Raw genomic sequence first — 113,818 nt, 5'->3', positions numbered from 1 at the left:
GCCGAGGAACCCCATGCCCATCATGACGATCATGTTCAGCGGCTGCATCGACTCCGGCGTGCCGAACTGGCCGAGCAGGAGGCCGAGCAGCACCAGCGGGATCGCGCCGAGCCAGATACCTGCCACGAGCCGCAGCCAGCCGGCGGCGTCGAGGTGGACGCTTTGGAAGAGGACGCCGACCAGCGGGACGACGAGCAGCGATGGGAGCGCGACGAGCATCGCCGAGAGCGCCTTGCCGCCGAGGTAACCGGCTCCGGTCAACGGGGTCAGCCGCAGCTGGCGCTGCCAGCCGGTGGACCGCTCGATGGCGAGTTTCGCGCCACTCGCCATGGCGGCGGAGAAGGCCCCGAAGGCCATCATGTTGACCATGATCACGCCGGCGATGTCCACCTCGCCCCCGGCGAGAACGTTGGCCTGCAACAGGAACATCAGCACCGGGAAGGCGACGGCGAAAAGTACGAACCGCGTCGAACGAAAAGTACGGACGATCTCGGTCTTGAGGTAGGTGGGGTTCATCGGACGGCTTCCTCGCCGGTGGTCAGGGACAGGAACGCGCCTTCGAGACCGACGGCGCTGATCTCGATGTCGTGCGCTCCGGGCACGTGGGTCAGGAGCGCCCGCAACGTCGTGTCGGAATCGGTACTGGAGATCGCCGCGCGACCGGCGCGGAGTTCGAAACCGGTGACCGCGGGCAGCCCCGCGATCACCGGCTCAGCCGCCGCGGGCACCACCGCGCGGATCGTGTGCCCGCCGGCCAGCGCACGGACCTGCGCGACCGAACCGTCCGCGACGATCCGCCCCGACCGCATCAGCACGACACGGTCGGCGAACTCTTCGGCCTCTTCGAGATAATGGGTCGCGAACAGGACCGTGCGACCCGAGTTCGTGTACTCGTACATGGACTTCCAGAACTCGCGGCGCGTGCCGACGTCCATCGCGGCGGTCGGCTCGTCGAGGATCAGCAGATCGGGGTCGCTCACGAGCGCGACGGCGAACCGCACGCGCTGCTTCTGCCCACCGGAAAGCTTGGTGGAGCGCCGGTTCGCGAGGTCATCGATCCCGGCGCGGCGCAACGCCTCGCGCACGGGCATCGGCTCGCGGTGCAGCGCCGCGACCGTGCCGACGGTCTCGGCGACCGTGAGATCCTCGACGAGGGCGCCGCCCTGCAGCATCGCGCCGATCATCCCGTCGCCGACCGCGTCCCCCGGCTCACGCCCGAAGACGGTCACGGAACCGCTGTCGGGCACGCTCAGGCCCAGGATCATGTCGACCGTGGTGGATTTGCCCGCGCCGTTGGGGCCGAGGAGGGCGACCACCTCGCCCGGCGCGATCGTCAGTTCCACGCCGTCGACGGCGTGGACGTCGCCATAGTGCTTACGCAGACCGGAAATCCGGACCGCCGCCCCCGCGGTGATGTCTTGTTCTCGCATGCCTCAAGCCTGTCGCGACCGGGCGGCCTGGGCGTGGGCCGCGCGTCACGACCTGAGGGTGACAGTTGTCAGGGGTATAGCGCGTGAAGGCCCCCTTCCCTCGGCTGAGCAGAGGGAAGGGGGCCTTCACGCGCCAGGAACGGGCGTCAGGCGCCGATCAGCCGACCCGCCAGGTACGACTCCAGCTTGTCGATCGCGACCCGCTCCTGCGCCATGGTGTCGCGCTCCCGCACGGTCACCGCGTGGTCGTTGAGCGAGTCGAAGTCGACGGTGACGCAGTACGGCGTCCCGATCTCGTCCTGGCGCCGGTAGCGGCGGCCGATCGCGCCGGCGTCGTCGAAGTCGGCGTTCCAGTGCTTGCGCAGCGCCGCCGCGACGTCGCGCGCCTTCGGCGTGAGATCGGCGTTGCGCGACAACGGGAGAACGGCGACCTTGAACGGCGCGAGCCGGTAGTCCAGCTTGAGCACCGCGCGGGTGTCGGTGCTGCCCTTGGCGTTCGGCACCTCTTCCTCGTGGTACGCGTCGACGAGGAACGCCATCATCGACCGGCCGACACCGGCCGCGGGCTCGATGACGAACGGGCGGAACCGCTGCTTCGTGGCCTGGTCGAAGAACGACAGGTCGACGCCGGAGTGGTTCGAGTGCGTCGTGAGATCGAAGTCGGTGCGGTTCGCGATGCCTTCGAGCTCGCCCCATTCCTGGCCCGCGTTGAACGCGAAGCGGTACTCGATGTCGACGGTGCGCTTCGAGTAGTGGGAGAGCTTTTCCTTCGGGTGCTCGTAAAGGCGGAGGTTGTCCGCCTTGATGCCGAGATCCTTGTACCACTCGGTGCGCGCGTCGATCCAGTACTGGTGCCAGGTCTCGTCCTCGCCCGGCTCGACGAAGAACTCCATCTCCATCTGCTCGAACTCGCGCGTGCGGAAGATGAAGTTGCCCGGCGTGATCTCGTTCCGGAACGATTTGCCGATCTGGCCGATGCCGAACGGCGGCTTCTTGCGCGCCGCGGTCTGCACGTTGAGGAAGTTGATGAAGATGCCCTGCGCGGTCTCCGGGCGGAGGTAGTGCACGCCTTCCTCGGACTCGACCGGGCCGAGGTAGGTCTTGAGCATCATGTTGAAGTCACGCGGCGCGGTGTACTGCCCGCGGGTGCCGCAGTTCGGGCACGGCACCTCGGACAGGTCGTCCTCGGACACCTCCTTGCCCGAGCGGGCGGAGAAGTCCTCGGCCAGCTGGTCGGCGCGGAAACGCTTGTGGCAGGACAGACATTCGATCAGCGGGTCGGTGAAGACGTCGAGGTGACCCGACGCGACCCACACCTGGCGCGGCAGGATGACCGAGGAGTCGAGGCCGACGACGTCGTCGCGGCTCTGCACGACGGTCTTCCACCACTGGCGCTTGATGTTGTCCTTCAGTTCGACACCGAGGGGCCCGTAGTCCCACGCCGACTTGGTACCGCCGTAGATCTCTCCACACGGGAAAACGAAGCCTCGACGCTTGCACAGGCTGACGACGGTCTCAATGGTGTTGGCGGGCACTCCACGCTCCGAAGCATGCGGGGACGGGTATGGACTAGAAGGACAAGACTAACCGCCCGTCCCCGCACGACCTCCGGCGAGGTCGGACCGCTCAGGGCCTGCTGACCAAGGAGGCGGTGACGATGCGGTTGTCCTCGTAACCGTCGGTCCCGCCGACGTACTCGCCACCACAGGTGACCAGCACCAGCCGATGCGGCCCGTCCGGTCCGAACAGCTTCTCCGCCTGCTCGGCCAGCTTCGTCTTGTGCACGGTGACGATCTCGCCGATCTGGTAGACCCACTTGCCGCCGTCGGTGTCGACGAGGTCGACCTGCTGGCCGGTCTTGAGCCGCCACAGTTCGTCGAACGGGCCCTTCTTCCCCTTCCAGTTCACATGCCCGGAAAGCACGGAAGCACCCTGGCCGGCGCCCAGTTTCGCGCCCCACCAGGTGGCTTCGTCGAGACCCTCGGGGATGGGGAGGGTCCCGTCCGCGGTCAGTTCCTTGCGGATCAGTTTCGCCGTGCCGCCGCCGGGGAGCCTGACCGTGCCGGGCGCCTGTCCCGTGTCCGCCGGAGCCTGGGGTGTCTGCACCGACGACGTGGTCACCTGGTCCTGGGCGGCCGCGACGACGGAATCACTCTTTCCGGTGAAAACCAGCACCGCGACCACGGCCGCCACCACGAAGGTCGCGCCACCGGCGAGGATCAAGCCCAGGCCGGAACGCTTTTTCGGCCGCTCCTCGCTCGCCGTACCGTCGTCGAACTGTCCCACCATCGGGTATTACTCCTTGCTCGCGTCAAGCCGCCGGAGCGGCCGGTGTGGCTAGACACGCGACGCGAGCCGAGAGAGGTTGCACCGACTTCCCGCGTTTCGTCCTCTGAATGCGGTAGTTGCGCACGCATGGACCGCATTCAGAGGACGAAATGCGGGAGTCAGGCGGGCGGCCCGGAAACGAGAGTCGCGACGATGACCCGGTTGTCCCGGTAGCCGTCCGTTCCCCCGAGGTAGTCGCCGCCGCAGGTGACCAGCACCAGCCGGTGCGGCCCGCTCTGCGCGAACAGCTTCGCCGCCCGCGCGGGCAGGTCGTTCTTGTGCACGGTGACGACCTCGCGCACGCGATAGACCCAGATGCCGCCCGCCGCGTCGCTGACGGCCACCTCCTGGCCCTCGTGCATCCGCCACAGCTCGTCGAAGGGCCCTTTGACGCCGCCCCAGTTGACGTGCCCGGAGATCAGCGACGTACCCGTTTCGGCGCCGAGCCGCGCACCCCACCACGCCGCGCCGCCGAGGCCGCGCGGGATCGGGAGGACACCGTGGGAGGTGACCTCGGAGCGGACGAGTTTCGCCGATCCGCCTTCGGGCAGGCGGATCGTGCCGGGCCGCTGCCCCCGTTTCGAACTGTCGGCGGGCAGCGCCAAGGGAGCGCCGTCCTCGCCCGGCATGACCGCGGGTTCCGCGAACGAGACCACCGGTTCCGGCGGGATCCAGGTCAGCACGACGACGCCCGCTGAGATGGCGAGCGCGGTGACGACGGCGGACAGTACCGCCAGCCAGGACCGCACGGGGCCGCTACTTCTCCCGCACCGGCACGGGCTTGCGACGGCGGAGCAGCAGCATGGCCGCGGCGCCGATCACGATGCCGCCGCCCAGCAGCGCGAGCCCGACCACGGTCCGCGTCGAGTCCGCGGTCTGCGGCGGGATACCGCCCGCGGGCACCGTGCCCGGCACCGCGGGCTGCGCGGGCGCGGCGCCGGGTCCCGTACCGCCGGCGGGCTTCGCCACGAAGTTCCTCGGGATACCGCAGCTCACGCCGCCGAGCACGATCGTCGTGCGGGCCTCGCGCAGATCCTTGTCCTCCTCGTCGCGCACGTGCGTGACGACGTCGACCTTCCAGCCCGCCACCGCGGTCACGTCACCGGCGCGCCAGCCGTCCTGCCGGATGAGCTGGTCGAAGGCGGTCACCCGCGACACGGTCAGGTCGGAGGTGGTCTTGTCCTTGCTGGCCGTCTTGTCGATCCCGCCGGTCGACGGCGGGCCGAGCTTGAGTCCCTTGACGTCGATACCCGAAGCGCCGGACGGCTTCAGGTCACCGTTCTGGTCCCGCACCCAGATCTTGCCCACGCTCGTCGACGACGTCGCCTTGCCAGGCGAGGAGCAGTCGACGGAGCTCTTCGCGCCTTCGAGCACCAGCACGGTGTTGTCGATGGGCTTCGCGCCGCCGCGCCCGTTGTCGATGAGGGCGTAGTTGCTCTCCGCGACCGCCGTCGGGACCGTGGTCTGCTGCAGCGCGGCGATCACGTTGTGGTCGCGGCTGGCGATCCCGGCCGGGAAGGGGCTCTGATCGCCGTAACGGCCAAGGTTGATCGCCCATTGGTCACCGAGGGTGGTCCGCTCACCGGCGTCACGCGGGACGACGGTGCGGTCCGGGGAGAGTTTCGACTGGCCGGGGGTCAACGGCGAACGCTGGGTCTCGGTGATCAGTGATCCCGGGTTCCCGATGCGCACCGACGCCACGTTCGCGAACGACACGGGACCGGTCTTCTCATCGACGGCCTGCGTCGTCTGCGCCGAGGCGAGCCCCGGAACCGACGCCAAAGCGATGGCCGCCGCCGCGGCGGCCAGCTTCGTCACGAAACGAGTCATGTCTCCCCACTGCCTCTCGGGCTCTCAGAGCGCGGTCGTCAGCGAGAAGCGACGAAACGCTCCGCGACAACCTTGCACCGTCGGCGACGACATGCGAAGCGGAATGGCCATTTCTCCGCGAAGTCACCCGAATGGAGCAGTAACGCCGCCGCCGAGTGGTCGCCCGGTCGGCGAACAGACCACCCGGGACGGGAACACTAAGATGGACTGGACTGTTACTGGCAATGACTTCGGAAATCATGAACATGGAGGCGGCGATGGCTACGGTGACCCCGGACTCGGCCGCCCCGGGCCTCTCGGAAGACCCCGGACCGCATTCGTCGGCCCGTCCCCCCGCCGAACCCGCCGTGTCGGCCTCGCCCGCCGTCCTCGCGGACGCCGGCGACCTGCTCCGGGCACTCGCCGCACCCGTGCGCATCGCCATCGTGCTGCAGCTGCGTAACGCGGACCGGTGCGTCCACGAACTGGTGGACACGCTCGATGTCGCGCAGCCGCTGATCAGCCAGCACCTGCGGGTACTGAAGACCGCGGGTGTCGTACAGGGTGAGCGACGCGGCCGTGAGGTGGTGTACCGGCTGGTCGACGATCACCTTGCGCATATCGTGGTGGACGCCGTAGCCCACGTTCAAGAGGGGAAGTGAGCATGAGTCCGACGACGGCCAACAGTTCCGCGCCGGTGCCGGGACGCCGGTCGACGAAACAGCGGGCCGCCGTGGTCGAGCTGCTCAAGGAGATCGACGACTTCCGTTCCGCCCAGGAATTGCACGACGAGCTGCGCAAACGCGGCGACGGGATCGGGCTCACCACGGTGTACCGGACGCTGCAGTCGCTCTCGGAGGCGGGCGAGATCGACGTCCTGCGCACCGATACCGGCGAGGCCATCTACCGGCGCTGCTCGTCTCACCACCACCATCACCTGGTGTGCCGGATCTGCGGCAGCACCGTCGAGGTCGAGGGACCGGCCGTGGAGCGGTGGGCCGAGAAGATCGCCTCGGAGCACGGCTTCTCCGACATCAGCCACACCGTGGAGATCGTCGGGACCTGCTCGAACCACTGACGCCCTCTAGTAGTGCGATGAAGGACGCTTTCATAGCAAATTTTGCTATGAAAGCGTCCTTCATCGCACGCCGCAGGGGGCGCGGTCAGTACTCGTAGGGGTCCTTCGGCGCCGGCACCTGCCGCACCGAGGTGAGCGTCAAGTCCGGCATGTAGCTGTTCTCCCGCACGGCGGTCCCCGGCACGACCGTCCCGGTGACCTCCAGCCAGGTGTCGTCGCCGAATCCCGACGCGCCCTCGCCCACCATCCGCACGGTGATCGGGAAGGCGTCGGCGGCGCAGCAGCCGATCACCATCCTGGCCAGCATCGTGTTGCCCTCGTTGTGCACCACGAACCCGGACAGCCGCACCGTCCGCCCGTTCAGGCTGCCGCTCTTGTCCCAGCCCGCCCGGCTGACGAACTCGTTGACCTCCAACGGGACCACGTCCCCGGCGGGCAGCGGCGGGAAGGCGGCCGCGTTGCTGGCCGAAGCGCTTTGCGGCGCCCTGGCCTCGGTGCGCGTCACCGAATCGGCGCCCAGCGCGGGCGGCGCGACCAGGAACACGGCCAGCACCGGCACCATCAGCAGCCAGGCCGACCGGGTGTTGTGGTCGTGCGCGTGGACGTCCCCGGACACGACGGCGGCGGCCCGCGCGGCCAGCAGGTCACGGACGATCGCGACCGCGCCCAGCGCGACCATCACCGCACCGCCGGCGATGATCCACGGCTGTTGCGCGGGTTTGACGTAGCGCAGGTAGTCGCCGTTGATCGTGATCTTGAGCAGCGCCCCGCCGAGCAGGATCAGGAGGATGTTCTGGGTCTCGCGTTTCACGCGCCACCTCCGAGGATGAGTACGCCGGAGACGACGGCGCAGGACAGCGCGACGACGAACGTCACGGGCGCGAACCGCAGCGCGAACGACTTGCCGAAGGTACCGGTCTGGAGCGCGAACAGCTTCACGTCGATCGCGGGCCCGACCACCAGGAACACCAGCTTCGGCAGCAGCGGCATCGCGGTCAGCGACGCGGCGACGAAGGCGTCGGCCTCACTGCACAGCGCCAGCACGACGGCGAGCACGGCCATCACCAGCACCCCGAGCACGATCTGCTCCCCCAGTACCCCGAACCATTTGGCGGGCACCAGGACGTTCATCGCGGCGGCGATCATCGCGCCGAGCACGAGGAACCCGCCCGCCTCGACCAGGTCCGCCCGCGCGGTCTCGGCGAAGGTCTTCCAGCGCGAACCGTGCTGGACCTCGGGAAGACGCCGCAAAGCGCGCTCCGCCATCCAGTCGAGCTTCCCCCACTTCGCCCACAGCCAGCCCATCACCATCGCCGTGGCGAGCGAACCGGCGAACCGGGCGAACACCATCTCCGGGTTCCCGGGGAACGCCACCGCGGTGGCCACCAGCACCACCGGGTTCACCGCGGGCGCGGCCAGCAGGAACGTCAGCGCGGCCGCGGGCGCGACACCCTGTCCGATCAGCCGCCGCGCGACGGGCACCGACGCGCACTCACAACCCGGCAGCGCGACCCCGGCCAGCCCCGCGACACCGACCGCCGCGCCGGCCCGGCGAGGAAGCACCTTCTCCAGCACCCGCGCGGGCACGAACGCCGCGATCGCGCCGCTGATCAGCACCCCGAGCACCAGGAACGGCAACGCCTGCACGCAGACCGCGACGAACACCGTCGAGCCGGTCCGCAGCGCGGGCACGTCGAACACCTGCTGGAGCCAGCTCTGCCCGAGGATCGCGATCAGCAGGATCGCGCAGAGCACCTCGATCGAGGTGATCTTGAACCGCCGGGCGGGCTTTCGCTCCGGGGCGCTCCTGGAAATGGTTTCCATGCGCGCGATGATGCCAGGTGACCCTGCGTTCCGGCGGTCACTCCCCGGGAGCGGTCCCCAGCAGGTCCGAACGCAGCTGCGACGCCGTCGAGACGACCAGCATGAGCAGCGTTCCGAGCGGCGAGGGATCCATGCCCTCCGCCGGGAACGCGTACCTCAGCGTGATGTCGATGCCCTTCTCCGAGCGCACGACGCCGAGCGTCCCGAACAGGCCCTGTCCGGCGCGTTCCGCCGCAGAGGCCGCGATCGCCGGGTCGTCCGGCAGGTCCCAGGCGACGACGCAGGTCAGGCTCAGCACGGTCAGCCCTTCGGCCAGCCGGGTCGCCTGGATGACGCACGGGACGTCCGCGTGCGAGAAGGTCAGCGCGCCGTCGTCGTCGACGTGGACTTCGAGATAGCGCTCGAGGGCTTCCCGTGCCGACGTCAGCAACGCCGCCGTGTCCGCTGCTTCGGTGGTCATGCGGTCCCTTCGGAAGCCTTGTCGGCTTTGTCGACGGCCCCGCCGAAGCGGCGGTCCCGTTTCGCGAACTCGAGGCAGGCCCGCCACAGGTGGGTGCGGTCGAAGTCCGGGAAGAGCGTGTCCTGGTAGACCATCTCGGCGTAGGCCGACTGCCAGAGCAGGAAGTTCGACGTGCGCTGCTCCCCCGACGGCCGCAGGAACAGGTCCACGTCCGGCATGTCGGGCTGGTACAGGTACTTCCCGATGGTCTTCTCGGTGACCTTGTCCGGGTTCAGCTTCCCGTCGGCGACGTCCTGGGCGATCCGCCGCATGGCGTCACCCAGCTCGGCGCGGCCGCCGTAGTTGACGCACATGGTCATGTTGAGCGCCGTGTTGTGCTTGGTCTTCTCCTCGGCGACCTGCAGTTCCTTGATGACGCTCGCCCACAGCTTGGGGCGGCGGCCCGCCCAGCGGATGCGGACGCCGATCGAACCGAGGTAGTCGACCTGGCGGCGGATGGTGTCGCGGTTGAAGCCCATCAGGAAGCGGACCTCCTCCGGGCTCCGCTTCCAGTTCTCGGTGGAGAACGCGTACACCGACAGCCATTTGACGCCCAGCTCCACGGCACCGCTGGCGACGTCGATCATCACCGCTTCCCCGCGTTTGTGGCCTTCGATCCGCGGCAGTCCCCGCTGGTTGGCCCAGCGGCCGTTGCCGTCCATCACCAGCGCCACATGCTTCGGGAGGAGTTCCCGGGGGATCTCCGGCGGCCGGGCACCGGACGGATGCGGCTCCGGCGCGCGAAGTTCGAATTGTGACGCCTTGTTCTCGCGTCCCCTGCGCAGCACCTTCGAGCCTCCTGATCGAGCGAACCTGTGCCTGCGACCCTACTGCGCCTGCGTGCTGGTCTCCCGCGCACGCCTCTCCACCAGCGGCAGCGACCGCAACTGGCGCTCCAGATGCCACTGCAGATGGGCCGCGACCAGGCCGGACGCGTCCCGCCGCGGCACCGGCTGCGAAGCCTCGGCCACCGGCCACTCGCCGTGCAGGAGCGCCGCGAGCAGGGTCAGCACCTCCGGGGAGGGGTGGACACAGCCGGGGACCCGGCAATCCGGGCACATCGAGCCGCCCGCCGACACGCTGAACGCCTTGTGCGGTCCTGGCAGGCCGCACCGGGCGCATTCGGTGATCGCGGGCGCCCAGCCGGCGTACGCCATCGCCCGCAGGAAGAAGGCATCGAGGATGAGGGAACTGTCCCGCTCCCCGCCCGCGAGCGCGCGAAGGGCTCCGACGACGAGCATGTAGAGCTTGAGCACCGGCTCGCCCTCTTCGGCGGACAACCGGTCCGCCGTCTCGGCGATGGCGCTCGCGGCGGTGTAGCGCTGGTAATCGGCCACCAGGGGCAGCGCGAAGGCGTCGACCGTCTCGACCTGGGTGATCACGTCGAGGGAGCGGCCGGTGTAGAACTGCACGTCGACGTGCCCGAACGGCTCCAGACGGGCCCCGAAGCGCGATGACGTCCGACGCACGCCCTTCGCGACCGCACGGACCTTGCCGTGCCGCCGCGTGAGCAGGGTGACGATCCGGTCGGCCTCACCCAGCTTGTGCGTCCGCAACACCACTCCGGTGTCGCGATAGAGGTTCACCACCCCGACATCGTCCCACCCGGGACCGACATCGGGGTGGTGCGCCCCGGAATCAGCAGTAGCGGCCGTAGCAGCTCGGCACGGACGCGGCCGCGACGATCGAGATGATGATCATCACGATGGCGAAGAGGCAGCCGAGGCCGCCGATGATCGACGCGATCATGCACATGGTCCGTGTCGACCGTGACGCGTCCGCGGCGGCGGCGTAGTTGCCCTGCATCTTGTACGTGTTGACCTCGTTGGACTTCATGATCGCGAAGATCGCGATGATCCAGCAGAGGAAGATGCAGCCGATCGCCCAGCCCTTGTAGTCCTTGATGGCGTTGATGTCGCCACCGCCGCCCGGCATACCGCCCGGAGCGCCGTAAGGGGAAGGCTGGCCGTACGGGGCGGGCTGCCCGTAGGGAGCGGGCATGCCACCGGAGGGCGGCCCATAGCCAGGCTGCTGTCCGTAGGGCTGCTGGCCGTAGGGGTTGGTCATGAAAGTGGTCCTCGTTGTTCTTTCGGCTACGGGTCGGGCTAGATGCTCGCGGCGACCAGGACGATCCAGAGAATGGAGAACAGGCAGCCGACCCCGCCGATGATCGAGGCGATCATGCACATGGTCTTCGTCGACTTCGACGCGTCCATGGCGGCGGCGTAGTTGCCCTGCATCTTGTACGTGTTGACCTCGTTGGACTTCATGATCGCGAAGATCGCGATGATCCAGCAGAGGAAGATGCAGCCGATCGCCCAGCCCTTGTAGTCCGGGATCGAGTTGATGTCGCCGCCACCGGGCATGCCGCCCGGAGCGCCATAGGGCGCGGGCTGACCGTACGGCGCGGGCTGGCCATACGGCGCCGGCTGGCCGTACGGCATCGGGTTCGCGCCGGAAGGCTGTCCGTACGGCGCGGGCGTGGCGCCGGACGGGGGTCCGTATCCGGGCTGAGGCTGCTGACCATAGGGCTGCTGGCCGGGGCCGGGCTGCTGGCCGTACGGGTTCGTCATCGGGTTCCCCACTTGTGTCGTGCTTCCCGACGGGTGGATCCCGCCGGTCGTTCCTTACTGCTGCGGTGTTCCGGGCCCGTTCGGCCCATCCGCTCCGGGCAACTGCTGCCTCAGCTGCTCCGGGGTGATCTTCTGCGTCGGCTCGGCTTCGTCGAACCCGGACGGCGCCTGCTGAGGCTGCTGCCCCTGGCGAAGGACCTGCGTCGGCTCGGACTCGCCCAGGGCCGGTCCAGGCTGGGACTCCGAGGACGGCGCCGCGGTTCCCTGCGGCTGCTGACCGAACGGCTGGGACGGCTGCTGTCCGAACGGCTGGGGCTGCTGGGGCGCGCCGAACGGCTGCTGCTGCTGCGGCGGCGGCGGCTGCTGGCCGAACGGCGAGGGCGGCGCGGGGAACGACGACGAAGCCGGCTGCGGCGGCTCGGGGAACCCTGGCGCCTGGCCGAAGGGCGCCGACGCGGGCGCGGCGGCTTCGCCCGGCACGACGACGGTGCTGAGGATCTTGTCGGCGAACGTCTGCTTCTTCTCGTCCCACAGCGGCCAGAGGTAACCGAGACCGCAGACCCAGCCGTCCAGGTTGTGGCACAGGTCCCGGACGAAGGCCATCAGCGGGCCGATCGGCTGCCCGTCACTCTCGCGGACGAGTTTGATCTTCAGGATCTTCTTGCCGAGCGACTGGCCGGTGGTGCCCATCTTGATCCACCGGTTGTAGACGGTCCAGGCGATCCCGGCGAGGTAGCCGACGACGGAGATGATGCCGCCGATGAGCGAATTCGCGTTCGTGGCGATGATGGCGCCGATGAGCGGGAGCACGAAGATCGGCGCGAAGTCGATCAGCGACCCGGCCGCGCGCAGGCCCCAGTGGGCGTAGTCGGTCTGCGGGCCGAACTGGGCGGCCTGACCGAACGGCGAGGGCTGGCCCTGCTGCCCGAACGGCGAAGATTGCCCCGGCTGCTGGCCGAACGGGGACTGCGGCTGCGCGCCGAACGGCTGCGACTGCTGCTGCCCGAACGGCGAAGGCTGCTCGGCGGGCGCTTGCTGCCCGAAGGGCGAAGGCTGACCAGATTGCTGTTGTCCGAACGGCGAAGGCTGGCCACCTTGCTGCGACTGCTGGGCCTGTTGCCCGAACGGCGAAGGCTGTTCTCCCGACGGCTGCTGTCCGAACGGCTGCTGCGGCTGCGGTGACTGCTGCCCCTCCCCCGGCGGGGGCCCGGATCCGGGCGGCGGCTGCTGTCCCGGCGGCTGCTGGCCGTAGGGAGTGGTCATCGAAATCCCCTCGCTGGTTCCTCGCCCCTGGCGCACGGGGCCTAGTGCGGCGACCCGGGGTGAATGTACGGCATGGGTACACACCGAGCAGACCGGTGCGCGGGAGCGTACTCGGTACCACCGACGATCCGGGCCTCGGCCCGGCACTCACACGTAGAGCGAGGTGAACGGGGCGAAGGGCAGGTTACGGATGACGAACCAGACGACGAACACGACACCGAACGCGAGCGGCGTCCAGCGCCAGTGCAGCCAGCTGTTCACCGCGCGGCCCCGAAGTCTTCCGACCGCCCAGGCGACGGTGCTCCAGACGAGCAGCAGAACGACCACAAAGGACACCGCGTTGTAGTGCAGCGCGGCGGGAATGTCCCCGTGCAGCGCGCTGTAGACCATGCGCATGCCACCGCAGCCGGGACAGACGATGCCCAGCAAGGTCTTGGTGGGACAGACCGGAAGCGGTCCGCCAGGGGTGGTGGGATCGCCCAGCCACAGGGCGACGCAGCCGAGGCCCGCACCGGCGGCGATGGCCAGGGGTGGTCCCAGCGCGCGGGCCTTCGCCTTGAACCCGCGCGCCGGGAATCCCGTGTAGACGGACGACGTCACGGCGTGTAGCTCGCCGCCGAAGCACCGATGATGATCATCACCACGATGAAGATGATGTACAGCAGGACGAGAACGCCGGTGGCGATCGCTCCCCACATGGACCACTTCTTCGCGTCGTCGGCGGCCTTCTGGGCTTCGGCGTGGAAGCCCTGCGACCACAACGTCTGCACCTGGCTCGACTTCACGATCGCCACGATACCCAGCGGCAAGCAACACAACACCGTGCAGAGAATGGCCCACACCAGGTTGTTGTCCGGCGGCGGACCGTAGTTCGGCACGCCGCCGTAGTACGGCTGCTGCGGCGGTGGCCCGCCCGGAGGCGGGTAGTTCGGGTACTGGTCGGTCATGAGGTCTCCCCCTCGATCGCCTCGATCAGCGGTAGGTGTTCATGTCGACGGAGGTCGCGAAGACACCGAGCACGACGACGAGGATGACGTACAGGATGGCGAGCACGACACCGACGATCGCCGCGATGATCGACCACTTCTTGGCCGCGTCGGCAGCTTCCTGCGCCGCGGCGGGCTGGCCCTGCGCCCAGAGGGTGTTCACCTGGTTCGCCTTGACGATGGCGACGATACCGAAGGGCAGGCAGCACAGGATCGTGGTGAGGATGGCCCACACCAGGTTGTTGTTGGGCGGCGGGCCGGGGTTGTTGAAGCCTCCACCGCCCTGAGGGTCGCCGGAGTAGTTGGGCAGGCCCTGGTTGTCGGTCATTTACCGCTTTCCCTTCACGAATGAGATGTGGAACTGCGACCCGGGCGCGCCGCCCGATCAGCGATCACCGGAGTCAAGGGTTGAGACTCTAAGGTCACCCGTCCGGTTCCACATCATCAACCGGTCTCCGCGACCGAATCGAGACATTCCGTTCAGTCAGAAGCCCAGCCGTCGCAACTGACGGGGGTCGCGCTGCCACTCTTTGGCGACCTTGATGTGCAGGTCGAGGTAGACCTTCGAGCCAAGGAGCCCCTCGATCTGCTGCCGGGCGCGGGCGCCGACGTCCTTCAGCCGCTCACCCTTGTGCCCGAGGATGATGCCCTTCTGGCTCGGTCGTTCCACATAAAGGAACGCGTGCACGTCGATCATGTCGTCCCTGCCCTCGTGGGGCAGCATTTCCTCGACGGTGACGGCGATCGAATGCGGGAGCTCGTCCCGGACACCCTCCAGCGCCGCCTCGCGGATCAGCTCGGCGACCAGGATCTGCTCGGGTTCGTCGGTGAGTTCGCCGCCCGGGTACAGCTGCGGGCCTTCGGGAAGGTGCCGCACCAGCAGATCCGAGAGCGCGCCGACCTGGAAACCGTCCACAGCGGACACCGGGATCAGCTCGGCGAACTCCATGACCTCCTGCAGGGCGAGCAACTGCTCGGCGACCTGCTCGGGTTTCACGAGGTCCGTTTTGGTGACGACGCCGATCACCGGGGTGCGCTTGGCGATCTTCTTGAGCTCGGCGGCGATGAACCGGTCACCGGGACCGACTTTTTCGTTGGCGGGCACGCAAAGCCCGACAACGTCCACTTCGGACCATGTCGAGTGGACGATGTCGTTGAGCCGCTCGCCGAGCAGGGTTCTCGGCCGGTGCAGCCCCGGCGTGTCGATGATCACCAGCTGGGCGTCGTCGCGGTGGACGATGCCGCGGATGGCGTGGCGGGTGGTCTGCGGTTTGCTGGAGGTGATCGCCACCTTGCTGCCGACGAGCGCGTTGGTCAGCGTCGACTTGCCCGCGTTGGGCCGTCCGACGAAGCAGGCGAATCCGGAACGATGCGGCTCGGCCATCAGCTCAGCACCTTGCCGCTGGGATCCGCGAGATAGACCGGGGCGTCTTCGGCGATGTCCCGCACCGCCTGGAGCGAGGCGCCGTTCAGGAGTGCGTCACCGCTGACGACGACGGCGGCCTCGATTCCTTCGGCTCCGCTCGAAACGGCGGCGGCGACGGCGGCCTGCAGCGCGGTGAGCTTGAACGACGGCTGGTCGACCGTGCTCGCCGCGTAGGTGCGTCCGTCGGTGTCGCGGAGCGCGGCGCCCTCGGCGGCCTGGGTGCGGGCTCGCGCGGACCTGGCCAGGGTCACCAGCTTCTGGTCTTCGGCGTCCAGCTCAGGCATGTTCGACACTCCTGTCACTTTCATCGGGCTGCGGGACCCGGGTCCGGCGCCTGCCCTGGGCGGCGTCGGTCACCGCGTCCGCGTCGGCGGGGTGGACGACCACCGTGGTGATCCGCATCCGACCGCGCCGGTCCTTACCGCCTTCGGCGAACAGCCGAAGTCCGGCGACCTCGGCTTCGGCCCCCGGCAGCGGGACCCTACCCAGTCGCTCGGCGAGCAGCCCGCCCACGGTCTCCACGTCGTGGTCTTCGAGGTCGATCCCGAACAGTTCGCCCAGGTCGTCGATCGAGAGCCGGGACGAGACGCGGACCGCGCCGTTTTCGAGTTCTTCGACCTCGGGACGTTCGTCTGCGTCGGATTCGTCGGTGATCTCGCCGACGATCTCCTCGAGGATGTCCTCGATGGTGAGCAGGCCGGCGGTGCCGCCGTACTCGTCGACGGCGATCGCCATGTGGTTGTGGGAGACCTGCATCTCCTTGAGCAGGTCGTCGAGCCGCTTCGAGTCCGGCACGAAGCTCGCCGGGTTCATCAGCTCCTCGACCTGGCGCTGCGACCCGCCCTCGGCCATGTACGCGGGCATGAGGTCCTTGATGTTGACCACGCCCACCACGTCGTCGACGGAGTCGCCGATCACCGGCAGCCGGGTGAACCCGGTCCGCAGGGCCAGCGCGAGCGCCTGGCGCACGGTCTTGTCGTGCTCGATCCAGACGATCTCCGTCCGCGGCACCATGACCTCGCGCGCGACGGTGTCACCGAGCTCGAACACCGAATGGATCATCTCGCGTTCGGATTCCTCGACGACGCCGCGTTCCTGGGCGAGGTCGACCAGTTCACGCAGTTCGACTTCGGAGGTGAACGGGCCTTCGCGGAAGCCGCGGCCGGGGGTGATGGCGTTACCGAGGACGATCAGCAGCCTGCTGAGCGGGCCGAGGATCGAGCCGAGGACGCGTACCGGTCCCGCGACGACCAGGCCGATCCGGTACGGGTGCTGGCGGCCGAGGGTGCGCGGGCCGACCCCGATGAGCACGTAGCTCACCACGACCATCACGCCGGCGGCGACGACCACGGCGAGCCACAGCGGCCGGACCCAGCCGAGGACGTCGACGGTGACCAGCACGGTGGCGGTCAGCTCGCAGGTCATCCGCAGCAGCAGGATCAGGTTGATGTGACGGCGGCGTTCGGCGATGACCAGCGAAAGCTGACGCGCGCCGGGACGCCCGAGCCGGACGAGACCGTCGGCACGGGCCTTGGAGACCGTGCTGACCGCCGCGTCGGCGGCAGCGAACACCCCGGCGAGCAGGATCAGCGCGATGGCGATGACCAGCAGGGCCGCGGGACTACCCATTTCGGCGCCGCCTAAGCCGGTGGTTCGTCGGCGGGCACGGCGTCGAGGCCGGCGGTTCCGAGGAGCCTGTCGTCCGCGGACCGCTGCGCGTCGCGCTTGTTGAGCGCGGCCACGGCCGCCTGGAACTCGCCGAGGATCCGCTTCTGCAGGCCGAACATCTCACGTTCCTCGGCCGGTTCGGCGTGGTCGTAGCCGAGCAGGTGCAGCACGCCGTGCGTGGTGAGCAGGTGCAGCTCGTCCATCAGCGAGTGACCCGCCGTCTTGGCCTGGTCCTTCGCGAACGCCGGGCACAGCACGATGTCGCCGAGCAGCGCGGGCGAGGCGTCCGGCGCGTCGGGGCGGCGCGACGAGTCGAGCTCGTCCATCGGGAAGGCCATCACGTCGGTGGGACCGGGCAGGTCCATCCACCGCTCGTGCAGGTCCTCCATCACTTCGAGGGTGACGAGCAGGATGGACAGCTCGGCGAGCGGGCTGACCTCCATCTTGTCGAGCGCGAAGCGGGCGGCCGACACGATGGAGGCCTCGTCGACGTTCACGCCCGATTCATTGGCGATCTCGATGCTCATTTCTCATCCCCGATAGTGCGCGCCTTGGTCGATTCGGGCAACGCGCGCTCAATCCTCATCTCCGTTGCCCTTTCCAGCCGTTGCTCTTGTCCTGGCTGTCCTGCAGCGCCTGCCACTTCTCGTACGCGTCGACGATGTCGCCGACGAGCTTGTGCCGCACCACGTCCTGGCTGGTGAGCTGGGCGAAGTGCAGGTCCTCGACACCTTCGAGGATGTCGCGGACCACCCGCAGGCCGCTCTTCTGGCCGGTGGGGAGGTCGACCTGCGTGACGTCGCCGGTGACGACGATCTTGGCGCCGAACCCGAGCCGGGTGAGGAACATCTTCATCTGTTCCGGCGTGGTGTTCTGCGCCTCGTCGAGGATGATGAAGGCGTCGTTGAGGGTGCGGCCGCGCATGTACGCCAGCGGCGCGATCTCGATGGTGCCCGCCTGCATCAGCCGCGGGATCGACTCGGGCTCGACCATGTCGTGCAGCGCGTCGTAGAGCGGGCGCAGGTACGGGTCGATCTTCTCGTTGAGCGTGCCCGGCAGGTAGCCGAGGCGCTCACCGGCTTCGACCGCCGGACGGGTCAGCACGATGCGCGTGACCTGCTTCGCCTGCAGTGCCTGGACGGCCTTCGCCATGGCGAGATACGTCTTGCCGGTACCGGCGGGGCCGATGCCGAAGACGATCGTGTGCTTGTCGATGGCGTCGACGTAGCGCTTCTGGTTGAGCGTCTTGGGCCGGATCGTCTTGCCGCGCCGGGAGATGATGTTCATGCTCAGCACTTCGGCCGGTGACTCGTGGTCACCGGTGGAGAGCATGCCGACGGTGCGGCGGACGGTGGCCGGGTCGACCTGCTGGCCGCGGCCGGCGATGGTCACGAGTTCGGCGAAGACACGCTCCGCGAAGGCGACGTCGGCGGGTGCGCCGGTCAGGGTGACCTCGTTGCCCCGGACGTGGACGTCGGCGGCGAGGAGTTCCTCGGCGACGCGGAGGTTCTCGTCCCTCGAGCCGAGCAGGCTGAGCGCGGCGGCGTCGGGGATGGGGAATCGGGACTGGGCCGCCTCGGTGATCGCGGCCTCGTCGGTCTTCGTCGGGATGACGTCCGCGGGAACGTCGGGTCGGGCGGCTTCACCCGGTACGGTTCCGGCCACGTGGCCTCGGGCCTACTTCCTGCGCTTACGCTGCGATTTTCAACGACAGTGACGAGTTCGATGTTACTGGTTGCGGGTGCCGGCACGCAGTCCGGTTTCCGCGGGGCGCGCGCTTCAGCGCCCGAAATGCCCCAGCTGCTCGCCGCCGAGCACGTGCGCGTGCACGTGGAAGACGGTCTGCCCGGCGTCACCGTCGGTGTTGAACACCACCCGGTAACCGGACTCGGCGATCCCCTCGATCTCCGCCACCTTGCGGGCCGTAAGCGCGACATCCGCCAGCAACTGCGGATCCGCCGCCGCCAGCTCCGCCACGTTCCGGTAGCGCTTCTTCGGCACCACGAGCACATGCACCCGGGCCTGCGGCGCTATGTCCCGGAACGCATACGTCGTCGCGTCCTCGTACACCTTGTCGGACGGGATCTCCCCCGCGATGATCCGCTCGAACAACGTCTCCGCGTCACTCATTCCCCCACCCTATCCCCACGCCGAGTACGTGCGCGGATGGCCGACACACGTGCGGAAACGGACGCCACGCGTGATCAGACGGACGACTCACAACCGAGGCGCCTCTACCTCACCAGGCGAGGGCCGCCAGGCCCTATGCCGGTACCGAAGACCTACGCACGCTCGGTCCCCTACGCACGCTTCGCTTTGCCGCTCCGCCCGCCAACCCCCGCCGACCGCACCGTGGGGGTCCGGGGGGGCTCGGCCCCCCGGGTCGACACGCGGAACCGCGCCGCGGCAGCGAATTTCGGGGCGGAGCCTGCGAAGCCCCCGAAATGAAGATGCCGCGGCGCGGTGGAGCCTGGGGGTCGCTCCACCGCCGCCGCGGCTCCGCCGGACCGAGGGGGGAGGTGCCCGGCGGGGATTCACGCGCGCGACTGGGCTTCATCCCCAGTGGCGCGCCGAAACCGTGTGTTGCGCGTCAGTTGACGAGAGTAACGGCTGTTTGCGTGATCGCGCCATAACTCGCCGCAAATTAGTGGGGTGTTTTTTCACTTCCAGCGCTCCGTGAGAACCCCCAGCGCCCCGAGTGCCACGGCGGCGGCGGTGGAGGTGCGCAAAACGGTGGGGCCCAACCGAATGGCGGTCGCGCCGGCGTCGGTGAGGGTACTCAGTTCTTCGTCGGTGATGCCGCCTTCGGGGCCGACGACGAGGAGGATGTCGCCTTGTGCCGGGAGTTCGATCTCGGTGAGGCGGGTGGTGATGCCGGATTCGAGGACCAGCGCGCGGGAAACGGTCTGGGCGAGTTCGGCGAGTTCGCGGGTGGTGACGGGTTCGGCGACTTCGGGGACGTGGGCGCGGCGGGCTTGTTTGGCGGCGGCCCGGGCGGTGGTGCGCCAGCGGCTGAGGGCTTTGTCGCCGCGGGTTCCTTCTTCCCAGCGGGCGACGCTGCGCGCGGCGCGCCAGGGGACGATGGCATCGGCGCCGGCTTCGGTGGCGAGTTCGACGGCGAGTTCGCCGCGGTCGCCCTTCGCGAGCGCCTGGGCGACGATGACGCGCAGGGCGGGCGGTTCCTCGATCCAGTGTTCTTCGATGGCGAGGGTGAGCGCCGCGTCGCGGCCCGCCTGGACGGCTTCGACGACGCAGCGTGCCATGCCGCCTTCGCCGTCTGAGAGCACGAGACGTTCGCCGACGCGCAGGCGGCGGACGGTGGCGGCGTGCCGGGCTTCCTCACCGTCGAGCGTGGTGCGCCCGGAGCCGGGCAGCGCGGCGGTGAGGAAGACCGGGAGTGTCGTCTCCGGCACGGGTTACCGGTGGTTCTTGGTGCGCAGCTTGGAGAACAGCCCGCCGGGCTTGGAGCCGTTCGAAGCGAGCGAAGGGACGTCTTCGCCGCGTTGCTGGGCGAGTTCGACGAGGAGGTCGCGCTGGGCGTCGTCGAGTTTGGTCGGCACCACGACGTCGATGTGGACGTGCAGGTCACCGCGGCCGTCGACGCGGCCGGAGGACCGCAGCCGCGGCATGCCCTTGGCGGTGAGCACGAGTTCGGTGGCGGGCTGGGTGCCCGGCTCGATGTCGAGTTCGTAGTCGCCGTCGATGAGCGTCTCGATGGGCACCGTGGCGCCGAGGGCGGCGGTGGTCATCGGGATGCGGAAGTTGCAGTGCAGGTCGTTGCCCTGCCGGACGAACACCTCGTGGGGGGCCTCGTCGATCTCGACGTACAGGTCGCCGGCGGGGCCGCCACCGGGGCCGACCTCGCCCTGGCCGGAGAGGCGGATGCGCATGCCGTCGCCGACGCCCGGCGGGATCTTGGCGGTGACGTTGCGGCGGGCGCGGACCCTGCCGTCGCCGCCGCACTGGCGGCAAGGGTCGGGGATGACCTCGCCGAAGCCCCGGCAAACCGGGCACGGACGGGCCGTGACGACCTGGCCGAGGAAGGACCGCTGCACGGACTGGACCTCGCCCGCGCCGCCGCAGGTGTCGCACGTCTTGGTGCCGGTGCCTTCGGCCGCGCCGGCGCCGCGGCACAGGTCGCAGACGATGGCGGTGTCGACGGTGATCTCGCGGTCGACGCCGGTGGCGCATTCCTCGAGGGTGAGGCCGAGGCGGATGAGCGCGTCGGAACCGGGCTGCACGCGGCTGCGCGGGCCACGGCCGCGGCCGCCGCCACCTCCGGCGGCGCCGAAGAAGGCGTCCATGATGTCGCCGAGGCCGCCGAACCCCGAGAACGGGTCTCCGCCGCCGCGGGCGCCGCCGTCCATCGGGTCGCCGCCGAGGTCGACGACCTTGCGCTTCTGCGGATCGGACAGCACCTCGTACGCGGTGGTCACCTCGCCGAAGCGGTGCTGAGCGTCTTCCGACGGGTTGACGTCGGGGTGCAGTTCACGGGCCAGTTTGCGGTACGCGCGCTTGATCTCCTGATCCGTCGCGTTCTTCGCAACCCCGAGAATGCCGTAATAGTCCCTCGCCACCGTCTTCGCCTTCTCCTTCTGACTTAGACCTCAACGCCGCGTTCAGCGGCCGGAGAGGATCTGCCCCACGTAGTTCGCCACCGCGCGCACCGCGGCGATGGTGTTCGGGTAGTCCATCCTGGTCGGCCCGACGACGCCCAGCCCGCCGAGCAGCATGTCGTCCATCCCGTAGCCGATGGACACCACCGAGGTGCTGCGCATCTGCTCGTCCTCATTTTCCTCACCGATGCGCACGCTGATCGCACCGGGGTTGCGGGCGGCCGCCAGCAGCTTGAGCACGATGACCTGCTCCTCGAGCGCCTCCAGCACCTGCCGCAGCGATCCGGGGAAGTCCGAAACGTTGCGGGTGAGGTTGGCCGTGCCGCCGAGCACCAGCCGCTCTTCGGGGTGTTCGACCAGCGATTCCACCAGCACGGTACAGACGCGGGTGAGGCTGTCGCGCAGTTCACCCGGCGACTTCTCCGGCAGTTCGGCGACCGCCGCCGCGGCCTCGGAGAGACGGCGGCCCGCCAGCGCCCCGTTGAGCACCGTGCGCAGCCTGGCGACGTTCTCGTCGGTGATGACGTCCCCGAGGTCGACGGTGCGCTGGTCGACGCGGCCGGAATCGGTGATCAGCACCAGCATCAGCCGCGCGGGGGTGAGCGGCACCACTTCGAGGTGGCGGACGGCGGAGTTGGTCATCATCGGGTACTGGATGACCGCGACCTGCCTGGTCAGCTGCGCGAGCAGCCGGACGGAGCGGCGCAGGACGTCGTCGACGTCGGTGCCGCTGTCGAGGAAGGCCGTGATGGCCCGGCGTTCGGCCGCGCTGAGCGGTTTGACCTCGGCGATCCGGTCGACGAACAGGCGGTATCCCTTGTCGGTGGGAATCCGGCCGGCACTGGTGTGGGGCTGTGTGATGTAGCCCTCTTCCTCCAGCGCCGCCATGTCGTTGCGCACCGTGGCGCTGGACACCCCGAGGTTGTGTCTGTCGACGATCGCCTTGGACCCGACGGGCTCCTGGTTGGAGACGTAATCGGCGACGATCGCGCGCAGCACTTCGAATCGGCGTTCTTCCGCGTTGGCCACCCGCACCTCCCTCGGCTCGTCCTCACAACGAGTTTACGGAAGGCGAAGTGCCCGGGGAGCCACCGGACTTCTTTGGGGCCGTCAACCGCGTCCGCGAAGGGAGCGCCGCCGCGGCTCCACGGGCCTTCGGATCACCTTCACGGACCCCCACCAGGCGAAACCCGTGACGCGGAGCACCGGCGCGCCCGTCGTCGGCCGCCGCCGCCCCGTCCCGCGGCCGGTGCCGAAACCGCCCATCAGGCCGATGCCCCGGACGTCGAGCGCGAAGTCCTCGGGAACGACGATCTTGACGCCGCCCATGACCGCCACCGCCCTGATCGTGCAAGGTCCGCCGTCGATCCGGGCCCGCCGCAGATCGAGGCGCACGCTGCCCCAGAACGCGCGGCTGACATGGTTCGGCGGCAGTGGCCCGGCGAACCGCCGCGTGGTGGCGGACATGACGGCGAACGAGCGCCGTCCGCCTTGTTCCTCGTCGCCGGTGTGGGACAGGGCGAGCGTGCCGCCGGGGGACAGATCCGCGACGACGGGTTCGAATTCCGCGAAGGTCTTGGCCGCGTAGACGGCGTCCAGCCTCGTTTCCAGTTCACCGGCGGTGATCCGTCCCGCACCCATGGCTTCGCACAGCAGTCGCGCGACGTTTTCGCGATCGGAATCGGCCACCCGCATCGCCGACCGCTTCGATTCTGACATGACGGCGATGCTAACCGGAATCGGCGATCGCTCCGGCCATTCCCCGGCGACCGGACGGAAAGCCATGACCACCATGAGCGAATTCGGTTTCTCCACACTGACCGTAATGACAAATCCATTTTCCGCCTGACAATCGCGGAGGCGGACAGCCGTACCGCCGCGACAATTCGACGAACGGCGATTGACCGCGCGGGCACGGAAGCGCTTCCATCTAGGCATTCTTCCACCGGCCGCACTTTCCGACTCAGCGTGGAGCGCAGTGATGACTTCTCCCTTTCGCCATACCCTCATCGCCATCATGACCGCGACCTTAGTCGCCGCGGGCACTGCGGTCGCGAGCGCGGACACGAATTCGGTGTACACCTCCTCTTCACCACTTCCCGCCGGCGAGAACGGTGACGTGGTCAAGTCGCAGCCCTCGACCTACAACGGCGCGAAGGCGACCCGGATCCAATATCTGTCGCGGGACAACAAGAACAAGCAAGTCGCGGTGAGCGGCACCGTTCTGGTGCCGGACAAGCCGTGGAACGGTCCCGGCGAACAGCCGATCGTGGCCTACGCGCCCTTCACCTTCGGCATGGGGCCGGACTGCGCTCCCTCGAAAACCCTCGCGGGCGAGGGGGCCTCGGACCTGATCTCCGGATTCCAAGGCGGTTTCGTCAACGCGTTGCTGGGCGCCGGGTTCGCCGTGGCACAGACCGACTACATCGGACCGTGGGTGGAAGGCGGCGGCGACCACCCGTACGTCGTCCGGTTGTCCGAGGCGCACACCGTGCTCGACGTCATCCGCGCCGCGCAGCGACTGCCGGGAACGGGCCTGCCCGCCAAGGGCCCGGTGGGCATCGCCGGCTACTCCGAGGGCGGCAGTGCCGCCGCGGCCGCCGCCGAACTGGCCGCCACCTACGCGCCCGAACTGGACATCAAAGGCGTCTACTCCGGCGCGCCGCCCGCGGACAAGGCCGTGCTGTCGAAGTCGCTCGACGGCGGGATGTACGCCGGGTTCCTCGGTTACGCCCTGATCGGTCTCAACCAGGCCTACCCCGAGGCCAGGTTGATGGACCTGGCCAACCAGGCCGGTGCCGAGCTGTTCCTGCGGGCCCGGCAGACCTGCACCATGAACGCGGTCCTCCAGTTCATGTACAAGCAGTCCAGCTCGCTGACCAAGGACGGCAAGCCGGTGTCCGCCTACCTGACCCAGCCGCCGTTCGACGCGATCGTGGCGGAGAACCGGATCGGCACGATCAAGCCCGCCATGCCGGTCATGGTCGAACACAGCCCGCTGGACGACGTCATCCCGGCCGCCGTCGGCAAGCAGATGGCGAAGGACTGGTGCGGCAAGGGCGCCAACGTCCAGTGGAAGGACTTGACGACCTTCACGCCGTTCTTGTCCCACGCGCTGGGTATGACGACCGCGTCCGGCGACGCCACCGAGTGGCTGAAGGGCGCGTTCACCGGGCAAGCCGGCAACGGCAACTGCGGCCGATTCTGACGCGCGGCGCGACCCACCCGAGCGGCCTCGCGAGTGGCCCCGGTCCGTCCTCGTGAGTGGCTGGGACGGTTAGAACCGTCCCAGCCACTCACGAGACCCGAGCGTCAGCTGTTGCGGGGGAAGCCGAGGTTCACGCCGCCCTGCGAGGGGTCCGGCCACCGCGACGTGACGACCTTCGTCCGCGTGAAGAAGTGGAACCCCTCCGGCCCGTACGCGTGGCTGTCCCCGAACAGCGAGTCCTTCCACCCGCCGAACGAGTAGTAGCCGACCGGCACCGGGATCGGCACGTTCACGCCGACCATCCCGACCTCGACCTCGTTCTGGAACCGCCGCGCCGCGCGCCCGTCGTTGGTGAAGATCGCGGTGCCGTTGCCGTAGGGGTTGCCGTTGATCAGCTCCAGCGCGGCGTCGTACCCCTCGGCCCGCGCGACCGCCAGCACCGGCCCGAAGATCTCGTCGGTGTAGATCGACATCTCCGGCGTGACGTGGTCGAACAGCGTCGGGCCGAGCCAGAACCCGCCGTCCTCGCCGTCGACCTCGACGCCGCGGCCGTCGACGACGAGCCGGGCGCCCGCGTCGACCCCCGCCCCGACATAGGACTCGACGCGTTCGTGGTGGGCGGCGGTGACGAGCGGCCCCATCTCCGAGGTGGGCCGCATGCCGTCGCCGACGCGGAGCCGCTTGATCCGCTCGGCGATCTTCGCGACCAGTTCGTCGCCGACCGGGTCGACCGCGACCACGACCGACACCGCCATGCACCGCTCCCCCGCCGAGCCGAAGCCCGCCGAGACGGCCGCGTCGGCGGCGAGGTCGAGGTCCGCGTCCGGGAGCACGACCATGTGGTTCTTCGCGCCGCCGAGCGCCTGCACGCGTTTCCCGTGCCTGGTCCCGGTTTCGTAGACGTACTTCGCGATCGGCGTCGACCCGACGAACGAGATCGCCTTGACGTCGCGGTGTTCCAGCAACCCGTCGACGGCCACCTTGTCGCCGTGCAGGACGTTGAGGACGCCGTCGGGCAGGCCCGCCTCGGCGAACAGTTCCGCGATGAAAACGGCCGCGGACGGGTCCTTCTCGCTCGGCTTGAGCACGACGGTGTTGCCGCAGGCGAGCGCGTTCGGCACGAACCACAGCGGGACCATCGCCGGGAAGTTGAACGGCGAGATCACGCCGACCACGCCCAGCGGCTGCGAGATCGAGTAGACGTCGACACCGGTGGAGGCGTTCTCGCTGAATCCGCCCTTGAGCAGCTGCGCGGCACCGCAGGCGTACTCGACGTTCTCGATCGCGCGCGCGACTTCGCCCGCCGCGTCGGATTCGACCTTGCCGTGCTCGCTCGTGACGATCTTCGCCAGCTCGTGGCGCCGCGCCGAAAGCAGCTCACGGAAGGCGAACAGCACTCGCGTCCGCCCGGCCAGCGACGTCCCGCGCCAGCCCGGCAGCGCCCGGGAGGCGGCGGCGACGGCGGCGTCGACGTCGTCCCGCGCGGCGAAGGCGACCTTCGCCCGCACCTGGCCGGTGGCCGGATCGAACACGTCCCCGGATCGTTCGCCCACGCCTTCGCACGGTTTGCCGTCTATCCAGTGGGTGATGCGGTCGGTCACGGGTTCCGCCCTCCTGATCGCCGGGTGCCTGCTCCCGGTCGAGTCTGGGCGCGCGCGCCACACCGACGCCATCGGCAACGTGTACGGACTCCCGGTCCCGGCCGTACAGTCTGTCTCCAGCGTTGCCGAACCGAGTGGGAGGCCGATGTACCCGACCGTCGCCGAGGTGCTCGCGCTGCCGGTGCTGCGTCAGGGCAGGCCCCATGTGGTGGCGGGGGCGGCGGGGCTGGACGCGCCGGTCCGCTGGGCGCACGTCGCCGAGGTCGCGGACATCGCCCCGCTGCTGCGCGGCGGGGAACTCGTGCTCACCACCGGGGTCGCGCTGCCCGACGACGGCGCCGCGCTCGCCCGGTACGTCGCCGATCTGGCCGGTGTCGGAGTGGCGGGGATCGTCGTCGAACTCGTCCGGCATTGGAGCGAGAAGCTGCCGCCCGCGCTGGTCGACGCCGCGGATCGGCACGGTGTCCCGCTGATCACCCTTTCGCGCGAGACGCGCTTCGTGTCGGTCACCGAGGCGGTGAACGGGCTGATCGTCGACGCCCAGGTCGACGAACTCCGCGCGGCGGAGCGGGTCCACGAGACCTTCACCGCGCTGACGGTCGCCGGTGCCGAGCCGGGAGACATCCTGCGCGAGGTCGCGAGGCTCACCGAACATCCGGTCGTGCTGGAGACGCTGTCGCACGAGGTCCTCGCCTACGACACGGCGGGGGCCGACCCCGGTGAACTGCTGCCCGGCTGGCCGTCCCGGTCGCGGCCGGTGCAGGTCGGCGAGCGGACCGGTTACCACCCGGGCGCGGGCTGGCTGATCACCGTGGTCGGCGCGCGCGGGCACGACTGGGGGCGGCTGGTCGTCGTCTGCGGGGATCCGCCCCCGCACCGGCACGTCGTGGTCGCCGAACGCGCCGCGTCCGCGCTCGCGGTCCACCGGCTGGTCGCCAAGGACACCGACTCCCTCGAACGCCAGGCGCACCGCGCGATCCTGACCGAACTGCTGGCCAACCCGGTGCCGCCCGCCGAACTGACCGCGCGGGCCTCGGCGCTGGGTGTCCCGCTGACGGGACGGCTGCTCGTCGGGGTCTCCGTGCGGCCGCGGATCACCGTGACCACCAAGGCCGCGCAGTCCACTCCGGTGCTGCTGCGGGAACTCGCCGAGGCGACCGTGCTCGCCGCCCGGCACGCCAAGGTGTCCGCGCTGGTGGCCACCGACGACACCCAGGTGCGCGCGCTGATCGCGCTGTCGCCGGAGGCCGGGGTCGACGCGGTACTGAGACGGCTGGCGAACGACGTCCACGAGGCCCGCGCCGGAGCGCCCGCCGTGGTCGCGGTCGGGACCACGGGCGGCGGGCCCGCCGACGCGCGCCGGACGCTCGTCGAAGCCGCGCAGGTGGCCGCCGCGGCGCTCGCGGAAAACGTCGAACGGATGGTCCACCGGCTCGACGACGTCCGGTTGCGCGGACTGCTGCATCTGCTGGCGAGCGACGAACGGATCACCGCGTTCGCCGCGCGGGAGCTCGGCCCGCTGCTGAGCCGGGACGCCGCACAGGGCAGCAGACTCGTCCAGGCGTTGAGGCATTACTGCGAGCACGGCGGCAACAAGTCGGCGGCGGCCGCCGCCGCGCACACCTCGCGCACCGCCTATTACCAGCAGCTGGCCAGGATCGAGCAGGTCCTCGGGGTACGGCTCGAAGATCCGGAGTCGATGCTCTCGCTTTATGTCGCTTTGCTCGCCCACGACATTCGAAAAGCGGACGACCACACGTCCGAGTGAGCAAATCTCACCCGAGCGTGGAACACAGTGACCGGGTCACGTCAGCCGATAGGGTTGATATGGCTTTCTTCGAACCGATCGGCGCCTGCGTGCTCGCGCTGGCCTGTATGGCCCCCGCGCAACCCGCCGAATCCACGTTTCAGCTGACCAGCCACGACACCCGGGGCCGGATCGGCACCGTCTCGCTCACCTGCGAACCCACCGGGGGGTCTCACCCGGGACGCGGTGGCGCCTGCGCCAAACTGTCCGAAGTGGACGGAGAGTTCGACCGGCTCCGCCCGGAACCGCGGGCCTGCACCCTCGAGTACGCCCCGGTGGACGTCTCCGCGGTCGGCAAGTGGCGCGGCGAACCGGTCACCTACCGCACTTCCTACGCCAACCGTTGCGTCGCCGACGCCGAGTCGGCAGGCGTCTTCACCTTCTGACCGCTCCCGACTCCGTCGAGGTGACCGCCGGGCCTCCCCCTCGGTGGCCCGGCGGGGCCGGTCACCGCGGCCTTGATCGCCCTCACCCCCACGAGGGCGATCAAGGCCGTGGTGTCACGACTCAAGAACGGGGCAGGTACCGGCACCCGATCCCGTCCTTCGCGGCAACGGGGGTCTGACGCGCGAGGGACCGGCTCAGGTTCCATTCGCGCCAATCATCTTCCGAAATTCCCTTGAGGACCGGCCTGAGCACGCAGGACCGCAGCGGCTCCGGAAGCCGGTCGGCCGACGGCACGACGTCGGCGGAAAACCTTGAGAGGTAACCGGTGTCGAGCGTCTTGCCGTGCGCGAGCCGGTCGATGTTGCGGTCGGCGATGAACCGTTCCGGATCGAGGACGGCCAGTCCGAGCAGCGCCGCGACGGCGGCTCCGATGGCCGCGCGCGGCAGCCAGGCCGACCGCAGCGGGAGCAGGGAAACGAGCACCAGCAAGAAGATCAGCCCGATCCAGAGTTCGCAGACCTCGACCAGCAGCCGCAGCACGGTGAACCCGTACGCCTGCTGGTATGTCCACATGCGACTCAACGCCGAGGCGACCAGCACCAGGCTGAGCACGCTCAGCGCGCCGAGGAGGCCGCGCTGCCAGGCCCGATCGGCCGCCGACGACTTCGGCGCCCATCGCAGCGCGGCGGCGACCAGCAGCAGGGTCAGCACGGTGATGGCGGAGAGCTGCCAGAACCCGCTCCTGGCGTATTCGGCCGCCGTCAGGCCGCTCGTGGCCAGAAGGTATTCGGTGCCGCCGAACAACACGACCAGGCGGACCACGACGAAGCTCGTGAACAGCGCCGCCAGCACCCCCAGCGGCAACGTCCATTCGAGCCGGTGCGCCAGGCGTTTGCGCGGCGTGTCGACAGCAGCACTGTCGGACGGCAGCGGGGGCGCCGCCAGCAGGTAACACGCGCCGGTCACGGCCGACGCGGCCACGACGAAGAAGAATCCCCAGCGCACGAACGTTCCGGGGTTCAGTTCGGGGAGCACCGCGTCGACGACGTTCGCGAACGCGGCGTCCGCGCCCCGCAGCAGCGGCACGAACACCAGCAGCAAAAAGGCGCTGGCCAGCACCGGCACCAGGAACCTCGGCCTCGCGCGGCCTTCCTGCTTCTTGCCGAGCTTCACGAGCCCGCGCCCGATCCACGGGATCGAAAGCAGCGCTTCGATCGGGACCGCGAAGACGTCGTAGATGATCGTGTTCACCGTGCGTTTCCCGACCACGGCGAGGGATCCGGCGACGAGGGCGGCCAGCACGCACAACACGTTCAGCCACACCGACGCGCGGACCATGCCGACCGCGAGCAGGCCCAGCGCGGCCGCCGCCCATACCGCGTTGACCAGACGGAAATGCGGTTCGGCGTCGCCGCGGGCGCGCTTGTCGGCGAAGTAGACGGCCACCGCGAACGCGAGCCCGGCCACGAACCAGCCGGCTCCGGGCTCGTCCGGCATGGCGAAGGCGGCGATCAACCCGGCCGCGACCGCCGCGGGCAGGACGGAGCCGGGAAGCGGGACGATCGTCGATTTGGGCGGCACGCGGGGCCGCATCAGCACCGGGACCTGCGGCGCGGGCGGCAACGTGGCGGTCGCCGCCGGGGGCGGCGCGTGCGCCTGCCGGTCTTCTTGGTCTTCACTCATCTCACTCCTCCAGTTTGCTAAAGCACATATCGCAGTGTGCGCAGAGCCGCCGAAAACACGCGGCAGGGACTAGGGAACGGGGATCACGACGCGGATGACACAGCCCGGCCGGTGCTCGGGGGTGACGACCGCGATGCTGCCGTCGTGGAGGTCGACCACCCACCGCGCGATCGCGAGGCCGAGGCCGGTGCCCCCGCCACCCGCCCGCTCGCCGCGGGTGAACCGCTCGAACACGCTGTCCCGCTCCCCCGGCGGGATCCCGGGGCCTTCGTCTTCGACCTCGATGACGACGTCGGTCTCGCGGGCCTCCGCCCGCACCCGGACCTCTCCCCCGGCCGGGCCGTGCCGGACGGCGTTGTCGAGCAGGTTGACCACGACCTGGTAGAGCCGGCCGCGGTCGGCGACGGCCGTCGCGCCGGGCGGCTGGACGTCGACGGCGAACCGCACGCCACGGCCGGTCGCGGCGGCGGTCACCCCGGCTTCGGCGGCGACCTCCTCCAGCAGCAGTTCGAGATCGAACTCCTCCAGCTGCAACGGGAACGCGCCCGCGTCGATCCGCGAAAGATCGAGGAGTTCCGAGACCAGCCTGCCGAGCCGCTCAGTCTGCTGCAGCGCGGTCTTCAACGTCGCCGGATCGGGTTCGGCGACGCCGTCGACGAGGTTCTCCAGCACCCCGTTCAGCGCGGTGATCGGCGTGCGGAGTTCGTGGGAGACGTTCGCGATCAGCTCCCGGCGCCGCTGATCCGAGGCGTCCAGGTCTGCGGCCATCTGGTTGAAGGCGTGTGACAGCTCCCCGACCTCGTCGCGGGCGGTCGCCCGGACCCGCCGGGTGTAGTCGCCCTTGGCCATCGCGCGGGCGGCGGCGGTCATCTCGCGCAGCGGCCTGGTCATCCCGTGCGCCAGGATCTGCGAGGTCACCACGGCGAGCACCATCGCGGCGATCGTGGTCCGCGGCGGCAGCCAGCCGATCTGCCAGTTGAAGAAGGCGAAAGCGATACCGCCCGAGGACACCAGCAGGATCGCGAGCTTGAGCTTGATGGAACGGACCGGGTCCAGCGGTCTCGGGAGCGCGTCGACGACGCGGCCGAGCAGGGGGCGAAGCTTCACGATCCCACCTCCAGGGCGTAGCCGACGCCGTGCACGGTGCGGATGAGGTCGGCGCCCAGCTTGCGGCGCAGCGCCTTGATGTGACTGTCGACCGCGCGGGTGCCCGAACCGGTGCCCGCGACGTCCCAGTCCCAGACCTCGCTGAGCAGGCGTTCCCTCGGCTGCACCGCCCTCGGGCGCTTCGCGAAGTGGACGAGGAGGTCGAACTCGATCGGCGTCAGCTGGGCCTGGTTGCCCGCGCGCGTGACCCGCCGCTGCTCGACGTCGATTTCGAGGTCGCCGAGGACGATCTTCGTACCGGCGTCGCTCACGTCGGTCCTGGCCGCTCGTTCGACGCGGCGCAGCAGCGCGTGCACCCGCGCCGAGAGCACCCGCATGGAGAACGGCTTGGTGAGGTAGTCGTCCGCGCCGACGCCGAGACCGATCAGCATGTCCGTCTCGTCCGAACGGGCGGTCAGCATCAGCACCGGGACCGGACGGCGGGCCTGGATCCGGCGGCAGACCTCGAGCCCGTCGAATCCCGGGAGCATCACGTCGAGCACCACCAGGTCCGGCTCGCGCTCGGCGTCGGTCTCGACGCCGGAAGGGCCGTCGTGCGCCAGGTCCACGGTGAATCCCTCGGCCCGCAGCCGCGCGGCGATGCTCTCGGCGATGGTCACGTCGTCCTCGACGACCAGCACCCGGCGTCCTCCCAGTTCCATGGGGATGACAGTAAGCACCGGCCGTGGAGACCATCCGGGTGAGCTGTGGAGATCCTGTGGAGATGTTTCGGCCGGTTTGCCGCATTGCAACGTCCGTGTGTGTGACGCAGGTCATGCACCGCGAGCCTTCGAGCGCAATCGACAGTCTGCGCTCCGACGCCCTCAACAGTGAACAGTCTGCCAGTCCCACCCGCGCGGCGCGGGCGAGCACGATTCCGCAATGGAGCCGACGGCACGCGGTACGCAGCACGTGCATCCTGATGGCCGGGTGGAACTCGGCGAGGTCGAGTCCTTGAAGGACAGCCGCTTCTACAACGAAGAACTCGCCCCGGTCCCGGTCGAAAAGCGGACCTGGACCACGTACACCTACTTCGCGCTGTGGATGGGCATGGCGCACAACATCCCGTCCTACGCGCTGGCGGCCTCGCTGATCGCGCTCGGGATGGACTGGGTGCAGGCGCTGCTCACGATCACCATCGGCAACCTGATCGTGCTGATCCCGATGCTGCTCAACAGCCACGCCGGGACGAAGTACGGCATCCCCTTCCCGGTGTTCGCCCGCGCCTTCTTCGGGATGCGCGGCGCGAATCTGGCGGCGTTGCTGCGGGCGTTCATCGCGTGCGGCTGGTTCGGCATCCAGACCTGGGTCGGCGGCGAGGCGATCTACATCATCGTCGGGCGGCTGGCGGGTTCCGGCTGGAAGGATTCCACCGTCGTCCTCGGCCAGCACTGGACACTGTGGCTTTCGTTCGGCCTGTTCTGGCTGTTCCAGATGCTCATCATCTGGCGCGGGATGGAGGCGGTCCGCCGGTTCGAGAACTGGACGGCTCCGCTGGTGTCGGTCGGCTTCCTGATCCTGCTGGGCTACGTGCTGGTCAAGGCGGGCGGGCTCGGCCCGATCCTGTCCGAACCCGGGAAACTCGGCTGGGGGCCGGACTTCTGGAAGGTGTTCGCCCCGGCGCTGATGGCGATGATCGCGTTCTGGTCGACGCTTTCGCTGAACATGCCGGACTTCACCCGGTTCGGCGGCAGCCAGGGCAAACAGGTCCGCGGCCAGATCCTCGGCCTGCCGACCACGATGACGTTCATCGCGATCGTGGCCATCCTGACCACCTCGGGCGGCAGCGTCCTCTACGGCGAGCAGATCTGGGATCCGGCGAAACTGGCCGACCGGTTCGATTCCCCGGTCGTCGTGGTGGTCGCGCTGATCGCGCTGGTGTTGGCGACCGTGTCGGCGAACCTCGCGGCCAACGTGGTCAGCCCGTCCTACGACTTCTCCAACGCGTTCCCGAAGAAGATCACCTTCGCCGCCGGCGGGCTGATCACGGGCATCATCGGCATCCTCATCCAGCCGTGGCGGCTCTACTCCGACCCGAACATCTACATCTTCGCGTGGCTCGGCTTCTACGGCGGCCTGCTCGGCGCCGTCGCCGGGGTGATGGTCGCCGGCTACTGGGTCGTCTACCGCACCAAGCTGCGTCTGCGGGATCTGTACACCGAGCGCGGCGTCTACTGGTTCAACGGCGGCTGGAACTGGCGGGCGCTCGTCGCGACGCTGGTCGGTGCCGTCCTCGCGGTCGGCGGCGCGTACGGCGGGCCGTTCCCCGCCGACGGGCTGATCCCGCTCCTGAAACCGCTCTACGACTACAACTGGGTCGTCGGCCTGGCGGGCGCTTTCGTCGTCTACCTGCTGCTGGCCCTGCCCGAACGCAACCGCACCACCGAGATCGAGGAGGATGCAAGTGAGCGACCTGGTCCGAGCCGGATTGATCCAGCAGCGGTGGACGGGTGACAAGGAGTCGATGATCGCGAACGCGGTCGAAGCCATCGGCAAGGCCGCTTCGCAGGGAGCGCAGGTCGTCTGCCTGCAGGAGTTGTTCTACGGCCCGTACTTCTGCCAGGTGCAGGACACCGACTACTACTCCTACACCGAAGGCATCCCCGACGGGCCGACGACGAAGCTCATGCAGGAGGTCGCCGAACGCCACGGCGTCGTGCTGGTCGTCCCGATGTACGAGGTCGAGCAGCCCGGCGTGTACTACAACACCGCCGCGGTGATCGACGCCGACGGCACCTACCTCGGCAAGCACCGCAAGAACCACATCCCGCAGGTGAAGGGGTTCTGGGAGAAGTTCTACTTCCGGCCCGGGAACCTGGGCTACCCGGTGTTCGACACCGCCGTCGGCCGGATCGGCGTCTACATCTGTTACGAGCGGCACTTCCCGGAGGGCTGGCGCGCGCTCGGCCTGGCGGGCGCGAAGATCGTGTTCAACCCGTCGGCGACCAGCCGGGGCCTTTCGGAGTACCTGTGGCGGCTGGAGCAGCCCGCGGCCGCCGTCGCGAACGAGTACTACGTCGGCACGATCAACCGCGTCGGCGTGGAACCCTTGGGCGACAACGACTTCTACGGCCAGTCATATTTCGCGGACCCGCGCGGCCAGCTCGTCGGCGAAGCCGCTTCCGACACCGAGGAGGAGATCGTCGTCCGCGACCTCGACATGGCGAAGCTCGCCGAAGTGCGGGACCTGTGGGCCTTCTACCGAGACCGGCGTCCCGACAGCTACGGACCGCTCGCGGAGGCGTGATGACCACCCTCATCAGCGGCGGGCAGGTGCTGTCCACGGCGGGCGCTTCGGCGGCGGACGTCCTCGTCGACGGCGAGACGATCTCGGCCGTCGGCGCCCCCGGCACACTGGGGCCCGCCGATTCGGTGATCGACGCCACCGGGAAGTACGTGCTGCCCGGCGGGATCGACGCGCACACCCATATGGAGATGCCGTTCGGCGGAACACATTCCGTCGACACCTTCGGCACCGGGACGACGGCGGCGGCGTGGGGCGGGACGACCACGATCATCGACTTCGCCGTCCAGGCCAAGGGCACGTCTCTGCTGTCCACTATGGACAAATGGCACGAGAAGGCCGACGGCAACTGCGCCATCGACTACGGCTTCCACATGATCGTCTCGGACGTCAACGATTCGTCGTTGAAGGAGATGCGGGCCTGCGTCGACGGCGGTGTCGGCAGCTTCAAGATGTTCATGGCCTATCCGGGAGTGTTCTACTCCACGGACGGCGAGATCCTGCTGGCCATGCAGAAGGCGCGCGAGATCGGCGCGACGATCATGATGCACGCGGAGAACGGCATCGCGATCGACCAGCTGGCCGCGCAGGCGTTCGCCGCCGGGAAGATCGACCCGGTGCAGCATGGGCTCACCCGGCCGCCGGAGCTGGAGGGCGAGGCGACCTCGCGCGCGATCCAGCTGGCCAAGGTGACCGGGGCGCCGCTGTACATCGTGCACCTCTCGGCGTCACAGGCGCTCGCGGCGGTCGCGGAAGCGCGTAACGACGGGCAGAACGTCTTCGCGGAGACGTGTCCACAGTATCTCTATCTGTCCATTGAGGACTTGGCGAAGCCGGATTTCGAGGGTTCGAAGTACGTCGCCTCTCCCCCGTTGCGGGAGAAGTCGCATCAGGCTGATCTGTGGCGAGGTTTGCGCACCAACGACCTCTCGGTGGTGTCGACGGATCACTGTCCCTTCTGTTTCAAGGACCAGAAGGAACTCGGCCGCGGCGACTTCCGCGCGATCCCCAACGGGATCCCCGGCGTCGAGCACCGGATGGACCTGCTGCACCAAGGTGTCGTGGCGGGCGAGCTCACCCTCGGCCGCTGGGTCGAGACCTGCTCGACCACCCCGGCGCGGATGTTCGGGCTCTACCCGCGCAAGGGCGTCATCGCGGCGGGTTCGGACGCGGACATCGTCGTCTACGACCCGGCGGCGAAGCAGACCCTTTCGGTCGAGACGCACCACATGAACGTGGACTACTCGGCCTACGAAGGGATGGAGATCACCGGCAAGGTCGAGACGGTGCTCTCACGCGGGCGCGTGGTCGTGTCGCCGTCCGGCTTCTCGGGCAGTACGACGCACGGGAAATTCCTCTCGCGCGACCTGAACCAGTACCTGAACTGAGGCGGTGGCCGGATGGACTTCGGGATTGTGCTTCAGACCGACCCGCCCGCGCGCGACCTCGTCCGGCTGATGAAGGCCGCCGAGGACCAGGGTTTCCGCTACGGCTGGACCTTCGACTCGTGCGTGTTGTGGCAGGAACCGTTCGTCATCTACTCGCAGATCCTCGCGGCGACGTCGTCGATGATCGTGGGCCCGATGGTGACCAGCCCGGCCACCCGGGACTGGTCGGTGATGGCGTCGACCTTCGCCACGCTCAACGACATGTACGGCAACCGGACCGTCTGCGGCATCGGCCGCGGCGACTCGGCGCACCGGGTGGTGGGCATGCCACCGTCCACTTTGGCCACCGTGCGCGACTGCATGCACGTGGTCAAGGAACTCGCCGAAGGACGCGAAGTCCTGTTGCGGGACAAGCCGGTGCAGATCCCCTGGATCCGCAACGGCAGACTCGAAATGTGGATGGCGGGATACGGGCCGAAGGCGCTGAAGACGGTCGGCGAGCACGCCGACGGCTTCATCCTCCAGTGCGCCGATCCCGCGATCGCCCGGTGGACCATCGGCTCCGTCCGTGAGGCGGCGCGCGCGGCGGGTCGGGATCCGGCGGGGATCACGATCTGCCTCGCGGCCCCGGCGTACGTCGGCGACGACCTGGCGCATCAGCGGGAACAGTTGCGCTGGTTCGGCGGGATGGTCGGCAACCACGTCGCGGATCTCGTGGCACGGTACGGCGATTCCGGGCCGGTGCCGCACGAGCTGACCGACTACATCCGCGAGCGACAGGGCTACGACTACTCGCACCACGGTCGGGCGGGCAATCCGTCGACCGATTTCGTGCCGGACGAGATCGTGGACCGGTTCTGCCTGCTCGGGCCGTCTTCGGCGCATGTGGAACGCCTGGAGGAGCTGGCTTCACTCGGTGTCGACCAGTTCTCGCTGTACCTGATGCACGACCAGCGCGAAGAAACCCTGAAGCGCTACGGCTCGGAGGTCATCAACCGCTGACGATCCGCATTTCGTCCTCTGAATGCGTTCTTACCGCATTCAGAGGACGCAATGCGTGGGGTCAGGCGCCGAACCAGGCGGCGAAGGCCTCTCGCAGGCCTTCGGTGTCGGTGTCGCCCGCCCAGGCGACGTAGCCGTCGGGGCGGATCAGGAGGACGTCGGCGGGCCGGTCCTCCGCCTTCGCGGTGTGGACGTCCACACGCCCCTGTGCGAGGTCACGCAGTTCGGGCCTGCCCGCGAGGTCGAGCAGGACCGGCCGCGCCGGGCGCAGCAGTTCGGCGACGCTGGTCGGGCCCTCGTCGGTCTCCAGCGCGAGATCCGGGACGAACGTGCCGGCGAGCGCGTGCCCGGAGCCCGGCATCGAGTAGCGCGTGTCGGTCCCGGCGACGTGAGAGGCCAGCCGTCGCGCCGCCTGCTCGTCGTCCAGCAGTTCCTGGAAAACCGTGCGGAGCGCTTCAGCCGCTTCGTCGTGCCCGCGCCGCAACGCGACCTGTGCCCGGGACTGCAGGAGCGCACGCGCACCGGCGGCGTGCCGTTCCGCGTGATAGGTGTCCAGCAGCCCTTCCGGCGCCCGGCCCTGGATCTCCGCGGCCAGCTTCCACGCCAGGTTGACCGAGTCGGACATGCCGACGTTGATCGCCGTGCCGGTGGACGGCAGCAGGTGGGCCGCGTCGCCCGCCAGCAGGATCCGGCCTTCGCGGTAGCGCTCCGCCTGGCGGGCGGAGAACTGGTAGCGCGAGAGCCGGACCGGCTCGCCCAACGGGACGTCGCCGCCGAGCACGCGGCGAATGCTGTCCCCGAGTTCGGCCAGGGTCATCGGCACGTCGTCGTCGACCTCGCCGGGATCGTCCTCCGTGGTCTGGATGAACACGATCCCCGGCGTCAGCGAACCGAGCGCGAACACGCCGGTGTCGGTGCGCGTGAAGCCCGCCTTGATCCGGCCCAGTTCCGGCGTCTCGATGTCGCCGTTGTCGTGGACGGTGAGCCCGTCGGGGATCTTGACCTGCCCGATCCGGTTGACCTCGGGATAGGTGGTGCCGGGGAAACCGATCCCCGCCATCGAACGGACGGGACTGCGTCCGCCGTCGCAGCCCACCAGGTACGGGGCGCTGACCTCGTACGATCCGTCGGGTCCGCGCACCTCGGCGGTCACCGAGTCCTCGTCCTGGCGCAGCCCGACGACTTCGTGCCCGCGACGCACTTCCGCGCCGAGTTCGATGGCGTGCTCCTCCAGCAGCCGCTCCAGCGACTGCTGCCGTACCGAAAGCGCCTTCAGCGGCGGCTCCTCGAACCGGGTGAGGTCCACGTGCACCCCACCGAACGGGAACCGATGCGGCGGGACGGGGTCGGTGACGAGCCCCCGCACCCGCTCCAGCAGGCCGCGATGGTGCAGCAGGTCCAGGATCTGCCCGCTGAGGCCGTGGGCCTTCGGAGTCTTCCCCTGTTCCGGCCGCCGTTCCAGGACCAGCGGGCGCGCACCGGCCAGCCGCAGTTCGGCGGCCAGCATCAGACCGGTCGGGCCGGCACCCACGATGATCACGTCGACGTCCGTCAAATCTTCACTCCTGTTCGGCCTGTTCTCGCTACGGCCGAGGATTCTGCGGCACCACCGGGGTCTTGCCGCAAGCCCCCAGGTGCGCTATATGTTGAACATGGAGGGGCTTACCCCACCATTTTTCCTGGTACAAGCACCAGGGATCGCGCGCCCGCGAGGCGAGACGCTGGGCCGGTGACCAGAATCCGCATCGCCGCCGTACTCACTCTCACCGCACTCACCGCCGTCACGATCGCGCCCGCGGTCTCGGCCGCGCCGAAGGGGCTCGCCTGGGGCCCCTGCCCGTCCGGATCGCCACCGGGGTACGACTGTGCCGAGATCGAAGTCCCGTTGTCCTATCAGGACCCGGGGGGACCTCGGATCACCATCGCGCTCGGCCGCCTCCCCGCGACGGACCAGAAGCACAAACGCGGCACCCTCTTCACCAACCCCGGCGGCCCTGGGAACCACGGCCGCTTCAGCAGGTTCCAGACCCCGTCCCTGCATCGGCAGTTCGACATCGTCGGCTTCGACCCGCGCGGCGTCGGCGCCAGCACACCGGTCCGATGCTTCACCTCCGACGCGGAAACCGTTCCGCTCAAACGAATCCTGGGCAACTTCCCGATCACCGCCGAGCAGGAGACCCGGCATTTCGCCGACGCCCGCGAGGTCACCGCCTCCTGCGGCCGCAACGCCGGGCCGCTGCTCGGCCACCTGTCGACCGCGAACGTCGCCAGGGACCTCGACAGGATGCGCCAAGCCGTCGGCGAGCCCCGCCTGCGCTACTACGGGCTTTCCTACGGCACCTACGTCGGCGAGGTGTACGCCAACCTGTTCCCGCATCGGGTCGGCGCCTTGGCACTGGACGCCGTCAACGATCCGATCGCCTGGTCCACCGGACACCGCCCGGAGGACGCGAACGTCCCGTTCAGCACCAGGCTCGGCGGGTTCCGGGACGCCGACCGCGCGCTCCAGGCGTTCCTCGACGCGTGCGCGGCCGACACCCGGTGCGCGTTCCGCGAGCCGGGAAAGGACTTGCGGGCCAAGTACGACGGGCTCCTCGACCGGCTGGAAGCCACGCCGGGGCCGGTCACCTATCAGGAGGTCGTCCGGCGTACCCACCACGGGTTGACCGACGAGGCCCACTCGCCCGCGCTGGCGGAATTCCTCCAGTCCGTGACGGAACCCGTCGTGGCGAAGGCCATCGCGACACCTTTCGATTCCGCGATGGGTGGCGGCGGGACGATCTGCGCGGACACCACGAACCCGCGTGACCCGGCCGCCTGGCCTCGCGCGGCCCGCGCGGCCGACCGGGAAAGCCGCGGTTTCGGTTCGTACGACGCGTATCTCTCCCTGCCGTGCGCCTTCTGGCCCGCCTCCGACCCGGCGCGGTACACGGGACCGTGGAACCGGCCGACCGCGCCGATCCTGTTGCTGGCCAACGGCAAGGGCGACCCGGAAACGCCGTACGCCGGGGCGAAGCGGGCCGAACGCGTCCTCGGCAACGCCCGGCTCCTGACGCTGGACGCCTGGGGACACGGCGCGTTGAACCGCAGCGCCTGTGTCGACGCGGCTGTCGACGCCTACCTGTCCCACGGACGCCTTCCGGCGCGCGGCACCGTGTGCGCCCCGGATCACGCGCCGTTCGACGCCAGGTAAGCCCGTGCGGTGTCCGCGTCGGTGAGCCAACCGGCGTAGTCGGCGGGATCGGCGAAGATGTTCGCGAACCGGCGCGCCACCTCGGGCGCCGTCCGCGCGGCTTCCAGGGTGGCCAGCACGTGATCCGGCGGCGGGCCGAGCAGATCGTTGCTCAGCCGGGTCGCGTGCTGGGCCTTTTCCCAGTATTCGGCGAAAGTTCCACGCAGGAACGCTTCGTCGAACGGACGGTCACCGTGGTCGAGGATGCGCCGTTCGCAGACCGCGGCCGCGTGCGCCGCCATGTTCGCGCCCTGTCCGGCGATCGGGTCGTTCGTCACCGCGGCGTCGCCCATCGCCAGGACCTTCGCCCCCGACGGCAGTGTCCCGACCGGGTCGCGCACGATCGGCAGGACCCGGCCGCGCAGAACGTCCAGCGGCCCGCTCGGGCGAGCGTCGGCGAGCGACTCCTCGACCCACGGGAATTGCCTGCGCAGCACCCTCATCGCGAGGGCGAAATGCTCGTCGACGCCGGTGACGCCGTCCCAGACGTCCATGGGGCCGCCAGGCACACCGAAGAACCCGAGCCCGAAGACCGGTCCGCGCACGGACTGGATCGGCAGCCCGAACAGCTCACCGGCCTGGGAGAGCCCGAACGTCAGGCCCGGATACACCGGAAGTGGTTCGTCCCGGCCGGACACGAGGTACAGGATCCCGATGGTGCGCTGCGGCTCACGATGCGGGGAACGCGCGTCATCACGCGAGAAGAGGGCGTCGAACTGCGGCCCCCGCCCGGCCGCGACCAGCACGAGTTCGAATTCGCGGGCGTACTGCTCCAGCCCGTCCGGGGTCACCTTGCCGATCCGCACCTCGCCGCCGCGTTCGGCGAAGGCGGTCAGCCAGGCGGACACCTTGACCCGCTGGTCGACCGACTGCGCGGGATGGTCGAACCGGGCCTGCCACGAGACGGCGGGCTCCGGGGAGTCCCCGGCGAGCCCGAACGACGCGCCGAGGATCTCCGGGGCCTGTCCGTCCCAGAAGTTGATGCCCAGCGCGCGTTCCCGGGTCAGCGCGGGATGGAACACGCACTGGTTCGAGATGAGCCTGCCGTCGCGGATCGTTTCGGCGTCGCGGTCGGTGACCACGGTGACGGCGTATCCGTGCCGCTGCAGGCCCAAGGCCAGGACCAGTCCGGCTTGACCGGCCCCGACCACCACGATCCGGCGCATGGCTCCCCCTCAGTCGACCAAGGCTTGGTACACCAGGTTCCTCAATTCGACGCGGATCGGATAGGTCGACGACGGCAGCAACTGGGTGAAGAACAGGACCGTGATGTCTTCGTCCGGATCGACCCAGAACGCGGTGCTCGCCGCGCCGCCCCAGGCGAATTCCCCGGCGCTGGCCAGGGTCTTGGCCTTCACCGGGTCGTCGAGCACGGAAAAGCCCAGGCCGAAGCCGAAACCGTCGTACGGCGCCTCGGAGAACCCGGTTCGCCCGCAAGTCTCCAGGTCCACGCCGCCAGGCAGGTGGTTGGTCGCCATGAGCCGCACCGTGCGCGGGCCGAGCAGCCGGACGCCGTCGAGTTCGCCGCCGCGCACCAGCATCTGCGCGAAACGGTGGAAATCACCCGCCGTGGAGACCAGCCCTCCGCCACCCGAGAAGCACGAAGGCGCGACGCGGCCGACGTTGCCCAGCTCGTCGTGACGGAACGGCTCCTTGGTGGCGGGATGCGGCACGTAGAGCGCGGCCAGCCGGTCGAGATCGCCGGCGGCGGCCTGGAACCCCGTCTCGTGCATGCCGAGCGGAATAAAGATCCGTTCGGCGAAGAAGACGTCGAGTGACTGCCCGGAGACGACCTCGATCAGCCTGCCGAGGATGTCCGTCGCGACCGAATAGTTCCATTCCGAACCCGGCTGGAACAGCAGCGGCAACCGCGCGATCGCTTCGGAAACGCCCGCCAGATCGAGCCCGGGCGCGGTGCCGAGGTCGAACCCAGCCTCGCGGTAGAGCGCGTCGACCGGATGCGTGCGGTGGAAACCGTAGGTCAGCCCCGCGGTGTGGGTGAGCAGATGCCAGAGGCGGATCGGTTCGGCGGCGGGCACGGTCGCCTGCTTCACCGACGAGCCCCCGGCGAAGACCCGCGGTTCCGAGAACTCCGGCAGCCAGCGCGAGATCGGGTCCTTGAGGTCGATGAGCCCCGCTTCGACGAGCATCATCGCGGCGACGGAGGTGACCGGCTTCGTCATCGAGTAGACGCGCCAGATCGTGTCGGTCTCGATCGGAAGCCCGGCCTCGATGTCGCGCTGCCCGTTCGACGCGAGATGCGCGACCTTCCCGTTCCTGGTCACCACGGCCAGATACCCGGGGAGCCGCTTTCGCTCCAGATACCCGTCGAAGTGCTTGTCGATCCGGCGCAGCCGCTCCGCGTCGAAACCCACCTCGGCCGGGTCGACGTCCACCTTCAGCTCGATCATGCGACCGAGGCTACGCGTTCCGCTCGGCCTGTTTCTCCAGTCGCCACGCCTCGTCGGTCTTCCCGATCCGCCAGTATCCGGAGATCGACAGCAGGTCGCGACGCATGCCCCGGTCGTCCAGCAGATGACGCCGCAGGTCCCGGACGAACCCGGCCTCGCCGTGGACGAACGCCTGCACGACACCTTCACGCCAGTCGAGCGCGCGGACGGCGGCCGCGAGATCGTCACCCCGGCTCCGGTGCAGCCAGGTGATCCGCGCGTCGCCCTTGGTGGTCAGCGACTGCTCTTCGGCGGCGTCCTCCACGAGGATGAACGCGTGCACGGGAACACCGGCCGGCATCGCCTCGAGCGAAGCGGCGATCGCCGGCAGGGCACTCTCGTCCCCGGCGAGCAGATGCCAGTCGGCCTCCTCGCCCGGCGCGTACGCCCCGCCAGGTCCGGAAATGAGCAGCTCGTCGCCGGGTTTCGCGGCGGCGGCCCACGGCCCTGCGACCCCCTCGTCACCATGGTGGACGAAGTCGAGCACCAGCTCGCCGAGGTTCGCGTCGAAAGCGCGGACGGTGTACGAACGCATCCGCGGCCACTGCTCGCGCGGCAGCTCTTCGCGGACGCGGGCCAGGTCGAACGGTTCGGGATAGGTGACGCCAGGCACCCGGAAGTGCACCTTGACGTAGGCGTCGGTGAATTCGTTGGGCTGGAAGGAGGCGATCTCTTCGCCCCCGGCGACGATCCGGACCATATGCGGGGTGATCCGCTCGGTGCGCAGCACCCGCAGCCGGGTCGCCGACACCGCTCTCCGCGCCTCGGCCATGCACACTTCCTTTCCAGGGTTAGGTGAACCTAACCGAGCGTACGCCTTTCGCCGTCGGGCCGGGCGAGGTCTCCCATCATCCGATCAAAGCCTCGCCGACGTCGTACACCCGGTGGGTCACCCGGGCACCGGCCCGATCCTCCTCGACGGTGTACTCACCGCGATACCACCAGCCACCCTGCCGGGCGAGGAAATACGCTCGGCATCCGTCTCGAAGCCGGGGTTGCAGGGCCGCGCCCGCAGCGTCCCCGCGAGCCGAGTGAAGACCTCGGCGACCTCACGAAACCCTCGCGGCCGGATCGCTCACCCGGGTGTTCTGGAACGACGCGACGCGCCAGCCATCGGGCTCCTCCACGAGCACGTACGTCAGCGTCGACTCGCGGCCAGGTTCCGGCCTGTCGTCCGACAGCGACGACCCGCCGCCGGACACGACGATCGCGACGTCCGGCCGGATGAACCGCACCTTGGGCTCGCGGCCGCCCGCCACCAGCTTCGATCCCTTGAGCGACCCCTCGAACAGGGACCGGTGCGCGCTTTCGATCATCGCGCGGCCAGGCATGTTCGTCCCGAAAAAGGTCACGTAATCGGCGTCTTCGGTGAAGAGCGACGCGTACGCGGCCGCGTCGCCGTCGTTCCACGCGTCGGCGAGCTTGCCCAGTATGGCCAGGACTTCGGCCCGTCGTTCAGTCATGACTTCCTCCAGTTGGACGAACGGCGTTCGTTTAACGAACACCGTTCTACAAGCGAACAGTGTTCGCGTCAAGTAGAGTTCCCGCGAACCCCGGATCAGGAGGCGAACGAAGTGAGCAGGCCCCGGCGTCGCGCCGAGAAACCCGTGCTGTCCCAGGAGCTCGTGGTGAAGACGGCACTGGATCTCCTCGCCGCCGAGGGGCTGGAGGCGGTGAGCATGCGGCGCGTGGCCCAGGCGCTGGAGACCGGTCCGGCGTCGCTCTACGCCCACGTGGCGAACAAGGAAGAGCTTCACGAGCTGATGGTCGACCACGTCCTCGCCTTCGGCCCGTTCCCGGAACCCGATCCGCGGCGATGGGTCGAACAGGCGAAAGACCTGCTGCGCGACAACGTGCGCGCGCTGACGTCGGTCCCGGGGATCGCCAAGATCGCGTGGGCCATCCCCGTCCCGGTCGGTGCGAACGCCCTGCAGCAGGCCGAAGCGATGCTCGCGGTGCTGCGCGCGGGCGGCCTCGACCTCAAGCGGGCCTTGTTCGCCGCCGACGCGTTATGGCTCTACGCCAAGGCTTTCGCCTACGAAGGCGCCGGCTGGCAACACGGCGACATCGACCTGGCCGACCAGGAGGAACGCGGCAAGCGGATGGTCGAATACATGACGTCGTTCCCGCCCGGCGCCTTTCCGAACCTACTGGCTTCGGGTGAATACTTCACCGCGGAGACCGCGCAGGAACGGTTCGAGTTCGCCATCGACCTCTTCTTGCGCGGCTTGGCCTCCGCCGCCTCATGATCTGATGTGGCGAAGTGTTGCGAAAGCCACTTTCGCAACACCTCTTGGGACGGCGTGCCCAGGTGAGCGCCGGTCGGGCCGGCCGTGCGCGGGCGGCGGTTTCGCGTGTCTGGATGGACGACACACGTGATCGACCGGACGACTCGCGGCGGAGCCTCGGCCCCGGGCGTGTCGTCCATCCAGTCACGCGTGTCGTCCGCCGGATCACGCGCGGCGGTCGGGCGAGCTCAGAGCAGCGCGACCGCGGCCGCGTACTGCGGCACCAGATGCGCCCCCAGCGAAGCCTTCATCTCCGACATCTTCTTCCCGAACACCACCTGCGGCCGCCCGGTTTCCACCGCCCATCGCACCGTTTCGCCGTAGAAGTGGAAGTACAGATTTGGCCGCCCGCCGAGTTCCGGCGGCAGCGCCGCCCAGTGGCGGGCGATCGGCAACGCCGGGTGGTCGAGAAGGGTCGCGACGGCGATCGCCCGGCCCGTTGCCGTCTCACGGTATTCGATGACGTGCACGTCCGGCTGTCGCAGGAGGGCACCCACGTAGCCCACGAACGCCGGGAGCGGCACGATCGGCACGTCGTGGTGTTTGGATTCGTTGTGCCTCAGCAGTTCCGCGATCTCGACCGGATCGGCCTCGGCACCCGGCCGCACGCGCACCTCGATCGACGGGTCGGCATCGAAGGTCCGGAAGATCTTGCGCAGGTTCTGTTTGCGTTTCCTGGCCAGCGAGTTCATCCAGTCGTCCCGGCTCGAGAACGGCGCGACGTCGAGGACCGCGACGTCCTCGGTCCGCCGCACCATCTTCAGCCCGCCGCGGACACTGTCCACTCCGGACTCACCGACCTGGCGCACCAGCAGCGCGCGCAGGCCGAAACCGAGTTCCGCGCGCATGGCCGGGACGAACGAGTCCAGCAGCATGCCGACGCCGCCGTCCCCGTCCGCGCCGTCGAACCACCAGCCCGGCATCGCCCCCGAGCCGGGGGACCGCACGTCGAGCCCGCCGAACCGGCCGCGTCCCATCGGCCGGGCGAACCGGTGCCGCCGGGTGAGCCCGGTGACCCAAGCGGAGCTGACCACGCCACGCGGTTCCCCGTCTTCGAGCAGGACCGTGACCGGCTGCTCGGTGCGCGCCGCCCACGCCTGGGTGGTGAGCACCTCCCAGCTCCAGTCCGCGCGCAGACCGGCCTTGGCCCGCAACGGTTTCCAGTAGGCGGGCTCCGGATCACGGCGCGGGTCCAGCACTTCGATCACCAGCGCGTCACCGGCCTCGGCACGATGACCCCGAGCAGCGGGACCGGCTGGAAACCGAGCGTCGCCTTGAGATCGGTCAGGCCCCGCCCCATCGACAGGGACTTCCGGTTGCCTTCGATCATGTAGCGCACGTTCCGCACGACAGCCTCGAAGTAGAGGTGCTTCGGCCGCCCCTCCTCGGGGGCCAGCGCCGCCCAATGCTGGTGCAGCGGCGCGACGGGATGGTCGAGCACGTTGGTGAACGCGAGCAGCCTGCCCTCGCCGTCGTGATAGGTCGAGGTGATCACGTCCGGCCGTCGCACGAGTTCGCCGAGGTATTCGGCGGTGACCGGACCGCGCCGGTCGAACTTCACCGGTCCCATCCGCGCACGGTGCTCCCGCAGCATGGTGGCCAGCTCCAGCGCGTCGAGGTCGGTGCGGGCGGCCTCGGTGCGGACGATCACGTCCGGGTCGGCGGCGATCTTCTTCGACTGGCCGCGCAGGCTCAGCCGCCTGCTCCGGCGCAGGGACGCCAGCCATCCGTCGACGTCGACGAACCGGTTCTCCAACACCGACGTCGGCATCGTGTCGCGCACGGGCCTGCCCCGGCCGGTCAGCATGTCGAGCGATTCAGGCTCGACGGTCCGGTAAAGCACGCCGAGGCACCCGGGCCCGGTGAAGCGGCAGACCGCGCGCTCGAACCGGCGCGTGATCTCCCGCCGGTCGGCCGCGTCGACGCCGTCCGCGAACAGCCACGGCGGGTATCCGGAAAGCCACGCGTGCTGTACCTCGACCCAGCGCGGCCCGAGCCGCGCCACACCGCGCACGGCGCCGGGACGGTCCGGGGAGACCGGGGCGCACAGCATCGCCAGTACCGCGGCGACGATCTCACCCCCGTCCCTGATCACGGTGAGCACGTTCGGGCTGCGGGAAAAACGCGACTCCACCCGCAGCAATCCGTAGTCCCACGGGACCGGGGCCTGCTGCGCGGCGAGGAATCCCGCCCAGTCCTCGGGTTCCGGATCGGTCCGCGGGTCGAGCACCCGCACTTCCCAGGTCATCGGCCCAGCACCGGTCTCGGCACGGCGACCGACACCAGGGACCTGGTGCCGAAGCCGAGCGGGGTCTTGTTCTCCAGCATCGCCCGGCCGGCGGTCAGTTCGGGGCGCCGGTGCGTGATCATGTGCTCCACTCCCCTGGCGTAGAAGTCGACATAGAGCCCTTTCCGCCCGCCGCCCGCGCTCGGCAGCGCGGCCCACTGGTGCAGCGCGCCACCGTCGTCGGCGTCGAACACCGTGCCGAAGCCCAGCAGCCGCCCGGATCCGTCGCGGTAGGTACGGGTGATGACGTCCGGACGGTGGACGAGCGCCTCCAGATAGGACGGTGCGATCGGGCTGCGGGTGTCCATGTGCAGTCCGCCGAACCGCGACCGCTGTCCCCCGGCCCAGGCCCGGTCGTCCTGCCTGGACCGATGGGCGTTGAGCATCACGGCGAGTTCGTGGCAGTCCAGGTCCCGGCGGGCGGGCGCAGCCTCGGTGCGCAGGTCCCCGTCTTCACGCAGTTCGTGCAGTGTCTTGCGGATCCCGTCGTCGAGCGACCGTTCCCATTCGTCCACAGTGGAGTACTCGTTGGTCAGCACGGCGGCCGGGTCGATCTCACGCGACATCCGGCCGCGGCCGTCCAGTGCCGGGAGGAGTTCCGGATTCATCGCGCGGTAGATCACGCCCAGCAGTCCCGGACCGAGGTGGGCGCACAGTGCCCGTTCGAACCGGCGGACCACTTCCCGCCGCTCGGTCTCGTCCAGTCGCTCGTCGAGCACCCCGGCGGGATACCCGCTGAGCTGCCAGAGGTAGGCCTCCGCCCAGCGAGGGCGGAACCGCCCACCCAGGACGGACAGCGGCGCGAACTCACCCGCTCGCCAGCTCCGGCACACCATCACGGTGAACGCGCCGACGATCGTCCCGTTCCGGCGGAGCACCGCGAGTACCGCGGGGTTCTTCGCCATCCAGGCTTCCCTGCGCAGGACCTCGTACTCCCACACCGGCCACAACCGCGCCCGCCGCAGGAACCCGCTCCAGCCTTCGGGTTCGGTCGCGCTTCGCGGATCGAGCACCTCGACCTCGAACACGGCGCTCCGTGCCGCCACCTTCATCGTCCCCATCACGTGAGCACGACCGGTGTCCCGTGTCGCGGGCACGGCGCGATCTCACCACGGACGCCGCCCGCCGGGAGCACGTCCACGAACCGCGGGGAATCCTGCCGCAGCAGGGTGAACGCGAGACCGCCCGTCGTCGGGCGCGCGTAGACGCGAGGCCAGTCCAGGTGCCATCGGCCGCATTCCTCGATCGCGCCCAGGTAGCCCAGCGCCGGATCGTGGAGCACTCCGTACGGGCCGGAGTCCATTGTGTCCAGTTCTCGTCGCGGTACGGATTCGACCCGGTACGCACGGTCTTCGGGCAGCGCCGCCGCGAAGACGGCGAGCTGCTTGTCGTCACCGATCGCGAGCACGCGACGACCGCGGCGGAGCTCGGCCGACAGTTCCGCCAGCACACTCGGCGCCGGCACATCGGGATCCACCACACAGCAACGAACTCCGCGCGGCAGGTCCACCGGCGCCCGCACCTCGTCCCCGCCGAGCACGACGACCAGCGCGTCCCCGGTCACCGAACGTGCCTTGCGCAGCACGGGACCCAGCCCACGGCTCGGCTCGATCCGTTGTGTGCCACCGGCGAGCGGTACCAGGTCGACGATCTTGCGCACCGCCTCGGCCAGCGGCGCCGCGCCGGAATCCGTCCCGGTGCGCCCCGGCACCAGCACGGGATCCGTTCTGCCGTCGAGTGCCCAGCGCTCCCGGTAGAACGGCACCGTCGCGAAGGCCGACCGCACGGACCGCCGGTAGGCAGCCCGCCAGGCAGCATTCACCCCCACAGTCCACATGGCGCGCAAGCCTGCGTCATCGACGCCGGTTTGGGAATACCCCGCGCCGGGTTCATCCGGTTTTCGGCCGACTTCCCACCTTTTCGACTGAGCTGAAAGGACGAACTTGCGGATTCCGCTGGCGAGAACAAAGCGAGTCTGCCTATAACACGGGAACTTTCGAGCCGGCACGACCTGCCGGACGCCTGGGGCCAAGGGGACTCATGAACCGTGAAAACACAACGCGTGACGCTACGAACACGATAGCGCACTCACCGCAGGGATACGACAGATGAGCTGGCCGGCCCCCGGCCCCGCGGAAAGCGGACTCACCGTAGTCGTCCCGTGCTTCAACGAAGTCGACAACGTCGAGCCCTCCTATCAGGAGATCGTCGCCGAGTTGGGAGATCTCCCACTCGAACTGCTCTATGTGGACGATGGGAGTACCGACGGGACGCTGGACGTCATCCGGGCACTCGCGCACACCGACCCCCGGGTGCGGTACGTGTCCTTCACCAGGAACTTCGGCTTCGAGGCGGCCTTTTCCGCCGGTTATCGGTACGCGGGGAAACCGTGGCTCCTGCACATCGACGCCGACCAGCAGTTCCCAGCCTCCGAAGCGGGGAAATTGATCACCGCCGCCGAGGCGGGCAACGACGCCGTTTTCGGTGTTCGCACCAATAGGCAAGATCCCTTACCAAGACGCTGGGGTACCGCCGCCTTCCATTTCCTCGGCCGCCGCGTGCTGGGCATCGAGATCCCGCCCGGCGCGACGGCGTTCCGCCTGGTGCGCACGGAGCTCGCGCGCAAGATCGTCGATCTCCGGCTGGGCACCCCGTACTTCCTCGCCACCGTGCCGAGACTGACCAGCCGCTACACCACCGTCCAGGTGGCGCACCGGGCCCGCGAACGCGGCGAGTCCAAAGTGGGCTTCGGCTTCCTTTCCTCGCACGCCATCGAGTTGTTCGTCGGCTTCACCCGGCGGCTGACGACGGTTGCTTCGACCACGGCGGTGCTGACCGCCGGGATCTCGGTGCTCGCCGGGATCGCGGCCGCCACCGGGCTGCTCGGGCTGACCGCCGCGTCGACGCTGACGTTCGTCCTGTTCTCCGTGCTGCTCACGGTGCTCGCGCTGACCGTCCGCTACCTGGTCGTGGTCGGCGCGGGACAGCCGCGGCCACGGCAGTTCTACATCAGGGAAGCCAACTTCCCGGTCGACGAGGACGACCGGCTCTACGCCTCGGCCATGGCCGAGATCCATCCTGGGGAAAGGCAAGCGGGAGTGAAGAAAACCGAAGACACGGCGGCCGCACGGAGCCTGGTGATCCTGGGCGGCGCCGACGGTTCGGTCAGCACGTACCACCGGGCGCGGGAACTCGGTTTCCGCACCATCTGCGTGGACGTCCGCGCGAGCGCGCCCGCCGTGGCGCTGGCCGACGAGTTCGTCCAGGTCAGCGTCCGCGCGCCGGAGCAGATCGCGGCGGCACTCGACGGACGGGACGACATCGCCGGAGTGCTCTGTCCGGCCAGTGACGTCGGGCTGCCCGCGCTCGCCTGGCTCACCCGGCACTGGGGCCTGCCGGACCCGCTGCCCGAGGCCGCCGTCGCCGCTTCGGTCGACAAGTCCGTCTTCCGCGAACTCTGTGACAGGCTGCGCCTGCCGACCTACCGGAGTGTCGGCGGGAAACCGGGCCCGGATCTCGCGCTCGCCGCGCAGCAGCTGCGGTTTCCCACGCTGGTGAAACCGGTCGACTCCTCCGGCAGCCGCGGTGTCATCTCGTGCGCGAGCCCCGGCGGCCTGACCACCGCGTTCTCCGACTCGCTCGCGTTCTCGCCGTCCGGGAAGCTGGTCGTCGAGGAACACCTCGACGGCTCGCACTACACGATCGAAGCGCTCGTGGTCGACGGCCGGATCGTGTTCCACGCCGTCACCCGCCGCACGCTGACCCCGCCGCCGTTCTTCGTGACGGCGTCCCACCTGTTGCCCGCCGGGCTGCCGCCGGTGGTCGACCGCGCGCTGCCGGTGATGCTGGCCGCGTTGTGCGCCGAACTCGGTTACCGCACCGGGCCGCTGACGCTCGACGCGGTACTGGGCCGTGACGGGAAGTTCTACCTGATCGAGATGGGCGCCCGGATGGGCGGGAACGGCCTGGCCGAGGCGATCGAGCACAGCACCGGCGTCGACCTGATCGCCGCGGGGATCGCCGCCGCGACCGGCGGTGAGGTCGTGCTCTCGCCGCGCGACCCGCGACCGACGCTCATCCACATCCTCGCCTCCGACCGCGGTGGCCGGATCGTGCGCATCGAAGGCATCGACGAGGTCCGCGCCATGCCCGCGGTGCACAACCTGGAACTGTTCGCGGAGCAGGACTCCTACGTCAAACCGTACGAGCAGGCGGGCTACAAGATGGGGTACGCCGTGCTTTCCGCGCCGACCGTGCCCGAGGTGCTCGCGGCGGAGGACGAGTTGCGTGGCACGCTGAAGTTCCTGCTCGACGAGCGGGGAATGGCGGTACCGCTCCCTTGACCGGAACCTCGCTCACCGGTGCCGGCACCGCGTCGATCGCGGCGCCGAAGCCGTCGATGGTGCTCCGGCTGCTCGCCGGGCGTGGCGTCTTCCGGCTGGCGATCCAGGCGATGGGCCTGGTGCTGGTCACCGCGTGGGGTGCGCACGACTACGGCCGGTTCGCCACCGCGCTCGGGCTGATGACCTGGCTCAACTTCGTGCCGTCCGCGGCGGAGAAGTCTGCGTTGAAATGCCTGCCCCGGCTGCGGATTACGCGGGACGCGGTCGCGGCGCTGGCCGTCCGCGTCGCCGTCGTCCCGGTTCTGGTGGTCCTGGCGGCGATGGCGGTCGCGCTGATCGTCGCACCGGACTCGGACGCCGCGCTGTACCTGACGGCCGCGGGCTGGTCGATCTCCGGCGGCCTCCTGATGACGGTCTCCGGCCTGCACCGCTTCACCGGTAGGTCCACTTTGGACGCTCTGGCGTTCACCGCGGGCGCGCTGGTGGTCGGCGCCGTGACGGTGGGCACCTGGTTCGTCCGCTGGCCGCCGTTGACCCACCTCGGCCTGCTGCTCGCCGGGATCCTGCTCATCCTCGGTTTCTCCGCGGCGCTGCTGCCGAGGAAGTGGCTGCGCGTCCAACGGATCGAGGGACACCGGCTCCTGCCCGCGTTCGGCCGGACCACCGTGCTGCTCGGGATGACCGAGGTGCTGGACGTCCTCGCGACGTCGACGGTGTTCGGGGTGCTGGCACTGGCGGGCCGGACCGTCGACAGTGGACCGTTCTACGTCGCCTTGCTGGCCGGCAGCGCGTTCTGCTCGCTGCTGTTCTATCAGCTTCGGGTGCACCAGCCGTCGATTTCGGCGCGGCTGCGCGGAAGCGGGGCGGCGGCGGGCAGGGCCCGCGCGGTCGCACTGCTGAAGCTGGTCGAACGGGGCTCGCTCGCGTTCCTCGTCCTGGTGGGCTTCGCCTTCGTGATCCCGGTTGCCCGCGCGGTGCTGACCGCTGAAGAAACCGTCGGCGCGTACGTGGTCCTCGGTGTCTTCGTCCTGGTCGAGACGGTGTTGTTCGCTGTCCAGCTCTACGCGGGCTTCCTGATCGAGAACACCAACAGCAAGGTCCTCACGCTCACCGCGTCGGCGTCGATCGCCGGTCTGCTCACCACGCCGCCGGCCGCCGCCGCGCTCGTGCCGGCGATGGGGCCGGTCGGCGGGTTCGCCGCACTCGTCTTCGCGATCGGCGCGCGGGCGATCGTCCTCCGGCGGCTGCTGCGCCGCCGCCACCCCGAACTCTGAACGTCGCACTGGAGAAGGAAATGTACGTACTGGGAATCAGCAGGGTCCACGACTCGGCGGCCGCGCTCGTGCGCGACGGCGAGATCATCGCATTCGCCGAAGAAGAACGCTTCACCCGGAAGAAGCACGACGGGGACTTCCCCGCGGAGGCGATCAAGTTCTGCCTGGAGCGCGGCGGGATCACCCTCGCCGACGTCGACCACGTCGCCTACTACTGGCAGCGCTGGCGCGAAGGCATCCACGCGGCGAAGGTGTTCGCGAAGTACTTCCCGGCGACGCTGGAGGTGTTCCGCAACCAGAACGGTGACGAGGGCGGCTCCTCGGCGGGAATGGTGGAGACGTTCAAGACCGGTGGCGGCAAGGGCGTCGACGACTACCACGTCGGCGGCGCGGTGCTCGCGCACATCAAGCGGTCCTTCACCCTCGAACGCGACGTGAAGGAGGCCGTGGGCTGGACCGGCCCGACGAAGTTCAAGACGCATCTGGTCGACCACCACAAGGCGCACGCCGCCAGCGGATACTTCATCTCGCCGTGGGAAGAGTCGGCGGTGCTCACCTTCGACGGTATCGGCAGCGACGGCACCGCGACCTACCTGGGGCACGGCAAGGGAAACCGGATCATCGACATCCGGCGGATCAAGTTCCCGCACTCGCTCGGCGCGATGTACGCCGGCGTCACCGGTTACCTCGGCTTCTACCCCACCCGTGACGAAGGCAAGATCATGGGGCTGGCGCCGCTCGGCAACGACACCTACGTCGACGCGTTCAAACAGCTGATCCACCTCGACGACGACGGCGGCTACGAGCTCGATTTGAGCTTCTTCGGCCACCACCGCACCGGCAAGCACGTGATGTCGAAGAAGTTCACCGACCTGTTCGGCCCGGCACGGCCCAAGACCAGGGTCACCGCGGAGAACCCGGTGCCGCAGCACTACTGCGACGTCGCCTACGCGTTGCAGGTCACCCTGGAGGAAGCCGGATTGCACATCGCGCGCTGGCTGCAGCGGGAAACCGGGTCGCGCCGGCTGTGCGTCGCGGGCGGTGTCGCGCTGAACAGCGTGATGAACGGGCGGATCCTGCTGGAGACCCCGTTCGAGGACTTCTTCGCTCAGCCCGCGGCCGCAGACGACGGCTGTGCGCTCGGCTCGGCGCTGGAGGTGTCGGTCGGCAAGTACGGCAAGCCGCGTCCTCGCGACGGCTACACCTACACCGGGCCCGACTACACCGAGGCGGAGATGGAACTGGCACTGCAGGACGCCGGGGTCCGCTACACCAAGGTCGACGACATCGCCGCGCACACGGCGAAGAAGATCTCCGAGGGCAAGATCATCGGCTGGGTGCAGGGCCGGATGGAATGCGGGCCGCGTGCGCTCGGCAACCGCTCGCTGGTGGCCGACCCGCGCGACCCCGATTCGAAGACGCGGATGAACGAGAAGGTCAAGCACCGCGAGGCCTTCCGGCCGTTCGCGCCGTCGTGCCTGGCGGAACGCGCGGGCGACTGGTTCGTCAGCGACTACCCGTCGCCGGTCATGCTGCTGGTGTTCGACGTCCTGCCGGACAAACGCGACGAGGTCCCGGCCATCACCCACGTCGACGGGACGGCCCGCGTGCAGACGGTGACCGAATCGGACAACCCGCTGTACTACCGGATGATCAGCGAGTTCGAGAAGATCACCGGGGTGCCGATGGTGGTCAACACCTCGTTCAACGACAACAACGAACCGATCGTCGCCAGCCCGGCCGACGCGGTGGCCTGCTACCTCAAGACCGACGTCGACGCGCTCGCCCTCGGGCCGTTCTGGGCAGAGAAGGACGACCTGTGACCGCGACACTGCCCGACACCGACGGCTGGATTCCCGCGCTCTACCGGCGGCGGAAATGGCTGTGGCTGGTACCCGCCGTCCCGGCCGTGGTGACCACGCTGCTGATCATGGTGATCCTGCCGCCGGACCAGACGCTGGACAACCTCGTCGACTGGGCGTTCAAGCTGTGCCCGTTCGTGTTCGCGGTCGCCACGGTGGCGCTCTTCCCGCGCACCAAATGGGGTCCGGCGCTGATCGTGCTCGCGGTGTTCGTCTATATGTCCTATTTGGACACCGAGCTGATCATGCGGATCCAGGCGTTCGCCAGGAACGCCGCCACCGACGAGGACGCCTTCCAGCCGGTGTACCAGTTCGAACTGTTCATCGTGACGTTCATCGTCCTGTTCGGGCTGATGGCATACCGGCTCGGCGGCGGCCGGACGGCGAACGTGCTCAAGACCGGGATCGCGGCGATCCTCGTGGTGATCTCGGGCGCGAACGACCTGACGTTCTGGGCGCTCAACGACGTCTGGGCGGCCGGGACGAAACCGACCGAGCTGAAGTGGGCGTCGCACATGATCGTGTTCCTCGGCGGACCGCCGAGCGTTCCGGTCGCGGTGATGTTCATGCTGGTGCACCTGGTGCTGGCGGCGATCGTGGTAGCACTGCCGGTGGGCCGATGGGTGGACCGGGCACTGGGGCTCACGTGAGTCGGCGCGTGTCGGGCTCTGTTGACGGGTAAGGCAAACGTGGCGTGCCGGAGTTGACGACAGGAGCAGGCCTCGGCAAAGAGACCCGACACGTTCTCATTTGTCCATAAAGGACACTTTTCGCGGTGAAAGTGCCGATCTAGGCGATTTGCACGGCTTCACAAGGGGGCCGTTAGTGATAAAGAGGATCAGAACACCACTTGCCACTCACACCCCTTATCGAAACCGCACATCTAGTCAACAAACAGACATTCCACCGCCGGAATGTGTCCCTTGTGGACACTCAAGACACAGCCAAGTCCTGCCGGCCAGTCCAGAACCACCACACCACGAAGACCGCTTCTCCCACCTTGAAGTCAGCAAAGGTGGCGTGTCCGTGAAGGCCTCCTTCCCTACTCTCAAGGTAACGAAGGAGGCCTTCACGGACTTCGTGCCGCAACAGACCTGCCCGCCACTCAGGTGAGCCGGCGCACCAGACCGTCCGCCAGCAACCGCCCGCGATCGGTCAGCACCGCACGTCCCTGACGGTCCAAAGCGGACTGATCCAGCAGTCCTTCGGCGGCGGCGGCGCGGGCTTCGGCCCGGCCGTCGTCGTCGAGCGCGTCGAGCGGCAGCCCTTCGGACAGCCGGAGTTCCAGCATCACGCGTTCCAGATGCCGGTCCTCTTCGGTCAGCAGTTCGCGGCCCGCGGCAGGCGATTCCCCGGCCGCGAGGGACGCGGCGTAGCGGGCCGGGTGCTTGACGTTCCACCACCGGACGCCGCCGACGTGGCTGTGCGCGCCGGGCCCGGCGCCCCACCAGTCGCCGCCGCGCCAGTAGCCGATGTTGTGCCGGCAGCGGGCTTCCTCCGAGGTCGCCCAGTTGGACACCTCGTACCAGCGCAACCCCGCCGAAGCGAGGACACGGTCGATCATCTCGTAGTCGGCGGCCAGCACGTCGTCGTCCGGCGCGGGCAGTTCGCCACGACGGATGCGGCGGGCGAGCGCGGTGCCCTCTTCGACGATCAGCGCGTACGCCGAGACGTGGTCGACCCCGGCGGCCAGCACCGCGTCCAGCGAAGCCTGGAGGTCCTCGGTCCGCTCCCCCGGCGTGCCGTAGATGACGTCGAGGTTGACGTGCTCGAACCCCGCGGCGCGGGCCTCTTCGGCGGCCGCGACCGGACGGCCCGGAGTGTGCGCGCGGTCGAGGATCTTCAGCACGTGCTGCGCGGCCGATTGCATCCCGAGCGAGATCCGGTTGTACCCGGCGTCTCGGATCCCCGCGAAGAACTCGGGCGAGGTGGACTCGGGATTGGACTCCGTAGTCACCTCGGCGTCCGGCGCGAGCCCGAAGGTGTCACGGACGGCGTCGAGAACGCTTCGGAGCCCGTCGGCGCCGAGCAGGGACGGGGTGCCGCCGCCGACGAAGACGGTGTCGACCGCGGGCGGCTTCCCCAGCACGCGCGCGGCCAGGTCGAACTCGCGCTTGAGGCCTTCGAGCCAGGACTGCGGCGACGAACCGCTCTCCAGCTCTCCGGCGGTGTAGGTGTTGAAGTCGCAATAGCCGCAGCGGGTCGCGCAGAAGGGGACGTGCACGTAGACACCGAACGGTCGCGTGCCGAGCCCTTCCAGCGCGCTCTCGGGGAGCGCGGACTCGACGGGCGTGGTGGTTTCTGGCAGCAACGCGGGCACACCCCAGTGTCCCCCACGCAGTGAAGGCCTCCTTCCCCGGGGAAAGAGGCCTTCACACCGAAGCGCTATCTGTCGGCGATGCGCACCTTGACCGACGTGGAGCGGGTGCCGTCCTCGAACCGCACCCAGACGAGGGTCTCCATGCTCAGCGAGTAGTCGTTGACCACGTGGTCCACCGACCACTCGCCGTCGTCGTCCGTGACGGCGTCGCGGCTCATGGCGACCTCGACCAGCACCGTATGGGCCAGGTGTCCCCGGACGTTCGGCGAGCAGCCGACCGCCTCGAACCGGTACGAGTCACCCTTGTGCAGCACCGCCCCCTCGTCAGGCGAGATCAGCCTGCAACCCTGCTGAGCCCCGGAAGCGGTACCGGGGATCAGCAGGGACGCCAGCACCATCGCGGCGACCACCCATCGGCGCATGCGCAACTCCTCCGTCCTCTGTGGATCGGAGATCGAAGCTAGCGGCGTCGGCGGCCTCGCGCGGCCTCACTCACCCGAAGCGGTACTAGGCCAACCCGTTCGCGGCCAGCCATTCCGGCGACGGCGGGATCACCTCGATGATGTCGATCAGGAAGCCATTGAGGTCCTCGATGTAGAAGTGCCGCTGGCCGAACTCCTCATCCACGAGCTCGGTGACGATCTTGACTCCCTCCTCGCGCAGCCGCTCGTACTCGGCCGCCGCGTCGTCGACCATGAAACCGACCATGGAGCCGGCCGCTTCCTGCGCTCGCCACGGCTCCGGCGTGGCCTTGTGACCACGCTTGGCGAAGCTCATTTCGTAGCCGGGGACGCCGACGTTGAGGCTGGAGAACCAGTCGAGCTCGATCGTCACCGTCAACTGCATGTGCCGCTTCCACCAGGCGGTGGTCTCGGCGATGTCGTCGACGAGCACACAGGCACCGAAACCGCTGAGTTGCATCTGGTGTTTCCTCCCAGTTCTAAACCACTTGATGCGTAGTACTATAGACATAGTGGTTTGACTGAGGCAAGGAGAATGTCCCGATGCGACAGAACCCGGAGCGCAGGACCGCGCTGACCGACGCCGCCATCACCGTCCTCGCCCGCGAGGGCGCGCGCGGGCTCACCTACCGCGCCGTGGACGTCGAAGCGGACGTCCCGCCAGGAACGACGTCGAACTACTTCCGGAACCGGGATCAACTGCTCGGCGAGGTCGGCGTCCGCGTGCACGAGCGGCTGTCGGCACCGGCGGACGTGATGGCGAACCCGCAGGCCGAGTCGCCGTCCCACGACCGGGTCGGCGTCCTGCTCGGCGAGCTCATGGGACGGCTGACCGCTCACCGCGAGCCCTATCTCGCCCTCCTCGAACTCCGGCTCGAAGCCACCCGGCGCCCGGATCTCTCGGCAGAGCTGACCAAGACCATCCGCGAGGGCATCGACATGAGCGTCGACTGGCATATCGCGGCGGGGATGCCGGGCGGGCGCCCCGAGGTCCTGCTGATGTACCTCGCGTTGACCGGGCTCACCGTCGAACGGCTGACCCTGCCGGAGGTACTCGCGGACGTCACCGACGAGGAGGTCATCCGGATCATCGTGGACCGCGTTCTCCCGTCGTGAGGAGCGCGCGTTCTGCGTCACAATGCCCGGCCGCGAACCCGGGACTTGACCTTCAAGCGGGCCTTTGACCAGCAGAAACAGCTGAATCCGGGCGGTGTTCCCAGCATTCGGACCGGCCTGGACCACATAGTGGGCGCGTGGCACGCTGAATCAATGACCCGCGCCGGAATCACCCTCGTGGCACGCCGCCACGTGGATCTCCGTCGCGTGGCGAGCGCGCTCTGTGCGACGAACCGCTGACTCCCCGCCACCACCACGATCTGCCGGAGGACTCCCATGTCGTCGCCCACGCGCGAGACCCCTGCCCGCACGCCCCGGGTGAAACAGAAACGGGGCGAGGGACAGTGGGCACTGGGGTATCGCGAACCCCTGAACCCCAACGAGCGGTCCAAAAAGGACGACAACCCGCTCAACGTCCGTGCGCGGATCGAGAACATCTACGCCCGCGGCGGCTTCGATTCGATCGACCCGGGTGACCTCCGCGGCCGGTTCCGCTGGTTCGGTCTCTACACCCAGCGCAAGCCGGGGATCGACGGCGGCCGCACAGCGACGCTGGAACCCGAAGAGCTCGACGACCGCTACTTCATGCTGCGGGTGCGGCTCGACGGCGGCGCGCTGACCACCGACCAGCTCGCCGTGCTCGGCGAGATCTCGCAGACCCACGCGCGCGACACCGCCGACATCACCGACCGGCAGAACATCCAGTACCACTGGATCCAGATCGAAGACGTCCCGACGATCTGGGCGAAGCTCGAAAAGGCCGGGATGACCACGCTGGAGGCGTGCGGCGACAGCCCGCGCGTCATCCTCGGCTCCCCGGTCGCGGGCATCGCCGCCGACGAGATCATCGACGGCACCCCCGCGATCGACGAGATCAAACGCCGCTACATCGGCGACCCGCGCTACTCGAACCTGCCGCGCAAGTTCAAGACCGCGGTCTCCGGGCAGCAGGACGTCGCGCACGAGATCAACGACGTCGCCTTCGTCGGCGTGAACCATCCCGAGCACGGCCCCGGCTTCGACGTCTGGGTCGGTGGCGGGCTGTCCACCAACCCGATGATCGGGCAGCGGCTGGGCGCCTGGGTCTCCCTCGACGAGGTCCCCGACGTGTGGGAAGGCGTGATCAGCGTCTTCCGCGACTACGGCTACCGGCGGCTCCGCGCCCGCGCCCGGATCAAGTTCCTGGTGAAGGACTGGGGCGCCGCGAAGTTCCGCCAGGTTCTGGAAGACGAGTACCTCAAGCGCAAGCTGACCGACGGCCCGGCACCCGAGGTGCCCGCCGCCCAGATCGACCACGTCGGCGTGCACCCGCAGATCGACGGGAAGTTCTACGTGGGCGCCGCGCCGGTCGCGGGCCGCGTCTCCGGCGCCACCCTGCTGGCCGTCGCGAAGGCCGCCGAGCGGGCCGGGTCGAACCGCGTCCGCCTGACCCCGCACCAGAAGCTCGTGGTCCTCGACGTCCCCGAGGCCGAGGTGAACGGGCTGAAGAGCGAGCTGGCCGATCTCGGCTTGGAGACCGAGCCTTCGCCGTGGCGCCGCGGGATCATGGCCTGCACCGGCCTGGAATTCTGCAAACTCGCGATCGTCGAGACCAAGGCCCGCGCGATCGAACTGGTCACCGAACTGGAAAAGCGTCTCGCCGACATCCAAGCAGAGATCGAGAACCCGGTGACCGTGCACCTCAACGGCTGCCCCAACTCGTGCGCCCGCGTCCAGACCGCCGACATCGGGCTCAAGGGCCAGATCGTCACCGACGAGGACGGCAAGCAGGTCGAAGGCTTCCAGGTGCACCTCGGCGGTGGGCTCGGCCTCGACGCCGGATTCGGCCGGAAACTGCGCGGGCACAAAGTGACCGCGTCGGAGCTGACCGCGTACGTCGAACGGGTCGTGCGGGCGTACATCGCCGGCCGCGAACCCGGCGAGCGGTTCGCCCAGTGGGTCCTGCGGGCCGACGAGAGCGTCTTGCAATGACCGAGCGCGCGACCCCGTACCACTGCCCTTTCTGTGGCGATGAAGACCTGCGGCCCGAAGAGGGCGGCTCGTGGCTGTGCTCGGGCTGCCGCCGGGTCTTCACCGTGAAGTTCCTCGGACTGTCCTTTCCGGAGGTGTCGCAAGGATGACCGCCACGGCCGACTACAAGACGCTCGCCGAACGGGCTTCGAAGGAGCTCGCGGAGGCGACCGCGACCGAAGCTCTCCGCTGGACCGCGGAGACCTTCGGTGACGACTTCATCGTCGCCTCCAACATGCAGGACGCCGTCCTCATCGATCTGGCCACCCAGGTCAAACCCGACGTCGACGTGCTGTTCCTGCAGACCGGCTACCACTTCCCGGAGACCATCGGCACCCGTGACGCGGTGCAGGCGGTGTACCCGGGCGTGCGGATAGTCAACGCCGAGGCCGAACAGAGCGTCGCCGAACAGGACGCCGAGTACGGCCCGAAGCTGCACGAGCGCGACCCGAACCAGTGCTGTCACCTGCGCAAGGTCGTGCCGCTGCGGAATACGCTCGCGAAGTACTCGGCGTGGGTGACCGGCGTCCGCCGCGTCGACGCGCCGACCCGCGCGAACACCCCCATCGTCACCTGGGACGACCGCAACGGGCTGGTGAAGATCAACCCGATCGCGCCGTGGTCCGACGACGAGTTCAGGGACTACATCGACGAGCACGGGATTCTCGAGAACCCGTTGGTGTCCATCGGTTATCTGTCGATCGGCTGCGCGCCGTGCACCGCCAAGGTCGCCCCGGGCCAGGACCCGCGCAGCGGCCGCTGGGCCGGGCAGGGCAAGACCGAATGCGGCCTCCACGGGTGAGAAGGGACGAAATGACCACGCTCGTACCGGCCACAGATGCGGCGCAGGACAACCTCGCCGCACTGGAATCCGAGGCCATCCACATCTTCCGCGAGGTGGCGGGTGAGTTCGACCGGCCGGTGATCCTGTTCTCCGGCGGCAAGGACTCGACGCTCCTGCTGCACCTGGCGATCAAGGCGTTCTGGCCCGCTCCGGTGCCGTTCCCGTTGCTGCACGTGGACACCGGGCACAACTTCGACGAGGTCATCGACTTCCGCGACCGCGTCGTCGAGCGGCACGGGCTGCGGCTGGTGGTGGCGAAGGTCCAGGACTGGATCGACGACGGCAGGCTCGAAGAGCGCGCCGACGGGATGCGCAACCCGCTGCAGACCACGCCGCTGCTCGACACGATCGCCGAGAACAAGTTCGACGCGGTCTTCGGCGGCGGGCGCCGCGACGAGGAGCGCGCTCGCGCCAAGGAGCGGATCTTCAGTCTGCGCAACGCTTTCGGCCAGTGGGAGCCGCGACGGCAGCGCCCCGAACTGTGGAACCTCTACAACGGCCGTCACCGTCCCGGCGAGCAGGTCCGCGTCTTCCCGCTGTCCAACTGGACCGAGGCGGACGTCTGGAACTACATCGCGCGGGAGAAGGTCGAGCTGCCGTCGATCTACTACGCGCACCGGCGCGAGGTCTATCAGCGCGACGGCATGTGGCTGACCGAAGGCCCATGGGGCGGGCCGCGGCCGGACGAGGTCGTCAAGGAACTGACCGTGCGCTACCGGACCGTCGGCGACGGTTCGTGCACGGGCGCCATCGAATCGACCGCCGCCACGGTGGACGAGGTCATCGCCGAGGTTTCGGCCTCCCGGCTCACCGAGCGCGGCGCCACCCGCGCCGACGACCGGATGTCGGAGGCGGCGATGGAAGACCGCAAGCGGGAAGGGTACTTCTGATGTCCAGCCTCCTCAGGCTCGCGACCGCGGGCAGCGTGGACGACGGGAAGTCGACCCTGGTCGGGCGGCTCCTGTACGACACCAAATCCGTCCTCGCCGACCAGCTGGATGCGGTCACCCGCGCCAGTGTCGACAAAGGACTGTCCACTCCGGACCTCTCCCTGCTCGTGGACGGCCTGCGCTCGGAACGCGAGCAGGGCATCACGATCGACGTGGCGTACCGGTACTTCGCGACGCCCAGGCGCAGTTTCGTGCTCGCGGACACGCCCGGCCACGTGCAGTACACGCGGAACACGGTGACCGGGGCATCGACCGCGCAGCTGGCCGTGCTGCTGGTCGACGCGCGCAAGGGCGTCATCGAGCAGACCCGCCGTCACGCCGCCGTACTCGCCCTGCTCGGCGTCCCGAACCTGGTGCTGGCGGTCAACAAGATCGACCTCGTCGGCTACGACGAAGCGACGTTCACCGTGATCGCCGAGGAGTTCGCCGAGCACGCCGCGTCCCTGGGCTACGAACGGGGCTCCGTGCTCGCGGTGCCGGTTTCGGCGCTGGTGGGCGACAACGTGGCGGAGAAGTCGGACAAGACCCCGTGGTACTCCGGCCCGACCCTGCTGGAGCACCTGGAAACCGTGCCGGTGGCGCCGGATCCGCACGATTCGGCGTTCCGCTTCCCGGTGCAGTACGTGATCCGGCCGCGCACTGCCGACCACCCCGACTACCGCGGGTACGCGGGGCAGATCGCGGCGGGCACAGTCCGGCCCGGTGACGAGATCGTCGTGCTCCCGCAGGGAATCCGCAGCCGGGTGGAGGGCATCGACACCGCCGACGGGCCGCTCGCCGAAGCCGGCGCCGGTACCTCGGTGACCCTGTTGCTCACCGACGATGTCGACATCTCGCGAGGCGACCTGATCGCCGCCGCCGACCGGCAGCCGACGGTGACCGACGAGATCACCGCGACGTTGTGCTGGCTCTCGGCCAAGGCGCTGAAACCGGGCGCGCGGGTGCTGGTGAAGCACGGGACGCGGACGGTGCAGGCCCTCGTCGGCGAGCTCCACGCACGGTTCGACGAGCAGACCTTGTCCAGTGTGGACGACCCGGGCACGTTGGAACTCAACGACATCGGCCGGGTCACGCTCCGGCTGGCGGAGGAGATCGGCGTCGACGACTACGGCGTCAGCCCGCGGACGGGCGCTTTCCTGGTCATCGACCCGAAGGACGGCGATACACTGGCGGCCGGACTCGTCGGCGAAAGGTTCGCATGACCCCACCCCTCCTCGCCGTCGCCCACGGCAGCCGCGACCCGCGGTCCGCCGCGACCATCCGCGCCCTGCTCGGCGTCTCCCGTGGGCTGGCGCCGGGCCTCGATATCCGCGAGTCCTTTTTGGATCTCTCGGAGCCGTTGCTCACCGACGCCCTGCGCGGCCTCTACGCCGAGGGACACCGCGAGGTCGTCGTGGTGCCCCTGCTGCTCGGCGTCGCGTACCACGCCCGGGTCGACCTGCCCGCGCTCGTCGCCGAGGTGACCGCGGACTGCCCGGGCCTCGACGTGCGGGTTTCCGGGGTGCTGGGGATCGATCCGCTCATCGAGACGGTCGCGCTGGACCGGCTCACCGAGGCGGGCGCCGAGCTCGACGACCCCGGGCTGGGTGTCCTGCTGGCGGGCGTCGGCTCGTCGAACGTCGCGGCGAACGACGCGGTCGCCGGGATCACCACCCGCTGGCACCTGCGCCGCGGATTGCTCGCGACGCCCGCCTTCGCCAGCGCCGCGCAGCCGGACGTGCCGGCCGCCATCGCACGGCTGCGCCTCAACGGCGCACAGCGGCTCGCGGTCGCGGGCTGGTTCCTCGCGCCAGGGCTGCTGCCGGACCGGATCGCGCGGCTGGCCCGCGAAGCCGACCCGTCGGTGATCGTCGCCGGGCCGCTGGGGCCGGATCCGCGGATCGCCAGGCTCGTCCTGGACCGCTACGACGTCGCCGCCTCCCGGCTCGCCGCCTGATCATTCATCGGCGCAGTAGAGCGGCGCGTCCCGTTCGGATGCTTGATACCGATTTTCGGTGGGTTCCGTTCCCAGTTCCGTGACACCCCGCGTATGGGAACGGAGATTTCTTGACGAGTTACTTAACTTGCCGGTAACTCTCTAAACGCTGCGCAGCTCCCTCTCTCCCCATCGAACCCCCAGGTAGGTGGAACATGAAGGCTGCCATCCGTGCCCTGGTCTGCGCCTCGGCCGCGCTCGTCCCGCTCGTCGGGCTCGCCGCACCGGCTTCCGCGGCGACCACCGTCGTCTTCGACTGCGAGGCGAAGCCGCCGCTCGTCGGCAACAAGTACCTCAAGCTGAACCAGGACGCCGACGTCACCGCTCCGGCCACGGTCGCCCCCGGCGCCGCGCTCGACGTCGTCATCGATCCGGCGCCGAACACGGTCCCGGCCGAAGTCAGCGGCTACCAGGTCAAGAACATCAAGGACTTCTCACTGAAGATCCCGATCCCGGCGAACTCGACCTGGGTGGGCGCCGACCTCGCCGGCGGCTCCGGCATCGGCTCGACCCCGCCGAAGATCACCGTCTCCGGCAGCGTCGCGACGCTGAGCTTCCCCGGCCCGATCGCGGGCGGCTCGACGTTCGAACTGCCGACCGTGACCGCGCACCTCACCGCGGGCTCGTCCGGCACCATCGAGACGAAACTGGGCGGGACCAGCTACAGCGACCCGGGCCTGACGTTCACCGCCGTGGTCAGCGCCGGTTTCGACGTCTCCGCCCCGACCGCCTGTTTCCCGAATCCGAGCCCGACCTTCACCACGACGACGATCGGCTGACCAGTGCCTGCGCCACCGTCGGTGGAGATGGTGGCGCAGGCCACTGCCCTGCCTGTCTTCGCCCATGCGAAGGTGAGGCATGGCTGACGAACTGGTGCACTACGACGTGGTGGGCGGCACCGCCACGATCACCTTGGACTCCCCGCACAACCGCAACGCGCTCTCCGCCCAGCTGCGGCGTGAACTGAGCGAATCGCTGGACAAGGCACGGGCGGACGACGCGGTGCGGGTCATCGTGCTCACCCACACCGGTCCGGTGTTCTGCGCGGGAATGGATCTCAAAGAGGCCCGCGGCGCCGGTGCGGGCGCCCAGGGCGTCAACGAGTTCCCGAAGATCCTCGAGCAGCTGTGGACCAGCCCCAAACCTGTCGTGGCCAAGCTGGCGGGCCCCGCGCGGGCGGGCGGTATCGGCATGGTGGCCGCGACCGACATCGCCGTGGCCGTCCACGAAGCGACCTTCGCCTTTTCCGAGGTGCGGATCGGCGTCGTGCCCGCCGTCATCTCGCTCACCGTGCTGCCGCGGCTCAACGCCCGCGCCGCGCACGAGCTCTTCTTGACCGGTGACACCTTCGACGCGAATCGCGCCGTCGAGATCGGCCTGTTGAACTCCGCCGTCCCCGCCGACGAACTCGACGGCGAGGTCGCCCGCTACGTCAAGGCACTCGCCCTCGGCGGGCCGAAGGCGCTCGCGGCCACGAAGGAACTGCTCAGCAAGCCTCGCCCGGCGACACCGTCCGAAGGCTTCGAGGCCATGAACAAGCTGTCCGCCGGGTTCTTCGCGAGCGAAGAAGGCCAGGAGGGCATCACGGCCTTCGCGCAGAAGCGCAAGCCGAACTGGGTCCCGGAGGCCTAATCCGGCAAGACGACAGTGAGGCGCCGGGAGTCCTTCCGGGCACCGGAGGGCCCCAGCGCCCGCTGCGCGTCGGAAAGCACGCTGCGGACGGCCAGGTACGCCTTGGGATCGCGCTCCCTGAGGCCCGAGGAACCGGACCAGATCAGCACGTGCTCGCCGACCGGGAGCCACGACAGGTCGGTGAGGCAGTCGTAGAGCGCGTCGAGATTCTTCCCGAAGTAATCAGGGAACGACAGCGCCTCCGCGATCGCGTCGAGCGTCGTGTCCTTGTCGACCGTCCGCGCGCCGTCGATCAGATGCGGATACGCGCCGCGGGCGAACGCCTTGTCCGCCGCTTCCTTGCCCGCGCTCATCGGCTGGGATCCACTACGACGAAGGACTTGTAGTGGTCGTCGGTGTAGTACAGCTCCTTGCCGCTACCGGTCACCAGCCGCCTGGCCCCGCGATCGGGGCTGCCCGGCGTCTTGACCGTGTACTCCCGGTAGTAGCCGGACCCCTTGGCGGGCAGGACCTTCTCCCGGTTCTGGAAGGTGACGTCGTCGTTGCGCGGATACGGGTACGGCCCACCCGCCTGGATGAGCTTCCAGGTGTCGGACGCCTGCGGGGGAAGTCCGGTGAGCGGTTTGACCGGGAGACCCGACTCCGCGCCCGCGACCTCGCCCTTCGCCTGGCTCGCCGCGGCATCGCCCGAAGGCGCGGCCGAAGCGGACGAGCTCGCCGGAGCGCTCTTCGTGTCGTCACCACTGATGCCGTCCTTGACGAACCAGCCTGCGAGCACCAGCACGATCAGGCCGATCAGGGCGGCGGTGATCCGCCTACGGTTGAACATGGTGTGCCAGCTTAGGACGGCCGGTCGGGGTCGTTCGCATCGCGGGCCGTGCCGAAGAGCCGGGCGACCTTTCCGAACACCGAGTCGAGCACCCAGGCCGCGACCAGGCACAGCGGCACGACGACCGCCATGACCAGTACGAACTGCACGGGAAACGGGGCCTGCGCGAGCCACAGCTCGACGCCGTCCCACCAGTCTGCGAGCCCGTTGAACACGATGTGAGCCTACGCTCGCACCCACTGCCACCGCCGGTCAGGCCATGTAGGTTGCTGACATGTTCGCCGTCTACGCATCCGAACCCAACGCCGAAAAGCCGCTGGACTCGCTGGTGATCGGCGAGCGACCCGAGCCCGACGTGCCCGAAGGCTGGGTGCGGGTCAACGTCAAGGCAGCCAGCCTCAACATGCACGACCTGTGGACGTTGCGCGGCGTCGGCATCAAACCAGAGCAGTTCCCGATGATCCTGGGTTGCGACGGCGCGGGCACCCTCGACGACGGCACCGAGGTCGTCGTCCACTCGGTGATCAACGCCCCGGGCTGGCAGGGCGACGACACTCTCGACCCGAAGCGCACCCTGCTCACCGAGAAGTACCAAGGCACTTTCGCCGAGCAGGTCGTAGTTCCGGCCCGCAACGTCGTGCCGAAGCCGTCGAGCCTGACCTTCGCGGAAGCCGCGACCATGGGCACGGCGTGGCTGACCGCGTATCGGATGCTGTTCGTGAAGTCCGGGCTGCGACCGGGGCAGACGATGCTCGTGCAAGGCGCCTCCGGCGGCGTCTCGACCGCCCTCGTCCAACTCGGGCGCGCGGCCGGGTTCCGGGTCTGGGTGACCGGGCGTAGCGAGGAAAAGCGTGCGCTGGCCGAGAATCTGGGCGCACATCAGACCTTTGAGTCCGGCGCGCGACTGCCGGAGCGGGTCGACGCCGTCTTCGAAACCGTCGGGAAGGCGACCTGGTCGCATTCGGTGAAGTCGCTCAAACCGGGCGGGATCATCGTCGTTTCCGGCTCGACCAGCGGACCGGATGCTCACGCGGAGTTGCAGCGCGTGTTCTTTCTGCAACTGCGTATCGCGGGTTCGACCATGGGGACCAGGGACGAACTGAACGATCTTCTCGCCTACCTGGAACTCACGGGGGTGCGTCCGCGGATCGGCGCCGAACTGCCGTTCGCGGAGGCCGAAACCGGGTTTAAGAACATGCTCGACGGGGAAACCTCCGGCAAGGTGGTCTTCACGCATTCATCGGAGGGGTGAGCCCTCCTCCGCGCCACGATGAAACGCGCACACAGGCGCACGTCCGCGCGTTCCGCGCAGGTCAAACAGTTATTTCGCAGTCTTGTCAAGTGTCAAGAACGTTATGACTCGGGGAGCTTTTCACGACCAAAGTTCGACCAAAATCCGACCTCTCGCGGTTAGCCTTGAAGGATGACCGCATCGCAGCGGCCCGAACCGGCGGACCCGGGGGGCCGGACCACCACCGACACCGACCCGATCCGCGTCTCGTTCCGGCGCTACGCCGGTGTCCGCACCAGAGTGCTCGAAGTCGGGCCGCAGCCGGTGGAGTCCACCGACCGCGCCCCACGGCGGGTGCTCGGTAAGCGGGCCACCGCGCGCGGACAGGTCAAGCCGACGGCGCCGAGGCTGGTGCTGCTGCACGGCTATTGCGACAGCGCCGACACCTGGCGCCCGGTTCTGGAGCTGCTCGCGGCCGCCGGTGTTCCGGCGGTCGCGGTCGATCTGCCCGGATTCGGTGACGCTCAGCCACTGCGGCCGGGCCCGATGCTCCCGCAGCTGGACGCGTTCACCGCGGCCGTGGTCAAGGAGCAGGCGGTACTCGGCACGGTGGTGCTCGCCGGCAACTCGCTCGGCGGCACGATGAGCCTCCGGGCCGCCGAGAACCACCGCCTGCCGGTCGCGGGCGTGGTCTCGATCGCCGCACCCGGTTTCGTGGACAGCTGGCTCATCCGCACCGTGGCCCGATACCCGCTGCCGCTCCGGATGTACTCGGCCCTGCCGCTGCCGATTCCCGGTTTCCTTGTGCGCGCCGTCGCCGAGCAGGTCGTCCCCCGGCTGCTGTACGCCGACTCCTCCGTCGCGGACGCCGCTCAGGTCCGCCGGTTCACCTCGCTGTTCCCGGACTACCGGTCCACCACCACCCGGCTCGAACAGGCGAGGCAACTCGTCGAAGAGCTGGCGAACGCGTACCGGCTCGAGGAAATCCGGGTCCCGCTCCTGGTGGTCGTCTGTGGCAAGGACAAGCTGGTCAGCGCAGCCTCCGGGCGCCAGCTGCATGCGCTGGTCCCGCACAGCAGGCTGATGGTGCGCGGGGACTGGGGCCACTGCCCCCAGCTGGACGACCCCGTCGAGATCTCCGAGCTGCTGACCTACTTCTCCGCCGGCGCGTCCAGGCCGTCGAAGATCGCCGCTCGCGTGGCCGCCGAAGTGAGCGAGGACACCGTCGCCGGATAGGTGCGATGTCCCGACTCCCGCTACGGTGCCCTTCGGACTGTGACCCAGTCCGAAGGGCACAACCTGTTGGGAGACGACGATGTCCGCACCGCGCAGCCTGGGCTCGGGATCCGGGATTTTCCGCCGTAAACCGATCGATCAGATCCAAGAACTCAGCGGGGGCGGAGGGCTCCAGCGCACGCTCGGCCTGCGACAGCTCACCGCGATCGGCGTCGGCGGCATCATCGGTGCGGGGATCTTCTCCCTGGCCGGCGCGGTCGCGAACAAGACGGCCGGACCCGCCGTGCTCATCTCGTTCCTCATCGCGGGTATCGCCAGCGCCGCGGCCGCGTTCTCCTACGCCGAGTTCGCCGGGCTGATCCCCCGCGCCGGGTCGGCCTACACCTACGGCTACACCGTGCTGGGCGAGATCGTCGGCTGGTTCATCGGCTGGGATCTGCTGCTGGAGTACACCGCGATCGTGGCGGTGGTCGCGATCGGCATCTCCGGCTACTTCAACGAACTGCTGGGCTACCTCAACATCGAGCTCCCGACGTGGATGCTGGGCGCTCCGGGCACCGAAACGGGCGATGTCGCACCGGGGTCCTACAAGATCAACCTGTTCGCCGTGCTGCTGTGCCTGCTGATCGCCTTCATCCTCAACCAGGGCATGAAGAACGCGGCCCGGTTCGAAACGCTGCTGGTCTACCTGAAGGTCGGCCTGGTCCTGTTGGTCATCGTCGTCGGCGTCTTCCACATCAACACCGAGAACTACTCGAACTTCTTCCCGTTCGGCCTCAGTGGCGCGTTCACCGGCGCGGCGACCGTGTTCTTCGCCGTCTTCGGTTACGACGCCATGTCCACCGCGGCCGAGGAGTCGACCGACTCCCAGAAGCACATGCCGAAGGCGATCATCTACTCGCTCGCCATCTCGATGGTGCTCTATGTGCTCGCCTGCCTGGTCCTGACCGGGATGGTCAACTACAAGGACATCGACAGCGAGGCCGCCTTCTCCAGCGCCTTCGCCAGCCTCGGCATGAAGTGGCTCGGCCTGATCATCGCCGTCGGCGCGATCATCGGTATCACCACGGTGCTGTTCACCTTCCTCATGGGCGCGAGCCGGGTCGGCTACTCGATGAGCCGCGACGGCCTGCTGCCCAAGTGGTTCAGCAAGACCCACCCGGTCCGCAAGGTGCCGAGCCGGATGACCTGGGTGCTCGGCATCGCGTCGGCGATCATCGCCGGGCTGCTGCCCATCGGCGAGGCCGCGGAACTGACGAACATCGGCATCCTGCTCGCCTTCGTCGTCGTCTGCATCGCGGTGATCGTCCTGCGCTACAAACAGCCCGACCTGCCCCGCACGTTCAAGACGCCGGGCATGCCGATCGTGCCGATCATCGGCGTCGTCTTCTCGATCTGGCTGATCACGTTCCTGAACCCGGAGACCTGGCTGCGGTTCGCCGCCTGGTTCGGCATCGGCCTGATCATCTACTTCGCCTACAGCCGCCGCCACTCCGCGATGAACGCGGACAACGGCGACGCGAAGCATGTCAGCGGAGACGACTCAAACGCGTAGCGGCTTCGCGGGCTTCGGCCTGGAGGCGTTCGACGATCGACGCCACCGGGCCGGAGCCCGCGAGTTCGTAGGTCTGCCCCGCGTAGAGGGACATGATCTCGGGGTCGCCCGCCTTGCCCGCCGCCGCGCGGATCGGTTTGGTCAGGTTGTTGACCTCCGGATACGCCGACGGCGCCGTGGCCGAGAAGTCCGCGACCACGCGGTTGACCAGTGACCGGGCGGGACGCCCGCTGAACGCCCTGGTGAACGCCGTCGGCCTTCCTCCGTCCGCGAGCGCCTGCCGGTGCGCGGGCTGCGTCCCGGCCTCGTCCGCCCGCAGGAAAGCGGTGCCCAGCTGTGCCGCGACGGCCCCCGCCACCAGCACCGCCGCGATATCGCCGCCGTGCACCAGCCCGCCCGTCGCGATGAGCGGCAAATCCGTTCGTACCGAGACGAGGCGGAGCAGGCTGAGGACGCCGTACTGCGCGCCCCCGCCTTCGGCACCGGGCTCGTCAGCGAAAAGCCCTCGATGCGCTCCGGCCTCGAATCCCTGGACCACGAGGGCGTCCGCGCCGACAGCCACGGCCTGATCGGCCTCCGCCGGACTGGTGACAGTGACAGCCACCCTGCTCCCGTTGGCGTGCAAGCGTTCGACATCCTCGGGCGAAGGTGCGCCGAAGGTGAACGAGACGACCGGCACCTTCCGCTCAAGGACGACCTCGAGCTTCGCGGCGTAGGCATCGTCGTCCCAGCGCGGCTCGCCGGGTTCGACGCCGTGACGTTCGGCCTCCGCGCGCCAGCGCTCGACATGCGCGCCGAGATCCGCCTCAGCGGCGCCACCTGAGACGAAGAGGTTCACGCCGAACGGCTCGCCGGTCAGCGCGGCCGTCTTCGCGATCCGGTCCGAGAGGGCGTCGGCGCTCAGATAGCCCCCGGCCAGGAAGCCGAATCCTCCCGCCGCGGTCACCGCGGCCACGAGCTCGGGAGTGGTCGGCCCGCCCGCCATCGGGGCCGCGATCACGGGAAAACGCAGATCTTCGAACACGTTTCCGACGATAGACCCCTCGTGGCGACACGGAATGTGACGTTCGAGTCACTCCGAGATTCCCTCTTGGTGGTCTAGACCTTTGACGCCGAGAATGCGACGATCGAGCCAGCGCGTGACGTGCGTCACGCCCCCTGTCCCCTGGAGGCACCCGGTGAAGACCTTGAAAGCGCGGCTGGGCCGCGCCTTCGTCGGGGTGGCGCTGCTCGCCGGCGCCACCACCGCAGCCGCCCCCGTCGCCGACGCGGCCACTCCGCCACTGCAGGCGATTGTCCCGGTCCCGGTCTCGGTCCGTGCGGTCACCGGCTCCGACCACACCTTGACCACGAACACCAAGATCTACACCCAGGCCGGTTCGGCACAGGCCAAGGCCGTCGGCGACTACCTCGCCGGGATCCTCCGCACGTCCACCGGCTTCCCCCTGCCTGTCTCCGACGCGCCGTCGGGCACACCAGCCGACGGCATCTCGCTACTCCTGTCCGGCGCCGACTCTCGTGTCGGCGACCAGGGCTACCAGCTCAACTCGACGTCCGCTTCGGTCGTCCTGCGCGCTACGACACCGCAAGGTCTCTTCGGTGGCATACAGACACTGCGGCAGCTGCTGCCGGGCAAAATCGAAAGCTCCACGGTCCAGCAGGGGCCCTGGACGGTCCCGGGTGCCGACATCCTGGACTACCCGCGATTCGGCTACCGCGGCGCGATGCTCGACGTCGCCCGGCACTTCCATCCGGTCGCCACGGTCAAGCGGTACATCGACCAGCTGGCGCAGTACAAGATCAACAACCTGCACCTGCACCTCGCCGACGACCAGGGCTGGCGCATCCAGATCGACAGCTGGCCGCGGCTGACCACCTACGGCGGCAGCACCCAGGTCGGTGGTGGCGCCGGCGGCTACTACACCAAGGCGCAGTACACGGAGATCGTGAACTACGCGGCCTCGCGGTTCATCACGGTCATCCCGGAGATCGACATGCCCGGGCACACCAACGCCGCCCTGGCCTCGTACGCCGAGCTGAACTGCAACAACACCGCTCCCCCGCTGCGCACCGACACCGCCGTCGGCTACAGCTCCCTCTGCATCTCGAAAGAGATCACCTACACCTTCGTCAACGACGTCATCCGCGAGGTCGCCGCGCTGACGCCCGGGCCGTACTTCCACCTCGGCGGCGACGAGGCCCAGGCCACCAGCGACGCGGACTACCGCACGTTCATGAACCGGGTGCTGCCGATGGTGGCCGCCGCGGGCAAGCAGGTCGTCGGCTGGCACGAGATCGGCAAGGCCACCCTGCCCGCCACGGCGACTCCGCAGTTCTGGGGCACGACGACGTCCAGCACGGAGGTCACGAACGCCGTCGCCCGCGGCAGCAAGGTGATCCTGTCGCCGGCGAACAAGGCCTACCTGGACATGAAGTACAACTCCAGTACCCCGATCGGGCTCTCGTGGGCCGGCTACATCGAGGTCCAGGACGCCTACAGCTGGAATCCGGGCACCTACCTCTCCGGCGTGCCCGAATCCGCCGTTCGCGGCGTCGAATCGCCGCTGTGGACCGAAACCGTCGTCACCCCGGCGAACATCGACTACCTCGCCTTCCCCCGGCTCCCCGCGCACGCCGAACTCGGCTGGTCGCCGTGGTCGACCCACGATTGGAACACCTTCCGAGTACGCCTCGGCGCTCAAGCCCCGCGGTGGCAGGCCCAGGGCCTCGACTACTACAAGTCGAGCCAAGTGCCTTGGGAAACCGGATCCGGGAACCCGGGCACCTGCTCGCTCCCCGCCTGGGACCGCGCTTCGGTCTACACCGGAGGAGCGACCGTCTCCCACAACGGGCACAAGTGGACGGCGCAGTGGTGGACGCAAGGCGAGGAACCCGGCGCAGGCGGCCAATGGGGTGTCTGGCGCGACAACGGCACCTGCTGATCCTTCCGTTGGTCCGCTCGGCCCTCTTCCCCTGGCCGGGCGGGCTACGGTGGCCCCATGGACGCAGACCTCGAACTCGTCCGCACCCTTTCCTTGCGCGAAAACGGACTCGCGACCGTCTCGACGGTCCGCGCGGACGGCACCGTCCACTCCTCGGTGGTCAACGCCGGCGTCTTCGAAGACCCGGTCACCAAGACACCGGGAGTCGCCTTCGTGGCGATGGGCGGGGTGAAGAAACTCGACCTGTTCCGCCGGGCCGGCCACGCCACGGTCACCTTCCGGCGCGGCTGGGAGTGGGCGGCGGTCCAGGGAAGCACGCACCTGATCGGACCGGACGACCCGGACCCGGACTTCGACCCGGCAGGCCTCCCCCGGTTGCTGCGCGAGGTCTTCATCGCGGCGACGGGGACCCACGACGACTGGGACGAGTACGACCGCGTGATGGCCGCCGAACGCCGGGTCGCCGTCTTCGTCACGGCGAACCGCATCAGCGGGAATCGCTGACGCGAAAAGGCCGCCCGGATCATGATCCGGGCGGCCTTTTTCCTGCCGTTACTGCTTCTTCTTGCCTGAGTCCTCTGTGGACAGCGCGGCGACGAAGGCTTCCTGCGGGACCTCGACCCGGCCGACGGTCTTCATCCGCTTCTTGCCTTCCTTCTGCTTTTCCAGCAGCTTGCGCTTACGCGAGATGTCACCGCCGTAGCACTTCGCGAGCACGTCCTTGCGAATCGCGCGAATGGTCTCGCGGGCGATGATGCGGGCGCCGATGGCGGCCTGGATCGGCACCTCGAAGTTCTGCCGCGGGATCAGCTCGCGAAGCCGGTTCACCATGCGGTTGCCGTAGTTGTAGGCGTCGTCCTTGTGCACGATCGCGGAGAACGCGTCGACGCCCTCGCCCTGAAGCAGGATGTCCACCTTGACCAGGTCCGCCGCCTGCGCGCCAGCCTCTTCATAGTCCAGCGACGCGTAACCGCGCGTCCGTGACTTCAGCGTGTCGAAGAAGTCGAAGATGATCTCGCCCAGCGGCAGGTTGTACCGCAGTTCGACCCGGTCCTCGGACAGGTAGTCCATGCCGAGCAGCGTGCCGCGCTTGTTCTGGCACAGCTCCATGATCGTGCCGATGAACTCCGACGGCGCCAGGATGCTCACCTTGCTGACCGGTTCGAGCACCTTGTCGATCTTGTTACCGGTCGGCCAGTCCGACGGGTTGGTGACGTGGATCTCCTTGCCGTCGTCCAGCACCACGTCGTAGACGACGTTCGGCGCCGTGGAGATCAGATCGAGGCCGAACTCGCGCTCCAGCCGGTCGCGGGTGATCTCCAGGTGCAGCAGGCCCAGGAAGCCGCAGCGGAAGCCGAAGCCGAGCGCCACCGACGTCTCGGGCTCGTAGTCCAGCGCGGCGTCGTTGAGCTGGAGCTTGTCCAGGGCCTCGCGCAGGTCCGGGTAGTCCGAACCGTCCACCGGGTACAGGCCGGAGTAGACCATCGGCTTCGGCTCGCGGTAACCGGCGAGCGGCTCCTTCGCGCCCTGGCGTTCGGAGGTGACGGTGTCACCGACCTTCGACTGCCGGACGTCCTTCACCCCGGTGATGAGGTAACCCACCTCACCGACGCCCAGCCCTTTGCTCGCCTTGGGCTCCGGCGAGATGATCCCGACCTCGAGGAGTTCGTGGGTGGCGCCGGTGGACATCATCTTGATCCGCTCGCGCGGCGTGATCTTGCCGTCGACGACCCTGATGTAGGTCACGACGCCCCGGTAGGTGTCGTACACCGAGTCGAAGATCATCGCCCGTGCCGGGGCGTCGGCGTCACCCTGCGGCGCGGGCACCTGCTTCACCACCGCGTCGAGCAGGTCACCGACACCGACACCGGTCTTGGCGGACACGCGCAGCACGTCCGAGGGCTCGCAGCCGATGATGTGCGCGATCTCGGCGGCGTACTTGTCCGGATCCGCCGACGGCAGGTCGATCTTGTTGAGCACCGGGATGATCTGGAGGTTGTTCTCCAGCGCGAGGTACAGGTTGGCGAGCGTCTGCGCCTCGATCCCCTGCGCGGCGTCGACCAGCAGGACGGCGCCTTCACACGCCTCGAGCGCGCGAGAGACCTCGTAGGTGAAGTCGACGTGGCCCGGGGTGTCGATCATGTGCAGGACGTGGTCCTGCCCGTCGACCTTCCAGGGCAAGCGCACGTTCTGCGCCTTGATGGTGATGCCGCGTTCCCGCTCGATGTCCATTCGATCGAGGTACTGAGCCCGCATGGCCCGTTCCTCGACCACGCCGGTGAGCTGCAGCATCCGGTCGGCCAGGGTCGACTTGCCGTGGTCGATGTGCGCGATGATGCAGAAGTTCCGGATGAGCTCCGGGGGCGTGAAGGTCGTGTCGGCGAACGTCGTCAACGGGTTTCCTCGCGAAGGTCGGGGTGTGCCACCTCTATGGTCCCATGCCGCTCCGGGTGCGAGTGGGGGTCATCCCCGATGCGGCCCGTGATGAGCTGTGGTGCCCTCGAAGTATGAGTACTTCACTCTCCCAGATACTCGACCGGACGTTCGGCCATCCCCGGGGACTGCTCGGCCGGTTCGGCGGCCGGGCGATGGCGCACGGCAACGCCGCCACCGAACTTCGCGTCGTCGAGCTGGCGTCGATCGGGTCCGGCGAAACCGCCCTGGTCGTGGGCCCTGGGCCGGGCATCGGTCTCGAGGCCACGGCCGCGCGCGCGGGCCGCGCGATCGGCGTCGACCCCTCCCAGGAGATGCTCGTCCGCTCGCGCCGCCGCTGCGGCGACGAGGTGGAGCTACGGCACGGCACCGCGGACTCCACAGGCCAGCCGGACGAGAGCGTCGACGTGGTCCTGAGCGTCAACAACGTGCAGTTGTGGAGGGACCGGGCGGCCGGGTTCGCCGAACTGTTCCGCGTCTTGCGGCCCGGCGGGCGGCTGCTGCTGTCGGCGCACGAGAAGTGGCTGCCGGTGTCCCGGCACGAGCTGGCCGACGAAGTGACCGCCGCCGGCTTCACCGACCTGCAGACCTGGACCTGGGAACCGCCGGGCTTCGGTGCCTCGCTCGCCGCTCAGCTGCGCGCGATCAAGCCGCCGGCCTAGCGCGGATCAGTGCGCAACGGGTGCTCACGCGGCACCTCGACCAGCACGATCCTGGTGCCGTCCGGATCGGCGATCCACGCTTCGTCCAGACCCCAGGGTTCACGCCGCGCCCCGCGGACAGGCTCCAAACCCTTCTCCGCGAGTTCCTCGAGCGCCGCGGGCAGATCCCGCACTTGGAGCCACAACGCGACGTCCGGGGTCGGGCCGGTTTTCCCGGTACCGACGATCTCGATCGACCCGTTCCCGGCGAAGAACACCGTCCCGCCGGGGAACTCCTTGTCGATGGCCAGGCCCAGGGTGTCCCGATAGAACGCCGTCGACACGTCGAGGTCCTTCGGGTGGATCAGCACCCTGCTGCTCAGCACGTCCATGGCTCAATCCCTACCGGATGGGTTCAGGCCATCGCAATCGCGGTGATCCCCGCCAGCACCACCACCGACCCGGCCAGCCTGCGGACGGCGTTCGCCTCCCCCAGGACCAGCCAGGCGGCGAGGCCGCCCAGGACGATGCTCAGCTCCCTCGCCGGTGCGACGAGGCTCACCGGAGCGATCTGGAGGGCGTAGAGCACCAGCAGGTAGGCGGCCGGCGAGAGCACACCGACGACGAACACCTCACGCTTGTGTTCGCGCCAGAGCCACGAGATCTCTTCGCGGTCCTTCAGCGCGTACGGCGTCATGAGGAGGCTCTGCACGATCGCGCCGGTTCCGAAGTAGACGATCGGCGGGACCGCGAGGCCCGTGACCGAATGGGCGTCCCAAAGTGTGTAGGCGGCGATCGTGAGCCCGGTCAGCATTCCGTAGACCAGGCCTTTGCGGCGAGCGACACGATCGGCGGCGTCGGCATGCGCCGACGCCCGGCCGGTCCCGATCACCAGCACTCCGGCGACCACGAGGAACGCGCCCACCAGGCCGAGCACCCCCGGCCGCTCGCCGAGCAGTACGACGGCCGCGAGCACCGAGATCAGCGGCCCGGTACCGCGGGCGACGGGATAGACGACGGAAAGGTCGCCGACGGCGTAGCCCCGCTGGAGGACGATCCCGTAGGTGACGTGGAACACCGCCGTGACCACCGCGGCGAGCAGCCAGGTCCACTGTGGACGTTGCGGCTCCACGGCCAGCGAGACGGCCATGACGGGGACGAGCAGGATCGCGGAGAGGCTGTAGTAAGCCCAGACGAACCGGGCTCCGCCACGACGGATCCGCTTGGCCGCGAGGTTCCAGCCCGCGTGGATGACGGCGGCGATGACGACGAAAAACAGGGCGGTGGCGTTCACGACGGACCTTTCACGTTTTCCGCGCACGCGGAAAACACCGGTCCTCCAGGCTTTTGTCCCGTCAGATGAACGGCGGCGCTTCCGGCCCCGCCGATGGTGCCGCTCGGACCTGTCCCATCTGCCCTGATTGTGTGTTTCGCTGAACGGGCAGGCGGCGGAACCCTAGGCACTACGCTCCGCACCGTACCTCAAGCACCCGTCCCGAGGTGGCCGCGAGCCACCCCTGGACGGCTGTTAAGCTTGCCTTTCACCGTCGTGTGGCATTCCGTCATGGAGGAAACCCGCGCGCTCCCACGAGCACGCAGGGCCGGTCACAGCGCGGCGGTGAAACCACCGAGAGATTCAAGAGGAGCGCCCCCGTGGCCAACATCAAGTCGCAGATCAAGCGCATCACCACCAACGAGAAGGCGCGTCAGCGCAACCAGGCGATCCGGTCCTCGGTGAAGACCGCGATCCGCAAGTTCCGCGAGGCCGCCGACGCCGGCGACAAGGCCAAGGCCCTGGAGCTGCAGAAGGACGCGGCCAAGAAGCTGGACAAGGCCGTGACCAAGGGCGTTCTCCACGCCAACCAGGCCGCCAACAAGAAGTCCGCGCTGGCGAAGCGCGCGAACTCTCTCTGATCGGCTTTCGAAGGGCCCCGGCGACGCGCGTCGCCGGGGCCCTTCGCCGTGTTCAGCGGCTTGCGCCGTGGGCGGCGACGACCTCCAGGACGGCGCGCTCCAGCGCGTACTCCGGGTTGGCCGCGACCCCTTTGACCTCGGCGTTGAGCCGGGCGACCACCCGCATCGCGGTGGCGAGCCCGTCCTGGCCCCAGCCGCGGGCCTGCCCCTGGGCCTTGCGCACCTTCCACGGCGGCATCCCCAGCTCACCCGCCATCTGGTTCGGGTTCCCGCGACCGGCACCGGACACCCGCGCGATCGTCCGGACGGCGTCGGCGAGGGCGTCCGCGACCAGCACGTGCGGTACGCCCAGCTGCATCGCCCAGCGCAGCGACTCCAGCGCCGCCGCCTTGTCCCCGGCGACGGCCTTCTCCGCGACGGCGAACCCGTTCACGTCCGCACGGCCCCGGTGGTAGCGCCGGACCGCCTGCTCGTCGACCGTTCCGCCGGCGTCCGCGACCAGCTGGGTCGCCGCCGACGACAGTTCACGCAGATCCGAACCGACCGCGTCGATCAGCGCGAGCACGGCCGCACCGTCGATCTTCCCGCCGACCCGGCGGACCTCGTTGCGGACAAAGGATTCCCGCTCCGCGGGCTTGGTCAGTTTCGGGCACTCGACAACCTCCGCACCGGCCTTCTTCAAGGCAGCGGGAAGCCCCTTCGCGGCCTTGCTCCGGCCGCCTCCGCTGTGCACGACGACAAGCACGATGCCGTCGGCGGGCGCCTTGACGTAGGCCATCACCCCGTCGGCTAGCTCCTGCGAGATGTCGTGCGCGGACTCGAGGACGATCACCCGGCCTTCGGCGAACAGGGAGGGGCTGACCATCTCCGCGAGGGCTGGGACTGTGAGGTCCGACACCCGGATCCGGGTGAGATCCGCCGTCGGGTCGGCCGCCTTGGCCGCGTCCGAGGCGCTGCGGACCGCGCGTTCGATCAGCAGCTCTTCCTCACCGAGAACCAGGACCAGCGGCGATGGGGCGGAAGCTTGCGTCGTCACGGTGACGATCCTGCCACTCCTCCTCTCGTGTGCTTTGTCCGGTGATGTGTTGCGGGCACTGTGGCCCCACCTGAGCCTCATGTCGTACGGTGTTGGCGAGGCGACGCGATCATGCGCGTGCCGACAATCGAATACCGCTCATCCAGAGGGGCAGAGGGAACGGCCCGATGAAGCCCCGGCAACCGGCGTCAGCCTGTCATCCCGCGATCGCGGGATAGCTGACGAACACGGTGCCAATTCCGGCCCGCCATGGCGGGGCAGATGAGGAAAGGAACCTCGCGATGACCGCAACCCTCGGCACGACCTCCACCACCAAGACCCCGGATCTCGGACCGGCCGTCGAACTGGTGTCGAAGGAAGAGGGACACCGGCAGCCGCTCGCTCCCGAATTCGTTTCCGCCGAGGATTTCTCGCCGCTCGAAGTCGCCTACGACTTCGGCCGCGTGCGCCGCGAGGACATCGAAGCCGGACCGAAGAACATTTGGCGCTACAAGAAACTCCTTCCCGTTCCCTCGAATGTCGAAGAGATCCCCAACACCGAACCCGGCGCCACCCGGCTCATCCAGGCCGACAGGCTCGCGAAAGCCTTGGGTGTCAAGAAGGTCTGGGTCAAGGACGACACCGGCAACCCCACCCACTCCTTCAAGGACCGCGTGGTCGCCGTCGCTTTGGCGGCCGCGCGCGAGTTCGGGTTCGATGTGCTCGCCTGTCCCTCGACCGGCAACCTGGCCAACGCCGTCGCCGCCGCGGCGGCCCGTGCCGGCTGGCGGTCGGTCGTGCTGATCCCGAAGACCCTGGAACGCGCCAAGATCCTCACCACCGCCGTGTACGACGGTGACCTGATCGCGGTCGACGGCAACTACGACGACGTGAACCGGCTCGCCACCCAGCTCGCCGCCGAGCAGGAGAGCTGGGCGTTCGTCAACGTGAACGTCCGGCCCTACTACTCGGAAGGCTCCAAGACGCTGGCCTTCGAGGTCGCCGAACAGCTCGGCTGGCGACTTCCCTCCCAGATCGTGGTGCCGATCGCCTCCGGTTCCCAGCTCACCAAGGTGGACAAGGGTTTCCGCGAGTTCGGGCAGCTCGGCCTCGTCGACGAGACGCCGTACAAGGTGTTCGGCGCGCAGGCCACCGGCTGCTCCCCCGTCTCGGCGGCCTTCCGCGCGGGGCACGACGTCGTCCAACCGGTCAAGCCGGACACGATCGCCCGGTCGCTGGCGATCGGGAATCCGGCCGACGGCCCCTACGTCCTCGATGTGGTCAACCGCACCGGTGGCGCGATCGAAGACGTCACCGACGAAGAGGTCGTCGAGGGCATCCGGCTGCTCGCCCGCACCGAAGGCATCTTCACCGAGACCGCCGGCGGCGTCACCGTGGCGACGGCCAAGAAGCTCATCGAGACCGGCAAGCTCAACCCGGACGAGGAGATCGTCCTGCTGATCACCGGTGACGGCCTCAAGACCCTCGACGCCGTCGAGGACAAGATCGGCCCCAAGGCCACCGTCAGCGCCTCGGCCGACGCGGTGCGCGAGGCTCTGGGCATCTGAGTTCCCGTCGGCCCGCCTCAAGTACGAGGCGGGCCGCGGGGCTCACCCCGGCGTACCAGGGCGAGGCCTCGCGCGTCGGCGAGGACCGCGGTGTCGCCGTCCGTGTCCGTCCTGGCGACCGACGCGCCGACGGCGGCCAGATTGTCCAAAGTGGACTTGTTCGGATGCCCGTACGTGTTTCCGGCGCCGACGCTCACCAACGCCGCCCGCGGCGCGACGGCGTTGAGGAAATCCGGTGCCGTGTAACGGCTTCCGTGGTGCGGGACCTTCAGGATATCGGCACGCAGTTCTGCCCCCTCGGCCATCAGGTCGGCCTGCGCGGCGAGCTCGATGTCGCCCGTCAGGAGCACCCGGCCCGCCGGGGTCCCGGCGCGCAGGACGACGGAACCGTTGTTGATCACCGTGCCGTCCTGTTCGCGGACCGATCGACCGGTGACATACCGCGGCCCCAGTACATCCAGTGACAACCCCGGCCAGTCCAGCCGTTGCCCGATCTCCAGCTCCAGCAAGGGAATCCCGCGGCGCGCGGTCTCGTCCGCGACCTGCTGCCACGCCCAGGCGGGAGCCCGGCCGGGGCCGACGGCGACCGCCCCGACCGACCTGCCCTCGAAGACGGATTCGAGGCCGCCGATGTGGTCGGCGTGCAGATGACTCAGCACGATCAGCGGAACCCGGTCGACGCCGAGCCTGCTCAGGCATTCGTCGACCGGCCCCGGTTCCGGCCCGGTGTCGACCAGGACCGCCCGCCCTTGCTCGCCGGTGGCGAGGACGACGGCATCGCCCTGCCCGACGTCGCAGGCGACGGCACTCCACGACGCCGGCGGCCACGCCGGAGCCAGCACTCGCACCGGTACGAAGACGAGCAGCCCGGCGGCCAGCGCGACCGCCAGGAGGATCCTGGCGTGCCGCAGCCGGATGGCGACGAGCAGGACGACAAGCAGTCCGGCCGCCAGAAGCCCGCCCCACCAGCCGTCCGGCCAGTCCAGGACCGCTCCCGGTGCGCGGGCGCCGTGGCGGGCCACGGTGATGAGCCAGCTCGCCTCGGGTTCGGTCAGGCGGACCAGCAGCCTTCCCGCCGACGGCCACCACGGGCCGACGACGCTGGCGAGCACGCCGAACACGGTGGCCGGGGCGACCACCGGCGCGGCGAGCACGTTGGTCACCACCGAGACGAGACTGACCGATCCCGCCATGCCCGCGATGACCGGCGTCGTCACCACGAACGCGGCCAGCGGGATGGTCAGCCCCTCGGCGTAGCCTGCCGGGACACCGCGTCCGACCAGCCATTCCGCCCACCTCGGCGCCAGCAGCACCAGGCCGGCCGTGGCCAGCACCGAAAGCGCGAACCCGAAGTCGGCGGCCATCGCGGGGTCGGCCACTACGAGCCCGGCCACCGCGAACGCCAGCGCGGGCAACGCCGAACCCCGGCGCCCCAGTGCCAGCGCCAGCAGCCCGACCGCCCCCATCACCCCGGCGCGGAGCACGCTGGGCGCGGGCCCGGCGAGGACCACGAACCCGGCGAGCCCCGCGGCGGCCGCGGCGGCGGAGGTCCGCGGCCCGACCCGGAGCACCCTCAGCAGGAGAAGGATCGAGCCGCAGACGATCGCCACGTTTCCACCGCTCACGGCCATCAGGTGGGACATGCCGGAGTCCGTGAACTCGCGTTCGACCCTCGGGGACAGTGTGCTCGTGTCCCCCACGACCAGCCCGGGCACGAGACCGGCCTGCTCCTCCGAGAGGACGGTGCACAGCTCCCGGAGCCCGGCGCGCAGCGATTCCGCGGCTCGCTGCCACCAAGGCGCCGGCCCGAGGGCCGACGGCGGGCCTCGCACCGAAAGGACCGCGACCGTCAGTTCAGCCCCCTTCGACGGCGCGAGCCGCCCTGAGGCGGTGACCTGCTGCCCGGGCAACAGGGCCGTCCACCCCTCGGCGGGAGCGAGCAGGAGGATCCGGCCGGCCGAATCCACCACGCGCTCACCCGTCACCGCGGTGTCCACCGTCGCGGCGATGACCACCAGGCGGGTGCCTGCCCGGCGATCGGCGTATCCGGCACCGCGGACCGGACGTGGCCGCTCGGTGACCACCACCCTCGTGGTGACGTCACTCCCCCGTGCGGCGGCGGCACGGAGGTCGTCGTGCTCGGCGGCCCGGATCCGCAGCGCCACCGGGCCGGCGGTGAGCACGCCGAGGACCGCCAGGGCACCCAGGCCCGCCACCCACCGGGACGCCGTCCGGCGGGCACGGACACCGGCGGCGATCGCGAGCACCACGGCGGCCGCACCGCAGAGCATCGTGATCCACCAGCCGCCCAACAGCCCGGAAAGAGTGCCGAGCCAGGCAGTCATCGCGGCCGGTATCAACCGCAAGTCCTGTCCTCGCCACGACGCGGTGTCCACTTCGGACGGATCGGCGGACGGGTTCATCCGACGGACACCACTTCCCGGAGCTTTCGATATTTGGATTCGCCGATCCCTTCTACGTCACGGAGTTGCTCGACGCTGGTGAACCCGCCGTGCCCGGACCGCCAGTCGACGATGCGTTTCGCCATCACCTCGCCGACCCCGGGCAGGGTGTCGAGTTGCTCGGCCGTGGCCGAGTTCAGGTCGAGCTTCCCCGGCGGTGCCGCCGTTCCGGCCGCGGCCGGAACGGGGACGCCGACGCCCACCTGCTCGCCGTCGGTGAGCCGCCGGGCCAGATTCACTCCGGTCAGATCCGTTCCGGGCTGTGCCCCACCGGCCGCCGTGAGGGCATCGGCGACCCGTGCGCCCGGAGGGACCGTGACCAGGCCGGGTTTGAGGACCCGGCCGACGACGCTGACCACCAGAGGCGCCTTCCCCGCCGCGGCGGGGACGTCTCCGGCGGCCTTCGCCGACGGCAGGGGAGGAGGGGTCTCCGCCCCCGGCCGGTGTCCGAACAAGGCGATCGCGCCGGTCACGATCACGGCCACCGCGATCAGCACGGCCACCACGACGAACCACCGCCGGCTCACCGGGATCCCGTCCGCCGTGAACCGGGTGGGCACCCAGCGGCGTACGAGCCTGCCCGCGGGCGGGCCCTGGGTGGGCGACGACAGCTGCGCTGCCAGCCACGCCAGCCTGGCGTTGACGGAGGGTCCCGATGGACGGGCGGTTTGGTCGAACACGTGACCGACGCTACGGAGCGGGAGCGGCGGGCGGCAGTGGTGAATCCCGAGGCTGTGGACAAGTGGGGTGTTGTGGACAACCAGGGCACGGCCGAGACCGGATCACCGGTTTCCGTCGGGGTCGTATGCGACGCTGGACGGTTTCCTCAGCCCGCTCGCTGGATCACGACGCCGAGCACGCCGGGGCCGGTGTGGGCCCCGATGACGGCGCCGATCTCCGAGACCACGCACCCGTCCGGGCAGTTGATGGATTCCTCGAGCCGGTTGGCCAGTTCGACGGCGCGCTCGGGCGAAGCGAGATGGTGGACGGCGATGTCGGCGAGCCCGCCTTCGGCCGCTTTCACGGCGAGTTCGACCAGCCGCGCCACCGCGCGATTCATCGTCCGCACCTTCTCCAACGGCTGGATCCGGCCGTCGGACATGTGGAGCACCGGTTTCACCGCGAGCGCCGTGCCGAGCAGGGCGGCCGCCGGACCGATCCGCCCGCCGCGACGCAGGTATTCGAGGGTTTCGACGGCGAACAGGGTCTCCGAGCGGCCCACCGCGTCGACCGCGGCGGCCTCCACCTCGGCGGGGTCGGCCCCGTCCGCGGCGGCACTCGCCGCGCACAGGGCGGCGAAGCCGAGTCCCATCGCGGTGCTGCGCGAATCGACCACGCGCACCTTGTCCGGCCCGACCTCCTGGGCCGCGAGCACCGCGGCCTCCCAGGTCCCGGACAACTCCCTGGACAGATGCACCGACACGACGGCGTCCGCACCCTCGGCCAGCGCCGCCCGGAACTCCTTGACGAATTCGGTGGGCGTCGGCCGGGACGTCGTCACCAGGCTGCGTTTGCCGAGTGCCTCGGCCAGAGCGGCGGGGCCCATTTCGACGCCGTCGAGGAAAACGACACCGTCCACGAGGACGTGCAGCGGGACCACCCGGATCCCGTTCCGTTCGGCGAAGCCTTCCGGCAGGTGGGCGGTGGAATCCGTGACTACGGCGACCGACACGGCAGTCAGCCTACGTTGCCGCGGAGCGGAGCACCGGGGCCATCAGGCGGGCCATTTCCGCGCCGACGGCGGCATGTCCCTCCCACCCCCAGTGCATCCCGTCCGGATTGCCCCGCCCGCTCAGCACGTGGTCGCCGACGACGGCTCCGAGATCCAGCAGCGGGACGTCCGCGCGCCGGCCCCAGTCGGCGATGGCCGCGGCGGCACCGGCGCGGGCGGTGTGGACGCGGCCGTACGAGTCGGATCGATGCACGGAGGGCAGCATGCCGAAGACCGGCAGCTCCGGTCGCAGCGTGCGCAAAGCTCCGACAGCGGTGTCGAGATACTGGACGGTGAGCTTCGACGGCAGGACCACCGGACGTCCTCGGAGGGCGATCGCGAGCCGCGGCTGAGCGGCCAGATACGCCTTGCGTACCACGCGCCGCAGCGGGTCGGGCCGAAGGTAGCGGAGGCCGGTGCGAAGGTAGGTGGGAAGCGGCGAGGGCAGGGTGTCCATGCTCCCGACGGCCAGTACGACGGCGTCGGCGTGATGGAGATCGGCCCAGACACGCGGATCACCGATCAACGACCACCAGGCGTCACGGGCGGTCCAGCCGAACCCGGCGACGAGGTCCACGCCACCGCCCCCGAGCGCGTCGGCGGCGATATTCGGCCACAGGCGCGCGTCGTCGGCGGCGAGCGGGCCGTCGGGGCCGTGGAAACTGAGGGAATCGCCGAACACCAGCAGGCGCGGGGCCATGGGATCAGCCGGTGATGCCCGCGTTGTAGGCGGCCAGCCGCCAGTTGCCGTCGCGTCTGGTCAGCTCGACCCAGTGACAGTTCGCGATCCCGCCCAGCGACGGCCAGGAGGCGACCGGCAGGCCGAGCAGTTTCGCGGTCAGCGCGATGATCAGGCCGCCGTGCGTGGCCAGCAGTACCGCGTCGCCCGCGCCGGAATTGGGCTGGTCCAGGTCCGCGACGACCTCCAACGCCCGTTCGGCGACGTCGACCCGCGACTCACCACCGGGCGGCGCCCAGGTCGCGTCGACGCGCCAGCGTGCGCGTTCCCCGGGGTACGTCTCGTCGACCTGCTGGCCGGTGAAGCCCTGCCATTCACCCAGATGGGTTTCCCGGAGACGCTTGTCGATCCGCAGCGGGACGCCGATGGCCTCCGTGAGCACGGTGGCCGTGTCGGTGGCGCGGCGCAGATCCGAGGCGATCACCAGATCCGGAGAGAACCGGGCGAGCGCGGGCACGGCGAACCTGGCCTGGTTCCAGCCGACCGGGGTCAACGCGGAGTCCAGATGCCCCTGCATCCGGCCCGCCGCGTTGTAGTCGGTCTCGCCGTGGCGCCAGAGCACCAGCCGCCGCGGGCTCACGAGGCGCCTTGCGCGTCGGCGGGGTCCTCCTCGGCGGGTGTCTCCAGACCGGCGACCTCGATCCGCGGGCAGTCCTTCCAGAGCCGCTCGAGACCGTAGAAGGAGCGTTCCTCCTGGTGCTGGACGTGGATGACGACGTCGACGTAGTCCAGCAGGACCCAGCGGCCCTCACGGGCGCCCTCACGGCGGACGGGCTTGTGCCCGCCGAGCCGGAGCTGCTCCTCGACGTTGTCGACGATGGCGCCGACCTGGCGCTCGTTGGGCGCGGAGGCGATGACGAAGGCGTCGGTGATCACCAGCTGGTCGGACACGTCCAGCACGACCACGTCGCTCGCCTTCTTGTCCGCCGCCGCATGGGCGGCCGCTACGGCCAGCTCTCGTGCCTCGGACGTGGCTGTCACAGTTCTCCTCAAACAGATGGTTTTACTCGCGGGTGCGCCCGACGAGGGTACCCGGTGGGGAACCCCGGTCTTTGCGATAGAGGTCCTTTTTGGCGATGTAGCGCACCACACCGTCGGGGACGAGGTACCAGACGGGCTCCCCGCCTTCGACGCGCTCGCGGCACGCGGTGGACGAGATCGCCATCGCGGTCACCTCGACCAGGCTCACCTTCCCGCTCGGCAGATGCTGCGAATTGAGGCGGTAGCCGGGCCTGGTGACGCCGATGAAATGCGCCAGGTCGAACAGCTCGTCGGCGTTGCGCCAGGTGAGGATCTGTTCGAGCGCGTCCGCGCCGGTGATGAAGAACAGCTGGTCGTCCGGGTATTCGGCACGCAGGTCGCGCAGGGTGTCGACGGTGTAGGTCTGCCCGACGCGGTCGATGTCGACGCGGCTGACCGAGAACACGGGGTTGGACGCCGTCGCGATCACCGTCATCAGATAGCGGTCCTCGGCGCGGGTGACCACCCTGTCGGACTTCTGCCACGGCTGGCCGGTGGGCACGAAGATGACTTCGTCGAGCGCGAACCGCGCCTGGACCTCACTGGCCGCGACGAGGTGCCCGTGGTGAATGGGGTCGAACGTGCCGCCCATGACCCCGATCCTGCGTGGTGACATGGGTCGTGAGCCTATACAGCGCTCGAGGCTCCACGCTCGGGTCGCCGGACCCACCGACCGGTGGTGATCTGGATCACATTACAGTCCGTTCCATGGATGAACGGTCCGTTTCGAAGCCAAGTTGGGCGCGAAGCGCCTCCGTTGAGGGTGGCGGCGGGGCATGGATGGACATGCCGATCGCGACTTCGTCGGTGGCATGGGGTAGAGGTGGGGACGTGGACACATCGACTCTCCGGGATCGCGCCGAGACCCTCCTCCAGTCGTTGGCGGGCGAGGGCGCCCGCCTGCGTGACGACCAGTGGACCGCCATCGAGGCGCTGGTCGCGCACCGCCGTCGCGCGCTTGTCGTGCAGCGCACCGGCTGGGGGAAGTCCGCGGTGTACTTCCTGGCCACCGCGTTGCTGCGGGAGCGCGGCAACGGCCCGACGGTGATCATCTCGCCGTTGCTCGCGCTGATGCGCAACCAGATCTCCGCGGCGGCGAGGGCGGGTATCCACGCGGCGACGATGAACTCCGCGAACCCGCAGGAGTGGGATCAGGTCCAGGCGGCGATCGCGGCAGGCGAGGTCGACGTCCTCCTGGTCAGCCCGGAGCGGCTCAACAACCCGGACTTCCGCGACACCGTCCTGCCGAAGCTGACCGCGACCGCCGGCCTGCTCGTGGTCGACGAGGCGCACTGCATCTCGGATTGGGGCCACGACTTCCGTCCGGACTACCGGCGGCTGCGGACACTGCTGAAGGACCTGCCCGAAGGTGTCCCGGTGCTCGCCACCACCGCGACCGCGAACGACCGCGTGGCGACCGACGTCGCCGAGCAGCTCGGCATCGGCAACGGGGGCGACACCCTCGTCCTGCGCGGCAGCTTGGACCGCGAAAGCCTGCATCTGTCGGTGGCCAAGCTGCCGACGTCGCAGGCCCGGCTCGCCTGGCTGGCCGAGCACCTGGCGGAGTTGCCGGGCTCCGGCATCATCTACACGCTCACCGTCGCCGCCGCGCACGACGTCGCGGGATTGCTGACCGAGCGCGGCTACCCGGTCGCCGCCTACACCGGGAAGACCGATCCGGCGGACCGGCAGGCAGCCGAAGACGATCTGCTGAACAACAACGTCAAGGCCTTGGTGGCCACTTCGGCACTGGGCATGGGGTTCGACAAGCCGGACCTGGGCTTCGTGGTCCATCTCGGCGCCCCGTCCTCGCCGATCGCGTACTACCAGCAGGTCGGCCGTGCCGGGCGTGGCGTCGACCGCGCCGAAGTGATCCTGCTGCCTGGCCACGAGGACAAGGACATCTGGGCGTACTTCGGTTCGCTGGCGTTTCCGGACGAACTCCGGGTGACCCAGGTGCTGAACGCGCTGGCGTACGCGGACCGTCCACTGTCGACACCGGCACTCGAACCGTTCGTGGAGCTCTCCCGTTCCCGGCTGGAGATGGTCCTGAAGGTGCTGGACGTCGACGGCGCCGTCCGCCGGGTGAAAGGCGGCTGGGAAGGCACCGGCGAAGACTGGCGCTACGACAAGGAACGCTACGCGCGAGTAAGCGCGGCGCGGACCAACGAGCAGAACGCCATGCTGGCGTACCTGGAGACCACCGGCTGCCGGATGGAGTTCCTCCGGAAGCAGCTCGACGATCCCGAAGCGACACCCTGCGGGCGCTGTGACAACTGCACCGGAAAGCATTGGGACACCACGATTTCCGACGACGTCGTCGACGCCACCCGGCAACGGCTGCGCCGTCCCGGGGTCGAGGTCGCGCCGCGGAAGATGTGGCCGACCGGGATGGCCGGGCTGGACGTTCCGCTTTCCGGGCGGCTGCCTGCGGGCGAGCAGACCGAAACCGGCCAGGTCGTCGGCCGGGTGACCGACGTAGGCTGGGGCACGCGGCTGCGCGAACTCGTCGGCCCGGCCGCGGTGGACACCGAACTCCCCGACCCGGTCTTCCAAGCCTGTATCGAAGTGCTCAAGGGCTGGCAGTGGCCGGAGCGCCCGGTGGCAGTGGTGGAAGTGCCTTCCGCCACGCGACCTGAGCTGGTCCACAGCCTGGCGACGAAGCTGGCCTCGATCGGACGCCTGGAGTACCTGGGCGCCGTCGCCTCGGCGGGGCCGCCCCCGCGTCAGGCGAACAGCGCGCAACGGCTGGCCGATCTGTGGAAACGCCTCAGCCTCCCCGAGGACCTGTCGGTGCGAGTGGCCGCGACCGACGGCCCGATCCTGCTGGTCGACGACCTCATCGACACCGGATGGACGATGACGCTGTCCGCGCGCCTGCTCCGCCAGGCCGGAGCCCGTGCGGTGCTGCCGTTCGCTCTCGCCAGCACCTCGTAACCGAAGAGCCCCGATCCCGACATTCGACAGGTTCTTCCCCGCGCGGGGACTTTCTGGCAAGGTTCCGTCCACGCGCGAGTACGGAGGTGCCGATGGCGGACTCAACGACGGAGCGGCTGGGGCATCGGCTCCCGGTGAAGAAGTTGTTCGCCGCCAGTGTCGGCAACGCGCTGGAATGGTTCGACTGGACCATCTACGCGACCTTCAGCATCTACTTCGCCAGTGAGTTCTTCCCGAAGGGCAACGAAGCCCTGGCGTTGATCAACACCTTCGCCACCTACGCGTTGGCGTTCTTCTTCCGCCCGCTCGGCGGGATGTTGCTCGGCCGGTTCGCCGACGTCAGGGGCCGGAAGCCGGCGATGATCCTGACCATCGTGCTGATGGCGGGCGGCTCGGTGGCCATCGGTCTCCTGCCGACGTTCGACCAGGTCGGCTGGCTGGCCCCGATCCTGTTGCTGCTGGCCAGGGTGGCGCAAGGACTGTCGCTCGGCGGTGAGGTCTCCAACGCTTCGGCCTACCTCGGTGAGATCGCGCCGCCCGCCCGCCGCGGCCGGTACTCCGCCTTCTTCTACATCTCGACCGGTTCCGCCGTCCTGCTCGCCTCGATCCTCGGATTCGTGCTCGCGCGGACGATGTCCAAGGCGGACCTGACCGCGTACGGCTGGCGGATCCCGTTCCTGCTCGGCGGTGTTCTCGGCATCATCGGCCTGTGGCTCCGGCGCAGCCTCGCCGAGACCGAGATCTTCGAGGAGAAGAAGTCGACCGCGCGCCGGGTCGAGCGTCCGCTGCGCACCACCCTCCGCGAGCACCCGCGGGCCGTCGTGCAGCTCGTGGGCTTCTCGATGCTGTCGACCCTTTGCTACTACACGTTCTTCAGCGCCCTGACTTCCTTCGCGGTCAAGACCCGCAAGGCCGACGACGTCGACGTGTTCCTCGCGTTGTCGATCGCGACGGCTTTGTTCGTCGCGCTTCAATACCCGATGGGCGCCTTGTCGGATCGCTTCGGCCGCAAGCCACAGCTACTCGTCTGGGCGGCGGCGACCGCGATCCTCATCGTCCCGCTGTCCACTTTGGTCAGGCCGGGGCTGCCGGGCCTGCTGGTCGTGTTCTGCGTCGGGCTCTGCCTGTACACGGCGATGACGTCGATCGCGCCCGCGATCATGAGCGAGCTGTTCCCCACCGAACTGCGCGGTCTTGGCATCGGCGCCTGGTACAACCTGACCGTCGCGTTGTTCGGCGGGACCGCTCCCCTGGTGCTCACCGCGCTGTCCGACGCGGGGTTGTCCACGCTGTTCTTCTGGTACGTGGCCGCCGGAGCGGTGATCGCGTTCTTCGTCATTCGCACCTTGCCGGAGACCAAGGGCAGCGACCTGCGCTGAAAACTCCGTCGCCGATGACGTGACGAGGTGGCTACCCTCGCGCTCCTACGACGAGCGCGAAGGAGGGACACCGTGTTGTTCGGCGATGTAAGCGAGGAATTGGCGCGACGCGTGGTGGATGCCCTTCGTCACGTCACCGACATCGAACCTCCGTCCGCACTGGTGCGGGTCTCCGCGCGGGACGGGATCGACTATCAGTGCGATCTCGCGATGAGCTTGGGCAAGCGACTCGGCAAGCCACCGAGGGAGATCGCCGCCGACATCGTGTCGCGGCTCGACGTCGCCGACCTCGCCGAACCACCCGAGGTCGCGGGGCCGGGCTTCCTGAACTTCACGCTGCGCTCGTCCTGGCTGGCGGAGCGGACGACCGCGCTCAACGGTGACCCACGGCTGGGCGTCGCGGTGACGCCGCGTCCACGGCGGATCGCCATCGACTACAGCAGTCCGAACGTGGCGAAGGAAATGCACGCCGGACACCTCCGGTCGACCGTCATCGGTGACGCGATCACGCGGCTGGCGCGGTTCGCCGGGCATGAGGTCATCCCGCACAACCACCTCGGCGACTGGGGTACGCCGTTCGGCATGCTGATCGAGCATCTGCTCGACGAGCGCCCGTCTGGTCCTTACACGATCGGCGATCTCAACGGCTTTTACCGGGCCGCCCGGACGAAGTTCGAAAACGACGACGACTTCGCGGCCCGGTCTCGGAATCGTGTAGTGCTCCTGCAAAGCGGTGACGATGAGACTTTGTCGCTGTGGCGGCGTCTGGTCGACGAGTCGACACGGCATTTCACTCAGGTCTACGAACTCCTCGGCATCGACCTGACCGATGAGGACATCTACGGCGAGAGCTTCTACAACCCGTTTCTCGCCGCCGTCGTGGACGACCTGACCGCCGCCGGGCTGACCGAGATCAGCGATGGCGCGGTCTGCGTCTTTCCCGACGGTTTCCGTAACCGGGAAGGCGATCCGCTGCCGCTCATCGTGCGGAAGCGGGACGGTGGATACGGCTACGCGGCCACCGATCTCGCGACCTTGCGGTACTGGACGGAACAACGTGGGGTGACCGACCTGCTCTACGTCGTCGGAGCGCCGCAAGCGCAGCACTTCGCGATGGTGTTCGCCGTGTGCCGGGCCGCCGGCTGGCTCCGTGACGACCATCGGGCCGAGCACATCGGGTTCGGTTCGGTGCTCGGTGAAGACGGGCGTGCCATGAAGACCCGGGCGGGCGAGTCGGTCCGTCTTTCCGACCTGCTCACCGAGGCGGTCTCCCACGCCGCCGAAGTGATCGATGGCCGGGGCGACCTCTCCCCCGGCGTGCGGGAAGAGGTCGCCGAGGCGATCGGGATCGGCGCGCTCAAGTACGCCGATCTTTCCGGCGATCGCGAGCGTGACTACGTCTTCTCCTGGGACCGGATGCTCTCCCATGACGGAAACACGTCGGTCTACCTGCAGTACGCCAACGCACGGATCCGTTCCGTGCTGGCGAAGGCGGGCCAGGACCTCACCGGCGCGCGGATCCTGCTCGGCCATCCCGCGGAACGAGCGCTGGCACTCGCGCTGGCCCGCTTTCCCGAGGCGGTCGGCGCGGCGACCGCCGGGCATCTCCCCCACAAGCTGTGCACCTACCTGTACGAAACCGCGGTCGTTTTCTCGCGGTTCTACGTACAGTGCCCGGTACTGGACGCGGAAGGTCCCGGCGTCCGCGACTCGCGTCTACTGCTGGCCGAGCTCACTTCGAAGACGCTGACACTGGGTTTGTCCCTGCTCGGCATCTCGACCCCTGCCCGGCTATGAGTCGCCGTGGTCGCTGAAGACCTTGCGCTTCAACGGAGGGGCCGCCTGGAAGAAGCGGAACATTCCTCGCGCCATCGTGCGGCCCGCCCGGTTCTCCGACACGAACTGGCGGGCGCTGCGTTCCGAGTCGCGCACCGCCGCGAAACCGTAGTCCCGCATCCGCTGCTCGTAGTCGGCGACCGCGGAGCGCACCGCGCCGGTCTTCCGTGCTTCGACGAGGTTGCGGCACAACAGCTGCGCGTCCCGGAGGGCGGTGTTCGCCCCGATGCCGCGGAACGGGGTCATGCTGTGGATCGCGTCGCCGATCAGGGTGACGTTGCTCGTCGGCCAGGGAGCGACGGGTTTCGAAGTGAAGATCGGCAGCCGGGACACCGACCCCTCGGGCGAGCCGGCGACCAGCTCCTTGAACGCGGGGGCCCAGTCGTCGATCAGGTCCAGCACCAGGGACCGCAGAGCGGACCCGGACAATGACGACAGGCCGTCCGGATAGCGTCGGCGGTCCGCGGCGAACGCCCACATGACGTAACTCGAGGTGTTGTCGAACAGGACGGGGTCGTACTCGGCAGTCTCGTCGTCGACAGACAGGGCGCCGCTCAGCTCGTGCGGCGCGCTGAACAGCCCCGCGTCAGCGAGATCGCCGTGAAAGCGGGCGTGAACAAGCAGCTGATCTCGTACTACTTCGGCGGCAAGGAAGGGCTGTACAACGCGCTGACCGCGACGATGTACGACGACTACGTCGCGGCCGCCGACCACGAGAAACCGTTCGCGGAGGTCGTCCGGTTCTTCGCCCAGTCGGGAGTCCGGGATCACGACCTCGCCAAGCTGTTCCTCTGGGAGAACCTGACCGACGGCGCCCCCGACGCGGTCGGCGTCGAGGGCCAGCGCGGGTTCCTCCAGCGGCAGGTGGAGTACGTACGGGCCCGGCAGGCCGCGGGCGACTTCCCTGCCGACCTCGACCCCGGCTTCCTGCTGGTGATCTTCATGGCCGCGTCCAGTGCCGCGCTGGCGCTGCCTCGCGTCGTACGCGCGGTCTCCGGGCAGGACCCCGCGTCGGCCGAGTTCGCCGAGGCCTACGGCGAACAGCTGGCGCGCCTCGTCGGCCACCTCGCCGATCAGGGGAAGCGGTAGCAAAGGTCCCCCGCTGTCGCTTGAACCTTTCGGGCCCCCGCCGGACTAGAGAGGGCACGAAGAAGAGGGGGTGGCCGGTGGGACAAGCGAGAGACGCCGACTTCAGCGAGTACTTCGCGGCCCGCGTGCAGCGGTTCCGGCGGCTGGCGTTCGGCATGTGCGGCGACTGGCACGGCGCCGAGGACCTGGTGCAGGCCACGTTCGTCCAGTTGTACCGGCGATGGCGGCGGGTGCGACCGGACACCGTCGACGCCTACGCGCGCCGGATCCTGCTCAACCTCTTCCTCGGCCGGAAGCGAAAACACGGCCGGGAACTGGTGACCTCGACGCCTCCGGACCGGGCCGCCCCCTCGGGCTACGACAGCCACGATCGGATCGATCTCGAGCGGGTGCTCAGCGGCCTGACGCCGCGCCAGCGCGCGATGGTCGTTCTCCGCTTCCTCGAGGACCTCTCGGTCGCCGAAGTGGCTTCGCTGCTCGGTGTCGCCGAAGGCACGGTAAAGAGCCAGACCGCCCGTGGGATCGAAGCACTGCGCGCCGTCCTGCCCTCCCCGACGAGCAAGGAGTAGTCATGGAAGACCAGGACGTCCGCTCCGCGCTGAAGGAGTACGTGACCGAGGCCGAGCCGCCCGTCGGGCTCACCGGCGACGGCGTGCTCGCCGCGGGCCGCCGGTCACGACGGCGCCGTCTGACGACAGTGGTCGCGTCAGTCGCCTTGGCCGCGGCGGGATTTCCGGCTGGAACCGCGATCATCGCGCTTCCCGACCGGAACGAGCCGGCCGCGGCTTCACCCTGCGGCGCGAAGTCGACTGAGGAAACGACCGAAGCGGCGAAGGCCCGGCTTTCCTGCGTGCTCGAAGCGACGGTCCGGGCCCGGGTCACTCTCGGCTCGGACACCCCGTTCGACCTGAAGGCCATCCCGATCGGCAAGGGGAACGGCTACCGCCTGGTGTATCCGGTTCGCGACGGCTCGCTGTCCGTGACCGTGCTGCCCAACAACGGAACGCTGCTCTCCACGGGGGTGGCCTGTCGCAGACTGGATCCAGTCCCGGCCACCTGCTCGGCGAGCCTGATCGACGGCGGGACCCTGATCGAGACGACGACCGGAGAGAAGGACGGTCACCTCTCCTACGGGGCGGCCTATCAAACCGAGACGGCGATCGTGGAGGTCTCCACCGACGGCGGCGACAACGCGCGGCCGCCGCTGAGCGAGGCGCAGGTTCGCGAAATCGCCCTGACCCCGGGCCTGGTGCCCTAACGGCGCAGCGGGACGAGGTCGTCCGCGTGGACGACCTCACGGCGCTGTTCCGCGGGGAGGTCGTGGCTGGAGCGGCCGATGAGGTCGGGCAGTTCGCCCGCGTCGAAGGCCACGACCCCGCGCGCCACGGTCCGCTGTCGAAGATCGACCAGGTCGACGACGTCGCCGGCTTGGAAGTCCCCGTCGACGCCGGTGATCCCGGCGGCCAGCAACGAGCGGCGGCGGCGGACGACGGCCGCGACCGCGCCGTCGTCGAGGTGCAGTTTCCCGGACGCGCCCGCGGCGTAGCCCAGCCAGAACCGGCGGGCCGACAGCCGGGAGTCCGCGGCGGCGAAAGCCGTGCCGACCTCGGCGGTGGTCAGGGCGCGCGCTGCCTCGGAAGCGGCGGCGAGCAGGACTGGGATTCCAGCGCCGGCGGCGGTACGAGCGGCTGCGAGCTTCGAGACCATGCCGCCGGTGCCGAGCCCGGAGCTCGACATGCCGACGGTGATTCCGTCCACATCGGACTCCCCTGCGACCTCGGCGATCTTGCGGGTCGCTCCGTCACGGGGATCCCCGTCGTACAGACCGTCCACATCGGACAGCAGGACGAGCGCGTCGGCGCCGATCAGGTGAGCCACCAGCGCGGCCAGCCGGTCGTTGTCGCCGAAGCGGATCTCTTCGGTGGCCACGGTGTCGTTCTCGTTGACCACGGGAACCGCGCCGAGGGCCAGCAGCCGGGTGAACGTGTTCTGCGCGTTGCGGTAGTGCGCACGGCGAACAACGTCGTCCGAAGTCAGCAGAACCTGGCCCACGGTCAGGGAAAAGCGGCCGAACGACTCGGCGTAGGCGTGCGCCAGCGCGAGCTGGCCGACACTGGCCGCGGCCTGCTGGGTGGCGAGGTCACGCGGCCGTTTGCCGAGCGAGAGCGGCGCGAGTCCCGCGCCGATCGCGCCCGAGGACACCAGCACGATCTGCGTGCCGCGGGAGACCCGGTCGGCGATCGCGTCCACCAGAGCGTCCAGCCTGGTCACGTCGAGACCGTCGCCGGCGGTGGTCAGCGCTGAGGAACCGACCTTGACGACCACCCGCTTCGCGTCGGCGATCGCCACCCGGGTTGAGCTCACTCGTCGTCCATCTCGTCTTCGTCTTCGATGCCGTCCGGACCGTCACGACGGATCCGGCGTGCTTCCTTGCGCTCGGCGGCACCGATCCGGCTGGTGTTCTCCAGCCGCACGTCCGTACCCCGGCCCGACAGGTGCACCGCGACCCCGGCCGGGGTCGACGGCTCCCACTCGAACTGGACGTCGCCGATGGTGACGGGGCTGCCGGGTACGGCGCCCTTGCGTGCCAGCACTTCCTCGACACCCAGCCGGTTGAGCCGGTCCGCGAGGTACCCCACGGCTTCGTCGTTGCCGAAGTTGGTCTGCCGGATCCACCGTTCCGGTCGGGAGCCGCGGATGATGAACGCGCCTTCCTCCTCCGGGTCGAGCTCGACGGTGAAGCCGGCGTCGTCGACGGCCATCGGCCGGAGCACGACCTTCGCCGGCTCGGGGGCGGGCTGGTCGGCGCGGTACTTCTCGACGACGGCGGCGAGCGCGTAGGTCAGTTCCTTCAGGCCCTGCCGCGACGCAGTGGAGATCTCGAACACGCTGAGCCCGCGGGCTTCCAGTTCCGGGCGCACGAACTCGGCGAGTTCGGCGGCGTCCGGGATGTCGATCTTGTTCAGCACCACTACACGCGGCCGGTCGGCGAGGTCGCCGCCGAGGCTCGGGGTATAGCGGGCGAGCTCCTCTTCGAGGGCGTCGATGTCGGACAGCGGGTCGCGCCCAGGCTCGAAGGTCGCACAGTCGACGACGTGCACCAGCACCGCGCAGCGTTCGATGTGGCGCAGGAAGTCGAGGCCGAGGCCCTTGCCCTCGCTCGCGCCGGGGATCAGCCCAGGGACGTCGGCCATGGTGAACACGGTCGAGCCGGCGGTGATCACGCCGAGGTTCGGCACCAGCGTGGTGAACGGGTAGTCGGCGATCTTCGGCTTGGCGGCCGACAGCACCGAGATCAGCGACGACTTGCCCGCGGACGGGAAGCCGAGGAGACCGACGTCGGCGACGGAGCGCAGCTCCAGAACGAGGTCGCGGGACTCTCCCGGCTCGCCCAGCAGCGCGAATCCGGGTGCCCGGCGGGCCTTGGAAGCCAGCGCGGCGTTGCCGAGACCGCCACGGCCGCCCTGCGCGGCGACGAAGGTGGTGCCGGGGCCGACCAGGTCGGCCAGGATCTCGCCGTCCTCGGTCATCACGACGGTGCCGGAAGGGACGCGCATCTCCAGCGTCTCCCCCGCCGCACCGGCGCGGTTGCCGCCCTGGCCCAGCTTGCCGTTGCCGGCTCGGGCGTGCGGGCGGAAATGGAAGTCGAGCAGCGTGTGGACGTTCGGGTCGACGACCAGCAGCACGTCGCCGCCGTTGCCGCCGTTGCCGCCGTCCGGGCCGCCGAGGGGCTTGAACTTCTCGCGGTGCACCGAGGCGCAGCCGTTCCCACCGTCGCCGGCGGCCAGATGGATCACCGCTCGGTCCACGAACCGGGACGCCATGACTTGCCTCTATTCACTCTCGAGAAAAAGGGGGATACATAAAACAAACGAGGGGTGGGCCCGGATATTCCGGCCCACCCCTCGTCAGAGGTTCTAACTCGAAGCCGGAACTCAGGCTTCGGTCGGCACGATGTTGACCGTCTTGCGGCCACGCTTCTCGCCGAACTGGACCGCACCGGCGGCCAGCGCGAACAGCGTGTCGTCGCCGCCACGGCCGACGTTCACGCCGGGGTGGAACTTGGTGCCACGCTGGCGGATCAAGATCTCGCCCGCGTTGACTTCCTGACCGCCGTAACGCTTGACGCCCAGTCGCTGCGCGTTCGAATCGCGACCGTTGCGGGAGCTGGACGCACCCTTCTTGTGAGCCATGGCTCAATCCTCTTTCTGACGAAGATCCGGAGAAAGTCCTACTTGGAGATGCCGGTGACCTCGACGCGGGTCAGCTTCTGCCGGTGACCCTGGCGCTTGTGGTAGCCGGTCTTGTTCTTGAACTTGTGGATCCGGATCTTCGGACCCTTGGTCTGCTCGACGACCTTGCCGGTGACCGAGACCTTCGCCAGCGCGTCGGCGTCCGTGGTGACGTCGCCACCGTCCACAAAAAGGACTGCGGGGAAGGTGTGCTCGGTACCCGGCTCGCCTTCGAGCTTCTCGACCTCGACGACGTCGCCGACGGCCACCTTGTACTGCTTGCCGCCAGTCTTGACGATCGCGTACGCCGACACGGAAGTCTCCTGCTTACTCGACAACGGGTGGGGGCTTGCGTGACCCGGCCCAACAAGAAATTCTCGGTGGGCAGATTCTGCGCAAGGTGCCCGCCGCTAAGTGGCGGGCCGCTCTATAGGTTACGTGGGGCTCCCCGGTGCGATCACACCGGGGTGCCCCTAGGTGTTCACTAGCTCTTTTCCGACGCCTTGACCGGCGGACCGGCCGGTCGTGAGGCCGCCCGTCGCGGACGACGGCGGGTCGTGGAGCGCACGGCCGGGGCCGGGACGTCCACCTCGGGCTCGGTCTCCTCCTGGGCCACCGGGGTCTCGGACGCGGAAACCTCTTCCGTCACAACGGTCTCAGCAGTCACCGGAATCTCGGGTGCTTCGGGCTCCGGGCCGGATTCCGCGACGACGGCGATCTCTTCTTCACGCACGGCCGGAGCCTCGTCGGCCGAAGTCGTCACCGGCTCACCGGCGAGTTCGGACGCGGGCGCCTCGGCGACCGGCTCCCGCACCGGCTCGGAAGCCGCCTCGGCCGCCTGTTCGACGGTCGCGTCGGCAACGGGCTCCGAATCCGCCGCCACCGGCTCAGCGGGCCGCTCAGCCACCTGAGGGGCGTGGCCGTTGAGCGCGGCGCCCTCGACGTTCTCGGTGGCCTCGTGCGAGTGCTCGCCCTTGGCCGCCTTGGTGGCGTTGGCCACGGCTTGGACCGCCGAAACCACCGACTCGCGCTGAGCAGGCGCCGTCGGCGCCTCGGTCTTGGCCGCGGCGGGCTCGTTCTGGCCCTGATCCTCGCCCTTGCCCCGGCCGCGGGACCGGCGTGAGCCCTGCTCCTTGCCGCCACCGCCACCACCGCCGCCGTGGTTGTGGCCGTTTCCGCCACCACCGGTGCGCTGCGGCTCGGTCGAGACGACCACGCCACGGCCCTTGCAGTGCTCACACGGCGTCGAGAACGCTTCGAGCAGCCCGGTGCCGATCTTCTTGCGGGTCATCTGCACCAGGCCGAGCGAGGTGACCTCGGCGACCTGGTGACGCGTGCGGTCGCGGCCGAGGCATTCGGTCAGCCGTCGCAGCACGAGCTCGCGGTTGGATTCGAGCACCATGTCGATGAAGTCGATGACGATGATGCCGCCGATGTCCCGGAGCCGGAGCTGGCGGACGATCTCCTCCGCCGACTCCAGGTTGTTCCTGGTCACCGTCTCTTCGAGGTTGCCACCCGATCCGGTGAACTTGCCGGTGTTGACGTCGATGACCGTCATCGCTTCGGTGCGGTCGATGACGAGGTAACCACCCGAGGGCAGCCAGACCTTGCGGTCCAGCGCCTTGGTGATCTGCTCGTCGATCCGGTGGTCGGCGAAGGCCGAACCGGTGCCCGTGTACCGCTTGACGCGATCCGCCAGGTCCGGCGCCACGTGCTGCACGTAGTTGTAGATGGTGTCCCAGGCCTTGTCGCCCTGGATCTCCAGCTTGGCGAAGTCCTCGGTGAACAGATCGCGCACGACCTTGACCAGCAGGTCCGGCTCTTCGTAGAGCATGACCGGGGCGCTGTTCTTCTTGCCGCCGTTGCCTGCTTCGGCCTTCTCCTTGATGACGTCCCATTGCGCCTTGAGGCGGCGGACGTCGCGGTCCAGCTCCTCCTCGCTGATGCCTTCGGACGCGGTGCGGATGATCACACCGGCGTCCTCGGGGACGATGCGTTTGAGGATGTCCTTCAGGCGACGGCGCTCGTTCTCCGGGAGCTTCCGGGAGATGCCGGTGGCGCCGCCCGCGGGCACGTAGACCAGGAAGCGGCCCGGCAGCGAGATCTGCGTGGTCAGGCGGGCGCCCTTGTGCCCGACCGGGTCCTTGGTGACCTGGACCAGCACGGAGTCGCCGGTGGAGAGCGCCTGCTCGATCTTGCGGGCCTTGCCCTCGAGACCGGCGGCGTCCCAGTCGACCTCACCGGCGTAGAGCACGGCGTTGCGGCCGCGGCCGATGTCGATGAAGGCGGCCTCCATCGACGGCAGCACGTTCTGCACGCGGCCGAGGTACACGTTGCCGACGATCGAGCCGGTGCCCGACGAGGTCACGAAGTGCTCGCACAGGACACCGTCCTCGAGCACGCCGATCTGCGTGGAGTCGCCCTTCTCGGCGACGACCATGGTGCGCTCGACCGACTCGCGGCGGGCGAGGAACTCGGCCTCGGACAGGATCGGCGCACGACGACGGCCCGCCTCGCGGCCGTCCCGGCGGCGCTGGCGCTTGGCCTCGAGCCGGGTCGACCCGCGCACGCTGCGGACCTCGTCCCTGGCGGGACGCTCGATCTCGGCGGCCTTGGCCTGGCGCACGTGGACGACCGTGTTGGGCGGGTCGTCGCTGGTGGCCTCGGCGTTGTCGTCGTCCCCGCCCTTGCGACGGCGGCGGCGACGGCGGCGCTTGCTGCCACCATCCGAATCGCCCTCGGTTTCCGAATCGGCCTCGGCGGACGCCTCTTCGGCGGTCTCGGCGCCGGCCTCTTCGGCCTCGGCGTCCTTGTCCTTCGCGCGCTGCTGACGGTTACGCGGGGCTTCGGGCTGCTCGTCTTCGTTCTCGGACTCGGCCGAGCTCTCGTCGCCGCCCTTGCCCCGGCCGCGACCACGACGTCCGCGACGACGGCGGCGACGGCCGTTGGCGTCGTCACCGTCCTCGTCGGTGCCGTGGCCTTCGGCCTGCTCGGTCTGCGTCTCGTCCTCGTCGGAGGCGGTTTCCTCGGTCGGGGCGAAGGCGGGCTCCGGCTTGCGGACGGGCTTCGCCGCGACGGGCTCCGGCGGCAGGAACACCGGCGACGGCGCGGCGAACACCGGGACGTGCACGGCCGCCTTCGCGGGCCTGGTCGTCGGCTGCGGCGGCTCCGGCGTCACCGGGGCGGCGAGCGCGGGCGGAACACGCCGCGAAGGGGCCTCCACCTGGGAGGCGGGCTCCGGCTCGGCCTCGGGCTTGGTCTCGGGAGCCGCCGGGGTCTCGGCGACGGGAGCTTCGGCGGCAGGGGCCGCCTCGGCGGTTTCGGGCTCGTCTCCGCCGGCGAGGGCTTCGGCGAGCTTGTGCGCCACCTCACGGGTGACGCTGGACTGCGCGCTCCGGACGGTTTCGCCGAGCTCACCGAGCTTGGCCATCAGTTCACGGCTGTTGGATCCCAGCAGCTTCGCCAGCGCGTGCACCCGGATCCGGGGAGGCAGTTCGCCCAGCTGGCCTGCGATGGGTGTGGCGGTATTCCCGCCGGTGACGGCGGGTGTGTCCGCGTTCGACATATATCTCCTCCGCCCCCGGGCGCGTCGGCTGGCTCACACCGGCTCGACGCGGCCGCGCAGGGGCCCCTTTCTGTTCGTTCCGCCGTGGTGGTCACCAGCAGCGGGAATCCTTGCCCGGCACCGCGACGGCGCCGGGGTTGTCCGGGCGCCGCGTACGGCTGAAGGTCTGCTCGGCGGAGCGCTGGCCACGTTCGCGACATCGGGCCGCCCGCCACGTCGTCGAGCCTCATACAGCGGCGACGCGTGTGGAGGATGTGCAGCACACCACCGGGCCACGAGACCGCGAGCGCCACCTCTCACGTGTGCCCGTCGGCCAGCGGCCACCGCGAGTATCCCACACCCCGGCCCCACTCCGGTGTACTCGGTGCCACAGAGCCTGCTCCCGGGCGCGCCGCGGCCACCGGCCGAGCGAACTTCGCGGAAGAGCTTGTCGACCCGGCCGAGGGTGGCTAGCGTGCCGCTCGGGGGGTACCGACGTCCAGCCCAGCCCAGGCCGCGGTGCCCTCGTTGTCCGATGTTCTCCGGTGGGAGGTCCGGTGTCCCTGCTGGGGCGGTCCCTGCGAGCGGCCGTGTGCGCCTTGGTGGTGCTCTGCGGCTCGGTCGCCGCTGTGGCGACGGCCGAGGCCGCGCCATCGTGTCATCCCCAGGGACGGGCGCTGCGTTACGTCGTCGCCTTCGACAAGGGCACTTCCGAGGCCGAGGCCAGGGCCGCCATCGACGGAGGCTGTGGCAGCACGACGACCTACTATCCGCAGATCGCGGTGGCCGTGGCGACCTCGGCCGACCGTGCGTTCGCCGAACTGGTCCGGCCCGCCGCCGCGTTCAGCGCGCAGGCGGAACGGCTGGCGGTGCAGCGGGCCAACGGCTCGTCACCGGCCAGATCCGCGCCCGCTCGCGCCGAACTCCAGCCGACGGATCCGGCGAAGGTCCCTTCCACCGACCGCACCGGCGAACAGTGGGACATGCGCGCGATCGGCGCCGACAAGGCCCGCGTGATCGAGCCGGGCGACCGGGACGTCGTCGTCGGCGTCCTCGACTCCGGCGTCGACCCCGCCCATCCCGAACTGGCGAGCGCCCTCGACCCCGAGAAGTCCGCGGGCTGCCTGACCGGCGTGCCCGACCGCAATTGGGCCGCGACGACGTCGGTGCACGGCACCCACGTCGCGGGGATCATCGCCGCGGCCGACGACGGCAAAGGCGTCACCGGGGTGGCGCCCGGCGTCCGGATCGCCTCGGTGAAGGTGATCGACGATCGCGGGTACGCCGACCCCGAAGCCGCCGTCTGCGGGCTGATGTGGGCCGCCTCACAGGGCATGGCGGTGACGAACAGCAGCTACTTCGTCGACCCGTGGTCGCTCTCGTGCGCCCACAACGACGAACGGGGCGTGGTGAACGAGGTCATGGCCCGTGCCGTCGAGTACGCGACCTCGGCCGGCACCCTCACCATCGCGGCGGCGACCAACGAGGCCTCCGAGCTGGTGCCGTCGCCGCGCTCGGGTGCCCGGTCCGGCTCCGAAGGCTGCCAGGCGCTGCCCGCGGGCCTGCGTGACGTCGTCGCGGTGTCGTCCGTGAGCGAGGAGCGGGTCAAGGCCGGCTACAGCTCGTACGGACTGGGCGTGATCGACGTGGCCGCTCCCGGCGGCGAGGCCGGGCGATGCGTGCTTTCGACCGTTCCCGGCGGATACGCACCGCTGTGCGGGACGTCGATGGCGGCGCCGCACGTCGCCGGGGTCGCGGCGTTGCTCGCGTCGAAGCATCCCGGCTACGGCGCCCGCCAGCTGAGGCGGACGCTGGACGCCCAGGCCACCCCGATCGCGTGTCCCGCCGACTACGACCTGACCGGTGACGGCTCGCAGGACGCGTACTGCACCGGATACGCGGGATTCAACGGCTTCTACGGGCATGGGATGGTCGACGCGCTGGCCGCGGTGGCGCCCCGGCGGACCGGCGCGAACCCGGCCCGGTGACGGGTCAGCGCAGCAGGAGCTTGCCGAACCGCTTCGAGGACGCGTAGATCCCGACCGCCGCCAGCGCCACCAGGTACGCCACGTTCCCGATCATGCCCCACGACAGGACGCCCACCGAGAGCCCGCGCATCAGCTCGATGCCGTGGTACAGCGGGAAGACCTGCACGATCCACTGGATCCCCGCCGGGTACACCGAAAGCGGGTAGAACGTCGTGGAGAACAGGAACAGCGGCATCAGCACGAGGTTGATGTAGTCGAACTGCGACACCGACCGCAGGAAGGTCACCAGCACGATGCCGATGGCCGAGAACGCCATCGCGATCAGCAGCGCCGCCGGGATCATCAGCAGGGCCCACCACGAGCCGGGCAGCCCCATCACGGTCATCACGCCGAGGAACGTCGCCGAGTAGATCCCGCCGCGCAGCACCGACCAGCCGACTTCGCCGAGCGCGATGTCCAGCGGCCCGATCGGGGTGGCGAGCATGGCGTCGTACAGCTTGGCGTACTTCAGCTTGAAGAACAGGTTGTACGTCGAGTCGAGGATCGCGCCGTTCATCGCCGACGCCGCGAGCAGGCCGGGCGCGACGAAGGCGACGTAGCTCATCGCCTGCCCGCCGGGCCCCACGACCTCGCCGACGAGCTTGCCGAAGCCGAGCTGGAAGGCCATCAGGTAGAACAGCGGCTCGAAGACGCCGGACACGAACAGCATCCAGGCGTGCGAGTACGTCAGGAAGGTGCGCTCCAGCACCGCCGTCGACCGGCCGCTGTACAGCGCGGACGGCAGGATGCGCAGCAGCACCCCACGCCTCGGCTTTCCACGTCGCAGCGCTTCGGTGAGGACTGCCATCAGACCACCAGCCGTCGGTAGAAGTACTTGTGCGCCAGCGCCCAGCCCACCCCGGCCAGCACGACCAGGAAGGCGAGGTGGCCCAGCGTGGCGAGCGGGCCGACGGTGCCGAGACTGACCGCCCTCGCCGCCTCGTTGCCATGCCACAGCGGGGAGATCCAGGCGATCCACATCAGCGGGGCGGGCAGTTCGGTGATGGGGAAGAACGTGCCGGAGAACAACGTCATCGGGATCAGGACGAACCGGAACACCAGGCCGAACCGGGTGCCCTCGTCGTAGGTGGTCGCGGCCAGCGCCATCACCGGGGTGCCGCACGCGATACCGGTGAGCGTCCCGATCAGGATGACGGCGAGCACGCCGAAGCTCGTCCAGGATCCGAAGAGCGCCGCGATGACGGCGTAGATCGTGCCGGCCAGGGTCAGCCGCAGGCTCACCCACATGATCTGGCTGCCGAGTACCTGCCCCGGCGTGATCGGGGTGGCGGTGACGGCGATGTAGTCCTGCTGCCACTTGAACCCCGAAAGCACCGGGTAGCTCGACTCCCCCACCGCCAGCTGCGCGGCACCCGCCACGAGCAGCGCGGGGGCGACGTACTCCAGGTACGAAAACCCGCCCGTCGCCGCTCCTGCCTGGACCTGTGAACCGAATCCGAGCCCCATCGCGGCCAGGAAGAGCACCGGTTGCAGGCCCGTCGAGTACAAAGTGGACACCCAATACCGGCGGTACCACATCCAATGGCCCTCGACCCGCAGCCAGGCTCCCGCCCAGCGCGAGACCACGCGGCCCGTCGACGCCTTCGTCTGCGCGGTGGTCATCAGTCCACCAGCGTCCGGCCGGTGAGGCGGAGGAAGACGTCCTCCAGCGAACTGCGGCGGACCAGGCTCGACAGGGGACGCAGCCCGCGCGCGTGCGCCTGCTCGAGGGTGGCCTCGCCGGTCATCGTGTAGAGCAGGACACGGTCCGGCAGTACCTCGACGCGTTCGGCGAGGCCCTCGATCCGCTTCGCGGCCGCCTCCTGCTCGCCGTTCGGGAAGCGCAGCTCCACGACCTCGCGGGTGGAGTACCGGCTGATCAGGTCCGCGGGCGAGCCTTCGGCGGCGATCCGGCCGTTGTCCATCACGACCAGCCTGTCGCAGAGCTGCTCCGCCTCGTCCATGTAGTGCGTGGTGATGATGAGCGTGGTCCCGCCCGCTTTGAGCCGGAACAGCCTGTCCCACAACAGGTGGCGGGCCTGCGGGTCGAGCCCCGTCGTCGGCTCGTCGAGGAGGAGCAGCTCCGGGTCGTTGACCAGGGACCGCGCGATGGTCAGCCGCCGCTTCATCCCGCCGGAGAGCGAATCGACCTCCGCGTTCGCCCGGTCGGTGAGCTGGGCGAACTCCATCAGCTCCTCGGCCTTGCTCCGCACGTGCGACCGGGAAAGCCCGAAGTAGCGGCCGTAGATCTGCAGGTTCTGCCGGACGGTGAGCTCGGTGTCCAGGTTGTCCTGCTGCGGCACCACCCCGAGCCGGGCGCGGATCTTCGGCCCCTCGACGTCCGGATCCATGCCGAGGACCCGCAGGTCGCCGTCGGTGCGCGGGGAGACGCTCGCGATCATCCGCATGGTGGAGGACTTGCCCGCGCCGTTGGGCCCGAGGAAGCCGAACGCTTCCCCCGGGCGGACCTCGACGTCGATCCCGCGTACGGCCTCGAAATCGCCGAACCGCTTGACCAACGCCTTCGCCTGCACCATCGCCGGTTCGTGCTCTGAGTCACCCACGGTAGGCACCCTAGGACCTGCCACCGACAAAACTCGACCGGTTTATCCAGCCCTTGTTGGACGGTGGCCGCTCGTCGATACTCACCGACCATGAGCCTCAAGCCCAAAATCGCCCTGTTGTCCGTTTTTGTCAGCGCCGGGCTCCTGGTGGCGCCCGCCGCGCGGGCCGAGACCACCGCGGCCACTGTGGACCCGCGGCCGTCCACCGCCAAACTGGCCTTCGAACTGCACAAGCTGGCGGTGCTCAGCCACGGCAAGATCCGGGTGGACAGGATCGGCCGCAGCAACGAGGGCCGACCGGTGTGGGCGGCGAGGGTCGGCCACGGCAAGACGCGGATCCAGTACGTCACCCAGCAGCACGGCGACGAGCCGCTCGGCACCCCCGCCGCGCTCGAGTTCCTGCGCAAGGTCGGGGTCGAACACAGCCCGTGGGCGCGGAAGCTGCTGGCGAAGGTGACCGTCGACATCGTCGTGCGCGCCAACCCCGACGGGCACGAGCGCGACTGGCGCTACAACTACGCCCCGGACGCCACTCCCGAATACGGTGAGAAGGGCAAGGGATACGACATCAACCGCTACCACGACCCGGCCGTGGCGCCGAAGGACAATCCTGCCACCGAAGCGGGCCTGATCCAGCGGCGGAACGCGTCGTTCAAGCCGGACATCATGGTCGACTACCACATGCAGGGCCGTTACCGGGACGGAGGAGGCAAGGAGATCACGGCTTCCACGATGTGGCCCACGCATCCGGGCGTGAAACAGTCCGATGTGGACTTCGCGAAGCAGATCGCGGTCGTGGTGCGGCGGTCGATCGACGCGAACGGCGGCCATGTCTCGCAGTATCCCGGCGGTTCGTACCAGGGCATCGCGCGCAACGGGTACGGGCTGCTCGGCAACGGCAGCGTGCTGATCGAACTGAGCCTCATCCCGGAGCGGGAGCAGCAGCAGATCCAGGACGCGCTGGCCTCGATGGTCGCGATCGCGCAGTCCGCGGCCGACGGTTCGGTGCGGAAGGTGGACCCGGCCGACGCCGAATCGATCCCGCCGCGGGGTCCGGCGCTGCCGGGCACGGTCGAAGAGGCGCACGAAGCCGCCTGACGCGTGCAATGAAAGGTCCTTTCCTTGCGAATTTCGCAAGGAAAGGACCTTTCATAGCGCTAGCGGACGGTGACCGACAGGCTCTTCGTGACCCCGTTGACGGTGACCGAAAGGCTCGCCGTCCCGGGCCGCAGCGCGGTCAGCACCCCGGTCGCCGGGTCGAACGACGCGACGTCCCACGGCATCGCGGGCAGGAACCCGCCGGCGACATGCGTGCCCCAGCCGCCCTTCCAGTCCGCGCTGACCGGGTACGAAACCGGAACCTGACGGGCTCCCTGCGTCACCACCGCCCGGATGTCCGCCTTCTCCCCGCGCGCCAGTGACGAGGGCCCGGACAGCGTCAGCGCGTCGACGTTCGGCCGGGTCTCGAACCGCACCGGCTGCGCCTTGTCCCCCGGCTCGAACCGGACCATCGTCCAGCCGACGAACCCGCCGTCACCCGGCGCCGCGGCGGGCGACTTCCCGGAGTTGCCGTTCACCAGATACGGCACGCCGTCGACGCGCGAAAGGTTGAAGACGCCCGCGTGCGAAGCGATCGCGGCCGCCTGCTTCCCGGATTCGCGTTCGAAGGCGGTCAGCCAGCCGGTCAGCATGGCGGCCTCCTTGCGGTCGGCCAGCTGCGAATTCCCGGCGGGGCTCGGATCCTTGACCGGATGGTGCATCGCGACGACCACGCCGCGGATCCGCCGGTCCGCCTTCGCCCCGTCCAGCGCCTCGCGCAGCATCCGGATCTGGTCGAACCCGCCCGCGCGCAGCGAACCGCGCGAGGAATCCATCAGCACCAGCCGGATCCCGGCGACGTCGGCGACGCGATGGGTCGCCCCGAACGCCGCCTGGAACTCCGCGAGCCCGTGCCCGCCGTCGGCTTCGTGGTTGCCCGGCACGTAGTACCACGGCGCCTTGCCGACGAGTTCCTCGTCGATGACCGACTTCGCCAGCACGAAATCGGCGGCCGTACCGCGGTCGACGAAGTCGCCGTTGATCAGCACGAGATCCGGTTTCGCCGCCACGGCCTCGCGCAGCGCGCGCCGGGCCTGGGCGACCAGCGGGCCGTCGGGCTGGTCGGCGGTGAACTGCGCGTCGCTGACCACGGCGATCCGCAGGCCACCGGTCGCCGCGCCGTCGGTGATCAGCGCCGGGTCACGCGGCGCCGGATCGGCGGGGACGGCGGCCGCGGGCGCGACCTCGAAGGTGAGGTCGTCGAAGACCAGCCGTCCTTCGTACTGCTGGGCAGGGACGTTCTCGACGGCGTAGAACTTCGTCAGCCGCTGCCCGTCGGGAAGGCCTGCCGGGATGGCCGCGCGCACGTAGCGCCAGCCCGTCCAGTCGACGCTCAGCGACAGGTCCACGACGGACGGGACGTTGGCGGCGTCACGGAGTTCCGCCCGCAGCCAAGCGCCCTTCGCGTCGCCGTTGACCCATAGGCCGACACGCTGGGTGCCGGGCGGCAACGCGATCGGCGCCGCCGAGTTGACGTAGGCCGCGCGCGTGGCGTTGGTCCCGTTCAGCCGGTAGTCCAGCGCGAGACCGCGTCCGCCGTCACGGCCGGGTACCTCGGAAAGCGCGGCGCCGACGACGGCCGGGAACACGCTGGCGGTCCAGCCCGCCGGGCCGTCCAGCGGCGCGGCCACCCGGGATTCCGTGCCGACGGACGCCGCCAGATGCGTCACCTTCCCGCCTGCGGTGGCGGTGATCGCCGAAGCGCCCGAGGCCTTCAACGCGGTGACCGCGAACCCGTCGCCGGACGGTTCGATCTTCACCACCGCGGGGTCGTAATCGAGTTTGACGTCGTCGGGCTCGATCCACGTGCCGTAACCGTCGGCGTCGTAGCCGAACACCTTGAACGTGCTCTTGGCGCCTTCGCCGGACAACGCGACCTGTTCGGTGCTCGTGCCAAGGCGTACCGGTGAACCGAGGACGTTCAGCGTGGTCTTGCCCCTGACGCCGCCGCGTTTCGCGTAGACGTCGACGTCCGCGGGCGCGTCCGGCCGGAGCCGGTCGGCGTGCGCGGTGAACACGCCGTCGGTCACGGTGCCGCGGAAGTGATTCGTACTGAGCCACTGGACGTGGGCGTCGACGGCGGCGCCGGTCTCGTCGTGACCGCCGGCGGCGAGTTTCCGCGTCAGCCCGGAAAGCACACGCGTCGCGTCGGCGGTGTCCTGCGCGGGACGGGGCGCGAATCCGGTCAGGCGTCCGCTTCCCGGCGTGGTCGCGACGCCGATCCCGTTGGGCACCAGGCGTTCCCCGCCGTCCGACGGCGAGTTGCGGATCAGCGGTGCCTTCTCGCCCTCCTCGCGGGCGAGCATGGTCGACGAGCCGCCGCCGTCGAGGTTGAGGGCGTCGTCCGCGCCGAGCGACTTCATGTGCCGGGCGAGTTCCAGTTCGGTCATGCCGCGGCTGTCCGCCTGGCGGCCGTCGACCGTCGCCAGCCACATCTTCGTGCCGTCGGCGGAGAACCCGACCGCCGTCCGGGGGTGCATGGCGACGTTGTCGACCGGCTGGACCGCGCCGTCACGCAGCAAGACCTTGTTCCCGCCGACCGAGACGGACAGCTTGCCCGCGTCGCTCTTCGGCGCGTACGCGACGCCCACCTTTTCACCGGGCTTCAAGCCGGACAACGTGTCCACGCCACCGTCACGGGCGAGCAGGACCGTCGCACCGGCCGCGATCGGGCCGTCCGCGGGCAGCGGCCGCACCTGCGTGACGACGCCGTCCGAGATCTCGACCTCGACGACGCGCTGGGCCCCCGCGACCGAGGTCCGCCGCGAGGCCGCGCCCCACAACGGCGTATAGACGCCGATCGCGTCACCGCTCAGCACGGGGCTGTTGAAGTTCGACGCGGGCACGACCCGGCCGTCGGGCAGGGTGACCGACGCGTCGAGGAACACCTCCGCGAGCCGGGCCTTGCCTTCCTCGGTGATCGACGCGGTCAGGTTGTGGCCGCGCGCGGGCGCCGTCTGGAGTTTCCCGGCGTCGATGCCGACGCCGATGGGCGCGCCGGAAGCGTTGATGTCGAAGAAGTCCCCGTTGACCCCGGCGACCGCGCCTGCCCTGGCGACCTGCTGCGAGAGCGGCGTCCGCGCGGAAACCGTGCCGGGGCTGAGGTAGGTCGGCTTGAGGGTCTTGCTGGTGAGATCGACGGCGAGGGTGTCGCCGCGGATCCAGCCCGCCGGGTCGTACCGGTCGAACTCGGTGAGACTCAGGCCCGGTGCCACGCGCGAAGTCGCGCTGGTGGTGACGAGACCGTCGTCGGGCGCGGCCACGGCGTACGCGGACGGCCCCTCCTTCGCCGAGGACGCCGCCGGGGCGGCTTCGATGGGCGCCGGACCGAGCGGAGCGGCCAAGGGATCGGCGTGCGCCGGTGCGGCGACGAACAATCCGGGCAGCAGGGCAGCGAGCAACAATAAGCGTGAATTTCTCACGAGATACCCCACGATCGAGTGACAGGCAGCACCGCTCAGCACAGCGGACGCGGACCGCCAGGAGAAGACCCCGGGGTGAACGTGAACCGAACGGCGTAGGGCGCGAAGGTCAGGGCGTGACCGGCCCGGCGAGGAAGGTCTTCGCCGCCGCGGCGTCACCGGTGATTTCGATGCCCGCCCCGTCGAACTCGATCCGTTGCCATAGCAGCAAATCCAGCCCTTCCGCGGTCCCTTCGACGACGGCACCCGCCGCTTCGGCGGGGTCTGCCCACCGAGAGCCGGGAACGTCGGTTTCACCCGGCGGTGTGATCAACCAGGCGTGTCCGGTATCGGAGGTCTTCAGCAGCAACGGGACGGTGACCGCCGGCGGGGTGTGCCAGCGTTTCACCTTCGGCAGCATGCCGAGGAGGACCTCGTCCACGCCGTCGGCGGCGAGGGACGGGTCCAGGGTGTATTCGGTCCCTGCCGCGCGGTGCGCGTCGAGCAGGTGCACCGCGGTCTCGTGGACCTGGCGGCGGAACCAGAAGGCCTTGGTCTTGGCGGCCGCGGTGAAGTTCCAGGCGCCGTCTTCGGGAGATGCCTCGCGCAGTGCCCCGATGAGGTCTGCCGCGCTTTCGCGGTACCAGGCGGCGAGGTCCGTGCCGGGTTCGTCCTCGAAGCTCTGCGGGCCGAGTTCGCCGGTGCGCACGATCCCGGCCGCCCAGCGGTGCACGTTGCCGAGGTGCACGACCAGGTCACGCAGGCGCCAATCACCGCAACACGGCACGGGCGCGGCTTGGTCCCCGGTGCTCGCGACCCGCGCGAAACCGGCGGTGAGTTCCCGCAGGCGCTCCAGGTACTCGTCCGGTGTCATCGGCAAACCCCCAGGCCGTGGACGGCGCGGCGGTTCCCGCGCCGTCCACGAGTGTGTCAGACCTCGGGGAACCAGAGCTTGAGCTCGCGCTCGGCCGACTCCGGGGAGTCCGAACCGTGCACCAGGTTGTACTGGGTCTCCAGCGCGAAGTCGCCGCGCAGGGTGCCGGGGGTGGCCTTCTCGACCGGGTCGGTGCCACCGGCGAGCTGACGGAAGGCGGCGATGGCGCGCGGGCCCTCGACGGCGATCGCGACCAGCGGGCCCGAGGTGATGAACTCGAGGAGGTCGCCGAAGAACGGGCGCTCCTTGTGCTCGGCGTAGTGCTCCTCGGCGACCGACCGCTCGACGGTGCGCAGTTCGAGGGCGGCGAGCTTCAGGCCCTTGCGCTCGATGCGAGCGATGACCTCGCCGACGAGGCCGCGCGCGACGCCATCGGGCTTGACGAGGACCAGCGTGCGTTCAGTCACGGCGGTATTTCTCCTTGGGTGGGATTCGTGCTATTCGCCCGGAGCCTACTGGGTGCTTCGCCGCTCACTTCACGTCGGACCAGGGAATGGCCTCGATGCGTTCGAGGTGCTCCTCGCCCCACTCCCCGAGTGCGGCCATAGCACTGTTGAGGGAATCCCCGAATCCGGTCAGCGAGTACTCCACCTTCGGCGGAACCTGGTGGTACACCTCGCGATGCAGCAGTCCGGTGGTCTCCATCTCGCGCAGTTGCAGGATCAGGACCCGCTCGCTGATGCCGGGCACCGCGCGCCTCAGCTCGCCGAAGCGCAGCGGCCCGTCCTGGAGCGCGAACAGGATGAGACCTTTCCATTTGCCGCCCATGACGGCGATCGCGGCGTCGAGGCCGCAGGTGAACGTCCGGTTCTTGGTCATCGCTTCACATACCTTTTTGTCAGTACCCGGCAAAATAGTAGGTACTTGATCTAATGTACGCGACCGCCCAGCATGGAGCCATCCCGAAGATTTCCTTTGACTGGAGCGAAAAATGCCGAAGACGCCGGTGACCGTCGTGGGCCTCGGTTCGATGGGCTCGGCCCTGGCGGACGCCTTCCTCGCGGCCGGGCATCCGACCACCGTGTGGAACAGGACTGCCTCGAAGGCCGATCCCCTTGTCGCACGGGGAGCGACCCTGGCCGCGACGGCCGGGGACGCGGTGCGGGCGAGCCCGTTGACCATCGCCTGCCTGACGACCTACGAAGACACGCGCGCGGCCTTGGAGCCCGCTTCCCTGACCGGACGCGCCTTGGTGACTTTGAACAGCGGCTCACCGGCGGGAGCGCGCCGGATGGCCGAATGGGCGAAGGAGCACGGCGCGCGATACCTCGACGGCGCGATCAAGAACGTGCCGTCTGCCGTCGGAGCGCCGGACACACTGCTGTACTACGGCGGCGACAAGGCCGTCTTCGACGAGCACCTGGATACGTTGCGGGTGCTGGGCGGCGACACCGTCCACCTCGGCGAAGAGACCGACCTCGCGGCGCTGTACGAAACGGCCGTCGGCGGCACTCTGCTGCCCGCGCTGGTC

General features: G+C 69.3%; 113 protein-coding genes, 1 pseudogene and 1 riboswitch (2 of these 115 running past the window's edge). Of the genes and pseudogenes, 43 read left to right on the top strand and 71 right to left on the bottom strand.

Features of this window, described 5'->3' with window-relative positions:
- The 6 genes from AC069I_RS26085 to AC069I_RS26060 all read right to left on the bottom strand — a co-directional run.
- On the bottom strand, window positions 1-516 hold the 5' portion of the coding sequence (locus tag AC069I_RS26085) for an ABC transporter permease (protein WP_478266573.1). 213 nt of this gene lie to the left of the window's left edge; the window shows 516 of its 729 coding nt (coding positions 1-516); the start codon lies at window positions 514-516; the stop codon falls past the left edge of the window.
- Window positions 513-1,430 carry an ABC transporter ATP-binding protein gene (locus AC069I_RS26080; protein WP_478227729.1) on the bottom strand — a complete coding sequence of 306 codons (918 nt, stop codon included), beginning with the start codon at window positions 1,428-1,430 and terminating at the stop codon, window positions 513-515. Before AC069I_RS26080 ends, AC069I_RS26085 begins: the two co-directional genes overlap by 4 nt.
- Before the next feature lie 146 nt (window positions 1,431-1,576).
- Window positions 1,577-2,965: a glycine--tRNA ligase gene (locus AC069I_RS26075; protein ID WP_340685416.1), complete on the bottom strand. Its 1,389-nt coding sequence runs from the start codon at window positions 2,963-2,965 to the stop codon at window positions 1,577-1,579.
- 91 nt (window positions 2,966-3,056) lie between these two features.
- Entirely contained in the window at window positions 3,057-3,719 is a 663-nt protein-coding gene (locus tag AC069I_RS26070; RefSeq protein WP_478266572.1) for a class F sortase, read from the bottom strand.
- A 158-nt stretch (window positions 3,720-3,877) separates the two neighbouring features.
- Complete coding sequence (locus AC069I_RS26065) at window positions 3,878-4,507, bottom strand: class F sortase (RefSeq protein WP_478266571.1); 630 nt, start codon at window positions 4,505-4,507, stop codon at window positions 3,878-3,880.
- A gap of 7 nt (window positions 4,508-4,514) precedes the next feature.
- Window positions 4,515-5,588, bottom strand: coding sequence for a hypothetical protein (locus AC069I_RS26060; RefSeq protein ID WP_478266570.1), 1,074 nt, complete (start codon window positions 5,586-5,588; stop codon window positions 4,515-4,517).
- 257 nt (window positions 5,589-5,845) lie between these two features.
- On the opposite strand from AC069I_RS26060, the gene AC069I_RS26055 reads away from it, so the two are divergent.
- The gene (locus AC069I_RS26055) at window positions 5,846-6,229 is read left to right on the top strand and encodes an ArsR/SmtB family transcription factor (protein WP_340685420.1); all 384 of its coding nucleotides are present in this window, start codon (window positions 5,846-5,848) and stop codon (window positions 6,227-6,229) included.
- Window positions 6,230-6,231: 2 nt separating this feature from the next.
- Window positions 6,232-6,645: a Fur family transcriptional regulator gene (locus AC069I_RS26050; protein WP_034316411.1), complete on the top strand. Its 414-nt coding sequence runs from the start codon at window positions 6,232-6,234 to the stop codon at window positions 6,643-6,645.
- Window positions 6,646-6,730: 85 nt separating this feature from the next.
- Here AC069I_RS26050 and AC069I_RS26045 read toward each other — a convergent pair whose 3' ends face one another.
- The 21 genes from AC069I_RS26045 to AC069I_RS25945 all read right to left on the bottom strand — a co-directional run bounded on the left by AC069I_RS26045 (window position 6,731) and on the right by AC069I_RS25945 (window position 23,219).
- A complete protein-coding gene (locus AC069I_RS26045; RefSeq protein ID WP_340685421.1) occupies window positions 6,731-7,456 on the bottom strand; it encodes a TIGR03943 family putative permease subunit in 726 nt (241 codons plus the stop codon).
- Complete coding sequence (locus AC069I_RS26040) at window positions 7,453-8,469, bottom strand: permease (protein ID WP_478227725.1); 1,017 nt, start codon at window positions 8,467-8,469, stop codon at window positions 7,453-7,455. The genes AC069I_RS26045 and AC069I_RS26040 overlap by 4 nt, the downstream gene beginning before the upstream one ends.
- Window positions 8,470-8,506: 37 nt before the next feature.
- Complete coding sequence (locus AC069I_RS26035) at window positions 8,507-8,929, bottom strand: hypothetical protein (RefSeq protein WP_005158775.1); 423 nt, start codon at window positions 8,927-8,929, stop codon at window positions 8,507-8,509.
- Window positions 8,926-9,756 carry an isoprenyl transferase gene (locus AC069I_RS26030; RefSeq protein WP_340685422.1) on the bottom strand — a complete coding sequence of 277 codons (831 nt, stop codon included), beginning with the start codon at window positions 9,754-9,756 and terminating at the stop codon, window positions 8,926-8,928. The genes AC069I_RS26035 and AC069I_RS26030 overlap by 4 nt, the downstream gene beginning before the upstream one ends.
- Window positions 9,757-9,795: 39 nt before the next feature.
- Entirely contained in the window at window positions 9,796-10,557 is a 762-nt protein-coding gene (recO, locus tag AC069I_RS26025) for a DNA repair protein RecO (protein ID WP_125676128.1), read from the bottom strand.
- Between the two features lie 49 nt (window positions 10,558-10,606).
- On the bottom strand, window positions 10,607-11,035 hold the full coding sequence (locus tag AC069I_RS26020; protein WP_478266569.1) for a CD225/dispanin family protein: 429 nt from the start codon (window positions 11,033-11,035) through the stop codon (window positions 10,607-10,609).
- 38 nt (window positions 11,036-11,073) lie between these two features.
- The gene (locus AC069I_RS26015) at window positions 11,074-11,541 is read right to left on the bottom strand and encodes a CD225/dispanin family protein (RefSeq protein ID WP_091599740.1); all 468 of its coding nucleotides are present in this window, start codon (window positions 11,539-11,541) and stop codon (window positions 11,074-11,076) included.
- Between the two features lie 54 nt (window positions 11,542-11,595).
- Window positions 11,596-12,804: an RDD family protein gene (locus AC069I_RS26010; RefSeq protein ID WP_478266568.1), complete on the bottom strand. Its 1,209-nt coding sequence runs from the start codon at window positions 12,802-12,804 to the stop codon at window positions 11,596-11,598.
- A 147-nt stretch (window positions 12,805-12,951) separates the two neighbouring features.
- On the bottom strand, window positions 12,952-13,404 hold the full coding sequence (locus tag AC069I_RS26005) for a DUF2752 domain-containing protein (RefSeq protein WP_478227722.1): 453 nt from the start codon (window positions 13,402-13,404) through the stop codon (window positions 12,952-12,954).
- A complete protein-coding gene (locus AC069I_RS26000) occupies window positions 13,401-13,751 on the bottom strand; it encodes a CD225/dispanin family protein (RefSeq protein ID WP_478227721.1) in 351 nt (116 codons plus the stop codon). The genes AC069I_RS26005 and AC069I_RS26000 overlap by 4 nt, the downstream gene beginning before the upstream one ends.
- A gap of 25 nt (window positions 13,752-13,776) precedes the next feature.
- On the bottom strand, window positions 13,777-14,118 hold the full coding sequence (locus AC069I_RS25995; protein ID WP_478227720.1) for a CD225/dispanin family protein: 342 nt from the start codon (window positions 14,116-14,118) through the stop codon (window positions 13,777-13,779).
- Window positions 14,119-14,274: 156 nt separating this feature from the next.
- Entirely contained in the window at window positions 14,275-15,174 is a 900-nt protein-coding gene (gene era / locus AC069I_RS25990; protein ID WP_478227719.1) for a GTPase Era, read from the bottom strand.
- Window positions 15,174-15,500 (bottom strand): cytidine deaminase, encoded by a 327-nt coding sequence (locus AC069I_RS25985; RefSeq protein WP_192745782.1) that lies wholly within the window; start codon window positions 15,498-15,500, stop codon window positions 15,174-15,176. Before AC069I_RS25985 ends, era begins: the two co-directional genes overlap by 1 nt.
- Entirely contained in the window at window positions 15,493-16,845 is a 1,353-nt protein-coding gene (locus tag AC069I_RS25980) for a hemolysin family protein (protein WP_478227717.1), read from the bottom strand. Before AC069I_RS25980 ends, AC069I_RS25985 begins: the two co-directional genes overlap by 8 nt.
- 11 nt (window positions 16,846-16,856) lie before the next feature.
- A complete protein-coding gene (gene ybeY, locus AC069I_RS25975; RefSeq protein ID WP_340685430.1) occupies window positions 16,857-17,411 on the bottom strand; it encodes an rRNA maturation RNase YbeY in 555 nt (184 codons plus the stop codon).
- Between the two features lie 55 nt (window positions 17,412-17,466).
- Window positions 17,467-18,549 (bottom strand): PhoH family protein, encoded by a 1,083-nt coding sequence (locus tag AC069I_RS25970; RefSeq protein WP_478227716.1) that lies wholly within the window; start codon window positions 18,547-18,549, stop codon window positions 17,467-17,469.
- Window positions 18,550-18,663: 114 nt separating this feature from the next.
- Window positions 18,664-19,014: a histidine triad nucleotide-binding protein gene (locus tag AC069I_RS25965; RefSeq protein ID WP_340685432.1), complete on the bottom strand. Its 351-nt coding sequence runs from the start codon at window positions 19,012-19,014 to the stop codon at window positions 18,664-18,666.
- Window positions 19,015-19,544: 530 nt separating this feature from the next.
- Window positions 19,545-20,297, bottom strand: a complete 753-nt coding sequence (locus AC069I_RS25960) for a 16S rRNA (uracil(1498)-N(3))-methyltransferase (protein WP_340685433.1) — start codon at window positions 20,295-20,297, stop codon at window positions 19,545-19,547.
- Window positions 20,298-20,300: 3 nt separating this feature from the next.
- Window positions 20,301-21,461, bottom strand: coding sequence for a molecular chaperone DnaJ (gene dnaJ, locus AC069I_RS25955; RefSeq protein WP_340685434.1), 1,161 nt, complete (start codon window positions 21,459-21,461; stop codon window positions 20,301-20,303).
- Between the two features lie 42 nt (window positions 21,462-21,503).
- The gene (gene hrcA / locus AC069I_RS25950) at window positions 21,504-22,529 is read right to left on the bottom strand and encodes a heat-inducible transcriptional repressor HrcA (protein WP_478227715.1); all 1,026 of its coding nucleotides are present in this window, start codon (window positions 22,527-22,529) and stop codon (window positions 21,504-21,506) included.
- Window positions 22,530-22,610: 81 nt separating this feature from the next.
- Complete coding sequence (locus AC069I_RS25945) at window positions 22,611-23,219, bottom strand: DUF1707 SHOCT-like domain-containing protein (RefSeq protein WP_478266567.1); 609 nt, start codon at window positions 23,217-23,219, stop codon at window positions 22,611-22,613.
- Window positions 23,220-23,517: 298 nt separating this feature from the next.
- Between AC069I_RS25945 and AC069I_RS25940 the strand changes: the two genes are divergently transcribed.
- Window positions 23,518-24,708, top strand: coding sequence for a lipase family protein (locus tag AC069I_RS25940; protein WP_478266566.1), 1,191 nt, complete (start codon window positions 23,518-23,520; stop codon window positions 24,706-24,708).
- A 104-nt stretch (window positions 24,709-24,812) separates the two neighbouring features.
- On the opposite strand, the gene AC069I_RS25935 is transcribed toward AC069I_RS25940, so the two are convergent.
- Window positions 24,813-26,309 (bottom strand): CoA-acylating methylmalonate-semialdehyde dehydrogenase, encoded by a 1,497-nt coding sequence (locus tag AC069I_RS25935; protein WP_478227712.1) that lies wholly within the window; start codon window positions 26,307-26,309, stop codon window positions 24,813-24,815.
- A 145-nt stretch (window positions 26,310-26,454) separates the two neighbouring features.
- On the opposite strand from AC069I_RS25935, the gene AC069I_RS25930 reads away from it, so the two are divergent.
- Together AC069I_RS25930 and AC069I_RS25925 are read left to right on the top strand one after the other, a co-directional pair.
- Entirely contained in the window at window positions 26,455-28,077 is a 1,623-nt protein-coding gene (locus AC069I_RS25930; protein WP_478266565.1) for a PucR family transcriptional regulator, read from the top strand.
- Between the two features lie 59 nt (window positions 28,078-28,136).
- On the top strand, window positions 28,137-28,502 hold the full coding sequence (locus tag AC069I_RS25925) for an SSI family serine proteinase inhibitor (RefSeq protein WP_340685441.1): 366 nt from the start codon (window positions 28,137-28,139) through the stop codon (window positions 28,500-28,502).
- Between the two features lie 121 nt (window positions 28,503-28,623).
- Here the strand turns inward: AC069I_RS25925 and AC069I_RS25920 are convergent, their stop codons facing one another.
- From AC069I_RS25920 to AC069I_RS25910, 3 genes are all read right to left on the bottom strand, one after another.
- The gene (locus AC069I_RS25920) at window positions 28,624-30,186 is read right to left on the bottom strand and encodes a DUF4153 domain-containing protein (protein WP_478227710.1); all 1,563 of its coding nucleotides are present in this window, start codon (window positions 30,184-30,186) and stop codon (window positions 28,624-28,626) included.
- Between the two features lie 69 nt (window positions 30,187-30,255).
- A complete protein-coding gene (locus AC069I_RS25915) occupies window positions 30,256-31,293 on the bottom strand; it encodes a HAMP domain-containing sensor histidine kinase (protein ID WP_478227709.1) in 1,038 nt (345 codons plus the stop codon).
- Window positions 31,290-31,973 carry a response regulator transcription factor gene (locus AC069I_RS25910; protein ID WP_340688479.1) on the bottom strand — a complete coding sequence of 228 codons (684 nt, stop codon included), beginning with the start codon at window positions 31,971-31,973 and terminating at the stop codon, window positions 31,290-31,292. Before AC069I_RS25910 ends, AC069I_RS25915 begins: the two co-directional genes overlap by 4 nt.
- A 241-nt stretch (window positions 31,974-32,214) precedes the next feature.
- Here AC069I_RS25910 and AC069I_RS25905 point away from each other — a divergent pair, with 241 nt between their 5' ends.
- Genes AC069I_RS25905 through AC069I_RS25890 form a run of 4 tightly spaced genes read left to right on the top strand, consistent with a single transcriptional unit; the run spans window position 32,215 to window position 36,966 of the window.
- Window positions 32,215-33,786, top strand: a complete 1,572-nt coding sequence (locus AC069I_RS25905) for an NCS1 family nucleobase:cation symporter-1 (protein ID WP_478266564.1) — start codon at window positions 32,215-32,217, stop codon at window positions 33,784-33,786.
- Window positions 33,737-34,579, top strand: a complete 843-nt coding sequence (locus AC069I_RS25900; protein ID WP_037310537.1) for a nitrilase-related carbon-nitrogen hydrolase — start codon at window positions 33,737-33,739, stop codon at window positions 34,577-34,579. The genes AC069I_RS25905 and AC069I_RS25900 overlap by 50 nt, the downstream gene beginning before the upstream one ends.
- Complete coding sequence (gene hydA, locus AC069I_RS25895; RefSeq protein ID WP_478266563.1) at window positions 34,579-35,964, top strand: dihydropyrimidinase; 1,386 nt, start codon at window positions 34,579-34,581, stop codon at window positions 35,962-35,964. The genes AC069I_RS25900 and hydA overlap by 1 nt, the downstream gene beginning before the upstream one ends.
- Before the next feature lie 12 nt (window positions 35,965-35,976).
- Window positions 35,977-36,966 (top strand): TIGR03842 family LLM class F420-dependent oxidoreductase, encoded by a 990-nt coding sequence (locus AC069I_RS25890; RefSeq protein WP_063274641.1) that lies wholly within the window; start codon window positions 35,977-35,979, stop codon window positions 36,964-36,966.
- A gap of 61 nt (window positions 36,967-37,027) precedes the next feature.
- Here the strand turns inward: AC069I_RS25890 and AC069I_RS25885 are convergent, their stop codons facing one another.
- Window positions 37,028-38,521 (bottom strand): FAD-dependent monooxygenase, encoded by a 1,494-nt coding sequence (locus AC069I_RS25885; RefSeq protein WP_478227706.1) that lies wholly within the window; start codon window positions 38,519-38,521, stop codon window positions 37,028-37,030.
- Window positions 38,522-38,695: 174 nt separating this feature from the next.
- Between AC069I_RS25885 and AC069I_RS25880 the strand changes: the two genes are divergently transcribed.
- A complete protein-coding gene (locus AC069I_RS25880) occupies window positions 38,696-40,159 on the top strand; it encodes an alpha/beta hydrolase (protein WP_478266562.1) in 1,464 nt (487 codons plus the stop codon).
- Here AC069I_RS25880 and AC069I_RS25875 read toward each other — a convergent pair.
- From AC069I_RS25875 to AC069I_RS25860, 4 genes are all read right to left on the bottom strand, one after another.
- Window positions 40,135-41,364: a styrene monooxygenase/indole monooxygenase family protein gene (locus AC069I_RS25875; RefSeq protein ID WP_478227704.1), complete on the bottom strand. Its 1,230-nt coding sequence runs from the start codon at window positions 41,362-41,364 to the stop codon at window positions 40,135-40,137. The two genes, AC069I_RS25880 and AC069I_RS25875, sit on opposite strands and share 25 nt — an antisense overlap.
- Window positions 41,365-41,373: 9 nt before the next feature.
- The gene (locus AC069I_RS25870) at window positions 41,374-42,609 is read right to left on the bottom strand and encodes a serine hydrolase domain-containing protein (protein ID WP_478227703.1); all 1,236 of its coding nucleotides are present in this window, start codon (window positions 42,607-42,609) and stop codon (window positions 41,374-41,376) included.
- Between the two features lie 10 nt (window positions 42,610-42,619).
- Window positions 42,620-43,420, bottom strand: coding sequence for a siderophore-interacting protein (locus tag AC069I_RS25865; protein WP_478227702.1), 801 nt, complete (start codon window positions 43,418-43,420; stop codon window positions 42,620-42,622).
- Window positions 43,421-43,697: 277 nt separating this feature from the next.
- On the bottom strand, window positions 43,698-44,111 hold the full coding sequence (locus AC069I_RS25860) for an SgcJ/EcaC family oxidoreductase (protein WP_478227701.1): 414 nt from the start codon (window positions 44,109-44,111) through the stop codon (window positions 43,698-43,700).
- A gap of 111 nt (window positions 44,112-44,222) precedes the next feature.
- On the opposite strand from AC069I_RS25860, the gene AC069I_RS25855 reads away from it, so the two are divergent.
- Window positions 44,223-44,897: a TetR/AcrR family transcriptional regulator gene (locus AC069I_RS25855; RefSeq protein WP_340685454.1), complete on the top strand. Its 675-nt coding sequence runs from the start codon at window positions 44,223-44,225 to the stop codon at window positions 44,895-44,897.
- 227 nt (window positions 44,898-45,124) lie between these two features.
- Here AC069I_RS25855 and AC069I_RS25850 read toward each other — a convergent pair whose 3' ends face one another.
- Genes AC069I_RS25850 through AC069I_RS25835 form a run of 4 tightly spaced genes read right to left on the bottom strand, consistent with a single transcriptional unit; the run spans window position 45,125 to window position 49,009 of the window.
- Window positions 45,125-46,147, bottom strand: coding sequence for a GNAT family N-acetyltransferase (locus AC069I_RS25850; protein WP_478266587.1), 1,023 nt, complete (start codon window positions 46,145-46,147; stop codon window positions 45,125-45,127).
- A complete protein-coding gene (locus AC069I_RS25845; protein ID WP_478227700.1) occupies window positions 46,141-47,184 on the bottom strand; it encodes a GNAT family N-acetyltransferase in 1,044 nt (347 codons plus the stop codon). Before AC069I_RS25845 ends, AC069I_RS25850 begins: the two co-directional genes overlap by 7 nt.
- Window positions 47,181-48,284 carry a hypothetical protein gene (locus AC069I_RS25840; RefSeq protein ID WP_478227699.1) on the bottom strand — a complete coding sequence of 368 codons (1,104 nt, stop codon included), beginning with the start codon at window positions 48,282-48,284 and terminating at the stop codon, window positions 47,181-47,183. Before AC069I_RS25840 ends, AC069I_RS25845 begins: the two co-directional genes overlap by 4 nt.
- Window positions 48,284-49,009 carry a hypothetical protein gene (locus tag AC069I_RS25835; protein ID WP_478266561.1) on the bottom strand — a complete coding sequence of 242 codons (726 nt, stop codon included), beginning with the start codon at window positions 49,007-49,009 and terminating at the stop codon, window positions 48,284-48,286. Before AC069I_RS25835 ends, AC069I_RS25840 begins: the two co-directional genes overlap by 1 nt.
- Before the next feature lie 322 nt (window positions 49,010-49,331).
- Here AC069I_RS25835 and AC069I_RS25830 point away from each other — a divergent pair.
- The 5 genes and pseudogenes from AC069I_RS25830 to AC069I_RS25810 form a co-directional block, all read left to right on the top strand.
- A pseudogene (locus AC069I_RS25830) lies at window positions 49,332-50,282 on the top strand (glycosyltransferase family 2 protein); the annotation flags it as partial.
- A 3-nt stretch (window positions 50,283-50,285) separates the two neighbouring features.
- Window positions 50,286-51,566: an ATP-grasp domain-containing protein gene (locus AC069I_RS25825; protein WP_478266586.1), complete on the top strand. Its 1,281-nt coding sequence runs from the start codon at window positions 50,286-50,288 to the stop codon at window positions 51,564-51,566.
- A complete protein-coding gene (locus tag AC069I_RS25820; RefSeq protein ID WP_478227697.1) occupies window positions 51,563-52,840 on the top strand; it encodes a hypothetical protein in 1,278 nt (425 codons plus the stop codon). Before AC069I_RS25825 ends, AC069I_RS25820 begins: the two co-directional genes overlap by 4 nt.
- Before the next feature lie 20 nt (window positions 52,841-52,860).
- Window positions 52,861-54,663, top strand: coding sequence for a carbamoyltransferase family protein (locus tag AC069I_RS25815; RefSeq protein WP_192745809.1), 1,803 nt, complete (start codon window positions 52,861-52,863; stop codon window positions 54,661-54,663).
- Entirely contained in the window at window positions 54,660-55,352 is a 693-nt protein-coding gene (locus AC069I_RS25810) for a hypothetical protein (protein ID WP_478227695.1), read from the top strand. The genes AC069I_RS25815 and AC069I_RS25810 overlap by 4 nt, the downstream gene beginning before the upstream one ends.
- Window positions 55,353-55,807: 455 nt before the next feature.
- Here AC069I_RS25810 and hemW read toward each other — a convergent pair whose 3' ends face one another.
- The 3 genes from hemW to AC069I_RS25795 form a co-directional block, all read right to left on the bottom strand.
- Complete coding sequence (gene hemW, locus AC069I_RS25805) at window positions 55,808-57,022, bottom strand: radical SAM family heme chaperone HemW (protein WP_478266560.1); 1,215 nt, start codon at window positions 57,020-57,022, stop codon at window positions 55,808-55,810.
- Window positions 57,023-57,087: 65 nt separating this feature from the next.
- Window positions 57,088-57,444 carry a hypothetical protein gene (locus tag AC069I_RS25800; protein ID WP_478266559.1) on the bottom strand — a complete coding sequence of 119 codons (357 nt, stop codon included), beginning with the start codon at window positions 57,442-57,444 and terminating at the stop codon, window positions 57,088-57,090.
- An 85-nt stretch (window positions 57,445-57,529) separates the two neighbouring features.
- A complete protein-coding gene (locus tag AC069I_RS25795; RefSeq protein WP_126729537.1) occupies window positions 57,530-57,943 on the bottom strand; it encodes a VOC family protein in 414 nt (137 codons plus the stop codon).
- An 83-nt stretch (window positions 57,944-58,026) separates the two neighbouring features.
- On the opposite strand from AC069I_RS25795, the gene AC069I_RS25790 reads away from it, so the two are divergent.
- The 10 genes from AC069I_RS25790 (at window position 58,027) to AC069I_RS25745 (ending at window position 66,010) form a co-directional block, all read left to right on the top strand.
- Complete coding sequence (locus AC069I_RS25790; RefSeq protein ID WP_125676199.1) at window positions 58,027-58,599, top strand: TetR/AcrR family transcriptional regulator; 573 nt, start codon at window positions 58,027-58,029, stop codon at window positions 58,597-58,599.
- Window positions 58,600-58,752: 153 nt separating this feature from the next.
- On the top strand, window positions 58,753-58,839 hold the full coding sequence (locus AC069I_RS25785) for a putative leader peptide (protein WP_360907593.1): 87 nt from the start codon (window positions 58,753-58,755) through the stop codon (window positions 58,837-58,839).
- Between the two features lie 36 nt (window positions 58,840-58,875).
- Window positions 58,876-60,570 (top strand): nitrite/sulfite reductase, encoded by a 1,695-nt coding sequence (locus tag AC069I_RS25780; protein WP_478266558.1) that lies wholly within the window; start codon window positions 58,876-58,878, stop codon window positions 60,568-60,570.
- Complete coding sequence (locus AC069I_RS25775; RefSeq protein ID WP_007034818.1) at window positions 60,567-60,719, top strand: eL43 family ribosomal protein; 153 nt, start codon at window positions 60,567-60,569, stop codon at window positions 60,717-60,719. The genes AC069I_RS25780 and AC069I_RS25775 overlap by 4 nt, the downstream gene beginning before the upstream one ends.
- Window positions 60,716-61,411: a phosphoadenylyl-sulfate reductase gene (locus AC069I_RS25770; RefSeq protein WP_192745816.1), complete on the top strand. Its 696-nt coding sequence runs from the start codon at window positions 60,716-60,718 to the stop codon at window positions 61,409-61,411. Before AC069I_RS25775 ends, AC069I_RS25770 begins: the two co-directional genes overlap by 4 nt.
- A gap of 11 nt (window positions 61,412-61,422) precedes the next feature.
- Window positions 61,423-62,343: a sulfate adenylyltransferase subunit CysD gene (gene cysD, locus AC069I_RS25765; protein WP_478227691.1), complete on the top strand. Its 921-nt coding sequence runs from the start codon at window positions 61,423-61,425 to the stop codon at window positions 62,341-62,343.
- On the top strand, window positions 62,343-63,605 hold the full coding sequence (locus AC069I_RS25760; protein WP_478227690.1) for a sulfate adenylyltransferase subunit 1: 1,263 nt from the start codon (window positions 62,343-62,345) through the stop codon (window positions 63,603-63,605). The genes cysD and AC069I_RS25760 overlap by 1 nt, the downstream gene beginning before the upstream one ends.
- Complete coding sequence (locus AC069I_RS25755) at window positions 63,602-64,339, top strand: sirohydrochlorin chelatase (protein ID WP_478227689.1); 738 nt, start codon at window positions 63,602-63,604, stop codon at window positions 64,337-64,339. The genes AC069I_RS25760 and AC069I_RS25755 overlap by 4 nt, the downstream gene beginning before the upstream one ends.
- Window positions 64,340-64,533: 194 nt before the next feature.
- Window positions 64,534-65,157, top strand: a complete 624-nt coding sequence (locus tag AC069I_RS25750; RefSeq protein WP_478227688.1) for a cyclase — start codon at window positions 64,534-64,536, stop codon at window positions 65,155-65,157.
- Between the two features lie 79 nt (window positions 65,158-65,236).
- Entirely contained in the window at window positions 65,237-66,010 is a 774-nt protein-coding gene (locus tag AC069I_RS25745; protein ID WP_478227687.1) for an enoyl-CoA hydratase-related protein, read from the top strand.
- Here the strand turns inward: AC069I_RS25745 and AC069I_RS25740 are convergent.
- The 3 genes from AC069I_RS25740 to AC069I_RS25730 are packed head-to-tail and all read right to left on the bottom strand — an operon-like array spanning window position 66,007 to window position 67,054.
- Window positions 66,007-66,363, bottom strand: coding sequence for a barstar family protein (locus tag AC069I_RS25740; protein ID WP_478227686.1), 357 nt, complete (start codon window positions 66,361-66,363; stop codon window positions 66,007-66,009). The genes AC069I_RS25745 and AC069I_RS25740 overlap by 4 nt on opposite strands.
- Window positions 66,360-66,839, bottom strand: a complete 480-nt coding sequence (locus AC069I_RS25735) for a guanyl-specific ribonuclease (protein WP_478227685.1) — start codon at window positions 66,837-66,839, stop codon at window positions 66,360-66,362. The genes AC069I_RS25740 and AC069I_RS25735 overlap by 4 nt, the downstream gene beginning before the upstream one ends.
- An 11-nt stretch (window positions 66,840-66,850) precedes the next feature.
- Window positions 66,851-67,054, bottom strand: a complete 204-nt coding sequence (locus tag AC069I_RS25730; RefSeq protein WP_340685474.1) for a hypothetical protein — start codon at window positions 67,052-67,054, stop codon at window positions 66,851-66,853.
- 59 nt (window positions 67,055-67,113) lie between these two features.
- Here AC069I_RS25730 and AC069I_RS25725 point away from each other — a divergent pair, with 59 nt between their 5' ends.
- From AC069I_RS25725 to AC069I_RS25715, 3 genes are all read left to right on the top strand, one after another.
- The gene (locus tag AC069I_RS25725; protein WP_478227684.1) at window positions 67,114-68,091 is read left to right on the top strand and encodes a zinc-binding dehydrogenase; all 978 of its coding nucleotides are present in this window, start codon (window positions 67,114-67,116) and stop codon (window positions 68,089-68,091) included.
- A 171-nt stretch (window positions 68,092-68,262) separates the two neighbouring features.
- Window positions 68,263-69,306: an alpha/beta hydrolase gene (locus AC069I_RS25720; RefSeq protein WP_478266557.1), complete on the top strand. Its 1,044-nt coding sequence runs from the start codon at window positions 68,263-68,265 to the stop codon at window positions 69,304-69,306.
- A gap of 79 nt (window positions 69,307-69,385) precedes the next feature.
- Window positions 69,386-70,861, top strand: a complete 1,476-nt coding sequence (locus AC069I_RS25715) for an amino acid permease (RefSeq protein WP_478266556.1) — start codon at window positions 69,386-69,388, stop codon at window positions 70,859-70,861.
- Here AC069I_RS25715 and AC069I_RS25710 read toward each other — a convergent pair.
- On the bottom strand, window positions 70,836-71,885 hold the full coding sequence (locus AC069I_RS25710) for a nitronate monooxygenase (RefSeq protein ID WP_478266555.1): 1,050 nt from the start codon (window positions 71,883-71,885) through the stop codon (window positions 70,836-70,838). The genes AC069I_RS25715 and AC069I_RS25710 overlap by 26 nt on opposite strands.
- Window positions 71,886-72,039: 154 nt before the next feature.
- Here AC069I_RS25710 and AC069I_RS25705 point away from each other — a divergent pair, with 154 nt between their 5' ends.
- Together AC069I_RS25705 and AC069I_RS25700 are read left to right on the top strand one after the other, a co-directional pair.
- Window positions 72,040-73,803 (top strand): family 20 glycosylhydrolase, encoded by a 1,764-nt coding sequence (locus tag AC069I_RS25705; protein WP_478266554.1) that lies wholly within the window; start codon window positions 72,040-72,042, stop codon window positions 73,801-73,803.
- A gap of 57 nt (window positions 73,804-73,860) precedes the next feature.
- A complete protein-coding gene (locus AC069I_RS25700; protein ID WP_478266553.1) occupies window positions 73,861-74,307 on the top strand; it encodes a pyridoxamine 5'-phosphate oxidase family protein in 447 nt (148 codons plus the stop codon).
- A 48-nt stretch (window positions 74,308-74,355) separates the two neighbouring features.
- Here the strand turns inward: AC069I_RS25700 and lepA are convergent, their stop codons facing one another.
- Window positions 74,356-76,197: a translation elongation factor 4 gene (gene lepA / locus AC069I_RS25695; RefSeq protein ID WP_034316306.1), complete on the bottom strand. Its 1,842-nt coding sequence runs from the start codon at window positions 76,195-76,197 to the stop codon at window positions 74,356-74,358.
- Window positions 76,198-76,310: 113 nt separating this feature from the next.
- Here lepA and AC069I_RS25690 point away from each other — a divergent pair, with 113 nt between their 5' ends.
- Window positions 76,311-76,898, top strand: a complete 588-nt coding sequence (locus AC069I_RS25690) for a class I SAM-dependent methyltransferase (RefSeq protein ID WP_478232153.1) — start codon at window positions 76,311-76,313, stop codon at window positions 76,896-76,898.
- On the opposite strand, the gene AC069I_RS25685 is transcribed toward AC069I_RS25690, so the two are convergent.
- Window positions 76,895-77,269 carry a VOC family protein gene (locus tag AC069I_RS25685; protein ID WP_007034800.1) on the bottom strand — a complete coding sequence of 125 codons (375 nt, stop codon included), beginning with the start codon at window positions 77,267-77,269 and terminating at the stop codon, window positions 76,895-76,897. The two genes, AC069I_RS25690 and AC069I_RS25685, sit on opposite strands and share 4 nt — an antisense overlap.
- A gap of 23 nt (window positions 77,270-77,292) precedes the next feature.
- Complete coding sequence (locus tag AC069I_RS25680) at window positions 77,293-78,171, bottom strand: EamA family transporter (RefSeq protein WP_478227677.1); 879 nt, start codon at window positions 78,169-78,171, stop codon at window positions 77,293-77,295.
- Between the two features lie 359 nt (window positions 78,172-78,530).
- On the opposite strand from AC069I_RS25680, the gene rpsT reads away from it, so the two are divergent.
- On the top strand, window positions 78,531-78,791 hold the full coding sequence (rpsT, locus tag AC069I_RS25675) for a 30S ribosomal protein S20 (RefSeq protein ID WP_007034798.1): 261 nt from the start codon (window positions 78,531-78,533) through the stop codon (window positions 78,789-78,791).
- Between the two features lie 52 nt (window positions 78,792-78,843).
- Here rpsT and holA read toward each other — a convergent pair whose 3' ends face one another.
- Window positions 78,844-79,827, bottom strand: coding sequence for a DNA polymerase III subunit delta (holA, locus tag AC069I_RS25670; protein ID WP_478227676.1), 984 nt, complete (start codon window positions 79,825-79,827; stop codon window positions 78,844-78,846).
- Between the two features lie 135 nt (window positions 79,828-79,962).
- Window positions 79,963-80,095: riboswitch (SAM riboswitch) on the top strand.
- A gap of 13 nt (window positions 80,096-80,108) precedes the next feature.
- Here holA and thrC point away from each other — a divergent pair.
- Window positions 80,109-81,374 carry a threonine synthase gene (gene thrC / locus AC069I_RS25665; RefSeq protein WP_005158594.1) on the top strand — a complete coding sequence of 422 codons (1,266 nt, stop codon included), beginning with the start codon at window positions 80,109-80,111 and terminating at the stop codon, window positions 81,372-81,374.
- 17 nt (window positions 81,375-81,391) lie between these two features.
- On the opposite strand, the gene AC069I_RS25660 is transcribed toward thrC, so the two are convergent.
- The 7 genes from AC069I_RS25660 to nadD all read right to left on the bottom strand — a co-directional run bounded on the left by AC069I_RS25660 (window position 81,392) and on the right by nadD (window position 87,922).
- Window positions 81,392-83,797 (bottom strand): ComEC/Rec2 family competence protein, encoded by a 2,406-nt coding sequence (locus tag AC069I_RS25660; protein WP_478266552.1) that lies wholly within the window; start codon window positions 83,795-83,797, stop codon window positions 81,392-81,394.
- A complete protein-coding gene (locus AC069I_RS25655) occupies window positions 83,794-84,516 on the bottom strand; it encodes a ComEA family DNA-binding protein (protein WP_478227674.1) in 723 nt (240 codons plus the stop codon). The genes AC069I_RS25660 and AC069I_RS25655 overlap by 4 nt, the downstream gene beginning before the upstream one ends.
- A gap of 146 nt (window positions 84,517-84,662) precedes the next feature.
- Entirely contained in the window at window positions 84,663-85,508 is an 846-nt protein-coding gene (locus tag AC069I_RS25650) for a DegV family protein (protein WP_478227673.1), read from the bottom strand.
- Between the two features lie 10 nt (window positions 85,509-85,518).
- The gene (octT, locus tag AC069I_RS25645; protein WP_478227672.1) at window positions 85,519-86,247 is read right to left on the bottom strand and encodes a diglucosylglycerate octanoyltransferase; all 729 of its coding nucleotides are present in this window, start codon (window positions 86,245-86,247) and stop codon (window positions 85,519-85,521) included.
- A gap of 4 nt (window positions 86,248-86,251) precedes the next feature.
- Window positions 86,252-86,866, bottom strand: a complete 615-nt coding sequence (locus tag AC069I_RS25640) for a histidine phosphatase family protein (protein ID WP_340685488.1) — start codon at window positions 86,864-86,866, stop codon at window positions 86,252-86,254.
- Window positions 86,863-87,267 carry a ribosome silencing factor gene (gene rsfS, locus AC069I_RS25635; RefSeq protein WP_016332398.1) on the bottom strand — a complete coding sequence of 135 codons (405 nt, stop codon included), beginning with the start codon at window positions 87,265-87,267 and terminating at the stop codon, window positions 86,863-86,865. The genes AC069I_RS25640 and rsfS overlap by 4 nt, the downstream gene beginning before the upstream one ends.
- 22 nt (window positions 87,268-87,289) lie before the next feature.
- Complete coding sequence (nadD, locus tag AC069I_RS25630; protein WP_478227671.1) at window positions 87,290-87,922, bottom strand: nicotinate-nucleotide adenylyltransferase; 633 nt, start codon at window positions 87,920-87,922, stop codon at window positions 87,290-87,292.
- A 215-nt stretch (window positions 87,923-88,137) separates the two neighbouring features.
- Here nadD and AC069I_RS25625 point away from each other — a divergent pair, with 215 nt between their 5' ends.
- From AC069I_RS25625 to argS, 3 genes are all read left to right on the top strand, one after another.
- Window positions 88,138-90,243 (top strand): RecQ family ATP-dependent DNA helicase, encoded by a 2,106-nt coding sequence (locus tag AC069I_RS25625; protein ID WP_478266551.1) that lies wholly within the window; start codon window positions 88,138-88,140, stop codon window positions 90,241-90,243.
- Between the two features lie 92 nt (window positions 90,244-90,335).
- Complete coding sequence (locus AC069I_RS25620) at window positions 90,336-91,622, top strand: MFS transporter (protein WP_478232157.1); 1,287 nt, start codon at window positions 90,336-90,338, stop codon at window positions 91,620-91,622.
- A 72-nt stretch (window positions 91,623-91,694) separates the two neighbouring features.
- Window positions 91,695-93,419: an arginine--tRNA ligase gene (argS, locus tag AC069I_RS25615; RefSeq protein WP_478266550.1), complete on the top strand. Its 1,725-nt coding sequence runs from the start codon at window positions 91,695-91,697 to the stop codon at window positions 93,417-93,419.
- On the opposite strand, the gene AC069I_RS25610 is transcribed toward argS, so the two are convergent.
- Window positions 93,414-93,938 carry an FAD-dependent oxidoreductase gene (locus AC069I_RS25610; protein ID WP_478266549.1) on the bottom strand — a complete coding sequence of 175 codons (525 nt, stop codon included), beginning with the start codon at window positions 93,936-93,938 and terminating at the stop codon, window positions 93,414-93,416. The genes argS and AC069I_RS25610 overlap by 6 nt on opposite strands.
- Before the next feature lie 81 nt (window positions 93,939-94,019).
- On the opposite strand from AC069I_RS25610, the gene AC069I_RS25605 reads away from it, so the two are divergent.
- The 3 genes from AC069I_RS25605 (at window position 94,020) to AC069I_RS25595 (ending at window position 95,805) form a co-directional block, all read left to right on the top strand.
- The gene (locus AC069I_RS25605) at window positions 94,020-94,547 is read left to right on the top strand and encodes a TetR/AcrR family transcriptional regulator (RefSeq protein ID WP_478227666.1); all 528 of its coding nucleotides are present in this window, start codon (window positions 94,020-94,022) and stop codon (window positions 94,545-94,547) included.
- Window positions 94,548-94,624: 77 nt separating this feature from the next.
- The gene (locus AC069I_RS25600; protein WP_478227665.1) at window positions 94,625-95,116 is read left to right on the top strand and encodes a SigE family RNA polymerase sigma factor; all 492 of its coding nucleotides are present in this window, start codon (window positions 94,625-94,627) and stop codon (window positions 95,114-95,116) included.
- A gap of 2 nt (window positions 95,117-95,118) precedes the next feature.
- On the top strand, window positions 95,119-95,805 hold the full coding sequence (locus AC069I_RS25595; RefSeq protein WP_478232162.1) for a hypothetical protein: 687 nt from the start codon (window positions 95,119-95,121) through the stop codon (window positions 95,803-95,805).
- Here the strand turns inward: AC069I_RS25595 and proB are convergent.
- From proB to AC069I_RS25570, 5 genes are all read right to left on the bottom strand, one after another.
- Entirely contained in the window at window positions 95,802-96,911 is a 1,110-nt protein-coding gene (gene proB, locus AC069I_RS25590) for a glutamate 5-kinase (RefSeq protein ID WP_043847979.1), read from the bottom strand. The genes AC069I_RS25595 and proB overlap by 4 nt on opposite strands.
- On the bottom strand, window positions 96,908-98,371 hold the full coding sequence (gene obgE, locus AC069I_RS25585) for a GTPase ObgE (RefSeq protein WP_340685497.1): 1,464 nt from the start codon (window positions 98,369-98,371) through the stop codon (window positions 96,908-96,910). Before obgE ends, proB begins: the two co-directional genes overlap by 4 nt.
- Window positions 98,372-98,482: 111 nt before the next feature.
- Window positions 98,483-98,740, bottom strand: coding sequence for a 50S ribosomal protein L27 (gene rpmA / locus AC069I_RS25580; protein ID WP_007034782.1), 258 nt, complete (start codon window positions 98,738-98,740; stop codon window positions 98,483-98,485).
- Between the two features lie 38 nt (window positions 98,741-98,778).
- Window positions 98,779-99,093 (bottom strand): 50S ribosomal protein L21, encoded by a 315-nt coding sequence (gene rplU / locus AC069I_RS25575; RefSeq protein ID WP_005158538.1) that lies wholly within the window; start codon window positions 99,091-99,093, stop codon window positions 98,779-98,781.
- A gap of 170 nt (window positions 99,094-99,263) precedes the next feature.
- Window positions 99,264-102,344: a translation initiation factor IF-2 N-terminal domain-containing protein gene (locus tag AC069I_RS25570; protein ID WP_478266548.1), complete on the bottom strand. Its 3,081-nt coding sequence runs from the start codon at window positions 102,342-102,344 to the stop codon at window positions 99,264-99,266.
- A 536-nt stretch (window positions 102,345-102,880) separates the two neighbouring features.
- Here AC069I_RS25570 and AC069I_RS25565 point away from each other — a divergent pair.
- Window positions 102,881-104,311 carry a S8 family peptidase gene (locus AC069I_RS25565; protein WP_478227661.1) on the top strand — a complete coding sequence of 477 codons (1,431 nt, stop codon included), beginning with the start codon at window positions 102,881-102,883 and terminating at the stop codon, window positions 104,309-104,311.
- Window positions 104,312-104,315: 4 nt separating this feature from the next.
- On the opposite strand, the gene AC069I_RS25560 is transcribed toward AC069I_RS25565, so the two are convergent.
- The 3 genes from AC069I_RS25560 to AC069I_RS25550 are packed head-to-tail and all read right to left on the bottom strand — an operon-like array spanning window position 104,316 to window position 106,887.
- Window positions 104,316-105,158 carry an ABC transporter permease gene (locus AC069I_RS25560; protein WP_478227660.1) on the bottom strand — a complete coding sequence of 281 codons (843 nt, stop codon included), beginning with the start codon at window positions 105,156-105,158 and terminating at the stop codon, window positions 104,316-104,318.
- Window positions 105,158-105,973, bottom strand: coding sequence for an ABC transporter permease (locus AC069I_RS25555; RefSeq protein ID WP_478227659.1), 816 nt, complete (start codon window positions 105,971-105,973; stop codon window positions 105,158-105,160). Before AC069I_RS25555 ends, AC069I_RS25560 begins: the two co-directional genes overlap by 1 nt.
- Window positions 105,973-106,887, bottom strand: a complete 915-nt coding sequence (locus AC069I_RS25550; RefSeq protein WP_046199923.1) for an ABC transporter ATP-binding protein — start codon at window positions 106,885-106,887, stop codon at window positions 105,973-105,975. Before AC069I_RS25550 ends, AC069I_RS25555 begins: the two co-directional genes overlap by 1 nt.
- A gap of 117 nt (window positions 106,888-107,004) precedes the next feature.
- Between AC069I_RS25550 and AC069I_RS25545 the strand changes: the two genes are divergently transcribed.
- On the top strand, window positions 107,005-108,012 hold the full coding sequence (locus tag AC069I_RS25545; RefSeq protein ID WP_478227658.1) for a M14 family zinc carboxypeptidase: 1,008 nt from the start codon (window positions 107,005-107,007) through the stop codon (window positions 108,010-108,012).
- A gap of 59 nt (window positions 108,013-108,071) precedes the next feature.
- Here AC069I_RS25545 and AC069I_RS25540 read toward each other — a convergent pair whose 3' ends face one another.
- The 4 genes from AC069I_RS25540 to AC069I_RS25525 all read right to left on the bottom strand — a co-directional run bounded on the left by AC069I_RS25540 (window position 108,072) and on the right by AC069I_RS25525 (window position 113,166).
- Entirely contained in the window at window positions 108,072-111,416 is a 3,345-nt protein-coding gene (locus tag AC069I_RS25540) for a phosphodiester glycosidase family protein (protein ID WP_478266547.1), read from the bottom strand.
- Window positions 111,417-111,543: 127 nt separating this feature from the next.
- On the bottom strand, window positions 111,544-112,287 hold the full coding sequence (locus AC069I_RS25535) for a maleylpyruvate isomerase family mycothiol-dependent enzyme (RefSeq protein ID WP_478227656.1): 744 nt from the start codon (window positions 112,285-112,287) through the stop codon (window positions 111,544-111,546).
- Window positions 112,288-112,343: 56 nt separating this feature from the next.
- Window positions 112,344-112,754 carry a nucleoside-diphosphate kinase gene (ndk, locus tag AC069I_RS25530; RefSeq protein WP_005158515.1) on the bottom strand — a complete coding sequence of 137 codons (411 nt, stop codon included), beginning with the start codon at window positions 112,752-112,754 and terminating at the stop codon, window positions 112,344-112,346.
- Between the two features lie 64 nt (window positions 112,755-112,818).
- On the bottom strand, window positions 112,819-113,166 hold the full coding sequence (locus AC069I_RS25525) for a winged helix-turn-helix transcriptional regulator (RefSeq protein WP_340685504.1): 348 nt from the start codon (window positions 113,164-113,166) through the stop codon (window positions 112,819-112,821).
- A gap of 112 nt (window positions 113,167-113,278) precedes the next feature.
- Here AC069I_RS25525 and AC069I_RS25520 point away from each other — a divergent pair, with 112 nt between their 5' ends.
- A protein-coding gene (locus AC069I_RS25520; protein WP_478266546.1) for an NAD(P)-dependent oxidoreductase crosses the window boundary here: on the top strand, window positions 113,279-113,818 show its 5' portion. It continues 354 nt past the right edge of the window; the window shows 540 of its 894 coding nt (coding positions 1-540); the start codon lies at window positions 113,279-113,281; its stop codon lies off the right edge, out of view.

The organism is Amycolatopsis sp. NPDC043885 (assembly GCF_056435685.1).
Note: the sequence above shows the minus strand (reverse complement) of the source record. Positions and strands in the feature narration are given on the sequence as shown.

Coding starts and splice junctions, on each gene's coding strand:
- AC069I_RS25875 (WP_478227704.1), bottom strand. CDS start 41,364: ATGCGCCGGATCGTGGTGGTCGGGGCCGGTCAAGCCGGACTGGTCCTG.
- AC069I_RS25735 (WP_478227685.1), bottom strand. CDS start 66,839: ATGTTCAACCGTAGGCGGATCACCGCCGCCCTGATCGGCCTGATCGTG.
- AC069I_RS26040 (WP_478227725.1), bottom strand. CDS start 8,469: ATGGAAACCATTTCCAGGAGCGCCCCGGAGCGAAAGCCCGCCCGGCGG.
- AC069I_RS25715 (WP_478266556.1), top strand. CDS start 69,386: ATGTCCGCACCGCGCAGCCTGGGCTCGGGATCCGGGATTTTCCGCCGT.
- AC069I_RS26010 (WP_478266568.1), bottom strand. CDS start 12,804: ATGACCACTCCCTACGGCCAGCAGCCGCCGGGACAGCAGCCGCCGCCC.
- AC069I_RS26035 (WP_005158775.1), bottom strand. CDS start 8,929: ATGACCACCGAAGCAGCGGACACGGCGGCGTTGCTGACGTCGGCACGG.
- AC069I_RS25525 (WP_340685504.1), bottom strand. CDS start 113,166: ATGACCAAGAACCGGACGTTCACCTGCGGCCTCGACGCCGCGATCGCC.
- AC069I_RS25685 (WP_007034800.1), bottom strand. CDS start 77,269: ATGGACGTGCTGAGCAGCAGGGTGCTGATCCACCCGAAGGACCTCGAC.
- AC069I_RS25800 (WP_478266559.1), bottom strand. CDS start 57,444: ATGCGCCGATGGGTGGTCGCCGCGATGGTGCTGGCGTCCCTGCTGATC.
- AC069I_RS25860 (WP_478227701.1), bottom strand. CDS start 44,111: ATGACTGAACGACGGGCCGAAGTCCTGGCCATACTGGGCAAGCTCGCC.
- AC069I_RS25745 (WP_478227687.1), top strand. CDS start 65,237: ATGGCTGACGAACTGGTGCACTACGACGTGGTGGGCGGCACCGCCACG.
- AC069I_RS25905 (WP_478266564.1), top strand. CDS start 32,215: ATGGAGCCGACGGCACGCGGTACGCAGCACGTGCATCCTGATGGCCGG.
- AC069I_RS25560 (WP_478227660.1), bottom strand. CDS start 105,158: ATGGCAGTCCTCACCGAAGCGCTGCGACGTGGAAAGCCGAGGCGTGGG.
- AC069I_RS25725 (WP_478227684.1), top strand. CDS start 67,114: ATGTTCGCCGTCTACGCATCCGAACCCAACGCCGAAAAGCCGCTGGAC.
- AC069I_RS25775 (WP_007034818.1), top strand. CDS start 60,567: ATGACCGAGCGCGCGACCCCGTACCACTGCCCTTTCTGTGGCGATGAA.
- AC069I_RS25700 (WP_478266553.1), top strand. CDS start 73,861: ATGGACGCAGACCTCGAACTCGTCCGCACCCTTTCCTTGCGCGAAAAC.
- AC069I_RS25610 (WP_478266549.1), bottom strand. CDS start 93,938: ATGTGGGCGTTCGCCGCGGACCGCCGACGCTATCCGGACGGCCTGTCG.
- nadD (WP_478227671.1), bottom strand. CDS start 87,922: ATGTCACCACGCAGGATCGGGGTCATGGGCGGCACGTTCGACCCCATT.
- AC069I_RS25780 (WP_478266558.1), top strand. CDS start 58,876: ATGTCGTCGCCCACGCGCGAGACCCCTGCCCGCACGCCCCGGGTGAAA.
- AC069I_RS25795 (WP_126729537.1), bottom strand. CDS start 57,943: ATGCAACTCAGCGGTTTCGGTGCCTGTGTGCTCGTCGACGACATCGCC.
- AC069I_RS25870 (WP_478227703.1), bottom strand. CDS start 42,609: ATGATCGAGCTGAAGGTGGACGTCGACCCGGCCGAGGTGGGTTTCGAC.
- AC069I_RS25550 (WP_046199923.1), bottom strand. CDS start 106,887: ATGGTGCAGGCGAAGGCGTTGGTCAAGCGGTTCGGCGATTTCGAGGCC.
- AC069I_RS26055 (WP_340685420.1), top strand. CDS start 5,846: ATGGCTACGGTGACCCCGGACTCGGCCGCCCCGGGCCTCTCGGAAGAC.
- AC069I_RS25750 (WP_478227688.1), top strand. CDS start 64,534: ATGAAGGCTGCCATCCGTGCCCTGGTCTGCGCCTCGGCCGCGCTCGTC.
- AC069I_RS25995 (WP_478227720.1), bottom strand. CDS start 14,118: ATGACCGACAACCAGGGCCTGCCCAACTACTCCGGCGACCCTCAGGGC.
- AC069I_RS25985 (WP_192745782.1), bottom strand. CDS start 15,500: ATGCCTGAGCTGGACGCCGAAGACCAGAAGCTGGTGACCCTGGCCAGG.
- AC069I_RS25660 (WP_478266552.1), bottom strand. CDS start 83,797: ATGAACCCGTCCGCCGATCCGTCCGAAGTGGACACCGCGTCGTGGCGA.
- AC069I_RS25945 (WP_478266567.1), bottom strand. CDS start 23,219: ATGTCAGAATCGAAGCGGTCGGCGATGCGGGTGGCCGATTCCGATCGC.
- AC069I_RS25825 (WP_478266586.1), top strand. CDS start 50,286: ATGGCCGAGATCCATCCTGGGGAAAGGCAAGCGGGAGTGAAGAAAACC.
- AC069I_RS25535 (WP_478227656.1), bottom strand. CDS start 112,287: ATGACACCGGACGAGTACCTGGAGCGCCTGCGGGAACTCACCGCCGGT.
- rpmA (WP_007034782.1), bottom strand. CDS start 98,740: ATGGCTCACAAGAAGGGTGCGTCCAGCTCCCGCAACGGTCGCGATTCG.
- AC069I_RS25740 (WP_478227686.1), bottom strand. CDS start 66,363: ATGAGCGCGGGCAAGGAAGCGGCGGACAAGGCGTTCGCCCGCGGCGCG.
- AC069I_RS25925 (WP_340685441.1), top strand. CDS start 28,137: ATGGCTTTCTTCGAACCGATCGGCGCCTGCGTGCTCGCGCTGGCCTGT.
- AC069I_RS26050 (WP_034316411.1), top strand. CDS start 6,232: ATGAGTCCGACGACGGCCAACAGTTCCGCGCCGGTGCCGGGACGCCGG.
- AC069I_RS26070 (WP_478266572.1), bottom strand. CDS start 3,719: ATGGTGGGACAGTTCGACGACGGTACGGCGAGCGAGGAGCGGCCGAAA.
- cysD (WP_478227691.1), top strand. CDS start 61,423: ATGACCACGCTCGTACCGGCCACAGATGCGGCGCAGGACAACCTCGCC.
- AC069I_RS25770 (WP_192745816.1), top strand. CDS start 60,716: ATGACCGCCACGGCCGACTACAAGACGCTCGCCGAACGGGCTTCGAAG.
- thrC (WP_005158594.1), top strand. CDS start 80,109: ATGACCGCAACCCTCGGCACGACCTCCACCACCAAGACCCCGGATCTC.
- AC069I_RS25865 (WP_478227702.1), bottom strand. CDS start 43,420: ATGGCCGAGGCGCGGAGAGCGGTGTCGGCGACCCGGCTGCGGGTGCTG.
- AC069I_RS25845 (WP_478227700.1), bottom strand. CDS start 47,184: ATGACCTGGGAAGTGCGGGTGCTCGACCCGCGGACCGATCCGGAACCC.
- AC069I_RS25690 (WP_478232153.1), top strand. CDS start 76,311: ATGAGTACTTCACTCTCCCAGATACTCGACCGGACGTTCGGCCATCCC.
- AC069I_RS25720 (WP_478266557.1), top strand. CDS start 68,263: ATGACCGCATCGCAGCGGCCCGAACCGGCGGACCCGGGGGGCCGGACC.
- AC069I_RS25760 (WP_478227690.1), top strand. CDS start 62,343: ATGTCCAGCCTCCTCAGGCTCGCGACCGCGGGCAGCGTGGACGACGGG.
- AC069I_RS25980 (WP_478227717.1), bottom strand. CDS start 16,845: ATGGGTAGTCCCGCGGCCCTGCTGGTCATCGCCATCGCGCTGATCCTG.
- AC069I_RS25930 (WP_478266565.1), top strand. CDS start 26,455: ATGTACCCGACCGTCGCCGAGGTGCTCGCGCTGCCGGTGCTGCGTCAG.
- AC069I_RS25890 (WP_063274641.1), top strand. CDS start 35,977: ATGGACTTCGGGATTGTGCTTCAGACCGACCCGCCCGCGCGCGACCTC.
- octT (WP_478227672.1), bottom strand. CDS start 86,247: ATGGCCCCGCGCCTGCTGGTGTTCGGCGATTCCCTCAGTTTCCACGGC.
- AC069I_RS25545 (WP_478227658.1), top strand. CDS start 107,005: ATGAGCCTCAAGCCCAAAATCGCCCTGTTGTCCGTTTTTGTCAGCGCC.
- AC069I_RS25920 (WP_478227710.1), bottom strand. CDS start 30,186: ATGAGTGAAGACCAAGAAGACCGGCAGGCGCACGCGCCGCCCCCGGCG.
- AC069I_RS25555 (WP_478227659.1), bottom strand. CDS start 105,973: ATGACCACCGCGCAGACGAAGGCGTCGACGGGCCGCGTGGTCTCGCGC.
- AC069I_RS25940 (WP_478266566.1), top strand. CDS start 23,518: ATGACCGCGACCTTAGTCGCCGCGGGCACTGCGGTCGCGAGCGCGGAC.
- AC069I_RS25965 (WP_340685432.1), bottom strand. CDS start 19,014: ATGAGTGACGCGGAGACGTTGTTCGAGCGGATCATCGCGGGGGAGATC.
- AC069I_RS26060 (WP_478266570.1), bottom strand. CDS start 5,588: ATGACTCGTTTCGTGACGAAGCTGGCCGCCGCGGCGGCGGCCATCGCT.
- AC069I_RS25595 (WP_478232162.1), top strand. CDS start 95,119: ATGGAAGACCAGGACGTCCGCTCCGCGCTGAAGGAGTACGTGACCGAG.
- era (WP_478227719.1), bottom strand. CDS start 15,174: ATGGCCGAGCCGCATCGTTCCGGATTCGCCTGCTTCGTCGGACGGCCC.
- AC069I_RS25620 (WP_478232157.1), top strand. CDS start 90,336: ATGGCGGACTCAACGACGGAGCGGCTGGGGCATCGGCTCCCGGTGAAG.
- AC069I_RS25755 (WP_478227689.1), top strand. CDS start 63,602: ATGACCCCACCCCTCCTCGCCGTCGCCCACGGCAGCCGCGACCCGCGG.
- hydA (WP_478266563.1), top strand. CDS start 34,579: ATGACCACCCTCATCAGCGGCGGGCAGGTGCTGTCCACGGCGGGCGCT.
- AC069I_RS26000 (WP_478227721.1), bottom strand. CDS start 13,751: ATGACCGACCAGTACCCGAACTACCCGCCTCCGGGCGGGCCACCGCCG.
- AC069I_RS25570 (WP_478266548.1), bottom strand. CDS start 102,344: ATGTCGAACGCGGACACACCCGCCGTCACCGGCGGGAATACCGCCACA.
- AC069I_RS25840 (WP_478227699.1), bottom strand. CDS start 48,284: ATGGGGACGATGAAGGTGGCGGCACGGAGCGCCGTGTTCGAGGTCGAG.
- AC069I_RS25785 (WP_360907593.1), top strand. CDS start 58,753: ATGACCCGCGCCGGAATCACCCTCGTGGCACGCCGCCACGTGGATCTC.
- ybeY (WP_340685430.1), bottom strand. CDS start 17,411: ATGAGCATCGAGATCGCCAATGAATCGGGCGTGAACGTCGACGAGGCC.
- AC069I_RS25815 (WP_192745809.1), top strand. CDS start 52,861: ATGTACGTACTGGGAATCAGCAGGGTCCACGACTCGGCGGCCGCGCTC.
- AC069I_RS26080 (WP_478227729.1), bottom strand. CDS start 1,430: ATGCGAGAACAAGACATCACCGCGGGGGCGGCGGTCCGGATTTCCGGT.
- AC069I_RS25790 (WP_125676199.1), top strand. CDS start 58,027: ATGCGACAGAACCCGGAGCGCAGGACCGCGCTGACCGACGCCGCCATC.
- obgE (WP_340685497.1), bottom strand. CDS start 98,371: ATGGCGTCCCGGTTCGTGGACCGAGCGGTGATCCATCTGGCCGCCGGC.
- AC069I_RS26015 (WP_091599740.1), bottom strand. CDS start 11,541: ATGACGAACCCGTACGGCCAGCAGCCCGGCCCCGGCCAGCAGCCCTAT.
- AC069I_RS26020 (WP_478266569.1), bottom strand. CDS start 11,035: ATGACCAACCCCTACGGCCAGCAGCCCTACGGACAGCAGCCTGGCTAT.